The sequence below is a fragment of the Roseburia sp. MSJ-14 genome (assembly GCF_018918225.1).
Taxonomy (GTDB): domain Bacteria; phylum Bacillota; class Clostridia; order Lachnospirales; family Lachnospiraceae; genus Petralouisia.
In genome coordinates this window covers 1-115,343 of sequence record NZ_JAHLQD010000016.1, presented here as the reverse complement: position 1 = coordinate 115,343, position 115,343 = coordinate 1, and the positions used below count along the sequence as shown (strand labels likewise).

The following is a 115,343-nucleotide window of genomic DNA, read 5'->3' as shown; positions in this document are numbered from 1 at the left end:
AAAGAAAATGAAATCTTTACATGGTTTAACAAGAACTTTAATTCACAACATGGTTGTTGGTGTAACTGATGGTTATACCAAAGAGCTTGAAGTAAACGGTGTTGGTTACAGAGCTTCTAAGTCTGGAAAAGTTTTAACATTAAACCTTGGATATTCTCATCCAGTAGAGATGGAAGATCCAGAAGGATTAGAGTCTAAAGTTGACGGTAACAAAATTATTGTTTCCGGTATTGATAAAGAAAAAGTTGGCCAGTACGCAGCTGAAATCAGAGATAAGAGAAGACCTGAACCTTACAAAGGAAAAGGTATCAAGTATGCTGATGAAGTTATTAGACGTAAAGTTGGTAAGACTGGTAAGAAATAATATAGGAGGAACAAAAAATGGTTAGTAAAAAATCAAGAGCAGAAGTTCGTATTAAAAAACATAGCAGAATGCGTAATCGTTTCTCCGGTACAGCCGAAAGACCACGTTTAGCTGTGTTTAGAAGCAATAATCATATGTATGCACAGATTATTGACGATACAGTAGGAAATACATTGGTTTCCGCGTCTACACTTCAGAAAGATGTAAAGGCAGAATTAGAAAAGACAAATAATGTTGACGCAGCAGCACATCTTGGAACTGTAATTGCAAAGAAAGCATTAGAAAAAGGTATTACCACTGTTGTCTTCGATAGAGGCGGCTTCATATATCAGGGAAAAATCAAAGCGTTAGCTGATGCAGCAAGAGAAGCTGGATTAGACTTTTAATAGGAGGAGACAATTACATGAAACGTACAATTATTGATGCTAGTCAATTAGAATTAACAGAAAAAGTGGTATCAATTAAGCGTGTAACAAAGGTTGTTAAAGGTGGACGTAACTTCCGTTTTACAGCTTTGGTTGTTGTTGGTGACGGCAACGGTCATGTAGGTGCAGGCTTAGGAAAAGCAGCTGAAATTCCAGAAGCAATTCGCAAAGGAAAAGAAGATGCTATGAAGAAACTGATTTCTGTAAAATTAGATGATAACAACAGTATTACTCATGATATTACCGGAAAACATACCGGTGCATCTGTATTACTGAAAAGAGCTCCTGAAGGTACCGGTGTTATCGCAGGTGGTCCTGCGCGTAATGTATGTGAATTAGCAGGAATTAAGAACATCCGTACAAAATCTTTAGGTTCCAACAATAAGCAGAACGTAGTTCTTGCTACTATTGATGCTTTAAGTCAGTTGAAATCTCCAGAAGAAGTAGCTAAGCTTCGCGGTAAATCTGTTGAAGAGATACTTGGTTAAGGAGGGAATTGAAGATGGCAGAAAAATTAAAAATTACACTTGTAAAGTCTACAATTGGCGCTGTTCCAAAGAATAAGAAAACAATCGAGGCTTTAGGTTTAAGAAAAGTAAATCATACTGTAGAAATGCCGGATAACGCAGCAGTCAGAGGTATGATTCAGAGAGTAAGACATTTAGTAAAAGTAGAAGAAATCTAAGATTAAAGTAAGGAGGTGTCAGAATGGACTTATCAAATTTACAGCCAGCAGAAGGTTCAAAACACAGTGATAATTTCAGAAGAGGACGTGGACACGGTTCAGGAAATGGTAAGACCGCAGGTAAAGGACACAAGGGACAGAAAGCTCGTTCCGGAGCACCAAGACCTGGTTTCGAAGGTGGTCAGATGCCATTATACAGAAGATTACCTAAGAGAGGATTTAAGAACAGAAATTCTAAGACAATCGTTGGAATTAATGTATCCGCTTTAGAAGTATTCGATAACGATGCAGTTGTAACAGTAGAAACATTACTGGAGCAAGGAATCGTTAAAAATCCAAGAGATGGCGTTAAGATTCTTGGAAACGGTGAACTTACAAAGAAACTCACTGTACAGGTAAATGCCTTCAGCGCAGGCGCTAAAGAAAAGATTGAGGCTCTGGGCGGAAAAGCAGAGGTGATCTAATGCTGGAGACATTCCGTAACGCATTTAAAATAAAGGACATTAGGAATCGTATTTTTTATACATTAGCAATGTTAGTTGTCATCAGACTGGGGTCTCAGTTACCCCTGCCTGGTGTCAACAGTGAAGTAATTGCTAACTGGTTTGCAAACCAGGGAGTAGATGCACTGAACTTTTTTGATGCTATTACAGGTGGTTCATTTGAGCAGATGTCAGTATTTGCACTGAACATTACACCGTACATTACATCTTCCATTATTATTCAGCTTCTTACCATTGCTATTCCAAAGTTGGAAGAAATGCAAAGGGATGGCGAAGATGGAAGAAAGAAAATGACCAAGATTACACGTTATGTAACGGTTGCACTTGCGGTAATCCAGTCAGTAGCTATGGCAATTGGATTTGGTCGTAGCGGATATCTGGAAAAGTTTGATGCATTAAATGTAATTATGATGGTTACTTCCTTAACAGCTGGTTCCGCAGCGCTTATGTGGATTGGCGAAAGAATTACGGAAAAAGGTGTTGGAAACGGTATTTCTATTGTATTGACAATTAACATTTTATCCCGTATGCCAGACGATTTGATGACTTTGTATACAAAGTTCATTGCAAATGCAGCAAATGTTGGTAATGCAATTATTGCAACGGTTGTTATTATTGCAGTTATTTTAGTAACAGTTGTTTTCGTTGTATTTCTTCAGGATGGACAACGAAAGATACCGGTTCAGTATAGTAAGAAAATTCAGGGAAGAAAACAGGTTGGTGGTCAGACCAGCTACATTCCTTTGAAAGTAAATACAGCTGGTGTTATTCCAATTATTTTTGCACAGTCCATTATGCAGATGCCAGTATTGATTGCTACCATTTTGGGTAAAGGTCAGGGAACAGGAGTCGGAAGCAAGATTCTTCATGGATTATCTCAGTCTTACTGGTGTAATCCAAAACAACCAGTTTATAGCTGGGGATTACTGTTGTATATTGTATTAGTAATTGCATTCGCATATTTCTATACATCAATTACCTTTAATCCACTTGAAATTGCAAACAATATGAAACGCCAGGGAGGATTTATTCCGGGTATCAGACCAGGAAAGCCAACCAGCGATTATTTAACAAAGATATTGAATTATATCATTTTTGTAGGAGCAGTCGGACTTATGATTGTAGCAATTATTCCAATTTTCTTTAATGGAGTATTTGATGCAAGCGTATCGTTCGGTGGAACATCTATTATCATTATTGTTGGTGTTATTATTGAAACATTAAAACAAATTGAGTCACAGATGTTAGTTCGCTATTACAAAGGATTTTTGAATGACTAGTATGTGTACCAGGGAGGTGCTAAGTGCATCTCCCACGGTGCACTAAAGTTGTTTTTAAGAGAATTATGGAGGAATCGTTATGAAAGTTATTATGTTGGGAGCACCGGGAGCAGGAAAAGGAACTCAGGCAAAACAAATTGCAGATAAGTATAGCATCCCACATATTTCCACAGGAGATATTTTTAGAGCAAATATTAAAAATGGAACTGAATTGGGAAAGAAAGCAAAGACATTTATGGATCAGGGCTTGTTAGTTCCAGATGAGTTAGTAGTTGAATTGGTAGCAGACAGAATACAACAGGATGACTGTAAAAACGGTTTTGTACTGGATGGTTTCCCAAGAACTATTCCACAGGCAGAAGCTTTGGATGCAGCACTTGAGAAAATAAATGAAAAAATGGATTATGCCATTGATGTAGATGTACCAGACGAAAACATTATTACAAGAATGTCTGGAAGACGTGCCTGCTTAAATTGCGGAGCTACTTATCACATTGTTTCTATTCCAACAAAAGTAGAAGGAATTTGTGATCGTTGTGGAAGCCCAGTAGTATTAAGAGACGATGATAAGCCGGAAACAGTAAAGAAACGTTTGGAAGTATATCATGAGCAGACACAGCCGTTGATTGATTATTATAAGAAGAAAGATATCTTGAAAACTGTAAATGGTGTTCAACCGATGGAAGATGTATTCAAAGCCATCGTGGAAATTTTAGGAGCGTAAAACATGTCAGTATCAATAAAATCTGCCAGAGAAATTGAATTAATGCGTGCCGCAGGAAAAATTCTGGCAAAGGTTCACGAAAATCTTGGGAAAGAATTGAAACCGGGAATGTCTACCTGGGAAATCGATAAGCTGGGAGAGGAAATGATTCGCAGTTTTGGATGTATTCCTTCCTTTAAAAACTATAATGGATATCCAGCAGCAATATGTGTATCTGTAAACAACGAAGTGGTACATGGAATTCCGACCAAAAAGCATTTGATTCACGAAGGTGATATTGTAAGCTTAGATGCCGGTGTTATTTATAAAGGTTACCATTCTGATGCAGCAAGAACCCACGGTGTAGGAGAGATTTCGAAGGAAGCAGCACTATTAATAGAAAGAACACGGCAGAGTTTTTTTGAAGGCATTAAATACGCAAAAGATGGAAATCATTTGCACGAGATTTCAAATGCAATTGGCGCCTATGCAGAAAGTTTTGGCTATGGAGTAGTTCGAGAATTAGTAGGACATGGAATCGGAACTCATCTTCACGAAGATCCGCAGATACCAAACTTTGCTCAAAAGAGTAGAGGAGTACGTCTGAAATCGGGGATGACCCTTGCAGTTGAACCAATGATAAATGCAGGACGTCCAGATGTGGAATGGTTAAGTGATGATTGGACAGTTGTAACAGAGGATGGTTCCTTATCAGCGCATTATGAAAATACAATTTTAATCACTGATGGAGAACCGGAGATTTTAACTCTTACAGAGACCGAAAGCAACTTAGGGATTGGTGAGCCGAAAGGCGAAGACAGAGCTTAGTGCGAGGCCGTTCTTTACGCTTAGAGAAAGCAAGCCTGAAAGGCGTAGCTTGAGCTCATGATAATTGAACTACTAATGTTCAATTATATAGCAAAAAGAACTTTCATATAAAGAGGAAGGAACGTAGATGAATATCAATCTAGCAATATCAAAATCCGGTCACGATAAGGACAACATTTATGTAATTATAAAAGAAGAAGCCGATATGTATTATCTGGCAGACGGGAAGTACAAACTTCTGGAAAAGCCAAAGAAAAAGAACAAAAAGCATATTCAGATTATAAAAAAGCTTCCGAAAGAAGTTACAGAGGTGTTTACTGGAAAAGATAATTTTCGGAACGAAGAAATAAAAAGAGCCATTAAGCTTTATTGCAAATTAGGAGGAAGATAAGAATGTCAAAAGCAGATGTAATCGAAGTAGAAGGAACAGTTGTAGAAAAATTACCAAATGCAATGTTCCAGGTAGAACTTGAAAATGGTCATCAGATTCTTGCACATATTAGTGGAAAATTAAGAATGAATTTTATTCGTATATTGCCTGGTGACAAAGTAACCATTGAGATGTCCCCATATGATTTGACAAAAGGAAGAATCATTTGGCGTGATAAATAAAAAGTTGAAAAAAGCCCCAAAATTGCTTGCTTTTTCAAGTGTCCGATGATATAATGTTATTCGGACACTTTTGGAGTAGACCCTTGAAAATGCGGAAAACCCGTAAAACAGGGGCTTTTACAATTGGGAAAGGAGGAATTGCTGTGAAGGTAAGATCATCAGTAAAGCCTATTTGCGAAAAATGCAAAGTCATCAAAAGAAAGGGAAGCATCAGAATTATCTGTGAAAACCCAAAACACAAACAGAGACAGGGTTAGGTCGGAAACACTTAATGAACGCAAGCTTATGAGCGAAGCGTGAATTTAGTGTGAGACCGTTCTGTGAGATTAGCGAAAGCAAGACCGTTTATAGGGCGTAGCTTGAGGTTAGCGAACAGAACTTCCTTGTGAAAAAGTTCTTATCTAACGAAAGTTAGTAAATAGAACTTCCCTATTTGTTTGAATTATTTATGTGCGGCTGTAGTGAAACACCCGGAAGGGTTGCTCACTATTCATAATAACCGGTATATGCCACCGGGTTCCCCTTTTTTGATACCGAGGAAAGCGGAATACAAGGTATAAACAGAATATTTTGACACAAGGCAAAGATATACACACATTTCAGGACGAGCAACCGTAGCTGTATATGTTTGTTTTTCGTGTATTAGGCGGATTATGTTGCAGATTTGCCACAATGCTACCGGTATGCAGTGCATACCAAATAACATTTTTAGAAATTAATGGAGGTGTACAACACACATGGCTCGTATCGCAGGTGTAGATTTACCAAGAGAAAAACGTGTTGAGATTGGATTAACTTATATTTACGGTATTGGTAGAGTTAGTGCTACCCGTATCTTAGAAGCAGCAAACGTTAATCCTGATACTCGTGTTAGAGATTTAACTGATGAAGAAGTAAAGAGAATCAGTGCAGTAATCGATGAATCCCAGACAGTAGAAGGTGATTTAAGAAGAGAAATCGCTATGAACATCAAGAGATTACAGGAAATCGGATGTTATCGTGGAATTCGTCATAGAAAAGGACTTCCAGTTCGTGGTCAGAAGACAAAGACTAATGCAAGAACCAGAAAAGGTCCAAAGAGAACAGTAGCAAACAAGAAAAAATAGGCATTGAACACTTAATGAGGGCAGGCTGACAGTCGTAGCCCGAGGATAGTGGGAAAGCCGTTCTGTGAGATTAGCGAGAGCAAGCCCCTTTTTAAGGTGTAGCTTGAGGTTAGCGAACAGAACTTCCTTAAATGGTAACAAGTAAATTATAGAAAAGAATGAGAAAGTAGGTTAGTTTAGATATGGCTAAAAACACTGCAAAAAAAGTGACAAAACGTCGTGTGAAGAAAAACGTTGAACGCGGACAGGCGCACATTCAGTCATCTTTTAACAATACAATTGTAACTATTACAGATGCTGAAGGAAATGCTTTATCATGGGCAAGTGCAGGCGGTCTTGGTTTTAGAGGTTCAAAGAAATCTACTCCATATGCTGCACAGATGGCAGCAGAAACTGCTACAAAGGCAGCTCTTATACATGGTTTAAAAACAGTAGACGTAATGGTAAAAGGACCTGGTTCAGGAAGAGAAGCAGCAATTCGTGCACTTCAGGCATGCGGTCTTGAAGTAACAAGTATTAAAGATGTTACTCCAGTACCTCATAACGGATGTCGTCCACCAAAACGTAGAAGAGTCTAATTAGGAGGTATAGGTTAAGATGGCAGTAAATAGAGTTCCAGTTCTTAAGAGATGTAGATCTCTTGGTTTAGATCCAATTTATTTAGGAATAGATAAAAAGTCCAACAGACAGTTAAAGAGAGCAAATAAGAAAGTATCTGAGTATGGACTTCAGTTAAGAGAAAAACAGAAAGCAAAATTCATTTATGGTGTATTGGAAAAACCTTTCCATAACTATTATTTGAAAGCAGACAGAATGAAAGGTATGACTGGTGAAAACCTCATGATCATTCTGGAAAGCAGATTAGATAATGTAATCTTCAGATTAGGTTTCGCAAGAACTAGAAAAGAAGCTAGACAGATTGTTGACCATAAGCATGTTTTAGTAAACGGAAAACAGGTAAACATTCCTTCTTACTTAGTAAAAGCTGGAGATACAATTGAAATCAAAGAAAAATGCAAAGGATCTCAGAGATATAAAGATATCTTAGAGGTAACTGCTGGAAGATTAGTTCCGGATTGGTTAGACGTTGATCAGGAAAACTTGAAAGGCGCTGTAAAAGAATTACCAAGCAGAGAAGTTATTGACGTTCCAGTAGACGAAATGCTTATCGTCGAGTTGTATTCTAAATAATAATTAATGAGCAACGATACCCGAAAAGGAGGGACTTTGTAGTGTTCGATTTTGAAAAACCAAAAATTGAAATTGCTGAGATTTCAGAAGACAAAAAGTACGGCCGATTTGTTGTGGAACCGTTAGAGAGAGGTTATGGTACTACCCTTGGTAATTCTTTAAGAAGAATTATGCTTTCTTCTTTGCCGGGAGCAGCAGTCAGCCAGGTAAAAATCGATGGTGTATTGCATGAATTCAGTTCAATTCCAGGTGTTAAGGAAGATGTAACGGAAATTATCATGAACATCAAGAATCTGGCATTAAAAAACACCAGCTCAACAAACGAGTCTAAAGTTGCTTACATCGAATTTGAAGGCGAAGGCGTAGTAACAGCAGCGGATATTCAGGTTGATCCGGATATCCAGGTATTGAATCCAGACTTGGTAATTGCTCACTTAAACGGTGGTGCTGATTCCAGATTATATATGGAATTAACCATTACCAAGGGAAGAGGATACGTTAGCGCTGACAAGAATAAGAGTGAAGATGTACCTATCGGAGTAATTGCAGTTGATTCTATTTACACTCCAGTAGAGCGTGTAAACCTGTCAATTGAAAACACTCGTGTAGGTCAGATTACAGACTATGATAAACTTACTTTAGATGTTTATACAAATGGTACTTTAGAGCCTGATGAAGCAGTAAGTTTAGCAGCAAAAGTTTTAAGTGAGCATTTGAATCTGTTCATTGATTTATCCGAGAATGCAAGAACAGCAGAAGTCATGATTGAAAAAGAAGACAATGCAAAAGAAAAAGTTCTTGAGATGAATATTGATGAACTTGAGTTATCCGTTCGTTCTTACAACTGCTTGAAGAGAGCAGGTATCAACACTGTTGAAGAATTGACAAATAGAACACCGGAAGACATGATGAAGGTTCGTAACCTTGGACGTAAGTCTTTAGAAGAAGTATTAGCAAAATTAAAAGAATTAGGACTTCAGCTAAACCCAGGTGAAGAATAAAAGTAGATTTGTAGAATCTATAACAGTGATGGAATGAATAGAGTTCCATCACGTTCCTGGTTCGTACTCATATACAGCGAGGTTTGTAAGACCAAAAGGCGAAGCCACGTTAGATTCATGAGTGGCACACAAACAAGTATATAATATTTGGTGAGTAAGACCAAAAGGCATCGTCAGATATTCCACAAATGGAGGATTATTAAAATGGCAAAGTATAGAAAATTAGGTAGAACTTCTGATCAGAGAAAAGCTTTAATCAGAAACCAGGTAACAGCATTATTAAATAATGGAAGAATTGTTACAACAGAAGCAAAAGCAAAAGAAATCCGTAAAGTAGCAGAAGGATTAATCGCTTTAGCTGTAAAAGAAAAAGATAACTTTGAAGAGGTTACTGTAACTGCTAAAGTTGCCCGCAAGGACAAAGATGGCAAGAGAGTAAAAGAAGTTGTAGATGGTAAGAAAGTTACTGTTTACGATGAAGTAGAGAAGAAAGTCAAAAAAGACCTTCCTTCCCGTTTACATGCTAGACGTCAGATGAATAAAGTGCTTTACACTGTAAAATCTGTACCAACTGAAAACGCTGGAAAGAAAAAGAACACCAAGACAGTAGACGTTGCAACCAAGTTATTTGACGAAATTGCTCCAAAATATGCAGATCGTAACGGTGGATACACCAGAATCGTTAAAATTGGTCAGCGTAAAGGTGACGGTGCTTTAGAAGTTCTTCTTGAGTTAGTATAAGAGAATCGGAAAAAGTAAAAATATAAGAGCCACTGCAAAAGGTATTTGAAATGTATCTTTTGTGGTGGCTCTTTTTTCTATGATTGTGGACGTTGATATTCGATAATATCAGACACGGTACAATCTAGAATAAAGCATAAGGTATCAAGTGTTTTCGTAGTAATAGCTTCTCCCTTTTTCATGCGGTAAAGCGTATTTGCGGAAAGTCCATGTTTAAATATTAGTTCGTATTCTGTCATATTCTTTTTGAAAAGAGTATCATAAAAGGGTTTATATGAAATCAAAATAGGCACCTCGCTTTTGTTTCTAATAAAAAGATAACATACTTAATTTGTTGACTATACTTAAAATATTGAGTATAATAAAGGAAAGTATACAAGAAATATACATTCAATAAGGAATAAGAAAAAAATTTATAAAATTTAAAAAAATATAAAACTTTTTTGAAATTGCTCTTGTCTTAGTAGTGAAAGCAAAAAAATAAAAACAAAAGAAAAGAGGTAAAATGTTATGTATTGTAAACAATGTGGAAAAGAAGTTATGGAGAACAGTGTGATTTGCCCTAATTGTGGAGCAAGGGTACAGGGAAAGAAAGCAGAAAGCAAAGGAATGAATTGGTTGATTTTAGTTGGTGCAGTACTTTCAGTAATTGGAACATTTATGCCAGCGATAACTTTCATGGGAGAATCTCTTGCTTTTATGAGTGAAACTACTCAAACAGAAGGTTTGGGAATACTGGTCTTGGCAATTATTGCAGGAGTACTTGGAGTTTTACCAAGAGCAAGAAAATTTAGCTTTATTCCGGCAGTAATAATGATAGGAGTTGTATGTGCTGATCTTTCACCGGCATTTGATTATGGTGCGCAGATAGGGATTGGAGCAATGTTGATTATATTAGGTGGTATTTTGGCTATTATTGGTTCAATCGTAGAGTTTACAAAGAAAAAGAAAAGTCCGTTAGCATAAAAAGAAAAAGGTACATATAACGGAGGACCGTTAATGGTAAAAACAGTGATAGTAAATGATAGTGGTAAGCTGGCAGAGGTAGTACAATTTGAAGTTCCAACAGAAAATTTTGATTTGAAACAGGCAATTTATGAGGCATGTTTGGAGTATTGCAAAACAGAAGAGGGATGGGAGAAATATTCAGCAGCAAAAATATTTGATGTAAATTCCTTTTTAAGATATGTACCCAATGCTATTTGTGAAAAATATCGGTTTTATCAGATTCAGAAGCCAGAGGTTTGCATGGTAATAGAAAAGAGTCATCCAATATTGACCAAGCATGATATGGAAGAATCACAATGTTTTCAAATTGAAAATGTGAAAGAGTATGAAGTTTGTCAGCTTACAGCGTGGTTTGCTCGAATGTGGGGAGTAATGGAGACGTTAGGAGACTTACCTCAGCAGGATTTTGAAAATATGATAAACAGCTTGATTTCCTGGGCGGAGGAGTTCCTCAAAAAGGGGGAACAAGATCCCATATTATTTTTTCAACAAAAAATAAAAGTGAGTGAAAACGAAAGCTAATTGTGATGTGACCGGGGATATTCCGAAATGGAATACACCCGGTTTTATAATGAAGAAGATTTTCTAAGAGATATTGTAATAATGTAATAATATAAGAAATGATTGACTGCATAGAAAGTAAAAAATATAATAAAATTAGTATTAAAATAAAACTTTTTACCGGTTCCGTTTGTCTTAGTAGTAGGATGGAGGCGGTAAGATGCGAAATATTGGTTGGATACAGTGGATTATCCGAGTAATAAAAAGAGATATGGAACAATATGAAGAAGACGTAGGAGTCAAACAAGAAGTATACAGAACAGTAAAACGTAAGAGTAAGTACAATAAAAGGAAGAAAGGGAAAGAGCTATGAATTATACGGAAGCAGTAAGGTTAGTGAAGCAAGGGGATGAAAACGGATTTAATTTTTTGTATGAAGAGACTTACAAAAGTAAATATTATCTTGCCTTGAAGTATATGCAAAATGAGGAAGCGGCAAAGGATGTGTTACAGGATGCATATATTCAGGCATTTCGTAAGTTAGATACATTGGAAAATCCGGAAAAGTTTGCGTCATGGTTAGGAATCATTGTTGCGAATATGGCAAAGAATGCGTTGCAGAAGAAAAATCCAATGCTTTTTTCTGAAATCGTAGGAGAGCAGGAAGAGGAAGAATTTGAATATCAGATAGAAGATGAGAGTATAGAAAATCAGCCGGAAATTGCATATTCACAGCGTGAGACACAGGAGCTTGTGCATGAGCTGATTGATTCACTGTCAGAAGAACAAAGAATGTGTATTTTAATGTTTCATATAGAAGGACAGAGTATCAGTGAAATAGCGGAAAGTTTGGGATGTTCTGAAAATACAGTAAAATCAAGATTAAATTATGGAAGAAAGAACATTAAGGGAAAAGCAGAAGAACTGCAAAAGAAAGGATACAAGCTTTATGGCATGGCACCGGTACCATTCTTGTTATATCTGCTTAAATCAGAGGAACATGCATTGGCAGCACAGGGCGTGTTGGAAACAGCAGGAAAGGCTATGGCAAGTAATATTGCAGACAAAGTGGCAGCATCTGGAGCTCAATCAACAGGGGCAAATGCCGGAACAGCAAGTGCAGGAACAGCAGGTGCGGGAACTAATGCGGGAGGCAATGTAGGAACAAAAATGGCTGCGGAAGCAGTAAAGAAAGGATTTATACATACCCTTGCAGGAAAACTTACAGTGGCAGGTGTTGTTTGTCTGGTAGCTGCCGGAACAACAGCAGTGGTGATGAATAGTCAAAAGAGTGATAAGGGTTCAGAACAAAATGCAGTAGTAGAGGAAAAGTCTCATACAAAAGAAAAAGATAATAAAGAAGTTTCGCCAGAAGAAACAAAAACGGAAGAAATAGAAACAGAAAAAGCAGTTACAGATGATCAATATCCGCAACTTTTAGAAGGGGAACTTACAAAAGAACAGTTCCAATTTGCATTAGCTTATGGTCCGGACAGTATGAAAAATGGAAACATATCAAAGAAGGCGATAAGTGATTTGGTATTTCGTATAGCTACAGATGGGGAACGGAATCAGATTGGAATTGCGAAAACCGGAACAAATGGAAGGGGAAGTGATTTGTATAATCTGTCAGAGGTAAATAATTTTATATCTGTGTTCACAGCTCATCCATTTGAAGAGAAGGACAACGACAGTATGCAACGACAAAAAGTAGTGGGAGACCAGTTAGAAATTGTGATAGCAGAACCAGCTGATAGTCAATATGCAGAAATTTTAAATGCAACACTTAAAGGAGACAAGCTGACGGTTAATTATCAGGTTGAAAATGTAAGAATTGATGAGGAAACAGGGGAAGATGTAAGTACGGTAGCGAATAGAGTCGCAGTATTGCAAAAGACGGAAACCGGAAAATACAGGGTAATGGATGTTATTAATGAGGCAAAAGATGCAGCCAGAAAAGAAGCCTACAAAGCTGCATTGGAAAATATTTATGTAAACCATGTATTCCCGAATGGAACAACATGTAATTATCGTGATGCGCAAGATTTAGCGGAAAGTCAATTTACCATATTGGATATTGACGGCGATGGAGAAGAGGAACTGATTATCCGATATGTTTCAGGTCCAATGGCAGGCATGAGAGAAGTGATATATAGTTTTTCCGGTGGAGATGTTTTAATGGAAGAATTTTCGGAATTCCCACCACTGGTATATTATGATAACGGATTTATAAGAGCAGACGCTTCTCATAATCAGGGGGATGATACAGATGGATGGCCATATGTAATGTATCAGTATATGGGAGAAAGTGATTCCTATAAAGAAGTAGGTAGTGGCGTATCTGGCGATGGAAGCATAGAATCCTATGTTGGAACAGGAAAAGAAATGGATGTTCCATTCTTAAACTTAACAGAAGAGAACATTCAGAGTATTCAGTAGGATAAAGGTTGAAACCCATGGAAATGAATCCATGGGTTTTACCAACAGAAAAAATGGTGTTGATTCAAAAAAATTTTTCCGAAGATAACTGACTTATAATTTCCTGCATTTCTTCTTTGGATTTAGCATCTCTTGCACGATTTAAAATTTCTTCTTTTTCTGATTCGGTCATATTAGAAAAATGATTCATTGCATTTACATTCATTGCAAGTCCCATTGTAAAGCCGATAGGGAGTCCTCCGGTATTATAGATGTCCATAAGTTCAACCTCTTTTCTTTTTTATTTAGTATTTCAGGAGAAAAAGAAAAAATACATATAATTTGTGGGAATATAGTACTGTTAATATTTTTCCGAAAAACTCCGATGAATATATTGTATAGTATAATTTGAATAAGGATGCATGGAAGCATCTGAAATGGGAGTTTCAAGGAGGAATTATAGTTATGAGAGTATCCACATATACGGCAAGTGGATTGGTAACGGGAAATTTGCCATCCATGTCGGTGTCGACAAATAGTTTAAGTAGTACCAGCAAAATAACACGGAGGACAACAGGGAGCAATAAAAACCAGAAAAAGCAGTTGAATTATAATCCGAAGGAAATGTCAGCAGCAATTTTACGGGCGAAAAAATCACAAAGTGCCGGAAGAGTACTAACCCAGGCAAAAAGCAAACTTAGTAATCTGATGAAATGTAAGGCAAGCGGGCAGTACAATGATGCGGAAGTCAATGTTGCAATTGCACATGCAAAAAAAATGGTTCAGTGTGCCCAAATGAAAACGCAAAACCTGCGTCAGGAGGAACGGGCAAAAAAGAAGTTTGAGAATGAGGCAAAGGCGGATTTGCGTCAGGAGAAGAATGAAGAAAAGGCGCGGGCAGCCAGAAAAGAGCGGGCGCAGGAGCAGAAAAGCGGACTGGCACGCATGCAGCGGATTCAAAAGCAAAAGAGCCAAAAAAGAGAATTAGTAAGAAAAAAGAAATTTCATCGTAGCGAGGAACAAAGTAAGGTAAATGAAGCAGACTTTAATTATTTGAAGCAACAGCTACGAAATTTACGAAATCCATATAGCTCCAGCGGGGGAGCTTCCACAGGAGTAACCTTAGATTTAAGTGCAGAAGCAGCACAGTTGACGGATGCTCAGATTGAACAACAGGCACAGCAGATTGCAAATGAAATGAATGCAGATACAACAGCTGAGGGTGGTTCGATTTCTCAAGAGGCAGCGGTAGCAACAGGAGGAATAAATATTGTAGTGTAGTTTGTAGGATAAGTAGTGTGTATCTTCTTGCAAGCACAGCATTTTCAACGCTACTCGCGTAGACTATAAAAAGAACGGATAGAGGTATAACTCTATTCGTTCTTTTCTTCTGCAAGAGGAAGCGTGAAGATAAACTCGGTACCAACACCTTCCGTACTGATTACGTTAATATTTTCATTGTGTGCGGAAATAATTTCTTTTACAATGGCAAGACCAAGACCGGTTCCCTTTTTATCTTTTCCACGGGAAAGATCGGTTTTGTAAAAGCGTTCCCAAATCTTTTTGATACTGTCTTTTGGAATACCAATTCCGGTATCTTTTACAGAGACAAAGACTTTTTCGTTTTTCTCTGTTGTTTCAATGGTGATAGAAGAATCAGCATGACTAAACTTGATAGCATTGTCAATTAAGTTGTAAAGCACCTGTTGAATCTTACTCATATCGGCAGAAACAAACAGTGTTTGACCGGTTAGAATGAGTTCAAAAGAAATTTTCTTTTGCGTACAAGTACCTTCAAAGGACTGTACTACCATTTTAATGGTATTGTTGATATCGAATCGGGAAATGTCTAACATGGTTCCCTTTTTTCCGTATTTATTTAATTCCAGCATACCCTGCGTCAATTTGTTGAGTCGCTCGGTTTCAAAAAGAATGATGTTTAAGTATTTATCCTGCATCTCATAAGGAATTGTACCGTCCATAATGGCTTCGATATATCCTTTAATAGAAGTCAAAGGAGAGCGAAAATCATGAGATACATTGGCGATAAACTTACGCTGGTCTTCTTCTAAGGTGGAAAGCTCCGTTGCCATAAAGTTTAGAGAAGCGGCAAGATAGCCGATTTCATCATTCTTGTGAATATTAATCTGTTTTGAAAAATCACCGGTAGCATATTCTTTTGCTGCTTCTGTAATTTTTCGAATGGGGATGTATACCGTATAGGTAAACAATCCAAGAACCACAAAGGCGCATAGGAAGATAATGGCAAGTGTCATATAAGAAATATTTAATATGCCATTATTAAACGAGGTAAGTTGTGCAACAGGCTGATGAATCAAAACGTATCCTTGGACTTTGTAGTTGATGGTAATAGGGGAAAACACCGTTAATACATCTTCCGAATATAGATTATAAAAATCGCCTACCAAGTAGTATTTGGTACCAAAGGAAGTAATGTCAAAGTCCTTAATTGGAGTATCGGAAGGTGTAGTAGATGCGGAATCAATTAAAATTTTCCCTTTCGTATCTACTACCCATACGTCTGCATTGAGATAAGTGGCAATGGCAGATATCTGAGACTGTACATCTTCAAGGGTTTTTGTCTGTCGATAATAGCTGGTTGCATAATTAGAAGCAATCAGGTTAGATTCCCGGTATAAGTTTTCCGCAGCTTTTGTTTCTATGTAATTCATACTGTGATGGGAAGTAAATGTGGCTATGGTAATGAATCCCAAAATACCAAAAGCCACATAACCCAGTAAAAGTTTTAAATATAATGTACGTTTCAACTATTTCACCTCAAACTTGTAACCAATGCCCCAAACGGTAGCCAAACTCCAGGATTTGTGGTCTTTGATTTTTTCACGAAGACGCTTTACATGCACGTCTACGGTACGGGTATCACCAATGTATTCGTAGCCCCAGATGTGATCTAAAAGCTGTTCACGGGTAAATACCTGATTTGGAGAAGAAGCCAGAAAATATAATAATTCCAGTTCTTTCGGTGGCATATCCACAGGTTTTCCATAGTAAAGGACAGAATAGTTGGTCTGGTTGATAATAAGGTCGGGATATTCCACACACTTAATATCAGAGGCGGGTGCTTCAGGCTTGGATGGCTGATAACGGCGTAATACCGCTTTTACACGAGCAACTAATTCTTTGGAATCAAAAGGCTTCATAATATAATCATCAGCACCTAATTCCAATCCTAAGACTTTATCAAAGATTTCTCCCTTTGCGGAAAGCATGATAATCGGAACGTTGGACTTGGTACGGATTTCACGACATACCTGATAACCGTCAATACCCGGAAGCATCAAATCCAGTAGAATGAGGTTGGGTTGATATTGTTCGTATACAGCAAGTGCTTCCTCTCCGTCATTGACCATACGAGTGTCATAACACTCCTTGGTCAGATAGAGAGAAATCAGTTCTGCAATATTTACATCATCGTCTACGATAAGAATTTTCTGTTTTGCTACCATAGTGGTCACTCCTTATTTGAACTCGGCAATGGTTACGCCGGCATCTCCTTCACCAAATTCACCAAGACGGTAGGATTTGATGTATTTTAAACGTTTTAAATGATTGTGTACGGCGTTTCGAAGTGCACCGGTACCTTTTCCGTGTACAATGCGTACGGAAGGCATATGGGCAATGTAGGCGTCGTCTAAGTATTTATCTAAAAGTGCAATGGCTTCATCCGTAGTTTTACCAATCAGATTGATTTCGGTAGAAACAGAAGCGGATTTTGCCATTTTGATTTTTCCGGCACCGGTGGATTTTTTCTTGTTTCCAAGTACCGGAGTTTCTTCTACTAATATCAAATCTTTGATATTTACCAAAGACCGTAAAATACCCATCTGGACATATAAGTCGCCTTTTTCATTCGGCAGAGTGTGGACAGTTCCGGTGAGATTCATACTCAAAACTTTTACTGTGTCACCAATGCGCAGTTTCTTAGGAACCTTGTGATTGGTCTGGGCATTTTTCTGCTTAAGGGACATATCCTTTTCTAAGCTATTCATTTTATCACGAAGTTTAGAACGCTCCTGTTCCATATCTTTCATGGAAGGAGTGGCTTTTCCGTACTTGTGGAAGTTTTTGATAGTCTGGTCGGCAACTTCTTTTGCTTCTCGTAAAATAGCATGAGCTTCTTCGTTTGCCTGACGGATGATTTTTTCCTTCTGACTGTCGATACGCTCTTGTTTTTGCTCTAATTTTTTCTTCAAAGAGGCAATTTCCTGCTTATACTGCTCTACCTCTAAACGTTCTTTTTCAATGGTAACACGGCTGGATTCTAAGTCGGAAATCAGGTCTTCAAAACTTTCGTCCTGCTCCGTCAGGTGTTTTTTCGCTTCTGTAATAATATCTTCACTTAAGCCTAATTTCCCGGAAATCGCAAAGGCATTACTTTTTCCCGGAATACCGATTAAAAGACGGTAAGTAGGACTTAAAGTTTCTACGGAAAATTCACAGCAGGCATTTTCCACACCCGGAGTAGAAAGGGCGAAAACTTTAAGTTCGCTGTAATGAGTGGTTGCCATGGTACGAATACCGTAGTTGTGAAGTCTGGTTAAAATAGAGATGGCAAGTGCAGCACCTTCTGTTGGGTCAGTTCCTGCACATAACTCGTCAAAAAGCACTAGTGAGTCTTCGTCTACCCGGTCTAAAATAGAAATAATGTTGGTCATATGAGAAGAGAAGGTACTAAGACTTTGCTCAATACTTTGCTCATCTCCGATGTCTGCAAATACTTCATGGAAAATAGACAGTTCGGAGCGGTCATTTGCAGGGATATGAAGACCTGCCTGCCCCATCAGGGTAAAAAGTCCTACAGTTTTAATGGAAACGGTTTTACCACCGGTATTTGGACCGGTTACAATTAACAAATCAAAGTCATCCCCTAAGTGAATATCAATGGGAACTACTTTGTGAGAATCTAACAGTGGATGTCTTCCCTTTCGAATACGAATACGGTGCTCAGTATTGAAAAGAGGAGCAGTACCGTTGTAGCTTTTTGCAAGAGAACCCTTGGCAAAAATAAAATCCAGTTCAGTCAATACCTGATAATCGTCTTGTAAAAAAGAAATGTATTCAGCTACCTGAGCACTCAGGTTTGCCAAAATGACTTCGATTTCTTCCTGTTCTTTTAAAAACAGTTCTTTTAAGTCATTGTTTAACTTCACTACAGCCATAGGCTCGATAAAAATGGTAGAACCGGTGGAAGACTGGTCGTGAATCATACCGGGCACCTGCCCCTTGGCTTCTGCCTTTACCGGCAGGCAATATCTGCCATTTCGCATGGTAACCACAGCATCCTGTAACAGATTTCGAGTGTCTGTGTTATTTAACATAGTATTCATCTGACTACGGATTTTGTCATTGATGTTTTTCATGGAACGACGGATATTTTTCAAGGTAGAAGAAGCATCGTCTGCAATTTCATCTTCCGAAATGATACATCTGCGAATTTCATCTAATAGAGGAGTCAAAGGCTCGACTTTGTCAAAAAGTTCGTCAAGAGAGTCTGCTTTGGTATCTTCCCGGTCGCTGCGAGAGTAAGCCTTGGCACGTTTGGCAACCTCAAGGAGTGAGGCAATGCGTAAAAGTTCTTCAATTCCAAGGGTACCGCCGATTTCCAAACGCTTCAGAGATGCTCCGATATTGTGAAGTCCGGAGAAGGAAAGACTGCCCTTTTTAAAAATACGAGAAAGAGCGTCACGGGTCTTTGCCTGTGCATCCTCAATAGCCTCTAAATCCGTCATGGGTTTTAACTTTCGGCAAAGTTCCCTTCCGGATTCCGAAGTAGCATACTCCGTCAGCAGATCAATAATTTTATTATATTCTAATGTTTTTAATACTTTTTCATTCATAATTTTAAGTCCTTATATTAAAAAGTTGTAAGATTACTGGTAAATAAGCAGAGAATCCGCCTATTTAATACATTTTACCGTAAAAATAAAAATCTTGCAACAATGGAAAGAAGAACGTATAATGTAATATATCCAAGCCACAAAGTGGCTGGCAGTTTTGGCATAGCCAAAACTGCGGTGCTCCGAAGGAGTGGATATATTAACGAAAAAATGCGAAGCATTTTTGAGTCTAAGAAACTGTAAGCTCCGAAGGAGTGGATATGTTAACGAAAAAATGCGAAGCATTTTTGAGTCTAAAATGGTTAAGTTTAAAGTGGTTTTACTAGAGGAGAACTCGTTATGAAACAGGATGATGAGGAATTTTCTTTTATTAAGGAAAAAATAAAAGATAAACCAATTAACAAGAAGCGTATGCTGATCCATCTGGCATACGATATTTTGTGCGCCATTGTATTTGGTGCGGTGGCATGTCTTGCTTTTGTATGCTTAAAACCGCATATTGAGGAATGGACACAGCCGAAAAAGGATCAGACCATTACAATCCCAAAGGATGAAGAACCAAAGGATGAGGAGCAAACATCACAGGGACAGAATGAAGAAGAAACGCAAGAGCCCGTATATGTGCAGGAAGAACTGGGAGTAGATGGATATCAAAATCTGCAAAAGGAGCTTTATGCCATCGGAAAACAGGCAGATAAGTCTGTAGTTATGGTAACAGGAGTTACCAGTGGAACTGATTGGTTCAATACTCCGTATGAAAGTCAAAATCAGGCATCCGGTATTATTATTGGAAATAATGGACAGGAGTTATTGATTTTAACAGAAAGAAAAGTAATTGCAGATGCCCAGTCCATATCTATTACATTTTGTGATAAGGTAACGGTTCCTGCAACTTTGAAAAAATATGATGGAAACACAGGAGTTGCAGTAATTAGTGTGGCATTGGCAGATATTTCCGAAGATACGATGAGTCGGATTGCAGTGGCAACACTTGGAAATTCCCTGGTAATGTCTCAGGGAACCGTGGTAATTGCCATTGGAAATCCATTGGGCTCAAGTGATTCTATTATGTGCGGAACCATTACCTCCACTCAGAATAAGGTAACAACCATTGATAATAATTATACGATTTTTACCACGGATATGGTAGGAAGTGAAAATGGTGGTGGTGTGCTATTGAATCTGTCCGGTGAGATTGTGGGACTGGTACTTAAAGATTATAGTAATCAGGGAGACCGTAATACCATTACAGCAATCTCTATTTCCGAGTTGAAACAGGTGATTGAAGACCTTTCCAATAACAAGGATATTCCGTATCTGGGACTTCGTATCAGTACCGTAACAGATGATATTTCTGAGACTTATAGTATACCAAAGGGCGTATATGTGAAAGGTGTTGAACTGGATTCCCCTGCTATGGCAGCCGGATTACAGGAAGCAGATGTTATTGTAAAAATGAATGGTGAGGAAATCACCTCGGTAGAGCAGTACAATCAGTTGTTGCTGGGATTGAATCCGGGGGATGCAGTGAAAATTACGCTGAAACGCCAAAATGCAGAGGAATATGTAGAACTTGAGTGTAATGCAGGAGTTGGAGTTTTGCAGTAGGATTGTTTTGAAATTAGAAAAAGAGATAAAAAAGAGATAAAAGTAGAAGGAAAGAATAGAAGGAGCAAATTATGAAATATATTGAAACCCTGCGAGAGGGCGAACGTGTTGGAGAGATTTACTTGTGCAAGGCGAAACAGACTGCACTAACCAAAGCAGGGAAGGCATATGAATCCTTGATTTTGCAGGATAAAACAGGAACATTAGATGCAAAAATATGGGACCCAAATTCACAGGGAATTGATGAATTTGAAGCATTAGATTATATCGATGTGGTAGGAGATGTAACAAGCTTTCAGGGAGCGTTACAGTTAAACGTAAAGCGTGTGCGCAAGGTACAGGAAGGGGAATATGAGCCAAAGGATTATCTTCCTGTTAGTGATAAAAATATCGATGAAATGTATACAGAGCTGGTGGGATTTATACAGGGAATGAAGAATCCTTACTTGAAACAATTACTGTCCAGCTTTTTTATAGAAGATAAAGACTTTGAAAAGCGATTTAAGTTTCATAGTGCAGCCAAAAGCGTACATCATGGATTTGTAGGCGGCTTGTTAGAGCATACTTTGGGTGTTACAAAACTATGTAATTATTATACGCAGAATTATCCAATACTGAATAAAGACTTGTTGCTTGCAGCAGCTATTTTCCATGATATTGGAAAATTAGAGGAGCTTTCTGTATTTCCGGCAAATGATTATACCGATGAAGGTCAGTTACTAGGTCACATTATGATTGGTGCAGAAATGGTAGGAGAGCGTATTCGTACGATTCCCGGATTTCCACCACGATTGGCAAATGAACTGAAACACTGTATTTTGGCACATCATGGAGAATTGGAGTATGGTTCTCCGAAAAAACCGGCACTTGCAGAGGCGGTAGCGTTGAGTTTTGCAGATAATACAGATGCAAAAATGGAAACAATAAAAGAAATATTTGCAGCAGTCCCAGAAGGAAATACAGACTGGGTGGGCTACAATCGTATGTTTGAGTCTAATTTGCGAAGAACCAGTGATTAGGAAGCGCGTATGTCAGGAAAAAATAAGAGTGAAAATATATTAAAAAAAGATATGGAACTGGAACTTACCATTGAAGATATGGGAGTGGATGGAGAAGGCATTGGAAAGGCAGAAGGAGTGACTCTTTTTGTAAAAGATGCTGTGCTAGGTGACCGTGTTCGTGTAAAAATCATGAAAATGAAGAAACATTACGGTTATGCCAGAATGATGGAAATACTGACTCCATCCCCTTACCGTGTAGAGCCGAAATGTGAATATCATCGCCAGTGCGGAGGTTGTCAGATTCAGGCAGTAGCGTACCAGAAACAGCTAGAATTTAAAGAAAATAAAGTACGCAATAATCTGAAAAGAATCGGTGGTTTTGCGGTAAAAGAAGCAGATGGCAGCGGCGATGGTCTTACGGTAAATCCGGTGATTGGCATGGAAGAGCCATATTTTTATCGGAATAAGGCACAGTTTCCTATCGGAACAGATAAAAATGGAAAAATTATAACGGGCTTTTATGCCAGCCGCAGTCACAATATTATACCGAATCGTAAGTGTTATCTTGGTGTAGAGATTAATGAGAAGATTCTGGATATTGTGATTTCTTTTATGGAAAAATATCATATTTCAGCCTATGATGAAACTACCGGAAAAGGTCTGGTGCGCCATGTGCTGATACGTTTTGGTTTTACCACCAAGGAGATTATGGTCTGTCTTGTGGTAAATGGAAAGAAACTGCCGCATGCAGAGCAGTTGGTAGAGCAGTTGACTGCAATTCAGGGGATGACCAGCATTACCTTGAATGTAAATGAGAAAAACACCAATGTCATTTTGGGAGAACAAATCATATCCCTTTGGGGACAGGATTATATCACAGATTATATTGGTGACATTCAATATCAGATATCGCCACTTTCTTTTTATCAGGTCAATCCGATACAGACAGAAAAACTCTACGGTACAGCATTAGAGTACGCAGGACTTACCGGAAAAGAAACCGTTTGGGATTTGTATTGCGGAATTGGAACAATTTCTTTGTTTTTGGCGCAAAAGGCAAAGCAGGTATATGGTGTGGAAATTGTACCGGCAGCTATTGCAGATGCCAAGAATAATGCCAAAATAAACGGTATGGAGAATGTAACATTTTTCGTAGGAAAGGTAGAGGAAGTGCTGCCGGATTTCTATGAGAAGGGAATGGCAAAAGGCAAGCTGGAGGCAGAGCAAGCAGATAATAAAGAAAACGCAAAGGAAAGTAAGGAGTATCTGGAGGAAGGAAAGCCGGAGGATATGCTGCATCCGGATGTAATCGTAGTAGACCCACCACGCAAGGGCTGTGATGAAAAATGTTTGGAAACTATCCTGAAAATGAAGCCGGAACGTGTGGTATATGTAAGCTGTGATTCTGCTACACTGGCACGAGATTTGAAGTATCTGTGTGAACAGGGATATGAGGTGAAGAAGGTGCAGCCGGTGGATATGTTCCCACAAGGAGGGCATGTGGAGACGGTTGTACTGCTTTCCCACAAAAAACCTGACAGCGTAATCAATGTAAAAGTCGAGTTTGGCGAGGGTGAGGGCACAGTACCGCTTGATAATATTGCTAAAAGAGCAGAAGCGTATAAGCCAAAAGAGAGAGTTACCTACAAAATGATAAAGGAGTACATAGAAGCGAAATATGGCTTCAAGGTACATGTTGCATATATTGCGGAGGTAAAAAGGGATTTAGGCTTGCCGATGTATGATGCCCCTAATGCGGTAGAAGAATTGAAACAGCCGAGAAAGCATCCTACACCAGAAAAGGTAGAAGCAATCAAAGATGCTTTGAAACATTTTGAAATAATTTAACTAATATAGTCGTCTGATGTTGCGCAGGCGACTTTTCTAGTTTAGGAAGTATGGAATTTGTTATATTTTATGTCCCAAATTAGTATTATTTTGTCCCGATATGTGATATAATACAAAAAAGGTAATTGGAGGTGCGCTATTGTGAAAAAACAAAATGTATTAAATTTGATAAAATATCATGTTGAAAAAAATGAGAATGCATTTAGAAATGAGGCAGTAAGCATAGCGAAATATTTTGATGCTATTGGTGATTATCAGCTGGCTGAGTATATAATGAGTTTAATAGCAGAATCCAACTTGTATGTTCCACAGGCGAGTGATTTTGAAAGTGAATTTTTAAAACAGATAGATATTAGAGAAATGCAGCCATTGAATTTGCCAGTAGTAATATCTAATGATATAAAAGGTATTATTAATGCAGTTAATCATAATATTGGGATAAATAAGTTTTTACTTGAAGGACTGCCAGGTAGTGGAAAAACGGAAGCTGCAAAACACATAGCAAGGCTGCTTGGCAGAACCTTATATTGTGTTGATTTTGAACATTTGATTGATAGTAAACTAGGTCAAACTAATAAAAATATTGCCAGTGTTTTTGCTGAGATAAATATGATTCCATATTCAAATAAAGTTGTTATTTTATTTGATGAAATAGATGTGATTGCCTTGGATAGGGTTAATAGGAATGATGTGCGAGAAATGGGACGGGTTACTTCAACTATATTGAGAGAGCTTGATAGATTAACTGATTTAAACAAGGAAATAGTAATTATTGCGACAACAAATTTGTATTCCAATTTTGACAAAGCTCTAATTAGACGTTTTGATGCAGTGATTAATTTTAATAGATATAGTAAAGAAGATTTATTGGAAGTTGCAGAGTACTATTTTGTATCTTTTATTAAAAATTTTAAAGGCATTCCTAAAGATACCAGATTGTTTAAGAAAATATTGAAGGTATCGTCTGATTTGCCTTATCCAGGGGAATTGAAGAATATTATAAAAACCTCTTTGGCATTCAGTGATGCAAATATAGAATATGATTATTTGAGAAGGCTTTATAATTATTTGATAGGTAACTTAGAAGAAACAGATATAGAAGAACTTCATGCACAAGGATTTACGGTCAGAGAAATAGAAAAGCTCAAAGGAGAATCTAAAAGTACCGTATCCAGAAAATTAAGCAAGGGGGAAGAAATAAATGAATAATGTACTGGAATTAAAGGGAAAGCGATTTATTCAAGCCTCAAAAACTGGCAGCGGTGGCGGAGCATCCATGAACAGCAAAAAAATAGTAACAAGAGAGCAGTTACTTAGATTGATAGAAAGAATAAGTCAAATTAAAGAATTTTGGAAACAAGAAAAAAGACCTTTTGAGGGGATATTGATTAGTGTTCATTATAATAAAATAGTTGCAAAGAGTAATCGAATTGCAGGATTGTTTAAAGGAAAAGATTCTAATTATGCTATTGTGGGCGCTAAATTTAACAAAGAAAAAACGAAACATATTATTACGTACTTTCTTGATATGGAAGATTTGGATAAAAGTATAGAGTTGCTTTTAAAAACAAGTGATATAATTAAGGTAAAGTTTCAAAATGGAATAGATAAAGTTACTTTTGATGATAGAAAAAAAATAGATAAAATACCATTCTCTAAATTTTCAATAACAAAATCTACGTTTAAACAGGTAATCGCAGATGTTTCATATATTGAAGATTTTGAGGTGGAAATGGCAACACGCCAATTAAAACAAAGTATCATTACATTGTATAATACGCATACAGATACAAAAATGTTATTTGAAAATATTGGAATTGATATTTTAAAAAGTAGAATATTGGATAATCAGACGGTGTTTTTAGATGAAAACCAATTACAGATTTTATTTGAGAAAGCACCGTATCTTGTTTCTATGGCAACAGAGGATTTATCAGAATTATCTCCAGAAGACTTCATTCAGGAATATCAGCAAGGGACTCTGTATATGCCTTCTCCAACTATTGAGCCAACTGTTGGAGTAATTGATACGCTATTTGATAAACGTGTCTATTTTGGCGAATGGGTAGAATATCATGATATGGTTGATGATAATCTTCCTAAAAATCCAGATGATTATCGTCATGGTACAGCGGTGGATTCTATTATTGTAGATGGTGCAAGATTAAATCCTTGGCTTGATGACGGATGTGGCAGATTTAGGGTACGCCATTTTGGTGTCGCAATAGGTTCAAAATTTTCTTCTTTTACTATTACAAAACAGATAAAAGAGATTATTGCAAACAATAAAGATATAAAGGTTTGGAATATTTCGCTCGGAAGTAATCAAGAAGTTAATGACAATTTTATTTCTGCAGAGGGGGCTATATTGGATAAAATCCAATATGAAAATGATGTTATTTTTGTTGTTGCAGGGACGAATAAGCCTAGCGCTGATATTGAGAAAATAGGCTCGCCTGCTGATTCAATAAATAGTATGGTAGTTAATGCAGTAACTCAAAATGGTTTGTCAACTAAATATGCAAGAAGAGGATTGGCGTTATCCTTTTTTGCAAAACCAGATGTTAGTTATTATGGTGGGAGTGAAGAAAAATATATTAAGGTTTGTGAACCATTAGGGGAAGCAAATGTTGCGGGTACTTCATTTGCAGCTCCTTGGATTGCCCGAAAGTTGTCTTACTTGATGGATATTTTAGGATTGAATAGAGAAGTTGCAAAAGCGATGATTATTGATGCTGCAAGAGATTGGAATGAAAAGCCGACACCAGAAGAGGTTGCCTTATATGGACATGGTATAGTACCTATTAAGATAGATGATATTGTTCATACAAAAGAAGATGAAATTAAATTTCTGGTATATGATGTGAGTGAAAAATGGAATACATATAATTATTATTTTCCAGTTCCAATTAAAGATGACAAATACCCTTATATTGCAAGGGCAACAATGTGTTATTTTCCTATGTGTGATAGAACTCAAGGTGTTGATTATACAAATACAGAACTTAATTTACATTTTGGTAGAATTAATAATAAAGGGAAGATAGAGGATATTAAGGGCGATAAACAGAATCAGGATGTAATATTAGATAACGAAAAATATTTCCTTTTGGAGGGTGAAGCAAGAGAAAGATTTAGAAAATGGGATAATGTAAAATATATTGCAGAAAGACCAAAAAACAAAATGATGCCGAAGAAATCTTATGACAATAAAAATTGGGGAATGGAGATAAAAACAAATAACCGCTTAGACCCTAAAGATGGAATAGGGATTCGCTTTGGCGTTGTAGTTACATTAAAAGAAATCAATGGTGTCAATAGAATAGATGAATTTATTAAGAATTGTACTCTGAATGGTTGGCTGGTTAATAAAATTGATGTTCAGACAAGAGTTGATATTAATAAAAAAGTCAATGAGGACATTGAATTCGAGTAAATATAGTTGATATTTTTTGACAGAAAAATTTTGCTATAGAAAGCGTAAATTGAAGGACATTTTGTGGGAAAAGGGATGCACGAGCAGTATTAGTACTGTATAAATATTAGATATATTTCTGTGATTTTGTGGGGATATGTTTTGATTTGATACTCATGTTGAGACGGTGACAATGCTCCAAAGGAAAAATACCTAAAACTCCTTGAATTTAGGCACTTTGAGCGACATATCCTGTTTTCTCAAAGTGAACGAAAAGACAAGAAAAAGGCAATTTCCAGTGGTGTAAACGTACAAGTGGTTGTGAGGGTGTAGTTCGAAAACACAAAAATCTGTCGTTCATATTTCATCAAAAATAACTAACAATTCAATAAAGTAACAAAGTGGTCTGAGCCGCTTATTTTCAAGTGATTTTGGAAATAAGCGGCTCTTTTTGCGCGTAGTAACGAGGAAAATGCGAGAAAAGCACATTTCTTGCTTGCAAGGAAATGTGTCTTTGCGAAGCATTTGAGGAGCACCGCGACAGCGACAGAACTTGTTCTGGAGCTTTCGTTACGGAGTTTAATCGGAGGTAATTGATTTTATGAAGAAACAAGAAGAATTGTATTCTTTTCCACAACAAAACGATGGTGCTGTGGTGGAAACCGATATCAGAATGATTCCCTTATCGGAATTGCATGATTTTAAAGGGCATCCATTTAAGGTAGAAAATGATATGGCGCTTTTTGAATTAATGCAGAGCATTGAGAAAGAAGGTGTGATTGTCCCGGCACTTGCTAGACCGAGAGAGGATGGTGGTTATGAACTGATTGCAGGGCATAGAAGAAAAGCTGCATGTAAATGGGCGGGACTTAATTGTATGCCTGTGGTAGTTCGAGATTTGGATGATAATCAAGCGGTGATTGCCATGGTTGATAGCAATTTACAGCGTGAGCATCTGAAGCCAAGTGAGAAAGCGTTTGCTTATAAGATGAAGCTGGAGGCAATGAAGAGGCAGGGAGCAAGAACGGATTTAACTTTTTGCCAAGTTGGCGAAAAGATAACTTCTTCCCAAGTTGGGAAAAAGTTATCTTCGTCACAAATTGTGACGGGAACCTCGGACCAAGATGGAACGGAGTTGGAGAATCCCACCTTGCAAACGCATTCATTGACCAGTGGACATGATGCTGATGGAAAATGGGTGTTGTTACAAGATAAAAGTGTTGGGGATGCAATTATTAGAAGCAATCAGGCACTGGCAATGCAGACGGGGGAAAGTCAAAGGCAGATATCGCGTTATATCCGACTTACCAATCTGATACCCAAAGTGCTTGATATGGTAGATGATGGAAAGATTGCTTTTACCATAGCTGTAGAGCTTTCCTATCTGACGGAGGAACAGCAGTATGAGCTTTATGAGGTAATGGAGGTGGAGCAATGCACACCTTCCCTGTCACAGGCGAACCGTATGAAGCGTATGAGCCAGTCGGGTAACCTTGATATGGATGCGATGTTTTCCATACTTGAGCAGGAAAAACCAAACCAGAGAGAGCAGATTAAGCTTCGGGCAGATTCTGTAGCAAAGTATTTTCCGGAAGATTATACACCAAAGCAAAAGACGGATTTAATCGAGCAGCTTTTGAAGGAATGGTATGAGAAGCACGAGCATGAGAAAAAGCATAGTTCTGACGGTAGCCGGGGCAGAACAAGATAACAGAATGGAGGTAGGACAATGAGCAGAGAATTATCTTTATATGAAGCAATGGGTGGTACTTATACCGAGATTGATGGTGTTTTTTATCCTGATATTAGTATTGAAGAGAGTAAGCCGGATGGAGATTTTGGCATAACAAATGCAGATATCGGAAAGTATGGGCTGTTATGGATTTCTTATATGAAAGAAAACCACCCTGATAGGTATCGCCATCATATAAGAATGGGACAACTTTATGTCAAAGCACAGGAAGTGAATGAGGAGGCGTATGAGATGCTTGATAGGATTATGAATCAGTATCTTGCAAAGCATAAGCCGAAAGACAAGCATTCCACTATGGAAATGTGGAGAATACAGGAGCAGGCAAAGAGACTTGCGGAGGAGGTTATCTATGGAGAGATTGTTTACCAATATCACTAATGCAGGAGCGACTGCAGCACAGAACGAAAATATTATGCACACCGGTTGTTATGCCGGAGAAAGAGAGAATTTTATGAGAGAGAATTTATTTATGACTGAAACAACTATGGCATCTGTTAAGATTGCACTGGATCACGGCTGGAGTTCCATTAAAGGAGAGCATATCTTTATGGAAACTTCAGTTGTTCCGGTGGATTATACACCACTTACCAATCATGGATTGCTGGAGTATAAGGGACAGAAGTATATCGTAGGTCAGGGAAGACTTGGAAAACAGGCAACCAAGACAGAGAATGAGAATTATTTTCTGCTAACTCTTGCGGGAATTGCAAAGGAGCTTCAGTATCAGGGGAAAACACAAACAGAGCATGTGGAATTATATGCAGGAAGTGCCACTTACACTGTTTGGTGCCGAGAGAAAGGAATTTCGTGATTATTTGTGGCATAAGGAAAGAATTTCCTTTACCTTTGAAGGAGTTCAGTATTCAATCTTTATTGATAAGGTAAAGATTTATGCCCAGTGTTATGCAGCGATTGCAAATCGTATGGGAGACCTAGACAGATTAAGATGTATTGACTTAGGTTCATGGACATTGGATGTGTTAAGTGTCCGTGACAGGATTCCAATGGATAAGGATGCTTACACTTATGAGCTGGGACTGATTACAGCCATTGAGAGAATTAAGAAGGATGCGTTACCAAAGCTCAAATGCAAAATTCCGGAGGATGATATTATTGATGTTATCCGTGGGAAGCAGTCTAATGTAAATGCTGAATTTGTCCCTTTTGTTGAAAAGGGATTACAGCAGTATGCAGATGAAGTAGAAGCAAAGCTTCGTGAGATTAAGGTGGATTTATTGCATGAGAATATTGTATATGTGGGCGGCGGAGCATGTGTGATGAAGCGTTTTGGCAGAACACAGGGCAGGAACATACAGTATGTAACGGATGTGAAAGCAAATGCCATCGGGTACCGCTATCTAGCAGAGAATCTCAGATAGGAGGTACTTATGGGAAATGCAATATCATTCCGGTTAAATCCGAAGAATGAAAGTGATAAGAGAATCCTTGACTGGCTGGAAGAAAAGTCCAGCCAGCCGGGATTTTTTAATCTGACTGAAGTAATCAAGAAAGCAATACTCACTGCAATCGAAGACGAGCAAAAAGAGAACCAAGAAAAGTCTATAGAGGACTGGATTAGTGAGGCAATATTACTTTCGAGGGAAGAGTTTACAAAGATTGTAAAGGAATCATCGCAGACTGTGGCTAACAATGTGTTTGCCGGGGTTCTCGGTGCAATGGCACAGCAGGTGAATATGGGAGTTGTTCCGATGTCTCAGATGACAGGAATGGTACCGAATAGTGTGCCTGTTAATGGGAGTATTCATGTAACAGATGCTGAGGCTTTGGATAATGAACTTGCAGCTGATACATCTGCGAAGATGGATAATTCTACAAAAAGCATGCTTGGAAGTCTGTTTGATATGGATGATGATTGAGCTGCAAATTCATATAGATGTATGATGAACTGTCTGACACAATGGTTACTTGTATGAGAAAATAACCTGATATGTAAGATTGTTCTTTTGGTTTGGTAAGATTCATTATACAAAGGTCTTACGAAGTATTGCCAAGGCTTTGGAGCAGAAAACAGTCCGCTTGCGGGCTGTTTTTTGTCTTTCAAAAGCCGGAAGGAGCTGGGGCTTGGGGATGCCAAATCCCCAACAAGTTCTGCCCTGTATATACAGGGCGGAACTTGCTCTACATTACGCGACTTTAACGGAGCATCAGCCGACTTAGGTCGGCTCGCATCAGTGAAAAAAGGATTTCTTATTGAAAATGATGCGATAGCGTTAGCAGAATTTCTTATGGGGAGTGTGATTGTAAGATTTCTGTAAGACAGATGTATGACAGAATTCTATATAACCGGCGAGCATATATAACGAGCCGCCATGCAATTCTATTGGAAATATTCGCGGGTACGCGAGCGTATTGATGAGAGACCATGGGGGAGCGAGGCTATGCACGGGAGGGGAGATGCAGAATCAGCATCGGGGAAAGTATCTGCCGTATCCGGCAGTTTTATTATTCATATTGGAACAGCAATTAATATTATTACAATTTTACAGATATGAAGTGAAAGCAGGTAGAGATACCTGCTTTTTTTTATGTCAGAATGGAGGAATTTATGAGAAGTACAGATAACAAGAAAGATAATAAGGTTCTTATGTCTTTGCGTATATCAGCAGAGGATAAGGAGCAGATAGAGGAAAAAGCAAGGAAAACCGGACTTACAACGTCGGAATATATCAGAAGATGTGCTCTGGGAAGAAAGCTTCCATGCTACGGAGATACAAGTCTGTTGAAGGAGTATTCCATGCAGCTTGGAAAGATTGGTTCCAACCTAAATCAGATAGCGAAACATCTGAATAGTGGCGGTTCCTATTATAGTGTTTACAGCGATGTGAAAGAGGCAGTGAAGGAATTGCTGGACTTAAAGTTTAAGATACTTCCGGCATTGGAGGATGTTGCATGTGGAAGAAAGCACAGACGTAAGATTGAAAAGGATGGTGAAGCATAATGGCGATTATAAAGCATATTTCTGTGAAGAACAGATTTTATTCGGATGCAGTGGAGTATCTGACATGCAAATTTGATGAGTATACGAATAAACCGATTCTGGATGAAAAAGGAAGAATACAGGAGAGAGATTCTTATCTGATAGATGGAGTAAACTGCGATGCAGATACATTTGGTGCAGAATGCATTGAAACAAACCGGCTGTATGGCAAGAATAACGCTGTAAAAGATGTTAAGGCTCATCACTATATTATCAGCTTTGATCCAACAGATGAAATTACCATGGAACAGGCAATGGAGTTTGGAAAGCAGTGGTTATCGGTATTTGCTCCGGGACATCAGGCAGTGCTTGCGGTGCATCCGGATGGCCACAATGGCAGTCAGAATATGCATGTTCATATCGTGATAAATTCCGTCAGAAAGTATGAGGGAAGGAAAGAAAAGTGGCATGACAAGCCCTGTGAATGGAAGCAGGGCTGTAAGCACAAAAGTACCGGAAAGATGATGCACAATGCAAAGAAGTGGGTGATGGAAAGCTGTATCAGACATGGGTTTGAACAGGTGGATCTGCTTACCAAGAAGCACAGGGATAATTACTGGGTGGAAAAGAGGCTTATGAATAAAAATGCCAGCGATGGTGTCGGCATCACATCGAATAGGGAATTGATTCGTAACACTATTGACAAGATGCTGCCCGCTGTAGATTCTTTTGAACAGATGGTAGAATGCCTGAAGGGGATATATGGCTGGAATGTCCGTGTTACGGATAAAACAGTAACCTTTGCCACTTCGGACATGAAAAAGGGAATACGAGGGAATAAGCTTGGTGATGGATATGGCAAAGCGGAGCTTGTGGAACGGATAGCCCAGATTGTAACGGAAAGAGAAGCGGTAAATGAGGCGCGAAGGATTGCAGAGGAGCAAGCAAAAGCGAAGGCAGAAGCTGCTGCAAGAGAGGAAGCAATCCGAAAGAAAAAGCAGATTGAAGAAGAACGAAAGAAGGCAGAAATCCTGTCGAGGAAACGGAAGCTTGCATATGAGCGAAATAATATTCAGCATAAATATTATAGTGCGGAATTGGATCGTCCTGACTGGAACAGGGAGTATGTAGAGTATCTGGAGACACAATTTATCAGAGATGCTGCCTTGTTATCTGAGGAAGAACTTATAGCACCGATTATGACAAGGGAAGAGTTTGAGAAAGAACAGGCGGTTGTTTTGTATCGTGAAAAGGCTAATAAGGCAGGAGAACTTTGGGATAAGGCATTGTCGGAGTTATCTAGTGTAACACATAAGTGGAAATGGGAATATATGGATTATCTTGAAGAAATCCGGTTTAATGATTTGTCTAATGTAACGCTTTATGATGCAAAGGAAGAGATTCTGTCTTATGAGGAATTTGCTGGTATTAAGGAAGAGGGAATGAGAGAAAAAGAGCAGGAGCAGGAAATGGCAGGGTATATTTTGTCGGATGAAGAAGTGGATAATACTGTTACTACTAAAACAGTTGAAGAAACTACTACTAGCCAGAGTGTTGATGCTGCCGTGAAAACTATAGAGGAAGTGATTTCAGAGCCACTTATGGCGGAAACGATAAAGCCGGCGGTCGAAGCAATTCCTATTGATTTTACAAAGCTTACCATTGAAGAACGAGCAACATTTCTTCCAGTGCCTACAGATGATATTAAGACGGAGTATGATGCTTATTGCGACCGAATGGGATATACAACAGAAAAGCTGGCGAGTATTCGATACAAAATGTCTTTGTATGATGAATTTTTGGAGGAATACAATTATCGCAAGAAGCATTTTGGTATAAGCGATGCATCTAGAATGGTAGCTGTTTCTGAAAAGAGTCGATGAATATAGTAACATGGATTTATAGCTAGTTGTCAAAAAGTGGTGATTTGAGATTGATGATGGCTTAATAGACATTCAAAGATAGGTTTTTATAAGTATTTGTAGCAAGGGCGAAGGCTCCTGCTTATTTTTTTGCTTAAGTTTAGAGGATAGATTGAAAACCTATCATATCGTGATGGAAATGAAAATTCGGGAATCTTGCTTACAAACCGGGAATCTCGGTTACAAAACAGGACTTTCATTTACAAATGGAGATTCTTGGGTTACAAATGGGATTCTCGGGTTACTATTTACCGGATAGATTGAAAAAACAAAAGAAAAGGTGTACATTATCATTATGAATTATCTGATTTGTGTTATTGAATAACACTTAGGAGAATGTAAAATGATAAAAAATAATATCGAAGTTGATGTAAAAATTAAATGCATCGAAGCGGGAAAGACACTGGCTTAGTTGGGAGAGAAAATTGGTACTACTGGCCAATATGTCAATAGTATTATTAAAAAGCCCGATGGGGGGTGAATAAGATCTTTATTAGCATGATGGAAGCGCTGCGTTACGACATAGAACTAACATATGTAAAAAGAAAACCTGATTGAGGAGATGATTTTTTATGGGCGAAAAGTTATATAGACCAATTCTGAAAGAGGGGGATCATCTTGTTAGGTCCAAGGATAATGAAGGTAGAGTTCGAGGTGTAAGTCAAGATGAGAACAATAAAACAACTGATATCGTCGAATGGGAGGAAGTTGAGATTGATGAACCTCAATATGAATATCCGATAGAACAATACGAGCAAGAGCGTGTCAAACTAACTCCTGAACAACAGCAACTTGCGCAAGCAGTTGGAGAAGCAATTGTTGCAGCAGCAATATATGGCATGGTTCAATTACATGAACATGTGATTAGTCCTTGGTGGTATTCAAAAGCAAAACCGTGGATTAAAGGTAAGTGGGTAGATGCAAAGAACTTTGTCTCAGGTAAGACAAAAGCACAAGCAATTATCGAGAAAAAAGAAATAAATGAGACTGGAATACAGTTAAGCAGTGATACACAGATAGATGAAATGTTAGACGCTGAATTTGAGAGTTTTCAATTAAATATGACTCCTGATGAAGCAAAGGAACATATGATGAAACTCATCTATCATATGCTAGGAACAGCTTATGAAATAAAGATTCTTAGCAATGCGCGAATAGTTGAGCATATTGAAGATGAGACAACTCAGATAGAAAAGAAGAAAGAAGCAGAAAAATTATTGGCAGAAAAGGTGTCTAATAACATCAACAAATTACTATCTGATGAAACGTTGATGTTAGACGTTAATACTTCTAAACAACTATTTGGTCTACTTGGTGGTGGTATTCGAATTAGTGGAGAATATGTGCCGGTAGAACTTGAAAAAGTGAATGCTGCTATTGAATCGATGAAGAATGGTATTGGATAGACAAATTCGGATTTTATGTAGAATTAAAAGTATTAAGAGGTGATTAATAGTGGCAGATGATTTGCTTAGAAAAGATTTAATTGCGCATAAGATATATTCCGCGTGGCAATTTATTGAATACACTGAAAAAAATATATTTACAGTACAGTATTGTGCAGATACATTGAATAATATAATTGGTAAAATGACAATGAAGACCGTACGTTGGCAGCAGGATATTGCAGCCGACTTCGTAGACTGCGTGACGGAAGATGGTAAGAATGTAAAAAAATTAGCTATAACAACTGAGAATTCTCCCGCTTATGAGTTACGAGTTGCCGGTGAAAAAGTAGATCCATGGTTCTTATTTGATAAGTTACTTAGGGATTTTTTTCAGTACACAATGAATGCGCTGGATTCTATGAGCCAGATAATAAATGCTGGTTTGTTAGCAAATAAGGAAAAAGCTGTAGATTCAGTGGATATCCAGATAATGACTAGAATATTTAATCAACAGATATATAGTGCTGCTTTTCCAAAGATGCAGACGTGGCTCAATAATATATCTAAATCTGATGAGTTTAAATATATTGAGGCAATAAACAATCGAACTAAGCACACTGCGGATATTGCCAATAAGCTTTCAATGGGTATTTTAGGAAGTTCAAATAAAACAGAAATAGGACCATTTTTCCGTAAAGATGTACAACATGAAAAGATGGAATTATCAGATCAACTTCAAGCAACATTGGATTTTTTGAATAAAACATGGAGTGATTTTTTAGTTTTATTTAAAGAAGAGTATGTCAGAGATGTATATATAGAAAATCGTAGACATAGTATATCTGGTGTTCGTCAACAGAAATTAAAAGAAGAGCCAGATCAAGATTTGTCTTATGCGTATATATCGACTGAAAAGGATTTTGATTCCATGCCAGATGAAATCTATATCCTATTAGTTAGCGATCAAGAAGAGAGTGTATACGCTCATGAATGCCCATTTGATACAATTCTTATCACTGGTGAAGATAATATTAATGTGTTAGGAAGATATTGTGCAGATCAAATTATTGGTGACGATTGTCTGTTGCATTATCGCAAATATGTTAAAGACAAGACAGTAGTTGGAAGGGTGTGTATGGCATATCTTAGTCAAGAAAAGAATAAGGTATTCTATCACAGTAACCCTTACTTCGATGTGGAGTCTGTTTCTAACGATGAAGAATTCTTGAAAATAACAATGCTACCATTTTAATTCGTAAAGTGGGTTCACAATTTAACGTTAATAACGTTAAATTGTATGTAGATATGTTTCCGCAAACGACCAGTTTGATATGACATTCATGCAGTCGTGCCTAGCCATATAGAGACAATAGTGGCACTACATCGGACAGATTTGTAAGAATCCTTGATTTGCGCGAAAGAAATTTCTGATGGAGTAAACGTTTCTGTGGTATTGGAATGCGGCTTCGGAAACATATCAAAGGAAAAGTGATTTTTTTATCATTCAACAGAATAAAAGAAACATGAAAGACCGTTTATTTTCAAGAAAAATTGAAAGTGAGTGGTCTTTTTTATACATCTAAAACGGATTTTTATTAAGACGTTTTGAAGGGATGATTCGATGTGTCGAAAAAGAAACAATGGAATGGGTTTGCTTATATTCGAGATTAATAAAAAATATTCAATAATAAAAAGATGATGAGGTATGGTTTTTGTGAGTGCTTGAGAAACTCAAATACTGAACATTGAAAATATCAACCTTTTGGTTTATAATATGTCTAACATTACTAGGTTCTTAGAGTATAAGTTTCAATAGATAAGGTGGAATTAATGAGCACATCAAATTTAATTAAAAACTTATGTAAAGAAAAAGGCATTAGTGTTGCAGAATTGGCTCGTAGAATTGGTCAGACACCGCAGAACTTCAACAAAAAATTAAAGCGAGAAACTGTGAGTACAGAAGAACTTATGGAAATAGCTGAAGTACTGGGAGTTGTATTTGAGCAGTCTTATATTCTTGAAAACGGAGAAAAACTAACTATTACAAGTGAGTCCTAATAAATGGACATATGGTTTTGTATTATAAGCATAGATTGCAGAAGCTTTCTGCAATTATAGACACCAGATGAAAGGAGAGCTGTGGTAGTTTTTGAAACAGATATCACACAAGCTGATTATGCGTAACATAAATGAGTTAATAGGAATAATAAACGGCATTAGCTACGATGGTATTATCAACAAACTTGAGGTAGCAAGATTATCTTCATGGGTAAAAAAGAACAGAAACTTATCTTACGAACATAAGCAAGCTCACTTAATTTCGCTGGTAGAACAAGTTCTTGAAGATGGAATAATCACAGACGAAGAACGAAAAATGCTTTTAGAAAATAGTAGTCAGTATACAGCTTTTGAAACTGATTCCATCGCTAAGGTTTATGAGCTTAATGGAATCATTGAAGGTATTATTTGTGACAATGAAATTAACGAAAAAGAAGTATGTCGCTTGCAGGATTGGATGAGAACAAATGAATCTTTTATTCGTTATCATAAACCATCTAAAACTATCTGTGAAAAAATCGATCAGATACTTGAAGATGGTATTGTTACTCAGGAGGAACAAAAATCACTTCTAGAAATGCTGAAAAAGAGATTAAACGATGCTCAGATAGAAACAAAAATAGGATACTTAAAAAACTGTGTCAAAGAAAGGAAAAATCTCGGCATTGATTTGATTGATTTATTGGATAATGCTGATGCAATAGATATTATTCATAGTCGTGCAGAGAGTCAACTGGGAAGTACGTTAAATTCGTATTCAGGTACTTATGTCCGCGATCCGGAAATTGTATTCGTATCTCTTGTTTTGATTGGTATGCTTTATTATGATGGGGCTTTTTATGAATCGGTAAGAAAAACTTACAAGAGTTTGTATCAGCGTTATTCGGAGCAAAAGGTAGAAGGTCTTATTCGAACATTATTAAATAATTACAGAACAAAGGATGATGCAACAGGCACAAAGACTCGTATTATCAATGTGGTATTAGCGGGATCTATTGTACCAAGCTATTATCTGGGATCATTCTTTGAATTTATCTATGACATATATAAGTTGAATTTTGATAGTAACTTACCTGATGATTTATATGGCGAGTTTCAGTTTGTTTATGACGGATTGCAGAATGTGATGCGTTCTGAAAGTGACGAAGTTCAAGTTAATGTAACTAAGAAAACATATAAATTGATTAAATCAACAAAGCAGCTGATTACTAATCCTATATATAACGATGCTGTTATTAAGCTTAGTATCATTGTTGTTAGGCTTATTGATAAATATATTTGGGGCAAGGATAATGTCATTTACAATCCATATTTAAAAAGAGGATATCAAGAATGGCTTTCAACAATCAATAGAGAGAAAGAGTATGGAAATCGCAGTAAAGTCGAACAATTGAGATCACGCTGGGAACCAGAATTTGTTTTGACTCGAAACACAATTTGTTTAGTTCCACCGACTCATCGTGTGAAAGCTACATATGATTATCGAGCTATCCGAATCATTGTTAAGAAAGAGGAAAAGGTTATTTATGATGATTATGTAGAAGATATTCGTGAGATTATTGGTGGATATCAGATAAAGAATCATGCAATTGAACTCCCTAATCCTCTTGGAAGAATTAATTATCAGCTGGTTGCAGGAAATGAAATAATTTATGATAGCAAAACCAGACTGCACCGTAACTTTATTGTGTTTGATGAGAGAGGACAAGAACTGGCAAATAATAAAGATTATTCTGGAACAGCTGTTTTTTGTACAAAGAGTAAGGTTGATAAGTTGCATTTATATTTTTCGGGAGAGGCATATTGTCTATCCTCATATATTGCACACTTGGGAGATGCTATCCTTATAGAAGATAAAGTGTTCAATTTTTCAGAGATGATCCGTCCTGGTGTGTTTGGCGAAAAGCATGAGGGATATTTCGTTGCACAGGATGATTGTAAATTTGAAGTATTTAAAGATGAGGTAATCCTTGTATTTGAAAGTGAGTTTACGGACAGTGGTTTTGAAATACAAATAAATCAGCGTTCATATAAGATTGATGCTTTTGAATATTCTACAGTTGAAAGAAAAGGTGTTAATAAGTATTCTCTAAAACTTGGATGTTTAGGCTCTGGAATTTATCAGCTAAGAGTGAATGCGTTACATTCGGGAAAAAGAATTAGTGTGCTGCGCACTCAATTTGCCATAGATAAAAAACTATATGTTGAGCAGGTTGAAAACAATAATGATTCGTATATTGTTTCTGTAGATTCTGATTTGATGCCAGAACCAATTTTTGATGAGATAAGTGTTCAGGATTTTAGAGAAGATTGGATTAAGTTTAATTGGAATAATCAGGAGTATATTTATTATGTTCCTTTCCGATTCCCGTTATACAGGATTGATAATGGTGCCTGGAAGCCATTCTCACAAGAAATTTGGATCGGTGATATTACTCAGGAAAGTTCAATTGATTTGTATGGATGCAAATATGACAAAATATGCTTGCTAACCAGTACCGGTCAAATTATTGAAGAAGCACCTGGACTTAAGACGGAAGGAGTATTTAGCAGGTTTTCTGCAGGATTTTTACTGTCATATAAGTCGCATTATGATTATGTAGGGATTTCTTTACTTGCAGAAGATCGTTACCAGGATGGAATTTTGTGTTATAACAAATGCATTCTTGACGAGGCTAAAACAACGGTTATTTATAGTCATGAAGATAAGGCGATAGTTGTTACACCATACTTTTATGGGCAAGGGAATATTAGATTCAAAGTAATCGATGATGTGAATAATGTCATATACACAAGTTTTGCTTTGGACAAGGACGTTCCAGAATATGTATATGATTTATCGTCTTTTATAAATTATAAAGTGATTTTCTTTGAGAAAGAGAGAGGACTATCACTCAAAAAAGAACGTATTTTAAAGGAATTTCCAATCGTCTTTTATGCGAGAGAAGATTTCATAGGAAAATCCTTCAAAATCAAGGAGGTTTACTTTGATCAGTTTGTCAGAGGAGAGTTCCTAAGAAAGAAACATTACTTTAATACAACGTATGTTTATTTTAAAGAAATGATAAGTGGAAATGAATATATAGGTGAAGTATATGTAAGAACATATCATGGTGCTTTTATGTTGGATAATATAAATCCCGTTGATATTGAAATATGTAGCGATGTTATAGACGGGATGATAGAATTGTCCATTACTAAGGATGGCGACGGGCTGTTACTTGATTTCGAACATCATGGAATTATGAATTCAATGGATGACGACAAAGCTGTTGATATCTTTTCTTACAATATCGATATGAAGGGAGTTGAATCAGTGTGAGCAAGAGAAATCCTATTGAACGATCTCAATATATAAATAATCAGTATAAAGAATATCTCAGGTCTTCCTTTGAATTTAAAACTCCAAAGTTGCAAAAATTGTTTGAGCAACAATTGGAAGTTGAAGATTTATTTAAGGGACCCTATGTCGATTTAAATTTGCCATTTCAAAGAGGAATGTCCTTGGATGAAATGATTGCAGATGGTGCGGTATGTAAATCATTTCATAGATTGGGAGATATGAATTTCGAGAGACCTTTATATTCTCATCAGGAAGAGAGTATTAGGCATATTTGCTCTGGTCGAAGCGCAATTATTACAACGGGTACAGGATCAGGAAAGACAGAGAGTTTCTTATATCCAATCTTAAATGAATTGATGTCAGATGTAGAAAATGGTAATAGGGAAGTTGGTGTTAGGGCAATATTTTTATATCCAATGAACGCTCTAGTAAACGATCAGATTGATCGTGTAAGAAAGATACTTACACAATGTCCTGAAATTACATATGGATTCTTTACAGGCGAAACGAAAGAAAGCATTCCGAAGGACTATCGTGAGAAATATGGCGCAGAGAACGATACCTTTATCCCTGAGAATGAATTGGTTTCGAGGGAAGAGATCAGAAAGAACCCGCCACATTTGTTGTTCACTAATTATTCCATGTTGGAATATTTACTGATCAGACCAAATGATTATTCGATCTTTGCACCGGAGAGGCTAAACAATTGGAAGTTTGTTGTTCTTGATGAGGCACATTCATATTATGGTTCATTGGGAATCGAATTATCTTTGTTAATGCGTAGATTGACTGGATTAGCACCAAAGAAACCGCGCTTCATTCTAACCAGTGCTACGTTGGGAGAACAAGGTAAATCCGAAAGTGAAATTGTAAATTTTGCAAGAAGCCTTACTTCTGCAAGTTTTGATATTCAAGACATAATTTTTTCTAAAAGAATTACACTTTCTAATTCTAAGCTAAGTTATACGATTGCTGGAGAAGATTATTCTGAGATAAAGAAAGCGAAGCATGATATACAGACGGTTAGAACCATTGGAAATAAATACAAAAACATAGATTCAATGGAATTGAAGAGTTACCTATATGAATTGTTTGTAGGCGACAGAAACGTGTTTCATCTATATGAAGTATTAAAAGATGGTAGTAAGAGTTTCAAAAGTATTCTTGCTAACTTTAATAATCAAATAATGTCTGAACAGTTGATAGATTTGATTGATCTCATCAATATGGCAGAAAAGGACGGGATAGGTATTTTCGATTTGAAATACCATTCTTTCGTGCGCCCATTAGCTGGTGCATATGTCACTCTTGGAGATGATCCACAATTAAGTCTTACTAAAACTAATATGATTGGGGAGTTAAAGGCTTTCGAAGCTGGTAACTGTAGATATTGTAATTCACCATACATAATCGGAAAGATTCAGCGTAATGAAGCCGATGGGCTTGAATATCTGTATCAGAACAAGGAAGTTGATATTTACGAAAATTATGGAAATAACGAATTTGTAAGCATCGACTATTTCTTAATGAGCAATGAATTTAATGAAGAGGAAGTTGACCATGATATACTTGAAGAATATAAGGTTTGTGCAAAGTGTGGTGCGATTTATGCCGCAGGAAATTTAAATGCACGCAGATGTAATTGTGGAGACAGCTTTCAACATTCGATATTTAAAGTCCTTCAATCAAAGAAGGATGGAGAAGAAACGGCGTTCAATAATATAAATCAGTGTCCTTGCTGCGGTCACAAAGCAAGAGCCGGTGTTGTTAAGAGTTTGAATGTAGGTAAGGATGAGGGAACAGCATTACTTGCTCAGATTTTATATGAAGCAATTGATGATGGCACAGAGACTAAGAAGAAAATTAGTAAAATTTCCTTAAAGAGAAAAGAAAACATTCAATCAGAAATAGAGACATCAAATGTAAAACAATTTTTAGCATTTTCCGATAGTCGTCAACAAGCAAGCTTTTCAGCGGCTTTCTTGGATTCTAACCAAGTTAGAATGTTGCAGAAAAGACTGATTTGGAAGGTAATAGAAGATAATCAATATAGAAATATTTCTGTAGATCAGCTTGCTGCAACTCTTTCGGGAATGATTAAAGAGGGTAATTTATTTCAAAATGATTTAAGTGCTCATAAAAATGCTTGGATTACAATACTTGTCGATTTGCTAAAGGTTGATGGTTCGAACGACGGTGAAGGTTTGGGGTTATATTTCTTTGATGTAGATATAACTGACATAATGTCTCAAATTGACGAAGAGGACGTTGAAGCTGAATTTGGAGAATATAACATTACTAAGAAGGATCTGGAAACAATTATGCAGGTTGTATTTGGTGTGTTCAAAGTTACACCTGCTATAAATTCGATCAAATCAACATTAACTCCAGATGAAAAGATGGAAGCTTTGGAATATAGAAGATTTGATAACTATGTAATGTTTAATTGCCCTAAGACAATAAATGGTGTTAGAAGTTTTTTACCTGTAAAAGGAAAGGATAATATGGTTGTTCGTTATGTTCAGAAGGTTTGTGAATGCGACGAAGAATCAGCAAAAGCATTATTGGAGGTTGTTTTTAATAACTTGGCGGTTGCGGGTGAATTGTTTAAGAAGCATGAAACGAAGGAATGCTATCAAATTGAGGCGAGTAAGTATGTAGTCAAGAATTATAAAACCTCAAAATATTATATTTGCTCTAAATGCGGTCGCTTGACTCCATATAATGTCCACAACAAATGTGTTCAGGATAAATGCGACGGTATCTTGAGCGAAGTAGATCCGGATAAGGCACTTGCATCAAATTATTATAGAAGACAATATAAAACAAAGAAAATCGAGAGTATCGTTGTAAAGGAACATACTGCTCAGCTTGATCGCAAGAAGGCAAAACAATATCAGCAAGATTTCAAAAATAAAAAAATCAACATCTTAAGCTGTTCAACAACTTTTGAGATGGGGATTGATATTGGTGATCTTGAAACAGTATTTATGCGTAATGTGCCGCCTTCACCTGCAAATTATGTTCAGCGTGCAGGACGTGCAGGTCGTAGAAAAGATAGTGCGGCATATATTTTGACTTATTGTGGAACGGGCTCTCACGATTATACATACTTTTGCAGTCCAGAAAAGATGATTTCAGGCGTTATAAAGCCACCTTATTTTAATGTAGTAAATCACAAGATAATCGTTCGTCATCTGATGGCTACGTGTTTAGGTTTCTTTTTTAGACAGCATCCAGATTATTTCACCAGCATTGATGAATTAGTCTTTGGGAATGCGTTAGAGGAGTTTAAAAACTATATTTCGAGTCATCCGAGTGATTTGAATATCTACGTCAACGAGAAAATACTGCCTGGTGATACATATCGAGCTTATCATAACTTTAAGTGGTTTGATGAAATTGAAGGAAATGATGAAAAGATGGAGCATTTTGTTTCAACGATTAAATCTATTGCAGAAGAATACGAAAAAGCAAAGAAAGAAGCGATAACAGAAGAAAATTATAAAGAAGCGGATTATTACCAGAGACAGATTGAGAATTTACATAAGGAAAAGGTAATTGATTCACTTTCAAAGTACTGCGTCATTCCTAAATATGGGTTCCCGGTGGATGTTGTTGAATTACAAATATATAAAGAAGGCATTATGGATAACAGCTATGATTTGAGTCGCGATTTAAAAATAGCGATCTCAGAATATGCACCGGACTCAGAAATCATTGTTGATGGTAAGAAGTATACTTCTAAGTATATATCTCTACCTAAAACAGGAGAGTATCCACGTAACTATTTCTGCACTTGTCCTAACTGTAAAAAGATAAATGTATCTGTAAGTACAAGAACAGGAAATGAGTGTAAGTATTGTGGTGAGCCTCTTGGTGCAGTTGTACAAGAATTTTATATTGAACCGATAAATGGATTTAAAACTGGTATTACGAAAGAAAGTACTCGTGCTAAGCCAAAGAGATCTTATGCCGGCGAAGTATCATATCTTGGTGGTGGTATAAAGGATGAGAATATTGTTTCTTTATCAAATGCTATTACCATTGAGACAAGCATCAATGATGAGCTTCTTGTAATGAATAAATCGTCATTCAATATGTGCCCGATATGTGGATACAGTGACATTGTTAAAGGAAAAGTGATAACACCTACTTCTTTAAAGAAGCATAAGAATTACAGACAGTTTGACTGTTCATGTGAAGAGCTTACTCAAGTTAGGCTTGGGCATAGATTCCAAACAGATGTAGCACGATTTATAATTCCTATGTTAGGTTCCTTTACAAAGGAAGATTATGCGATTGCGTTGTCATTTATGTATGCATTTCTTGAAGGAATAAGTATTGGTCTTGGTATTGAAAGAAATGATATAGATGGTGTTCTTGAACTGAATCTTGAACAGCATAGCTACGATATTTTGATCTACGACAATGTCCCAGGCGGAGCAGGTCATGTTAAGCGATTAGTTGAAAAGAATGCTGTAATTACATCGTTAAACGCAGCGTATGTTAAAGTGTCCCAGCAGTGTTGTGATGAAAACACTTCTTGTTATAACTGTCTTAGAAACTATTACAATCAGACAAATCACAGCAAGCTGAAACGTAAATATGCTCGTGATTTCATTGAAAGTTTATTGAGACAAATAGGTGTTAGGCCTTAAAAAATAGTTTTATAAGAATAGGGATATGTGTTTTGGAACAGGAGATAAGAACTATCATTGATAGATAAGTACAATGTGAAGAAATGAATGGCTTGTCAAAGAAAAATTATCAGAACTCATTAATATTTAACGATAACTTTTCAATCGTTAAAAATGTAGTAGAAAGGGTGAGAAATTATGTGGTGGTGTCCAGATTGCGACAAGGTATATTATGAATCTCGTCCATGCCATGAATGTGGTGGCTACTTACAGTGGGCTGGCGAAGTTTGGAAATGTTCTAATTGTGACTATTCAGAAGAAGGCTAAAACAGAAAAGCTCTCCATCACCGGATTTGTTCCAGTGGTGAAGAGGCTTTTTTTGATGAAAAAATGCTACTTTTTTGAGCTGTCTGTAATTTGTTCTAACATACCGATACTTTCAATAAAATCCTTTTCGACTGGAGAGAGTGTATCATCCAGTCGATTCTTATATTTATCATATTCCGCATGAGCTTTTTCGATAGCCTGTTTATGGCTGATGCGACCGCTGCTGGTAAGAATATCACGTCGTGTCATTTTCAGATAATCGTCAATGGTTTCCAGCCAGTCTTTCATATACATTGGTTCTTTGTTAAGGGCGTGTACCTCAGCAATATCAAGGTAGGCGGTGACAATCTTATTGAGAGCATCAAGCTCCTGTTCAGTAAGATAGTTCTTTGCTACTTCTACATCAGAACGACGGATTTCGTTATGTTCCCACGAGGTAAGCCCCATATTTTCTTTTTCTGCATCGGCACGCTCATAGATTACTTCTGCAGCGGTATGCTTGTGGGCAGCCCAGTGCATTTTATTTTGAACCTGTTTGAAGAACAGGACAGAGTTTTCAGTATGTGGATCATAATCAATACTGGTTGCATAGATTTCCAGAACTTTTCTCCAAAATACTTTTTCTGATGAGCGGATGTCTCTGATACGGGCAAGCAATTCATCAAAGTAATTGCCACCGCCAAGTCTTTTCAGTCGGTCATCATCTAAGGCAAATCCTTTTTTCATATATTCCTTTAATATTTCCATAGCCCAGATACGGAACTGTGTACCACGACGGGATTTCACTCGGTAACCGACAGAGATAATGACGTCAAGGTTATAGTAATCTACCTGATATGTTTTTCCGTCAGAGGCAGTTGTTGCAAATTTTGCAACAACTGAATTTCGTTGTAATTCACCTTCTTCAAATATGTTTTTGATATGCCTTGAGATAGTAGATTTATCTCTTTGAAAAAGCTCTGCCATTTGGTCTAGTGACAGCCATACAGTATCTTCATCAAAGGTAGTTTCTATCTTGGTTAAGCCATCTTCAGTTGTGTACATAATTATGCTTGAATTTCTCATACAATCAGTCCTCCGGTGCTGGTGTATTATTTTTCTTCGCCCTGCTCTTATATACATTGTACTGATTCTTGCATTGTGGAGAGCAGAATTCCATGTTTGATCTTGTGGCAGCAAATGCCTTGCCGCAGTGTTTACATACCTTCAGGCTGGAATCGTCATCAGTCAGCATAAAGGAAAACATCATCTGTATGCATAACAATAAGGAGTTGAAATCCCAAACTAAGGTAGGGCGTTCACGCAGTTCAATGTGATAGGTGGGAGCTACACCACCAAATGCAGCCATTCCTTGCCGATAGAGGCTTCGTTCGTTTTCATCCAGCTTGTCATAGTCTTGATAATACAAAAAGCTTGAGAAAAAGGTAAATGCCCAGTCACGGAATACTTCAATCAGCCAGTCATAGGATTCGGCATATTCTCTTTGGAAGCTCATCATCACTGCCTGTGGCTTGTTTTTCATTGTCATAATAAGTGCCATCATTTCCGGGTTGTCTGTATTCCAACAGGATTCGCTGCCTTTTTTACGGAAATCAATCTTATCGAAAGGGAAGAAGCAGGACAGATATCTTTCCGTCGAAATATTTTCTTCTTTGATGAAATGATTTTTCGGCAGATAGACTGCTTCATATGTAATAAAGTCCGGTGTGGTGGGAAGTGCTGTCATAAGTCCCAGCATACCGGACTCGGACACAAAGCCCATAATGGCTTCTTTTAATTCTGATTCGCTTGCCTTGTTCATGGCGGTAGTACCGATATTGATTGCGGTCAGCACCAGCTTTTCATAATCCTTGATAGGATTGTAGATGGATGGCTTGGCATCGGCTGCAGGGGTAATATAACATTTCCCATCTGCAGAGGTTCGCCATTCATATTTATTATATCGTACCCAGTTTGAACTGGAGTTCTGAAAGAGATCCTTCATTGTAATTCCTTTCTCTGTAAAAACTATTACTATAATAACATGTTTGAATGCATTTTCAAACAGCTTTTTCATCATTTGCATTATTTTTATTGTTGTTCTTCTTGATGATTTTTTCTTGTTCTGGTTCCAGCTTTGCCTGTTCCCTTGCAATCTTTCTCGCCATAACCCCAATCTTTTTTAGGAGTGCAAGTTTTTCTTTGTCGAGTTTTTCAAGGGCTGCCGGTAAATCTTTTGCATGTCTGGACAGAAAATCCCGTTCTTCACCAGTAAAAGGAAAATCCTGTCCCTGCCTGTCAGCCAGTACAAGAAGTACTTTCTTTTCAATCTGTCCAAGGACAGTGGAGCGGACACCACGGATATTTCTGTCACTCTGATTACGCAGGGCAGCCAGATGATTAGCTGTAAAATCCCTAAGATATAGGAAGTATATCAGCTCCTTGTGGTCGTCCTTTAAGTCGTAAATAATCTTGGAATAGTCCTCATCGGAAAGAGAATTGTGCATTTCATAAGGGCAGTTAGAAATGATGTCTATAAAGTCTCCCTTCATAAGCTGTCGCCAGTAAGCATGATTGATAGGAGCCGGGACAATAATGGCAAGAGGTGCCACATCCTTCTTGCTGTCTATGTTTTCCCTGCCTATTTCGTGGTAGCGTTCTTTTCGTTCCCGGTTGTCATCCAGATGATCCCATTCCTTTATCACTTCCTCAAAATCTGAAACAGTACGGGCACTGTCCTCTAGTCGCTTTAAAGCAATGGCACGAAGCTCCCTTTTTAACATGGTTTTATTTGAGTGCTCGTCTTCCGGCTGAAAGTCATCATCCTTTATGGGATGCAGTTCCTGATCCAAATCCATTTCATTAAAATGCTCTAATTCAATTTGTAATTCTTGCCGGGATGCTTCATAGGAAATATACTCCTCTATTGAGGTTGCACCATCTTCGTTATCGAAGCCATGCTCGTACTCCCAGAAGTCTAGTAATTCCTGATGTTTTGTAGGGGTCATTTATCTGTAATACCTGCCTTATTCAAAATAATTAAAGTTCATTATTCACAAAATAGCTTCTGCAAAGTTTTCTTTTTCAAGAAATCTGTTTTTTCAAAAACACTTCCGCAAAACCACTTCTAAATCTCCTATAAGTGAGAGAGTAATCTTTTTAAATATAAAAATATTACTTCAAACATTAAAAGTGAAATGATTCATACAATCAGTATAGCACAAAACAAACGTATGTTCTACAATTATTTAATAAAAATCGAATATTTGTTTGCTGATGCTGGCGGAGTAGCTGTGAATAGCAATTGCTAGTGTATGTAAGATTGGTTGTTTGTAATTCGAGAAAAACAGTATTTTGAGAGGAGGTTTTGCTATGGAGTGGTATCAGATGGATGCTGGAAAGTGTCTGGAATTCAGCAAGAAAATGGCGGTGCTTAGAAAACTGGTTCGCCTTGGGATGATTTCGGAAAATGAATATATTCGGGCAAAGAATAGGATTATGAGTTCATATCACATTCTGGAGTTGGAATATTTCAAGACCGGTACAGGAAAAAGGGTTGCTTAGACAATCGCTTGTATACGTTCGTTCATATTTTCATTTTTAAGTAAGCTTGGTGCTAAGAGGAACACGAAGCAAAGATTTCAATTTAAGGAGGATTTTATTATGGCAGAAGTAGAAGTAATTAAGGCAGTGGATGGGCCAATTCTTCGTAAGAGGGATTATGAGGGCAATCCGGTTGTTATCACAAGACAGAGAGTTGTAATGCCATCATAGTTCTTAACAAACAACACCTCTGATTTCGTCTAAGGTTTCAATGTTGTTTTTTCTCATATATTTCGTTAAATCTGCTATGATTTCTGGCATTACAAATGGATTATTAAAGTTTGCGGTTCCTATTGCAACACCAGTAGCTCCAGCCATGATAAATTCCAAAACATCGTTTATGGTAGAAATACCTCCCATACCGATTACGGGGATTTTTACTGTATGACAAACTTGATAAACCATTCTTAATGCAATTGGTTTTATTGCCGGACCGGATAATCCCCCTGTTTTATTAGCGACACAAAATTTTCTCTTTTGCACATCTATTCTCATACCGGTAATAGTGTTGATTAAGGAGATAGAATCTGCGCCACCTGTTTCAGCCGCTTTTGCTATTTCTGTTATGTCAGTAACATTTGGAGTCAATTTCATAGAAATAGGCTTTTTCGTAATTTTTTTTATTTCGCCGGTAATATATTCCACCATCTTTGGTTCTTGTCCGAATGCAATTCCACCATGTTCCACATTTGGACATGAAATATTAATTTCAAGCATATCAACAACTGTTTCAGATAATCGTTCTACAACTTTTAAATAATCAGATACCGAATTGCCACACACATTAACAATTATCTTTGTATCAAATTTTTGAAGAAATGGTATGTCACGTTTTATAAATACGTCAATTCCGGGATTTTGTAATCCGACAGCGTTTATCATTCCACTGCTTGTTTCCATGATTCTGGGGGCTGGATTTCCTTCCCACGGAGATAGTGAAATTCCTTTTGTTACTACTGCGCCTAGTTGGTTCAAATCTACAAATTCACTATACTCTTGTCCTGAGCCAAATGTTCCAGATGCAGGCATTATCGGATTTTTAAATGTAATTCCCGCAATGTTGATGGATGTGTTAATTGTTGTCACCGCCTTTCTTGTTTCAAATTATAGCAAGCATATCAAAATTGAAAAGTACTGTCTTTTTTTGTTTATAGTACGAAAAATAATACTAAGTACAAAAAAGAGTAGTACATTGAAAAAATAATAAAAAGATAATATAATGCCGTTAAAGGAGGAATTTTATGAGTAATATGAAATCACCACTTCCTCAATGTGCGTCAATGGTTCGGGTTCAAAATATTTTAAGCGGAAAGTGGAAAATAACAATTTTATGGTATATTGCAGAATATGAGATACAAAGATTCGGGGAACTTCGACGAAGATTAGGCGATATTACACAATCCACACTAACGAAACAACTTCGAGAGTTAGAGCAAGATGGATTTATTTCACGATATGTTTATCAGGAAGTTCCGCCTAAGGTAGAATATTCTTTAACCGATTTAGGAAAAAGTTTTGTACCAATTCTTAAAGATATGAAAAAATGGAGTGATTTACACTTAATGTAAAGATGTTTCAATTATTAACAGTATATAAATTGGTTTTATTTTTTTATTTAGGTTTTGGAATCATAAGTTTGATTTAATGACGATATTGCAAAAAAACATGACACACAGTTGGCGTGTTTGCAATGTTATAATAAGGCAGGAAGTGAAAAATAGTATGAAGCTAGATAGGCTTATAGGAATCGGATTATTTAAGGAGGATGAATTATGCCAAGACCTAAAAATAAGGAGGAATTAATAACAGCAGCAAATACAAATTATGCCAAGTTACTTGAAATGATTGAAAATAGAACGGATGCAGAAAAAGAGAGAGCGTATGATTTTAGCTCTGATAATAAGAGAAAAGAGGCACACTGGAAGCGTGACAAGAATCTTCGTGATGTTCTGATGCACTTGAATGAATGGCATTTGTTGTTGCTGGAATGGATTAAGAATCGGGAGAATGGAAGCAATAAACCGTTTTTGATGGAAGGTTATAACTGGAAAACTTATGGTGCTATGAATATTGTTTTCTATAATCGCTGCCAGAATATTTCAGAAGAAGAGGCGCTTAAAAGATTTAAGGATTCCCACAGAAGGGTAATGGAAGCATTAAATACTTTTTCACAGGAAGAATTATTCACCAATACCTACTATCCATGGATAGGTGGAAGTTGTATTGGGAGTTATTTTATCAGCAACACAAGCAGTCATTATGACTGGGCTATCAAGAAAATGAAGTTGCACAAGAAAAACTGTATGAAAGAGTGAGGAAGGATAAAAAATGGTATAAGACTTATTATAACAAAACAATATTTGAATCATAAAAAATGCTTATCTTATTGTATGTACAATTGTATGTACAAAGATAAGCATTTTTAATGTAATAGGAAATTGCGTTCTATTACATTAAAAACTTTCCGCTAAGGAAGCGCACATCGCAGAGATGAAATTAGTCATAAATGACACCGCTCGGGCGAGAAAGAGTCCGAGGAGCGGACTCTTTGTGCTTTAAATAATGAAAGTGCACTTATTTTCGACCAAAGTGGATAGAATTCAATTTAATGAATGTTATAATTCGTTAGGTAAGCCTAACTGGATTTTAGGTTCAAAATAAAATATTTCAATAAGGGATTATAAGGAGGAAGTTGTGAAGAAATTAGATGAAAAAACATCAAAGAAGAGTACCATCTCCTGGTTAATTGAATTTGCAGGAGAAAAAAAGCTTCATTACATCTTATCAGTAATATTTGCTGTATTGGGTGTGCTGGCAAGCTTGATTCCCTATATAATTATGGGAACAATGATTTCACAATTAATGAAAGGGAATACAGAATGGAGTTATTACCTCAATTTAATGGTGGTAATTATAATCGCATGGGTATGCCGTGTGCTTCTTCATGCAGTATCTACGACATTTTCACATGTAGCAACATTTCAGGTCTTAGGCTCTATGCGAAAGAGAGTATGTGAAAAGTTAGTTCGCATGCCGTTAGGGGCAATCAAAGATATGCAGTCAGGATCACTTAAAAATATTTTGGTAGAAAGAATTGACAGTATAGAAACAATTCTTGCCCATATCGTGCCTGAGTTTACAGCAAATCTTATGGCACCAATTTGTTTATTCATATATATGCTTAGGATTGATTGGAGAATGGCATTGCTTTCATTAGTTACGATACCGCTTGGAATGATAGCATTTATGGGAATGATGTCAGGCAATGAAGAAAATCAGAAAAATGCTATAACCAAAACAAAAATTTTAAATGATACTGCGGTTGAATATATAAATGGTATAGAAGTAATTAAAGCCTTCGGAAAATCCAAAAGCTCATATGAGAAGTTTGTAATTGCTGCTAAGGAAGGTGCGGCATGCTACATAAACTGGATGAAAAGATGCAATATTTATATGAGTCTTTCTATGGCTATTTTGCCATCAACGTTAGTAACAGTTTTGCCATTTGGTGCAATGTTTGTAAAAAATGGAAGTTTAATGGCAAGTGATTTTATTATGTTGATTCTTCTTTCTATGGGGTTGATTACACCATTAATTACAATAAGTACATATATGGATGACCTTAATAAAATGAATCTTATAGTAAGTGAAGTGACAAATATTCTTGAAGCAAAAGAGTTAGATAGACCGGAGAAGACCGTAAAACGTCCGGAAAGCTTTGATATAACGCTTCAAGATGTTCGATTTGCTTATAAGGAAAAGGAAGTGCTTCATGGTATTAATATGGAGATTCCGGAAGCAAAGGTAACTGCTTTTGTTGGACCAAGTGGAAGCGGTAAATCTACAGTAGCAAAGCTGATTGCTAGTCTTTGGGATATTGCGGAAGGTCAGATTAAAATTGGCGGAGTTGACATTAAGAATATTGCAACTGAAGATTATAACAGAATGATTGCATATGTATCACAGGATAATTATTTGTTTAATGAAACCGTTATGGATAATATTAGAATGGGTAACCTTAATGCAACAGATGAACAGGTGATTGAAGTTGCAAAGGCAAGTGGTTGTCATGAATTTATAGAAGGTTTGGAAAATGGCTATCATACAATAGTGGGCGATGGTGGAGGACATTTGTCTGGTGGAGAACGTCAGCGTATTTCCATTGCACGAGCAATGTTAAAGAATGCACCAATTATTATTCTTGATGAAGCAACGGCTTATACTGATCCGGAAAATGAAGCAATTATTCAGGATTCTGTTGCGAAACTTGTTCAAGGTAAAACGTTGATAGTGATTGCACATCGTCTTTCTACAATTATGGATTCTGATAAAATTTATGTTATTAAAAATGGAAAAGTGGATTCTATGGGAACGCATGAACAGTTGCTTGCTCAGAATGGACTTTATGCGTCTATGTGGAATGCACATATAGCGGTAAAGGATGAAAAAGAGGAAGGAGGCAGTGAAAATGTTTAGAGCATTAAAGAAGTTTTTTGAGTTTTCGGGACCTGTAAATAAGAAAAAATTTTATGGTGCAATTATTTTGGGTGTAATAAAAACAATGGTTGAAGTAACCAAAGTGGCTGCTATTGGAATTTTGCTTCACCAGATGCTGAATGATGGAATAACAACAGCAGGAATTTGGGCAAGTTTTCTCATAATAGTAGTAGGTATTATTTTACAGACACTAATCAGTAATAAAACAACAATGCTTCAAACAGAAGGTGGATACGAGACTTGCGCAAATAAACGTATCGAAATAGCAGAACATATGAGATATCTGCCGATGGGATATTTTAATGCCAACAATTTAGGAAACATTACATCAGTTGCCACCAATACAATGGAGGGATTGGCAGATATAGCAACAAGAGTTGTTATGATGTGTACCCAGGGAATGATAACCACAGGTGTTATTACAGCATTTATAATTGTATATGATTACAGAGTAGGGTTAGCTACAGTGATTGGAGTAATCCTGTTTTATATCGTCAATATGATGCTTCAAAAGAGTTCAAAGAGTATTGCAGCAGAGAAAAATGAAGTGGATACAAATTTGGTTGGGCAGGTTATTGAGTATGTTCAAAACATTACAGAAGTTAAGAATTATAATCTTACGGGTATTCGGGCAAAGAAACTTAATACAGCCATTGAAAAAAGCGCAAAAACAAATATAAAGTCGGAATTGTCATTTTTGCCTTTTATAACACTTCAAAATGCTATCAGTAAACTTACAGGTGTTGCAATATGTATGCTTTCAGTATGGTTTTATATTAACGGTACAATGCACATTGAAAAAACAATGTTACTTATGCTGTGTTCCTTTATGATTTATTCTGGACTGGAAGTTGCCGGAGTTTACTCAAGCTTACTTCGTACTGTGTCTATGGGAGTAGATAAAGCCAATGCCATATTAGAAACACCGACCATGAATATTGAAGGCGAAGACATTACACCTGCTAATCATGATATTGATCTTAAGAATGTTGTTTTCTCATATGACCAAAAAAGGGTAATTGATGGAATAAGTATTCATATTCCGGATAAGTCCACAACTGCAATTGTAGGACCAAGTGGTGGAGGAAAGACGACACTTTGTCATTTGATTTCCAGATTTTGGGATGTAGAAAGCGGTCAGGTATTGCTTGGCGGAGTGGATGTCAAGAAATATAGTATGGATAGCCTTATGAAAAATTTTAGTTTTGTATTTCAGAATGTATATTTGTTCAATGATACAATTGCGAACAATATCAGGTTTGGTGCACCGGATACACCGATGGATAAGGTGATTGAAGCAGCTAAAAAGGCATGCTGCCATGATTTTATTATGCAATTACCGGATGGATATGAAACAATAATCGGTGAAGGCGGAGCATCATTGTCAGGAGGAGAAAAGCAAAGAATTTCAATTGCCAGAGCTATTTTAAAAGATGCGCCAATTATCATACTTGATGAGGCAACTGCTAATGTGGATCCGGAAAATGAAAAGGATCTTGTATCTGCCATTGATGAGTTGACAAAAGAAAAGACAATAATTATGATAGCTCACAGACTAAAAACGGTTAGAAATGCAGATAATATTTTGGTAATAGAAAAAGGAAAAATTGTTCAGCAAGGAAATCATAATGAACTTATGAAGCAAGAAGGTATCTATAAGAGATTTATAGATATGCGTGAGCGAGCTGTAAGCTGGAAATTAGCCAGATAAGAAGAATTATTCAGACCTGTTAGAAACACGGTATTCAGAAGGGTAGCTTCCTGTATCTTCCATGAAGATATGGGAAAAACGCCCAGGATTGTTGTATCCTACCATGGATGCAACTTCAATGATTGGAATACTGGTGTTTTTGAGCAGGTCTTTTGCTTTATTTACGCGTACTTCGCGTATGTATTCGGTAACGGTACAATGAAAATATTGCTTGAAAAGAACTTTAAATTTTGTTCTTCCCATATATGTAATTCGGCATAAAGAATCGATGCTAATATTTTCACTGTAATAGTCCTGGATATAATTGGTGGCTCTTTCAAGAGATGCCTTATCAAGTACATAAAGGCTTTTATGCAAGCTTTTTTCATTTAAGTAAGTATCATTCGGGTTTGACATATCATAATTACTCCTTTTGTAAAGAAAGTTAATCATTAGGACAATTTGGTCGAATTCCAATGTGTTTCGTTGATTTTAATATATGCATGGGATATAATTTAAAATAGGGTTAGTTAACACTAACTAAAATAGCATAGATAAGTTATAAAGTCAAATATGGTGATACAATTACAAGCTATTTGAAAACAAAAATTTAATAGAGGCTAGGTTAATAGGAAGGATGGAAGTTATGAAAAAAGTCAGTGCGTTGGTAGTGATATTGGTTTTAATGGTTTCATCATGTATAGGTTGCGGAAAAACAAAGTCTAAAGAAGATTACACAATAAAAATAGGTGTGCTTAGTACAGCAGATAGCATACCTTTATATGTTGCAAGCCAGGAAAAAACTTTTGAAGGAAATGGATGTAAAGTAGAACTTGTAGAATTCGGTAGTGCATCAGATCAGTCAAAAGCGATGGAGGCAGGCGAACTTGACGGCATGATGACCGATATGGTTGTGCAATGCCTTGTGAAAAAAGGAGGTGTTGATCTTAAGACAGTTGCAATTGCACTTGGTGCGGAAGTTACAGAAGGAAAATTTTGCATTGTAGCTTCTCCAAACAGTAAGGTAGATTCTATAGATAATCTTGCCGGAAGTAAAGTTGCAATTTCGGAAGGGACGATGATGGAATTTTTAGTAGATTCCTATTGTGATGAACTTGGAATTGATATTGACAGTATCGAGAAAGTTAGTATACCGAGTCTATCATTACGATATGAAACACTTATGGAAGGGAATGATGTGGATTGTGCAATTTTGCCGGAACCATTAAATGATTATGCTTTGCAAAATGGTGCAAAACTAATTATTGATGATACCACTCTTCAGAATAACTATTCTAATAGTGTGATAGTTTTGCGGGATTCATTTATAAAGGAACAAAATGAATTAGCGCAGGCATTTGTGAAAGGGTATAACGAAGCGATTGATAACATTGAAAATAATCCAGACAAGTACAAAGAGTTAGCACTTGAGGTTGCAAGAGTTCCGGAAGATATGAAAGATATATATGTTCTTCCACACTATACCAAAGGAGCAGTACCAACAGAGGAAACGGTTGATAGAATTGTAGACTGGATGGTGAAAAAAGGATTGCTGACAGAGGGATATTCATACAAAGAGCTTGTTACAGATGAGTTGCAGAACAAGACAAATTGATATTCTGCATTTAAAGGAGAAAATAATAATGCTTGAATTACATGGGATAGAAAAAGAATATGCTCAGGGGAATAATGCATTTACTGCACTTCACAATATTAATTTAGCAGTGCCAACAGGAGAATGTCTTGCAGTAGTGGGAAAAAGTGGGTGTGGAAAGACTACATTATTAAATATTATTGCAGGATTAACAAAGCCCAGCAGAGGGACTGTAATGTATAACAAAAAAAAGATAAGTCAACCTAACCGGGATATAGCGGTTGTGTTTCAACATTATGGACTTTTTCCATGGAAAACGGTAAGGGAAAACTTGAAGCTGCCTCTACAACTTAAACATGAAAAAGAACGATATGGAGAGGTTGAGAATATGCTGGAAAAATTAGAACTTACAGAGCATGCGGATAAGTATGTATGCCAGTTATCTGGTGGACAGAGGCAAAGAGTTGCGATAGGAAGAGCCTTACTTTGCAGAAAAAAAGTTCTTCTTATGGATGAACCGTTTTCTGCATTGGATCCTATCAGTCGGGAAAGGTTACAAAACAATATGCGAAAAATTTTTTCACAGAATAACATTACAGCGGTTGTTGTTACGCACAATATAAGTGAAGCAGTGTATCTTGGAGATAAGATTGCGGTTTTTTCTCGGGAAGGAAAAGAAATTAGAAGAGTATTAGAAAACCCGGTATCAGGTATTGCGGAAAGACAGTCTGAAAAATATCTTTCTGTAAAGTATCAGGTGGAAAAAATAATGGCAGGAGAGAATGATGTTACATAGAAGAAAAGAAATAGTAGCAACGGTATCTATTCTGATGTTATGGGAGATGTGCAGTCATCTTATGAAAAGAGAGTTTCTGCCATGTGCAGTTGCTTCTGTAAGAGAACTATTTAAGCTGATTGCAGATGGAACCCTGATTCAGCATTTTTTGACAAGCTTTTATAGAATTGGTATAGGTACAGTAGCTGGAATGCTTATAGCGGTGCCGGTAGGACTGATTATTGGTCAGAGTCAAAGACTTAATAACTATTTTGGAACCATTCTTAACATATTATATCCGGTACCTAAAGTGGTATTTTTACCAATAATTGTAGTTGCAATGGGAATCGGTGATTTGCCTAAAATTTTTCTTATAGCAGTTGTATTGTTTTTCCAAGTCACCGTAATTGTAAGAGATGCATCGGTCAATATTCCGGCAGAGCTATCAAGATCAATGCATGCGTTAGGTGCAAATAATATGCAATATATGTATCATTTAGTGTTTTTGGGGTGCCTTCCGGATATTATGACTGCATTAAAAGGAACAATAGGTGTCTCAATGGCGATGTTATTTATAACAGAGAATTTTGCATCCACAAGCGGACTTGGATATTATGTTTCGCGATGTATGGATAGCAGAGATTATGAAAAAATGTACGCAGGTATATTGCTTATGATAGCACTTGGCCTGTTCTTATATGGTCTTGTTGAAATGACTGAAAAAAAGGTGTGTAAATGGAAAATACTTGAAAATACTACAAAAACCCAGGAGGAAATGTGATGAAAAGAATACAAACGATATTAGACGCAATTGCAAGAGGAGAAGAATTTTGCATTTATGAGTGCCCGGGAGGGTATCAGTATCTTTTGGAGGTTATAGAAAAGTGTACAGAGTACAATCAGTTAAACCTGCTTACGCAAGGAGAAGAACAGATTAAACTTTTAAAAGGACTTTTTAAGAAAACAGGAGATTTTCTTATGGTTACGCCACCATTTCATTGTACTGTTGGAGGAACGATTGAAGTAGGGGAGAATTTTGAATGCAGTTACAATGTTACCATGCAGGATTTGGGAGGAATAAAAATAGGAGACAATGTTATGATTGGTCCGGATGTGTCTATTAATACATCTGGTCATGCGCTTGAATGGGAAAGAAGAATAGAGGGATGGTCATATGCTAATCCAATTACAATAGGAGACAATGTGTTTATTGGGGCTGGTTCGGTATTATGTGCCGGGGTAAAGAAAGGTTTACATATAGGAAATAATGTAACAATTGGAGCAGGAAGCGTTGTGACAAAAGATATACCGGATAATGTGTTAGCTGCCGGAAATCCATGCAGAGTGATTAGAAAGCTTGGTGGAGAGTAGAAAAAATGAAAATAGTTGCATTTGTGGTTGGCTCGGATGGCGATGTATTCCCCTTTATTGCGCTGGGAAAGGAAATGCAAAAACGAGGCCATATTTTTCAAATTGTTGCGTTTGAATGTTATAGGGAACGAATCGAGAAGCAGGGAATAGTTTATGGAAAATTGCATGGAAACCCGGAAGAAATGATGCAGAAAATGTTATCAGACCAAGAGAAAGGACCGGGAGTTTTGAATGCGATCAAAGAATTGCTTGGAAAATATCCGGAACTATATGAGGATTTTAAAGAACCGTGTCAGTGGGCAGATGTAATCATGTATATGCAGTTCGGTGGATTGGCTTATCATTTTGCAGAAAAACTAAATAAGCCGTGTGTAAGAACATTTGCTCTGCCGTATGATCCTACCAAGTTATATTCGCCACTATTTCCGTTTATAAAACGCAATTCCATCAGATGTAAATACAGTTATGTAATGAGTGATGTCATGATGAATTGGGCATCACTTGCTCTGGTAAATAACTGGAGAAAGAGAATGAAATTAAGAAAATGGCATCTGTTTAGATTTTATAAAAAGATGAATGGAAAACCTATATTAACGTTATATCAATATAGTAATGCTTTGTTTCCGAGAGATAAAACCTGGAAGAAACATATATATGTTACGGGTGAATGGAATATGGAGCAAGAAGATGAGAAAGAGGAACAAATCGATAATAAATTAAAAGAATTTATTATGAGTGGGGAACCACCGTTGTATATCGGATTTGGAAGCATGATTTCTGAACGGGTTCATGAACTTCAGAATAAATTTTTAGAGGCACTTGAAATAACAGGGCAAAGAGCTGTATTTGTATCAGCCTGGACGAAGTTTGATAGAAAAAAGTCCCTGCCTAATGTTTTTTATACAGAGTTTGTGCCGTTTACATGGTTGTTTCATCATGTAAGTGCAGTAATTCATCATGGTGGGGCAGGAACTTTAAGCCTTGCTGTCAGAGCTGGAAAACCTAATCTTATACTAGCCTTTGGAGGAGATCAGTATTTTAGAGGAATGCAGGCGTACGAGGCTGGAGTGGCACCCAAACCAATATACCTTCCAGAAGAAGAAATCACGGTAGATGACTTAGTAAGACAGCTGAGGGAAATAGAGAAAGAAAAGTATAAGGTTGCAGCAGTAAAAGTAGCGGAACAGATGGAAAATGAGCATGGTTGCAGTAGAGCATGCGATATTATTGAAGAATATTTTGGAGCGAAATAATATAATGGAAAATATAGATTATAAAAAAATTATCAGACGTTTTTCTGATGCAGGAATCAGATTATGGGTTGATGGAGAAAAATTAAAATTTTCAGCATCTAAAACAGAAAATGGCACAGGTGGAATGGATGAGGAAAAATTAGCTTTTTTGAAGGCACATAAAAATGAAATAATAGTGGAATTGAAAAAAGATGAGAATCGTTTTCTTTTGACAGATATTCAGTCAGCATACCTTTTGGGGAGAATGGATACTTTTGATTATGGTGGAGTATCCTGTAAAATTTATCTTGAAATAGATTATGAGGAACTGGATAAGGAACGTTGTCAATGGGCTTGGAATAAACTGGTGGAAAGACATGAAATGCTTAGAGCAATCATCTGCGATGACGGTTATCAGGTGATTCCAACAGATACTTCGGAGATAGAAGTTAAATATTATGATTTTACATCAGATATAGAGGGGCTTGCAAAGCTGAGAGAAGAAATGGGTGATAAGGTGTTTCCGATAGGTGGTTGGCCTTATTTTGAAATAGCGTTGTCCAAGCAGAAAGAAAAAACTGTTATGCATATATCCTTTGATTTTCTTATTGCGGATTGGAATAGTATATGGATTCTGATACGCGAATTTGAAGAGTTCTATTTTAATGGTGAAACAAAAAAGAAAGTACCATTAAGTTTTCAGGATTATCTAAGTCTGGAAAATGAGATGATTTCTAAGCCGGAAGGTCTTAGAGATAAGGAATATTGGAAAAAGAGGATAGAAAATCTTCCGCCTAGACCAATGTTACCGGTAAAAGATAAAAGTTGTATTGAAAGTGGATTTGACAGACTTATTTTTGAGTTGCCAAAGAATAAATGGGATAAATTTTGCGAATATGTAAATGCAACTGGTTGCACACCAACAGCAGCAGTTATGACCTGCTATGCATTGTGTCTTGGAAATTGGAGCCAGATAAAGGAGTTTTGTATAAATCTTACCTTGCTTAATAGATTACCTTTAAGTCCGGATGTGTATAGCATAGTGGGTGATTTTACATCGGTTAGTTTACTTGAAGTGAATTTACAAGAAAAAGAAAGCTTTGCAAAATTAACAAAAAGAATCCAATCTCAGATGATGATGGATTTAGACCACAGATTGTTTTCGGGTGTAAAAACAATGCGTGAATACAGTATTGTTCACGGAAAAGACGCATCACTGTTCCCGTATGTGTTTACAGGTTCTATCGGTTTAGTTAATACTGGAAATTTCAAGGGAAAGATATCTGGGTACGGGAAAAGCTCAACTCCACAAGTGTTTATTGATTGCCAGGCAATGGATGGACCGGACGGACTAAGAATTAATTGGGATGTCAGAAGGGGAGTGTTTGATTCCCAATTGCTGGAGTCTATGTTTGAATGTTTCAAAAATCTCCTTGAAAAATTAGCTGATGATAGCCGGATGTGGGAAAAAGAAGAACTTATTCTTGTGCCGTCCAGCCAGCTTGAAGTAAGAAATAAGGTAAATGCAACAGAAAAAATTTTTAATAAGAAAACGTTGTTTGAAATGGTATGGGATGCTATGAATCGAGAGGGCACAAAAGTTGCCGTAATAGATCAAAATGAGAGTATTACATATGGAGAGCTTAAAAACAGAGTGTGTAAGATAGCAGGAAATCTAAAAAGCATGGGCATCAAAAACCAAGATACCGTAGGGGTGTTGGTAGATAAGCAGGTAAATCAGATTTCAGCGGTATTGGCAGTTTTGGCATTAGGGGGAATCTATGTGCCAATTGACAGAGAGCAGCCATATCAGAGAATAAAGGGAATTGTTGATAAAGCAGAGATTAAAGTGTGTATATGCAATGAAAATAAGATTATGGATATGGGAGAGGGGTGTAAGTGTATCCCGGTTTCAGAACTGCTTGAAAGCGGAGAAAATAATTGGGATATTCAAGCATATCAAGGAAAAGGACAAGACATTGCATATATAATTTTTACATCTGGTTCCACTGGAATTCCCAAAGGTGTTCAAATAAGTAATCATGCAGCAGCAAATACAATTTTGGATGTAAATGATAGGTTCAATGTAGGAAAAACAGATAAGGTGCTTGCGCTGTCGAAATTGAATTTTGATTTATCGGTATATGATATATTTGGAATTTTATCTGTTGGTGGTACACTTGTGTTTCCTGATGAAGAACAGTATCTGGTTCCTTCGCATTGGCAAAAACTAATTTTGAAGCATGGAATTACCGTGTGGAATACAGTTCCGGCATTTATGTCAATGCTTATGGAGTATTGTGAAAGTACGGAAGAGGTGCTGCCTATAAAACTTGTACTGATGAGCGGCGATTGGATTCCGGTAACACTTCCGCAGCAGATTAGAAATCATACACAAAATCCATTGATAGTATCACTTGGAGGAGCTACAGAGGCATCCATATGGTCCAATTATTATATTTGTAAACCGGAGGAAAACTTTGAAGTAAGTATTCCATATGGCTATCCATTATCAAATCAGGGATTCTATATAGCAGATAAGTGGCTTAAACCCGTACCGGATTATGTGCCAGGTGAGTTGTGCATATATGGCGCAGGTTTAGCCGAAGGATATTTAAAAGATGATGAACAGAATGAAAGTCATTTTGTTTATAGTGAATATTTAGGAAGGAATATATATAGAACCGGAGATTATGGGTATTACAGAAAAGATGGTGTAATGATTTTTCTTGGAAGACGTGATGCACAGGTAAAAATACGAGGACATAGAATCGAACTTGGCGAAATAGAAAAGGCCTTGATGAAAGCAGATGCGGTCGAGGAGGCGTGTGCTGTTGTAGTGGAACGAGCAGGAAACAGCAAGGAAATCTTGGCGATTGTAACTTCTAAGACATTAAAAATAAAAGATAAGAGTTATCGGTTAATAGAGGATGCCATTACAAAACAAGTGGTGCAATATGATGACAATACAAATCACAACTGGACTATATGCAGGGATAGAGCAGCACTTGCGGCTATGTTTATGGCGTTAAAAGAAGTTGGAATACTCGGAGAGGGAAAAAAGATAAACATTGCAGAAGCATGCAATGTTTTGCAGGTAAAAGAACAGTATAGATGGCTGTTAAAATATTGGATTATGGCACTTTACAAAGCAAAAATACTGGATAAAGAAGGGGATTTATACAGTATTAGTGTAGGTGGGGAGAATTTAGATTTAGGAAAACTGTTAGAAGAATTGAAAATTTCAGGAAAGCAGTCAGAAAGTGCATTTGGTCAGTATATTGTGACTGCATTTGAAAATGCCGGGGCAGTGCTTAAGGGAACGGTTAATCCTGTTGAACTTTTATATCCACAGGGAAGCACGAAGGTTCTTGAAAGTTTGTATGTGCAGAATAATACAGCAAAAATATTTAATGAGATGGTTGCAACAGCATGTATAACTCTTGCAAAGAATAAAAAGAAGACTTTTAGAATATTGGAAATCGGTGGTGGTAGTGCAGCTACCAGCAGATGTGTGCTGAGTGCGTTAAAGAAAAATGACATAGCATATGAATATTATTTTAGTGATGTAGCGGAAAGTTTTATGGCTGAGGCGAAAGGACATCTTAAGGATTACCCAAATGTGCATTTTCAGTGTTTTGATATGGATAGGGATTATAGAGAACAGGGGATAAAACCGTCTTATTTTGATGTTGTAATTGCAACAGGAGTTATAGAAAATGCAAAAGATATAAAATATACGCTTAATCTCATTAAGGAAGTATTAGTTTCAGGAGGATATTTACTTGCAACAGAGCCGGTGAAAGAAGAAAATTGGATTCTTGCAGCACAGGCATTTATGATGACGAAACCATGCGACGAACTTAGAAAAGATATGCTTTACCTTGATGAAGATGCCTGGAGAGAGTTGCTTACAAATGAAATGTCTGGAGATTTGGCAGAATATCCGCCGCGGGGAGAAACATGTGGAAATTTGAAACTATGGATAAAACAAATGTCTTCAGAATTTGAATATGTTGATGAGGAAGAACTGATGAGAATTACAGAAACATATCTTCCTGAATATATGATTCCGGGGCAGATTCAGGTTGTTTCACATTTTCCATTAACAGGGAACGGAAAGATTGACAGAAAAACCATGAAAAACTGGTATGTAGAAAGAACTGATGAGGAGCAGCGTGATGATATAGAGGAGAGTGATTTGGATGAATTTGAAAATCAAGTTGCATCCATTATTGCTGGTGCCTTAGGAATCGAACATATTCAAGTAGATAGAGATTTATATGAATATGGGATAGATTCACTTGTACAGGCACAGGTAGCGGGTAAACTTAAAACATATGCAGATGAAAGATTTAAAACAGATGCAGTGACCTTTGACAGGATTTTGAGGATTATGCTTAACGGCACCAGTACGCGAGAGTTAGCCACATTTATAAAAGAAAGTTGTGCCATTGCTGAGTCTGTAAGTTCAAATGAAAAGGAAGAAAGTATTGGTGAAACAAGTAGGGAATCAGAACTTGGAGAATTTACCATGTTACAAGAAGGCGATGGAACATTGCTTGTGCTATTACCACCGGCGCTTGGAACACTAAGCGGTATATCAGAACTCATAGAGGCAATTAAGGGAAAAGCGGATCAACCAGTTGCGGCTTTGACCATAAAAAATGCAGATTGTTACACAAATATACAATCAGATGATGTTATTGGAAAGGTGGCAGATTGTTACACAGAGCTGCTTAAACAGACAGGAAGGCAGGAATTTAGATTAATTGGCTACTGTATGGGTGGATTTCTGGCACTGGAAATTGCAAGAAGACTACAGGAAGAAGATATTGCGGTAGAAAAACTTATTATGATTGACAGTACCCCGATTCTTGAAGAAATAGAGGACGATGTGTTGATAGAATTCTTATTTTTAAATGGATTTTATATGGCACCGGGAAAAATATTTAATGAAGTATCAGATGAGGAAATCGTTTCTGCAATTGAGTACATATTCAAGGCTAATAACAGAGTTGTATCTCAAGATAGCTACCGATTACTTGAAGGAAAGAAGGAGTATGAACGAGTATTTAAACTCTGGAAAAAACTTAAAACAATGAAGCAGGAAGAAAGATTTGAAATATATACAAGAGCCATAGCTGGAGATACAAAGGAAAAAGCAACGTTGGAGATGATAACGGAACAGTATGAAGTATACGCTCAGAGTTTTAAAGCGTCAAAACTGGAAACAGAAAATTATTTTGGCGATATGCTTTTCCTGAAGGCAACAGAAGAACAGCCATATGTATTTCTTGATAGAGAGGCAGCGGTAAGCTTTTGGAAAGAGGTTTGTATCGGCGATGTAGAAGTTGAGTGTATTCCGGGAAATCATGATTCATGTATAGAAGGTAAAAATGCAGAAAGTATTGCAAAAATTTTATTACAACAATGATATTTGGGAAAGGATATTTTATGAAAATTGGAGTTTTGGGTGCAACAGGACACGTTGGAAAAGGTGCCCTTCGGGTATTAGATAAAACAGATCATAAGATTAGTGCATATTATCATTCTCCGCAAAAGGCAGAAGTAATGAAAGCTGAATTCTCCGATAAAGTGATATTTAAACACATTGATATATATGATGAAGAATTGCTTAACGCAGCATGCGGTGAATGTGACATGATTATAAATTGTACTGGACCATCAGGAAAAATTATGAATCGAATAGCTGTTTTGTGTATGAAAGAAAATAAGATTTATATTGATGTTTCAGGAGGAAAAAAGCTGAAACAGATGATGGAAACAGAGTTTAGTTTCGGAAAAAATGGGACATGTGTACTTGGTGCTGGAATATATCCTGGGTTAACAGAAATTTTGGCAGGATATATTGTGCAAAAAAATCCCCAATTGCAGGAACTGAAATTATATTTTTATGGAAATAGTCCTTTATCTGAAATTGCGGCATATGACATTGTAGCCGGAATGGAAGAATCTAATGGAGGAATGAGTTATGTACGAAATGGAAAAATTACAAAATTGGCAGGCGGTGGAACAAATGAAGGAAATAAAATAGCACCATTTGACAAGCTTATTACAATGCCGGTTTTGAGTGATGAATTTTATTCATTGGTGTGCAAAAAGAAAATACCGAAGGCTTATTTTTATCATAGTTTTCAGAATGATAAAGCACTTATGGATTTTATTATGATTAAGGCGATGGAACAATATAAAACAGAAGAGCAAAAAAAGGCATCAGCAACTAAGATACAACAGTTATTTTTTTGTAAGGATAGACCCAAGGAAGTATGCATAATTGTTGAATATAAAATAGATGATTCCATTCATTATTTTAAATTAGAAAGTGAAGAGGACTGGAGCCTGATAACGGGCTATGTGGCTGGATTGACGGCTGTATTTTTGGCAGGAGCTGAAAATATTCATAACGGGGTTAATTATGTAGCAGAGGTTGTAGAACCGGAAGAAATAATAAAGAGCATTAATAAAATATGTCAGACAAATATGGATGAATGGTAAGGGATGATGAGAATATGAAGGAAACGATTAGGAAAGATGTTGAGAATTATATTGAAAAAGGATTTTTGTTAAACCAGACATTTGGAGATGCTTTGTATGAGATTTGTCGAAAAAAAGGAACGGATATTGCGCTCATAGATGAAAAAAAGAGAATGAGCTATATGGAACTTCTCAGAGAAAGCAACAGGATAGCGGCTTTGATGTATGAGCAAGGGTTGAGAAAAGGAGATAATGTATTGTTGCATATGCCTAATAGTGTGGAATATGTAACAGTACTTTTTGCGCTGCTTACATTGGGAGCGCGCCCGGCATTGATGCTACCAGACCATAGTGAGACAGAACTACTTGCAATTGGAAGAGTTTTAGAACCTAAGGCGATTATTACGGTCAAAGAAGAAATGGGAGTTGAATATGGACAGCAAGCAAAAAGAGTAACAGAAGAGCTCAAAAGTGTAGAGAAGATATTCCTGGATAAAGAGGTGGATTATGCGGTATCGATTTATCAAAAAAGTACACTTGCGATGTTACCTTTTTCAGCAGAAAAGCCACAGCCTTATGATATAGCGCTTTTCCTTCTGTCAGGCGGTACGACAGGAATCCCAAAGATTATTCCAAGACTTCATGCCGCATATATTACAAATGCGGTATTAAGCGCAAAACGTTGTTGTGTTACAGAAGAAAGTATTTATCTTGCTGTATTATCAACTTCTCATGACTATCCACTTTGTGCACCGGGAATATTTGGAACATTATTTGCAGGTGGAAAATGTATTCTTGCTAAAACAGCAAGTCCAGAGGAAGCATTTGAATGGATAAGAAAAGAGAAAGCTACATTTACGCAGATAGTACCGGTAATCGCCGGACTTTGGGTAGAAGCAGCAACACAAGAGAAAGATACATCAAGTCTTAAACTTAAGCATATAGAAGTTGGAGCTGCAAAACTGGAGTGGGAGATAGCAGAAAAATTGGAAAATACATTTTCATGCAAAATTTTTCAAGGATATGGTTTGGGCGAAGGTATTACATGTTTTACAGCAATTGATGATTCAGATGAAATTACAAGAAGAACGCAGGGAAAACCAATTTCACAGGCAGATAGAATACGAATAGTGGATGCTAATGGCAATGATGTTAAGCAGGGAGAAGCAGGTGAACTTTGGGAGACGGGACCATATACTTTTTATGGTTATTACAAATCCCCGGAAAGAAATGAAGGTTTGTTTAGTGAAGATGGATACTTAAAAACCGGTGACAAGGCAATGCTTACACCAGAAGGAAATATAGTGATTTTAGGTCGTGTAAGAGAGCAGATTAATCGGGCAGGGGAAAATATTATTCCGGAAGAAATCGAAAGTTTCATTAGACAATGGGAGTATGTTAAGGAGGTTGCCGTCATTGGTATTCCGGATGAACAACTGGGAGAAGCGGTATGTGCGGTAGTAATTGGCGAAGGTGAAGAGAAGAAACTGGAAAATCTTTGCGAATTTCTTGCAACATTAAAGATAGCACGTTATAAATATCCGGACCGTCTGATATATGTGGATAAAATACCATATGTAAATGTTGGAAAGGTAGATAAAAAGAAACTGAAGAAAATGATACTTGGAGAAGAAAAATAGCTATGGAAAAGATAAATAATCAAGAGATAGAAGTTTGTATAAAATCGGTATTGAATTTCGACGGAAATATTGAAAAAAATAAAAATTTACTTGAACTTGGGCTTTCTTCCATTCAGATTATGAATTTGACAAGCCAGTTTAGAAAAAAAGGATATGGGTGTACTTTTGCAAAACTTATATCGCATCCCACGATTGAACAGTGGGAAAAAATACTTTCAGAGAAATCGGATGTACAAAAGAATAATATAACGGTAGATTCTAATGAAGAAGATATGTATAAGCCATTTCCACTTACAGAGGTTCAGTATGCGTACTGGATTGGAAGAAAGGAAGGACAGACTATAGGGCGTGTAGGGTGTCATGGATATCTTGAAATTGATGGGGAAAATGTTGACCCAAGAAGACTTGAATACGCATGGGATATGCTTCAGGTGCATCATCCGATGTTAAGAGTGGCTTATACAAAAGATGGATTTCAAAAAATTTTAAAAAAACCATATAAAAATGGAATTACAGTATATGATTATCGAGAAAAAGATGCAACCGAACATCTTAAAAATATGAGGGAGAAACTTTCCCATAGGCTCATGGATATAGATCATGGACAAGTGGCAGAGTTACAGATTACATTGCTTCCGGATGGAAAAACCAAAATTCATTTTGATATTGATTTACTTATATGTGATGTGAAGAGTTTTCAGATAATTTTAAGAGATTTGGGGCATACCTATGTAACTGGTGAGCTTCCGCCAGCACCGGCAGAATGGAATTTTGCAGAATATATTTATAGAGATGAGCAAAGAAAGCTTATAAATAGCAGTGAGGCTGAAAAATATTGGAAAAAAAGACTTGAAACGCTACCGGGGAATCCGGAAATTCCAATGAGGCAGGCATCTAATAATGTAAAACCCCTATTTCATAGGCGTAAAGCAGTTCTTAGTATAGAAAAGTGGAAGAGATTTAAGAAGATAGCAACAAGTCATGGAATTACACCGGCTATGGCACTTCTTACGCTGTATGGAAGTGTGATTGCAAGATGGAGTCAGAATCAGGATTTCCTTATGAATATCCCGTTATTTAACAGAAATGAAGAAGAAGAGGGTATAGAAAATGTTGTAGCGGACTTTACAACACTTCTTTTATTAGAGATGAATTTGGCTGAGAAGAGAAGTTTTATAAAAAGTGCAAAGAAGGTTCAAAACCAGTTTCATCAGGACATGGAATATATAGATTATTCGGGAATTAAGTTAGAAAGGGATTATAAAAAACTTCATCCGGAAACGGAAATGGTTGCGCCTATTGTTTTTTCCTGTAACCTGGGGATTCCCCTGTTTAATCATGAATTCGAAGAATATCTTGGACATATGTCATATATGATATCACAAACACCACAAGTATGGTTGGATTTTCAGCTATTTGATGTAAATGAAGGCATGATGATGATTTGGGATAGTGTGGATGAGGTGTTCCCGGAGCATTTACTGGATGATATGTTTGAGGCATATACAGATAGTCTTGAAAAACTTGCAACAAATGAAGAATTATGGGAAATGGAGAATGTTATTTCCATTGATAGACAAATTCAAATAAGAAAAAGCTTTGAAGTCACAAGAAATGATATTCCGGATGGACCGATATACGGTAAATTTTTTGATATTGCAAAAAGTGACGGACAAAGAATTGCTGTTGTAGATGAAAAGCTGGGAAACATTACCTATGAAAAACTTGCTTATATGGCGAAGAGTGTTGTTGCATATCTTAGAACGCAATCAGTAAAAAAGGGTGATAGTGTAGGAATCGCGTGTTGCAGAGGTGTCGGTCAGATCGCGGCAATGTTAGGTGTGCTGGCAAGTGGTGGAAAATATGTAATAGTTGGAAATACACAGCCACTGAATAGAAAAAAAGTAATCTGTGATAAAGCATCAATTCAATTGGTCATTACGGATGAGGAAAATAAATGGGAAGAGATACCGCAAGTTACAGTTGCTCAGATGCAGGAAATCGTTGATATAGACCCGGTTGCAAAGGTAGAGCTCATTGAGGGACATGAATCTGCATATGTTATTTTTACATCAGGAACAACAGGTGAGCCGAAAGGGGTTGAAATCACACATCATGCGGCTGTGAATACCATATATAGCTTGAATCAGATGTATTCAATAGGGGAAAATGACAGTGTTTTGGCAGTATCAAATACGGATTTTGACTTATCGGTGTATGATGTATTTGGCATGCTGTCTGTAGGTGGAAAGATTGTTTTGTTGACAGACAATGACAGGAAAAATGCATTAAGGTGGTGTGAACTTGTAAAAGAGCAAGGGGTTACAGTGTGGAACTCAGTTCCTGTACTTTTAGATATGCTTACCTTGGAAGCAAAGGCAAATGGATATACATTTGAAAGCCTCAGATATGCTATGCAAAGCGGTGACTGGATTGGAATGGATCTTCCGAAAAGACTCAACGAGGTTGCACCCAATGCAAGATTTATTGCCATGGGAGGAGCTACAGAAGCAGCTATCTGGTCAAATTATCAAGAGGTATTACTTCCAATTGAAAAAAGTTGGAAAACGATTCCGTATGGGCATCCATTACCAAATCAGAAATATCGAGTTGTAAATGCAATGATGTATGATTGTCCTGATCTTGTAGCAGGTGAATTATGGATTGGTGGAGAAGGAGTGGCAGTTGGCTATATCAGTGAACCGGATCTTACAGATCAAAAATTCACAATTCAAAATGGAGAGAGATGGTATAAGACAGGAGATTACGGTAGATTTTGGAAGGATGGAACAATAGAATTTCTTGGGCGAAGAGATTATCAGGTTAAAATTCGTGGACACAGAATTGAACTTGAAGAGATAGAAAATAATATAAAAAATCATAATTGTGTGGAACAGGCAATAGTTATGCCAATTGAAAATGAGCAGGGGCATAAGTATTTGTCTGGTTTTGTTGTACCAAAATCTATCAATAATGAAAGCGTGGACGAAGTAATCAATGAAAAAGCAGAACAATTAAAAAGTGTTATGGATTCCATGAAAGAGGAACTTGCACCGGTTTCAAATGCAGATGAAATTAAAGAAAACCTAGATGATTGTGCAATACAAATGATGGCATATTTATGCGAAGAAATAAGAAAATCAGGTAAACCGGTAGTAGAAGAATATAAAAATCTTTATGAAATCTGGCTAGACAAAACAGCATCTATAAAAACAAATAATAATAGTGAGGTTACGTCTGAAATAGCGAAGGAGCTAAGGCTATTTGAAGATAATGCAATACCGATGCTTACAGGGAAAATTGAACCATATGAGTTTATGGAATCAAATAATTTTTACAGTATGGATGAGTTTGCAGATAAAACATCTGGTGCCGCTGAAAAAAATACCCTTCTTTATAGATTGGCTTCCATATTAGCAAGAGGGAAAAAAGAAATTCGTATCTGGGAAATAGGAGCTGGTAAGGCAGAATACACAAAAGAATTGTTGGATAGTCTTAAAGGAATTAAGACAGAGTACATTATATCTGATAGTGCAGAGTCTCATCTTAGTAGAGCAAGAGAGGTACTGTTAAGTTATGATGTTAATTTTGCGGTTATGAATTTATCAGAGAGTGAATATGTGATTAAATCTCAAGCAGAGAAATTTGATGTAATAATAGCAGGTGATTCACTACATCGAGAAAAGAATATATCAATGGCATTACGAAGAATAAGAGAATCTCTGAAAGATACAGGAGTACTTCTGGTTGGTGAAAAAACGCAAAAGGAAAATATAGCATATGTTACAGCCGGACTTTTGGCAAAGAAGGATGGAGGAAATATAACACTTTACAGTAATAGTGAATGGGAAAAATTATTTGAACAGGAAAAATTTGCGTGTATAGTTGCAGATTGCGATATACACACAAAACTGGGACAATTTAACCAAAATGTATTTATAGGGATAACGAAGGAAAAAAGAGCAATTATTGACAAGGAGGAACTGACAGAATATCTCGAAACAGTGGTTCCTGAATATATGGTACCTTCTATTATGTTATTCCTTGAGGAGATACCTATTACAGGAAATGGAAAAATAGACAGGCGAACACTTCAGGGGCTGTTGGCTAATGAAAAGATTGAAAGTAAGAAAACAAAACCGGAAGGAGAACTCGCTCTTCAGGTGGCAGAAATTTGGAAGAGGATACTTCATACAGATGAAATTTATCTGGAGGATGACTTTTATCTTTTGGGAGGAGATTCACTTCTTGCAACTCAGATGACAATTGGAATTAAAAAAGAATTGCATATGGAATTAGCACTTGAGGATATTTTCCAAAATCCGGTATTTGATGATTTTCTTAATTTAATTTTGGAAAAAAGAGAAGATATTGTAGATGTGGAAACGGATGAATTACCTGCCATAGTGTTTGAGCCGGAAAACATATATAAGCCGTTCCCTATGACAGATATACAGCAATCCTATTGGATAGGGCGAAGTGGAGCTTATGAACTGGGGGATGTGGGTGTACACTGCTATTTTGAGATGGACTGTGAACACCTTGATGTTGAGGAGTTAGAAAAAGCATGGAATAAGCTCATAGTGCGACATGATATGATGCGGGCTGTTATGCAAACCGATGGAAAGAATCAGATTATTTTGGAAAAGGTTCCATATTATCATATTGATGAGGAAACATTTGGCAAAGAGGAATCAGATAAACTTATAGGGGTAAGAAAGAAAATGGCAAATCATGTATTTCAGGTGACAGAATGGCCAATGTTTGAAGTAAGAGCTTCCCATATAGGTAATCAGAAGACAAGATTGCACCTGAGTTTTGATAATATTGTATTTGATGGATTCAGTATTTTTAGATTATTTAATGAGTGGAAAGTCATATATAACCAAGAAGAATATTTACTTCCAGAGATAAGGGGAAGTTTTAGAGATTATTGTATGGCACAGGAAAAACTGAAAGATACACAGTTGTATGAAAAACAATTGAATTATTGGAAAGAAAGAGTTGAAACCATGCCACCGGCACCACAACTTCCACTTGTAGATGCAGATGAAGTAGAGAATCAGCAATTTACAAGATTTGAATGGCATCTTTCACGCGAGGAAAGAGAGAAAATAAAAAAAATCACAGAGAAGTATCATCTGACAAGTACAATAGTATTCCTTACCGCATATGCACAGGTATTAGGCCGTTACAGTAAGAGTCAGCATTTTACATTGAATCTTACAAGATTTCAAAAGTTAGCGTTGTATGAAGGAGTAGAAGAGTTAATAGGAGATTTTACAACGCTTACCCTTCTGGAAATTGATTTAAGACAGGGAGTAAATTTTCTAGAGAGATGTAGAAATGTGCAAAAACAGCTTTTAGAAGATATGAAGAATACACTTGTGAGTGGAGTTGTAGTTGAAAGAGAGTGGCAGAAGGCTCAGAGTAACCAGGGAGTATCCATGCCAGTAGTATTTACAAGTGGATTTGGTGTTAATTCAAAGGGTAACGCGGCAAATGAAGCGTTAGGAGATATTGTATATGGAGAATCCCAGACATCACAGGTATGGATTGATCATCAGATATCTGAACAGAATGGACAGTTATTTTTGTCATGGGATGCGGTTTGCGGATTGTTCCCAGACCACTTTGTTGAAAAGATGTTTCATAGCTACCAGGAACTTATCAGAGCACTTATGCTTCAGGAAAACTGGGAAAGCACAAAGAGTTTAATAAACTTAAAAGATGTAGAAAAAATACAGAAAAACACATGGGAATATGCACAAGTATCAGGTGAAACGTTAGTATCATTATATGAAAAAAGCGTAAACAGATATGGAGACAGAATAGCGATTGAAAGTGCACATGAAAAGGTAACATATTCACAATTGGATCACAGGGTAAACTTAGTGGCAGCTAGTCTTATTAATGAAGGGATAAAACCGGGGGATGTTGTTGGAATTCTTTTGGAAAAAGGAATTAATCAGGTGTATGCAGCAATGGCAATACTTAAAGCGGGCGCAGTATATCTGCCGATTGATATTCATAATCCACGGAATCGAATTGAGAGCATATTGCGCCAGTCACAGGCAAAACTAATGATAACGGAAAGTAATTGTAGTGAAGAATTAAAAGAAAGTTTTGCAGATTGGAATCCGTGTTGTATGGATGATTTGCTTCCAAGAAGAAAAGGTGATATTTACAATTATCCGATGGTAATAGATAGTGACATAGCATATATTATTTTTACATCAGGATCTACGGGAGCACCCAAAGGAGTAGTAATTAATCATAGGGGAGCAGTAAATACGATTCTTGATGTAAATAAACGTTTTAACGTAACAAAGGAAGACGGAACAATATTTATTTCTAATCTGAATTTTGATTTGTCAGTATATGACATATTTGGAATGTTATGTGTAGGTGGAAAGATTGTTGTTCCGGATGCAGATAAAGTAAAAGAACCAGCACATTGGATAGAGTTGCTTATAGAACATGGAGTCACTGTGTGGAATTCGGTTCCGGCATTTTTAACAATGTTGACTGATTATCAGGATGATAGAAAAGAACAGTTAGAAAATAGCCTTCGTCTTATTATGATGAGCGGGGACTGGATTCCGGTATCCCTGCCGGATAGGCTAAAAAATATATTTCATAATGTAAAGGTTGTATCACTTGGTGGAGCAACAGAGTGCTCTATTTGGTCTAATTATTATGTAGTTGAAGGTGAAGTACCACAAAACTGGAAATCAATTCCATATGGAAAACCTCTTACAAATCAAAGATTCTTTATATTAAATGAAATGGGCGAGGATTGCCCGATATGGGTTCCGGGAGAATTATATATTGCAGGTGAAGGTGTCGCAAAAGGTTACTGTCGAGATGAGGAAAAAACGAAAGCTGCATTTATTTCTATAGAGGGTGATGTAAATAGCAGGATGTATAGAACCGGTGATTTAGGAAGGTTTATGGCGGATGGAAATATTGAATTTCTTGGACGTGAGGATAACCAGATTAAGAAGAATGGTCATAGAATCGAGTGTGGTGAAATAGAAAGTCAGATTCGTGGAATTAATGGTGTGGAGAATGCCGTGGTAACAGCAACCAGGGAACAGCAGGTAATGATTACCGCACATCTTACATTGACAGATGATAGTGAGTTTTATAGATATGAGGAAGAAACAGATATATATGAAACAGAGACGTTTTTTGAAAAATGTGAGGGATTACAGAGGTATTTATCAGATGAAAAGTTACTCCAGTTTATGAATGCAGTTAATTTAGTTGCATTGGAATCTATGCTAAAGGATTTGATTACGCTCAATGGAAAAATTATGACTGAAAATCTCATAAATGAAATAGGTACAGAACGATATGGAGAAATAGGAAAGGCTGTTTTAAGTTTATATGTAGATATGCTTCAGGAGTCAGAAATATGGGCAGATGGAGAAAAATTAGATGAGGCTTTGATAGAAGTTGATAAACAATGGAGAAGTAACCCGAAAGTTGATGTTTTAATAGAGCTCTGGGAAAAGTTAGAGCAGAGTAGATCCCTGAGACTTATGATGCTTGAAGGAAAGAAGAGTGCAAAGGAAGTTATGGTAGAGGATACAGATATATTTCCTATGCCTGCCATTTTAGCAAAATATGATTTGGCAAAAGAAAAGTCCGATGACAGTTTAAGATGTTTGCTTGAAACATATGGCATTGCTTATGGTTCTAAAAAGGTAGAGGTTTTGGAAGTTGGATCAAGAGCAGCGGATGATACGAAAATACTAATCGATATTTGGGGGGATAGAGGCGCAGTAACATATGGTGATGAATCTTCGTACTACATAGATATTAAAAAGGAACAGTTTTACGATCAGATTGAATATATGCAAATGAATCTTGAGGACGAACCGTCGTTTATAAAAGAACACAGGAAGTTTGATTTGATTGTAGCAGATAATACGCTACATAGAATGAAAGATTTGAACAGAGCAGTTAAAAATCTGAAAGATAGACTTAAGGCGGGTGGTACGTTAATTTTGATAGAAAATTTACAGAATGTACCTTTAATGATGCTTACAACTGCGTATCTGGAAGAGGGATATCAATATTTAGAGGATGAACGCAGAGAAAGACATTTGCCAATGCTAGATAGAAATCAATGGATTAAAATCATGAAGGCGCAGCAGCTTGAACCTAGATTGGAAAATGTAATTGCAACAGAAAATCCGTGCAGTGGAAAACAGATAATGGTATTCCAAAAGGATGTTGTTGATGAGAAGGTACAGTATGAGTTACTTAGGGAGCAAATAAAGGAAAAGGTAGCAGAATATATGATGCCGGATAATATTTTAGTATATGAAAGATTTCCTTTATCAGCCAATGGAAAAGTGGATAGAAAGGTTTTGGTTAAGGTATCAGAGGATTTAGGTGAAGTTATTAAAAAGCAGGTAAAAGCAGCATCCACAGAACTTGAAAAACGACTGCTCGATGTGTGGACAAAAACAATGCATACAAAGGAGGCAAGCGTAGATGACAACTTCTTTACCAGTGGAGGGGATTCGCTTAAGGCAATTATATTTATTAATGCATTAAAAGAGCAGGAACAGTTGGAAGTATCATTACAAGAACTTTTTGAAAATCCGTCAGTTGAGCAGTTAGCCCAACTTATAGAAAACAGGGTGCAGACAGAAATAGTTGTAGATACAGAAGAAGGAGAACTGTAGAAATGGCAGAAAAAGTGAAAATATTAGTTTGTGGTGCCAGGTTTGGGCAGTTTTATATGGAAACAATCAAGAAAAATGAAAAGTATGAGCTTGCAGGAATATTAGCCAGGGGGAGTGACCTGGCTAAAGCCTGTGCAAGACGTTATGAAACAGAACTATATACGGACTTCGAGGAAGCTTCAAAAAATATAGATGTTGTATGTATTGCGGTAAAAACGGGAGTCCTTGGTGGAAATGGGACGGAATTAGCAATTCGTTTTCTTGAAAAAGGAATTGCAGTTATTTTGGAGCAGCCGGTTCATTATCAGGATTTGACAAAGTGCTATCGAATAGCAAGAAAATATAAAACGGCATTTCATGTGGGAAATTTGTACTTGAATCTTCCGCAGGTAAAAAGATTTTTGTCGCTTTCGGATAAACTTATGAGGAGACAGCAATTAGCGTATATAAATGTTGATATGGCTACGCAGGTTTCTTATCCGTTTATTCGTATTATGACAGAACTCTTAGGTAAGACAAATCAATTGACAACAGCAGTTTTAGAACAGGGAAATGGTATTTTTCAAACCATGAGATTAACCTGGAATGGAGTAGAAATTCAGGTAAGAGCACAGAATCAGGAGGGAAATTCAGTTTCGGATAACTGTATGCATGTGTTGTTTCAGATAACTTTGGGAACGCAAACAGGAAATTTATTGTTGACAGATGCATGTGGAACTCTTATGTGGAAAAATAGAATGGAAATCCCCTCAATTTCTTTTGTGCCAGGGGATTTAGAGAATTGTGGAACTGAAGCAATGAGAAATGAACCAGTAAAAGTAATTAGCAAAGATAAGGGCAGTTATGGTGAAATTCTTGAAAATGTATGGACAAAGGCAGTAGATGCGGATATTGAAAAATTGCTTGAGATGAAAAAAGAAAGTAAGCTGATGGCAAAAGAAGGGGCATTAGAATTGTCGGCTTCTCAGAACTGGACAGTATTTACACAGGCACTTGGTTATCCGGTAAAAATAGAGGAAACAGTTGTGCCGGAAAGTAGTTTTGAAGACATATTATCAGAATATCGCACAAATGCGAGTATGATGGAAAGGTATGAGCTTCTTACAATAGAGGAAACAAAAGAGGCTGTGACTGAACTGAATAAGGCATCATTGTGGTCTATTGTAAATTATTTTCAGGAAGAGGGGATTTTTCTTGAAGATGATAAAAAGGTCACAGAACAGGAAATTATTAACAGAATAGAGATAGACCATAAATTTGATTTTGTTATAGACAGATGGCTCCAAATTTTGGAAAAAAATCATTTAATTAGCAGAAAGGACTTATATTATAATGCAATTAGTGGTATAATACCAAAGTTAGAAATAGCTAACCAGTGGGAAAAGGCTTTGAGGCTTTGGAAAGAACGTTTGGGGACCCAAGCTGTTGGAGAATATTTTTACTCAAGTGCCATGGCTCTTAAAGAACAACTGCAAGGAAAGGTAAAAGCGAATTATCTATTATATCCACAGGGAGATAGAAAAATTGCAGATGATTTATACCGTAATACTATGATTGCGTGGTATATGAATAGAAAAATTGCCAGTGAAGTAGCAAAGCAATTTAAAATAGCGGGTAAGCTAAAAATTTTAGAAGTGGGTGCCGGTACAGGTGCAACTTCTGATGTAGTTATAGAAGAAATAAAAGCAAGGGGATTGGAAGAAGGATTAGAGGAGTATTGTTATACCGATTTATCACCGTATTTTCTTGTTCAGGCCTCAGATAGGTACAATCAGGCAAAATGGTTAGTTACCAGAGAATTAGATATTAATAAGGCGCTTGACGAACAGGGAATAGCGGAACAGTCTTATGACATAATTATTGCAGCAGGAGTAATAAATAATGTGGATGACACCGTATTTACATTAATGAATTTGGCAAAATGTCTGAAGCAAGGTGGAAAGATATATGTGTCAGAGGCTATTGGGGAATCTATACAAATGCTTATTTCACAAGTTTTCATGATGCAGAAGGCAACAGATGAAAGAGGAGGAGTAAATCAGACATTTATGTCAAGAGAAATGTGGGAAAAAGCATTTGCAGGTGCTAACTTGAAGTTGGAAAAGATGATGCCGGATGAGGGTCATAAATTGCAGGCTTTAGAACAGAGTGTATTTGTTCTTAGAAGGGATGGCGTATAGAATGAGTGAATGGTTTCCGTTTCAGGATAATATGGGAAAAAAGCGTAAATTGTTGTATTGTTTTCATCATGCAGGTGGTACAGCATCAGTGTATCGAAGTTACATAGGAGCATCGAACGATTTCACAGTACTTCCGGTAGAGTTGCCGGGAAAGGCAGTAAGAATAAAAGAAGATTTTATTGATGATATGAACGAACTGACGAATCAGATTGCCAATGCAATCTCATCTCATAGTGGAAATAGAGAGATATATCTTTTCGGACATAGTATGGGAGCAATTATTGCCTTTTTAGTTGCAACAAAGTTAGAAAAAAAGTACCACAGAATACCAGAGGCATTGATTGTGGCAGGCAGACAACCACCTCATTTTCCCAATGTAGATAGGTATCATTCTGATATGGGAACAGAGGAACTTTTAACGGAAATGATTCGGATAGACGGAGCACCCGAATATTTGCTTGAAAGCAAAGAATTACAGAATTTTGTTCTGCCAATGATAAGAAGGGATTACAAGCTAAATGAATCTTTTCAGTATAATAATGAGCATGTATCCTGCCCGATATTTGCGTATGCGGGCAGTGATGATGCAGATGCTTCAAAAGATGTAATGCAGTATTGGGCGGATGTAACGTCAGGAGAATTTTATCTGGATGAGATATCGGGAAATCATTTTTTTGTGACAAGTGAAGAAAGTCATTTCTTTGAAAAAATGGAAAACGATTTATGCAGGATAGAATTTATGGAGCGTAAGTCTGCCGGTTAAAATTGTAAACAGGGCATGGAAAGGGGAAGGAGAAAGATGGCTTGAATGTGCATATAAAATATGCTTGCATTATAGGATGTATTGCAATCGGTCTTTTAATATATTTTAGAGCTTTAGGATATATAATTATGTACATGAATTTTCAAAGGAAAATAAAAATGAAATCATATCATAAGGATTATCATTTTGTGGAAGAAAATCATATGCAGCTCTTAAATGGAAGCTTTTTATCTAATGGAAACAGGTTGAAAAGTTATTTCATTACAAAGAATACTGGAAATAGTAAGCAAGTGGTTGTTTTGTCAAAAGGACATGGATGTTTTATTACAGATTATAAAGAGATAATTACGGAACTTGTTGGGGATGGCTATGATGTGTTTTCCTTTGATATTACAGGAAGTGGAGAGAGTGAAGGTGCATATCCGGGTGGTTATCAACAGTGGGTGATAGATTTGCAGGCTGCACTTAAGGTGGTTAAGAAGCAATATGATGATATATATATTTTGGGACACAGTATAGGAGGGTATGCAGCAGCAGCAGTGCTTAAGGATTGTGATGTGCCAATAAAGGCAGTGGTAGCTGTTGCCCCTATAAATTCAGGAACAGAGTATGCAACTTATATGCATAAGTGCATTCCCTGTATTTTTACAAAACAAGTTTGGATTGCGATGCATAAATATGAATTGAAACATTACAAAGAATATGTGGATTATACAGGGGTAGCCGGAGTAAATGCTACGGACATTCCGATACTTATTGTACAAGGGAAAAAAGATAGGTGGGTACCTGTAAAATGTAGTATTGCAGGATATAGCAAACAAATTATAAATTCTAATGCAAACATTCTGTTTATTGAGAAGGGTAAGCATTATTTACTAAATGATGAGAATGTTAGAAGTAACATAAGAAAATATATAAAAAATATATAAAAGGAGAGAAAACGATGAAACAGGAAATGAAACTTACAGGAAAGGATTTAATTAACATAGGTATTTATACAGCAATATTATTTGTCTTAAATTTTGTGGCAATGTTTGCGGGAATTGTACCATTTTTATGGACGATTTTGCCTGGGACAGCAGCGTTGCTTACAGCGATTCCATTTGCAATGATGAATCTTAAAGTAAAAAAACCGGGAGCGATTCTTATTATGGGAGCAATTGTCGCATTGATATATTTTGTGACAGGTCAGTTTACAGTTCTTTTATTAATTACATTTGTTGTAGCTTGTATTGCATCAGAAGCAATTCGATTTGCCTTTCACTATAAGGATACTTTTGTAACAATGACAGTATCGTTTATTGCATTTAGTTTTGGAATGATTGGTTCACCACTTCCAATTTGGTGTTATGGTGAATCCTTTTTTACACAGATTGCGGAAAATGGTATGACAAAGGAATATATTGACACACTTAGAGGTTTTGCAACAACTGAAAATTTAATTCTCATGCTGATTTCTCCTATCATTGGCGGTATATTAGGGATGCTTATTGCAAAAGTTTTGTTTAAGAAACATTTTAAAAATGCTGGAGTAGTTTAAAGTGGAAAAAATTATGGACAGAGAGTTACAGAGTTTGAAAAAGGAAAATAAATATAAAAAATCTCTTGATCCGCGTGCAGGTATTATTATTTTATTAATATCCAATGTAGTGGTATTTATGCAGAAGGCAGCTATGGTAGGTACAATTTATGTGATTTTTATGGGAATCTTATTGTTGGTATATGGATATCCGAAAAGTTGTATTAAATTTTACATAGTGCTACTGGGGATGATAGCAGTTCAAAGATATATCTTTCCGTGTGCCCCGTCTTGGATTGTAATTTTGTTTGGAATATTTACGAATTATGGAAGAAGAATGCTTCCGTGTCTGATGGCGGGAATTATGTTGATAAAGACAAATACGATGCACAGATTTATTCTTGCAATGAGAAAAATGAGGTGGACAGAAAGTTTGGTTATTCCCGTTGCGGTGGCAATTAGATATTTTCCGGCGATAAGAGAAGAGTGGCAGCATGTGCATGAAGCAATGAAACTTAGAAAATTATCTGTAGCAGAAAAACTGGAGGGTTGTTTGGTTCCTATGATGCTTTCAGCAACGACCACTGCGGAAGAACTTGCACAGGCAGCAGTAACGCGCGGAATTGAAAATCCGGTCAGAAAAACAAGTTATGAAGAAATTAAGATTGAATGGATGGATATTGTTTCGGTTGGATTAAGCCTAATGGTAGCTATAATAGTTTTAGTAATTGATAATAGAGGTTTATTGTAGATGGAAAATAGTAAATGCATAGAAATTAAGGATGTATCCTTTTCTTATCTTGACAGACAAATACTGCATAATATTTCCTTAGAGGTGAGAAAAGGAGAATGTATACTTCTCTGTGGAAAAAGTGGCTGTGGAAAGACTAGTATTACCAAGCTGATTAATGGACTTATTCCTCATTTTATAGAAGGAAGTCATATAGAAGGACAAGTATTTGTAGAAGGTGACTTGATTGCCCAAAAAAAGATGTATATGATTGCGGAAAAAATCGGATCGGTATTCCAAAATCCAAAGAGCCAGTTCTTTTATCTTGATTCTGATAGTGAACTTGCATTTGCGTTGGAAAATAGAGGCATTGATTCCGATAGTATGAAAAAAAAGATTGATGAGACAATTAAAAGCCTTCATATAGAGGATTTGATTCATAGAAATGTATTTTCTATGTCTGGTGGAGAAAAACAGCTTTTGGCATTTGCATCTGTTTATGCGGGAAATCCTGATATATATGTTTTGGATGAACCATCGGCAAATCTAGACAGCAATGCAATGGAAAGACTAAAAGAACAAATCAGACTAATTTGTGCGCAAGGAAAAACTGTAATTATAGCAGAACATAGGTTGGCATATCTTTCCGAGCTACTAGACCGGGCAGTATATATAGAAGAGGGTAGAATTAAAAGAGTATACAGTAGGGAACAGTTTATGAGTTTGTCAGAAAAAGAACTTGCTTTCATGGGGCTTCGGACTACCAAAAAAGTCGTGTCTACAATAAAGCAAGAGCGGACAGACAAGAAGCAGGATGATTGTGATTTATTAGTTGATAATCTTGCTGTAGATAGAGGTGGAAAGCGGATTATTTCAAATATAAGTTTTGGAGTAAAAGCAGGAGAAATAGTGGGGATTACGGGCAAAAATGGTGTTGGAAAATCTACACTTTTACGATGCTTATGTGGACTTGAAAGTGAAGCAGAGGGTCAGATTTTCTTAAACGGAAAAAGAATAAAGAAGAAAGCAAGACAAAAGCAAATCTATATGGTTATGCAGGATGTTAATCATCAACTTTTTGGAGAAACTGTTTTAGATGAATGTGAAATGTTGTCAGATGGTGAGAATGCAGAGGAAATAATCAAAGTATTGAAACAGTTTGATTTACTTGATATGAAAAACAGACATCCATTATCTTTGTCAGGGGGGCAAAAACAGCGACTGGTTTTAGCAGGGGCTATTCTCGGTAAAAGTAAAGTATTAGTTTTAGATGAGCCGACGAGTGGACTTGATTATGGACATATGAAAGAAGTCAGTGAACTTCTTCGAGAACTTGCAACCAGGGGATATATGATTTTAATTGTTACACATGATACGGAATTCCTCAATGCTACTTGTGATAGAAATATAGTAATCGGTCAATAAAAAGACTATTGCTGAAATCGGGGAAAATAATATAAAATATATTATTATGAGTAAACATTCCAATCTTGTAGAAAGGAAGCTATTACAAAAGAGAAGGAGGAAATTTAAGATGTATCTTATTATGGAAGTATTGATGATTATTTCAGTGGGAGGCTTGATTGGCGTAATGCAGGCAGGACTTACAGAATGGGAAATTGTATTGAAGTCCGCAGCCAGTCTTTTCTTTGTGCTGGAAGGATTTTTGGGGTATCGAAAAGCCAAGGGAAACAGAAAAGTTTCTTTCTATATTTTGTTTGCATTGATTGCTTCCCTGGGAGGGGACGTTTTTCTGGCATTAGATACCAATAAGGGAATCTTGTTTATTTTAGGAGTAGTAAGTTTTGCAGCAGCTCATGTAATGTTTTCCATTGCTTTTTCTAAAATGTCTAAGATTCGGAAAAGTGATTTTGTCGTTGCAGGAGTCATATTAGGAGTACTGCTTGTTATTATGAGTATAGGAACATTTGATTTTCAGGGACTATTTCCGGTGGTAGTGGCTTATGCGGCAATTATTTCCTTTATGGTGGCAAAGGCGTTGTCCCTTTGGAAATGCAGAAAGGGGAAGGAACGTGTAGTAGGACTCATGATAGCAGGAGGAGTTTTCTTCCTTATTTCAGATGGAATATTACTGTTCTGGATGTTTGGAATCGGAGTGCCAAGGATAGCCCAATATGCAAACTGGATTATGTATTATTTAGGACAACTGTTTCAGGCACGGGCATTAAACCAGAACTGGGAGGAAACGTAATGGAATAGGGACATTACGTTTCAGTTGAATTGAAAAAAGAGATATTTATCTCATTATATGAAACATATGTCAACTGCACAAACGTAGCCATTTTCAATATAGTTATCTTATCAAAAAAGAAAGGAGAACTATAGAAAATGAAAAAGTATTTGAAACAAGTTTTTTCATTGCTTCTTGCACTGATTGTAACGATTCCTCTGATGTCAGTGCCGGTAAGAGCAGAAAATGGTCCATGCTTAGAAGAAGATTATCCATTTGCCTTTATTACATTGGGTGATACCGTTGTATTTTCTGCAACAGAAGCAAACGATGTAGCAGGTGTTGCATACGATAAGGGAAGCAACACTTTGACATTAACAAATTATAATCAGCCAGGTACTGTGTTAAGTACCAATATGATGGGGGATGATTTTAAGCTAAACCTAGTGGGAGATAATCATCTGGCTGCCATAGCGGTTTGGGGAGATGGATGGGGCGGTTCCCTAAACATTTGTGGAAATGGAAACCTTACAGTCAATGAAACAAAAAGTCAGCAGTATGGTGTGAATTTGGTGGCAGAACACACTAGTTCCGTATTAAAAGTAGAGTCTTCCTGTAATGTTGTAATTTATGGTGGAAATGGCGGTTCCCCATTTAGCAGTTCCTATAATCTTACAGCTAAGCCAATTGTGGCAAAAGGAAATGTAACGGACTTAGCGTTAGAGACAAGTCACCCATTTCAACCAACAGAGGTATATGGAGGCTATTTTGATCCTAGTATTGCACCAGACACAAGTAGCATTTATACCAAAGCTGGTGATGATGGATTGTATATAATTACAACTATTACAGATATGGCTGGTAATACCAGTTATCGGATAGCAAAGTTACAAAATTGTGAAGGTCTTGGTGCTGATTTAGCAGTTACAGTTGCAGATAACGCAACAGATGTTTCTGAGTATACAATGACAACACAGAATGCAACATATTATCCTACCAGTTCTATAAGTGGTGGTCCGTACTATTTAGTAAAGAAAACAGCTACAGGGGAAGCATACATTTATGATGGAAGTTATTATGAAAATGGAGCATCCTATACTGCGCTTTTCCCGGTTTTAACGTCTTTTATGGATGTGGAAATGCAGCAGACACGTTATCTTATGGATATTAACCATCCGGTGTCTAAGACAGAGAAATCTCTTTCTGCCACAATTGATGAGGCACTTCCAGATGGATATGAACTTCAAGGAACAAATGTTGAAGGTGTATATAATTTTGTTTCGTCAGCATCATCACTTACATTCACAGCAGCTGCCAGTCCGGTAGAGATAAAAGACGGTGTTGTAGATGTGTCAGGGGGAAATACTACAATTTCAGCAGAAAGTTTCCAACAGATTCTTGAAGCAAACAAAAACAGTGACATTACAATTAAGTCTAATAATGGTATTACCTTTACTTTTGGAAAGGGTACCATGTCAGCAGTTGCCAATGTTACAAACTATGATTTTTCTGTAGTACTTACACAAAAATACGGAGAACTTGGAGCACTTCCAAGTGCGGTATCTCAAAATATTTTTGTTGGAGAGATTAGATACAACTATTCCGGTCAACTTCCTGCCGAAGCACAGATTCGTATTCCGGTAGGGGTAGCGTATGCAGGGCAGACTTTATATTATAGTCAGTTATTAGATGATGGAACTATCCGAAATATTATGTCAGCCGTTGTAGATGCAGAAGGATATCTTACCATTAAGCAGAATCATTGCTCAACATACTTGATCACGAAGGAAAAACTTCCGGAAACGGCAGGAAAGGATGCAGCGACTGGTACGAATCAGGCAGCTGCAAAAGCTCCAAAGACCGGAGATTCTTCCATGATTCTTTTCTTCACAATACTTCTTATCGGAAGTATGGGAGCTGGAATTATTAGCATAAAAAAGAAAAATAGTTATAGATAATAAGAGGTGCCCTGTTTGAATAGAAAGAATTGCTATTCAAACAGGGTATTGTTCTCTTTTTTTACAATACGAATAAACTCTTCCACATCCTGCGAAGGGTTTAAGGCATACAAAAGTCCGTATGGAATGGGAAAATCCCAGTCCATGGGGATAGTAACCAAGGCAGGATGAACATCTTTCCAACAGTCCAGAGTAATCATAATATTTTGTGTCTGTTCACAACGATTAAAGACATTAATGTCATAAAACTGAGGTGTGTCTTCAATGGTGATTTGTGGGTGCTTGCGAATTTCCCCGCGAATACTATCTACCACAGCGGAATCTCCCTCTTTTACCATCATTAACGTTTCTCCGTAAAGGTCTTCTATGGAGAGGCGTTTTTTATTTGCAAGTGGGTGTTCTCGTGACATGGCTACACAGTGCTGATAAGTGCCCAGCTTAAAAAAGTTACACAGATTCAACCAGAGAGCAGAGTCGCAAACCCCAACCAGAAAGTCAAATTTATCTCCCAAAGAAGAAATTTCAGATAAGATGCCTTCGTGATTATCTTCAAAAGGAACAATGTGCAGTTTATAGCCCGGAAACTTTTGATTTACCTGATACCACAAATCCATAAAAGGTTTACAAGGGTTTAAGATAGAACTTCCGATACAGAAGGTGGTTTTGGAGGATTTTGCAGCCTTTTGCGCTTCCTCAATGGCTTTTGCAGAATAGTCAAACATAAATTTGGCATGACGATAAATCACCTGTCCGGCAGGTGTCAGGCGGATACCCTGATTGGTTCGTTCAAAAAGTGTTACATTCAGATGTTTTTCCAGCGCATTGATTTGTTTCATTACAGAGGGTGGCGAGAGAAAGAGTTTTTCTGCCGCTTTATTAAAGCTACCACAGTCTGCAACGCAGGTAAATGTAGTTAATTGACTGTTAAACATAAGAAAATACCTCCCTAACGTATTGCATATTAGTTAATACGATGTTACAACATCTGTTCTTCCACGTCAAGAGAAAAGGACGTACAATAAGGACAAGAATAAAATAGAAATAGAAATGAAAGTAAAAGGAGGAAAACAGATGGCACAGTTAATAGCTTATTTTTCCAGAGCGGATGAAAATTATTTTAGTGGTGCATTGCGTGTAATTCCGGTTGGAAATACAGAGGTTGCAGCGCAAATGATTCAGGAAATGACAGGCGCAGACCTATTTAAAATAGAGCCAATACAACCTTATTCCAAGGACTATAACGAATGTATCGCTCAGGCACAGGATGATCAAAAAAGAGATGCAAGACCGGAATTAAAATCTTACCCGGACAGTTTAGACGAATACGATACAATTTATTTGGGCTATCCGAATTATTGGGGAACCATGCCAATGCCGGTATTTACATTTTTGGAGCATTTTGATTTGAAAGGAAAAACAATTTATCCATTTTGTACCCATGAAGGAAGTGGCATGGGACGAAGTGAACAGGATATCCGAAAACTATGCCCGGATGCAACTGTGAAAAAGGGAATTGCAATTCATGGAACGAATGTAAAACAATCCCAAGATGTTTTAAAGAAATGGCTAAAAAAGTAATAAATATAGAAAAGAGAGAAAAAGCGTAGGAGGAAGAAAAATGGTAAAACAGACAGCAGGCAGAGATGCGTTAAACGATTTTGCACCAAAATTTGCAGAGTTAAATGATGATGTATTATTTGGAGAAGTGTGGTCAAGAGAGGATAAATTATCTCTTAAAATGCGTTCTATCGTGACACTTACAGCACTAATCAGCAAAGGAATCGTAGATAGTTCCCTGACCTATCATCTTACAACAGCCAAAAAGAACGGGGTAACACGCACCGAGATGGCAGAAATATTAACACATCTTGCTTTTTATGCAGGATGGCCAAATGCATGGGCAGCATTTCGCATGGCAAAGGAAGTATATGCAGAGGAATGCAGTACAGAAGAACATGGCGGATTCTTTGGAATAGGAGAGCCAAATGTAAACTTTGCACAGTATTTTATCGGAAACAGCTATTTAAATCCATTGACAGACCCAAAAGAAACCGTATTTATTGCAAATGTAACCTTTGAGCCGGGATGCCGCAATAATTGGCACATTCATCATGCAGATAAAGGTGGCGGACAATTACTTATCTGTGTAGATGGCGAAGGCTGGTATCAGGAAGAAGGCAAGCCGGCACAGAGCTTGAAACCGGGAGATGTTGTAACTATTCCGGCAGAAGTAAAACATTGGCATGGTGCGAAAAAGGACGGATGGTTCAGTCATCTTGCCGTAGAAGTTCCGGGAGAAAATACCAGCAACGAGTGGTGTGAACCGGTGACAGAGGAAGAATATAACAAACTGTAAGGAGAAAAAGGCATGAAAAAAGCATTAGTATTATACTATTCCTGGTCTTGTGGAAATACAGAGCGGATTGCAAAAATGTTGCAAGAAGCAACCGGAGCAGATATTCAAAAAATAGAGACAAGTTAGAAAATACAACGTTATGTATTGTAATATCTAAAACCTCACTCCACCAACAAAGCCACCTGTGTAATAAACCTAATCGGATCTGTATGTGCCGGGGGACCTTCGAGATAAATATGTCGACAGGTTCCCTTTAAAGAAAATCCGTGTTCCTTCGCATATGCGATCAGTCTGTTGCGTATGTCAGGGATAGATTCATAGCTGCTGTGGTAAAAAATGCAGAGCGCTTTTTCTTCCGGCAGTCTTTGGATGTATTCGCCCTCACTCTGTGGCGGAACAGCGAGACAATAGGAAATCAGGTTCGGATCATCTAACGGATATTCGATAAAATACATGCGTTTGCTGGTGTCTGAGCCATATTTTCGCATAGCAGAAGGGATAATATCCCGTAAATGCTCTTTTCTTTGATCTACGGTGTCAGCGTGCATCGTGCGACGGTAAATGGTCTGTTCCGGGATCATGACCGTATGGAGTTCAAAGTCATTGTCACTTTTTACACGCTGTTTCAGTTTTTCAATATTGAGATTTAATTCATCACGAAGCTTTTCTAAACGCTCGATCATAGGTTGCATATCGGTAGTTCCGTCGTAATATGCCTGGATATCGTCTAAAGACAGACCAAGGTTTTGCAGTACGCGGATTGTCCGTATTTTGGTCAGGGAATCTGCCATGTAGTAACGGTTGCCGGTAGCGCCGTCTTTCACATCAGCTTGTAACAGATTTTTTTCTTCATAATTCAATATAATTCTTCGAGTGATGCCAAGAGATTTTGCAATTTCTCCGATAGACATCAGTCGTTCGTCTTTTTGATTCATAAAACCTCCATAAAGGCTGTAAAATTTAGAAAAAACACTTGCATCGTACACTAATGTACGGTGTAGTGTGATTATATAAAAAATGTAAAACTGTGTCAATTTTGAAGTGTGGATTCAAGGAGGTAAAATATGAAACAGACAAATAAGATAAGAAAGGGAATTGCCTGGCTGCTTTGCACAGTGCTGGTACTTGGAATATTACCGATGTTGCCACAAATGTCAATGCAGACATCTGCAGCAGAGAGTGCAGACAGCGTATTTATAGATGGTGTGGAATTGCATGCGGGCAGTCAGGAGTATTTTAAAAATGGTGATACTGCTGATAGCGGTGCAACAGGTACTTATGAGGACCATAGTGCATACTATGATACGGCGGGTGAGCTTTGGCTGAATAATTTAGAGGCACATACGATCAAAGCGGATGGAAATCTTATCATATATGTATGCAACAATCAGGCAACAAATACGAATACGGTGACTGCTGCACAGAATGAAACAGCAATAGAGGTAACCGGCTATTTGACAATCCGCTATGGTGGATATGGTGGCGGAACGGGCAGCCTGACAGTGGAAAGCGACGGAAAAGAGGCAATACAGGCAGGATTAGGCATGACTGTCTCAGATGGCGTGGAGGTGAAAGTCCAGGCGAAAAGTGGTGCTACAGCCGTATCATCGGGAGGAGTGCTGAAAATCGATGGGATCAGGACGAAGTTTGAAGCAGCGAGCGATGGCAGTACGGGAAAAGGTATTGTTGCACAAAAGGGTATTTATGTGAAAAACTCTGCCACCCTGACAGCTTTTGGAGGTGCTGCTGCTTATGAGTCTCCTTCCGGTATAGATAAGAGTGGGTATGGTTATGAAGACTATAATGTATTTACCGGCGATGCTGCACCGGGAACACAGGCAGCGAAGGATACGGTATTAGATGGTTATAAATACATACGGATTGAACCGACAGGTGTTGCAAATGTTACGACATTGACTGAGCTGCAGGCGGCAGCCCAAAATCAATATATTAGTCTTATCAATGTCATGAATGACATAACGATCACAGATACGGTATATGTCAGAAGAGCAGTGACGATCCAGAGTCCGGATGCATCCAATGTATCAAAGTTGATCAGGGGTAAGAGTCATACAGATGTAATACTGGATTTTGATGGCGCCAATGGTCATAAGTCAGATGTCGTTACATTGAAGAATATCATCGTGGATGGAAATAAGGACGGAAATACACAGACTGCATCACCTGCACTTAAATCTAAGAGTATTAACGTAAATTTAGAAAGTGGCACCGTGATTGAGAATAACCATGCAAAGGAAGGCGTAGCCATATATGTAAATCATTATAGTACGGTGACTATGCAAGAAGGCAGTGAAATCCGAAACAATGTATCTGAGAGTAACGGAACGGTTTATGTAATTGGCAATGGTGGAAATTTTGAAATGACTGGTGGAACCATCAGTGGAAACACAGTTGCCGGCAATGGAGGCGGAATCTATGAATACGGAGGTGGTTCCGCCCGCATGACCGGTGGAACCATCAGTGGAAATACTGCTAAAGGAAATGGCGGCGGTGTATATAATGTGGAGAAACTGTATGGAGGTACGATCACTGGCAACAGTACAAGTGGAAACGGAGGCGGCGTTTTCGTTCCTGTAAGTGGAGCATGTCTTTTAAACAATGATATCAATATCAGTGGCAATTATAAGGACGGTATCTGGAGTACAACAGAGCAACGCTATACCGGAGGAACAGTAAATAATCTTTATTTGTCAGATTTCGGGTCCAATGTATATGTGGAAGGTTCCTTAGTGGGAAATGCTAAGATCGGTATCACCAGTGCTCTCAAAAGTTATCCTGTTTCCATAGGTGGAGGAGATGCTAGATATATCTATGGGAAAGGTTATGTGTTGAAAGAGTCTGATGTATCTAAGTTTGTCAGTGATCAGGATGGTTTCGTAATAAAAGAAGATAATAATGAGCTTTTTTTGAAAAAAGAAGCTGCTACATTAAAAGCATCCGATTTTCAGTTTGAAGCACCACAGAGTCTGATCTACGACGGAAAAGCCAAGGAAGCAGAAATATCGAAAAAAGATGGCACTTCCTGTGGAGATATCACAGTAGAATATTATCAGGACGGAAAGAAAGTTACACCGGTCAATGCCGGAACATATACTGTAAAGATCAATGTGGCAGAAAATGATAATTATCTTGCAGCCTCCAGTCTGACAGACAGTAGCTGGACATTTACCATTGAGCCGAGAAAACTGTTAGTATTCGTTGTGGATGTTGTAATTGACAAAGGTGATGCAATGCCGGCACTTAACGTCAGAATAGATGGATTTGTAGATGGCGAGGATGAGAACAGCATTGCAGGCTTCAAGAAACCGATAGCAAAAGTAAAAGGAGCAGTTAATACAAACGATACAAATGTTAAGAATTTTGAAGTAACTTACAGTGGTGGAAATGCAACTGCAAACTATCAGTTCGTAGAAAATACAGTTGCAAAGATTATGATTAATGGTTCAGATACAACACCAAAAGAATATAAAGTCATCGAAGGAGCAGGCGGTGTATACACCTTAAATAAAGATAGCAGTTTTACTGTCCGTGTCGACGGAGAATATAAGAAGTTTGTAGATGTTGAGATTGACGGAAAGGTAGTAGACAGCAAGTATTACACAGCATGGAGCGGTTCTACTTATGTAAAATTCAAAAAAGAATTTATGAACACCTTAGCAGTTGGCGACCATGCAGTCAGATTTATTTTTGAAGACGGATATGCGACAGCAGTATTGACCGTGGTACAAAAGGATGATGCAAAGACGGAAACAGCACTGTCTGCCGATACCAATACTAATACCAATACGGAAACAGCACTGTCTGCCGATACCAATACGGCAAAAGATCAGACTGCTAATGCAACGGTAACTGCACCGAAGACCGGTGATACTTTCCAACCGATACTTTGGGCAGGAATACTGTGTGTTTCCGTAGCAGGAATGGTTGGAATCATAGCAGTCCATAAAAAGAGAAAGAAATGTCAGTAGGAAGTAAAGAATACGAAGTAACAATAAAAAGTGTGAATATGAAGCATGATCTGAGCCCCATCCACAGGAAGAAGTGGATGGGACTCAGAGTTTTTTGAGGTAATCACAGGGGGATGGGAAGGTGATAGGCAATGAAGATTTGATTAGAAAGCTTAGAGTAGGGGAAAGGGGCAACCTTTGCAAATGAAATGGAGATACAGTTTGACTCAACAGGAGGAGACAAGTTAGAAACCTCCGAAAAGCAGTTGAAGTCCTAGGTTGACAGTGTACAACAGTTACTCCGTTAAAACAGAGACAAATTGACATCTTTTATCTAACCAATTCCCGATAAGTCCTACGGCTTTTCCCATAGTGAAGGCAGCAAGAATGGTTCCGATACCCAGACCATCCAGGTGTCCTAAGAAGAAAACAGTCAGACCTGCGGTAACAGCAAGGCAGATGACATCAAAGGATATTTTGATTTTCGGATAGGCAATACCACTGATTTGCGCAAGTTCCCGTGGAAAAAGATCCGTAGGGATGATAGGGAGTCCGCAACGGTTGGAAAGTGCGATTCCCAAGCTAATCAGAAAATAGCTCATTATAAAGTAAAAAATACGCCATGGAAGATCATGTGGCAATGCTTGAATCCAAAGCTCATGAACATCTAAAAGTTTTCCAAATGCAAAACCAACAACAAAACTAAATAGATACTGTGGAATAAATTTTTTCCTTAATATCATTAAGCTCAGCACTAATAATCCCTGAAACAAATAAGTCCATGTACCAAGAGAAATATTGGAAAACACCTCAGAAAAAGCAAAAGGAACACTGGAAATGGCAGAAATTCCTGCGCTGGAATAGAGCATCAGTACAACACCAAAGCTATTAATGGTAACTGCAATGGCAAGTGCCAATTCTCCGCGAAAAGTATGAATCATGTTTTTCTTTAATGTATCATCCATGTTAATTCCTCCTACATTACTTACATTTTTAAATCTACTTTAGTATAGTGAGAGTTGAAATGAATAACAAATTGATAATTTTCATGGAATTATAGATTGTATCTATAATTAGGTGTATACTGATGATTAGAGATAGAAGGGAGGCAATCTGGTGAATCTGTTTTATTTACGCTATTTTGTGACATTGGCACATGTGCAACACTATACCAAGGCGGCAGAGCAGTTATGTATCACGCAGCCAAGTCTTAGCCATGCCATTTCGCAGATGGAAAAAGAACTGGGAGTGCCATTGTTTGAAAAAGTAGGAAGAAATACCACGTTGACACGATTTGGAGAGGAGTTTTTAAGTTGTGCGGAGCATACCCTTTCCACACTGGATGAGGGAGTTGCTTCTTTAAAACGTAGCGCACGAGGGGAAGGATTGATTCGGCTGGGATTGTTGCGCCCGCTGGGAGTGGAGTTTGTTCCACGTCTGGCAGCGCGCTTCTTAGAAGAACATCCGGATAAAGAGATTCAATTCACTTTTCATACAGATGTAACGCAGCATTTGCTGGAAGGGTTGGCAGCACGAAAGTTTGACTTATTGTTTTGCTCTAAACCACAAGAAGAGTTGGGACTGACAGCAGTTCCCATTAGAAGACAGGAATTGGTTTTGATTACCCCGAAGAATCATCCTCTGGCAGAAGAAAAATCCATAGACCTTGCCAAGACAGAACCGTATCCTTATGTTTATTTTGCAAAAAGTTCGGGAATTCGCGATGTAATTGATGAAATGTTTATAAACAGTAAAATAGTGCCGAAGATTGCCTACGAAACCGAGGAAGACCAGGTGGTTGCCGGATTGGTTTCCCAGGGATTGGGAATTGCGGTGGTTCCGTATATGGACTTATTATTGAAACTAAATCTTAATATTTTAAAAATCAATACACCTGCCTATGAGCGAAATTTTTATCTGGTAAACGATGACAGTGTATACATGTCACCGGCAGTAAAAGCATTTCAAAAATATGTATTGGCAGGTGACACATTTTCCATTTAAGCATATGTTATAGAAACAGCGAAGATGGAGAAATATATGAATTGTGCAAACAATAGAAGTCGTATAGATTTTGGATCCAATCCGTATATATTGAATGTGCCCCAAAGTACCATGGAAAATGAAAATTTTCGTACCACTGTTTGGACCGGATGTCATTTGCAAATGACATTGATGTGCATTCCGGTACGAGGAGATATTGGATTGGAGATACATGAAGATACCGATCAGGTCATTCGAGTAGAACAGGGAAGAGCCGTAGTGAAAATGGGAACCTGTAGAAGACAATTAGAGTATCAAAGAGAGGTTCGGGAGGGTGATACCGTGTTTGTTCCCGCGGGGACCTGGCATAATGTTATTAACGTAGGAAGATGTCCGCTAAAAGTATCTTCCACCTATGCTCCGCCAAATCACCCGCGGGGAACGATACACAGAACAAAGCAGGATGCCCAAAGAGAAGAGTGTTAGAAAAGTATCATAAAAGCATAAAATTACGACTCTGAAAGTTCTGAAATGAAATGCCTTAGTATAGCGCGCACGTTTTCTTTTTGGGTGTAATAAGAGCCTAATTGTTCCACAAATTGGTGCAGGTGTTCCTGATATGCGTTCATAATTTCCCCATTGTGGATTTCTAATATTAATTCGGGTACCGAAGTGCCGGTTAAAAGTGCAAGACCGAATTCATTTACAATCAGATGGTAATCAGATGAAAACTTATTAGGAAAAGGGAAAAAGCGGTAGTTTTCATATTGTTCCATCAAACGCAGAATATTTTTAAGGTGCAAAATATAAGTTTCCGGTGTATAGCAAAAGTGCAAGACCGAATTCATTTACAATCAGATGGTAATCAGATGAAAACTTATTAGGAAAAGGGAAAAAGCGGTAGTTTTCATATTGTTCCATCAAACGCAGAATATTTTTAAGGTGCAAAATATAAGTTTCCGGTGTATAGCAGGGGCGAGAATCACAGGTACCAAAAGGAATGGGAACAGGGATTTTCCCGGTGCGTATTTCGGCAGCAGTGGCTAAGGGTGCGATATCCACATAAGATTCGCAACTTAGCCGTTTTTCAAATTCAGGAATTTCATTTAAGTACAATTCGTACGCTTTTTTACCATCTTTATCATTGGTTTGCTGTATACATAAGTGCAGGAGTTCACGAGGCAACGTGCAAACAGACAGGGAGGCAGATTTTTCAAATATAGTGCCTTTCATATGGCGTATATTAGAAAAATAGGAGCTAAAATTCCCAGAGTCAGTATGAGAAACAAATACCGGAGAACAAAGGGATAAATGTTCCTGATATTGTTCGGTATATGCTTTTACCAGTGCAGGGTCGGTGGACATCAGGGTAATATAATTTTCCATTGCGCAACAGACTGATAAGAGAACGGTCAAGTGTCATCAAAAATGACATATAAACAAAAGTGACAAATACGGCGATTGTATTGAGTAAAAAGGGTTGAAATTGATAAGATAGATATAACAACCAAAATGACAGTTATCAAAGAAAATATGGGGATTCGCGATAAAATAAATTATCAGAAAAAAAAATAAAAGGGTCAGAAAACACAGACAAGCATGCGAGGAGAAAGGTTATGGTAGGAAAACTTGAAATTAATATCAAGAAAAATGCAATGGCGGTTATGGTGAGTGTAATACCAAATGGGGATACAAACATTACAGAGGAACTATTGAGTGAGGAATTACAGAATCGTGGAATTGTGTCGGGAGTTGACCGGGAATTATTTAATGAGATTGCAGAACATGGCATATACAAAAAAGTATATATTGTTGCGCAGGGGGAATATGCAACACCGGGAAAAGCAGGGTACTATGAGTTCCTGTTTGATAAAAACGTACAGCAAAATATACCCAGGATAAACGAGGATGGAAGTGTTGATTATTCTCCGGTTATTCAAATGGTAGAAGAGGGACAACTTTTGTGGAAATGAATGTAGAAGGAAGCTTAGAGGTAGATGGCGTTATCGAAGGAGCAATCGTAAATGCAGGAAAGGATATTGTTGTCCATCAGGGAATTCACGGAATGGATAAAGCGGTCATCAAGGCAGGGGGCTCTCTTACCACCAACTTTATCGAAGAAGCAGAAGTAACGGTAGGATTAAACCAGATGATTTTAAGAAGCTCCGATGATAAAAGAATTTTAGAATATGCTTCTGATATTAATTCTTCCGGAGAAAACCTAAAGGAAATTATCAATAAAATATTAGATTTGTCCAAGATAGAGTCTGGAAAAATGGAAATCATCAATGTTTCCTACAGCACGGTGCAATTAATAGATAATGTTACAAGTATGATTGCCACATTGGCAGAGGAAAAAGCCCTGGAGTTAAAGTTTGAAATCGACCCGGAGCTTCCGGAACAGTTGATTGGTGACGAAACCCATATTCGACAGGTATTGGTAAACCTTATGACTAATGCGGTAAAATACACAAAAGAAGGAAGCGTTACATTTAAAGTCCAAGTCAAGGAGATGGATAAAAAGAAGGAAAACTGTAAAGTACTTTTTGCCGTAAAAGATACCGGAATAGGAATCCGAGAAGAAGATAATAAGCGTCTGTTTATGAAGTTCGAGCGTCTTGACTACAATAAAAATAAAAATGTAGAGGGAACCGGGCTTGGAATGACTATTGTAGCAGAGCTTTTAGAAGCCATGGCAAGTAAAATAGAAATAGAAAGTGTTTATGGAGAAGGTTCGGAGTTTTCTTTTATTTTACAACAGAGAATCTCGGTATTAGACGGTGTGGGAGATTATGAATCAGGAAGAAAGAGCAGAAGTATTGAAAAAAAACAGTATATAAGTTATACTGCACCGGAGGCACGAATTCTTATTGTGGATGATGTACAGGTAAATCTAAAGGTGGCATGTGGACTGCTAAAACCATTAAAAATGCAGGTAGATACAGCAGAATCCGGTTTTGAAGCAGTGGATAAGGTAGAAAAACAGCGGTATGACCTTGTTTTGATGGATCACATGATGCCGGAAATGAACGGTATTGAGGCAACAAAACGAATCCGAGAGTTGTGTGATAAAACAGGAGACACTTATTATTGTAAATTACCGATTTTGGCACTTACGGCAAATGTAATGTCCAGTATGTACGAAAGATATATAGAAGAAGGGATGCAGGACTTTATAAGTAAGCCTATCAATGGAAAAGAATTGGAAGAGATTTTGCTCAAATGGTTGCCGAGAAACAAGATTATTTTCGGAGACAGGGACGGAGAAAAGGAAGAAGAGCAAGAAAAGGAGGAGACAGAAGAGAATAAAGAAACTGCCAAAGGATGGGGTATTACCATTGCGGGAATAGATACGGAAGAAGCACGACAATACTATTCGGATGAGGACATGTATCAGGAGTGCTTAAAAGACTACTTGAATTCCATTTCCAGGACAGCAGAAAAAATAGAAAAGTTTCGACAGGAAGAGGATATCGAGAATTATACAATTACCGTACATGGATTAAAAAGCGCTTCTAAGATGGTAGGCGCAATGGAAATTTCAGAAAAAGCCAAGATATTGGAAGAATATGGACATGAGGAAAAGTGCGAAGAAGCATGGAAGCACACCGGTGAATTGTTAGAGATGTTAAAAGAATGTGAAAGCAACCTGAAGAACTATTTTGGAATCAGTGCGGAGGAGTCAAAAGAGGACTCCAAAGCAGTTTTAGAAAAGAATGAAATGTTGGAGAAATTAGCAATCCTAAAAGAGGTAGCGGAAAATTTTGATATGCAAGGCTTGATGGAATGGGAAGAAACCTATGGAACGGCAAAAGTATCAGACGAATATGAGAAAACATGGAAGGAAATCATGGATGCAGTAGAGCGTGTTGCATTTATGGATATCGTAGAGCAAATTTCCAAACTGCAAGAGACATAAAGTGAAAGTTTGAGTGTAATGAAAGACGAGGAAGTAATTATGTTAAAAGAATTAAAGGAAAATAAGATAATATTTTGGAGTTTATCAGTAATTCTACCAATTTTTTATGTGACTATTTTAAATGGTGGAATTGGCGGCGCAGTATACATAGGCAATCTGTTGGGTGCATATTTAATGGAATGTGTTTTCTATTTTATTACTAATTGGATATATGGAAGAATATCTAAAGAAGTGACAAAGAATAATTCTATTTCTCTTATGATAGGCTTTGTAATTTATGTTCTAATTATGGTAATTCAGTTTAGGGCAATTTAATTATGAAATAGTGTTAAACTGAAAGTTTGAAGTAGATACAACTATTGATTTAGTATTTTAGAAGACATAGTATCAGGGTTCTCATAGTTGACAATAGATTGGAAATAATTGTATAATATTTTTCAGTGAGTGTTGTTATAATTATAGTAAGTTTGTAAAATGGAGGAATCAATAATGGCATTTTTAGATGATTTTGGAAAAAAGATATCACAGGCAAGCCAGTCTACTTTGCAGAAGACAAGAGAAATGGCGGATGTAGCAAAATTAAATATGCAGATTACCGACGAAGAAAAGAGAATTAATGATACATATCTTGAAATTGGAAAGAAATATGTAGAATTACATGCAGCGGATAGTGAAGAAGCAATGTCCGGTATGGTACAGGCAATTGCAGATAGCAATAAGAAAATTCAGGATTTAAAGGCACAGATACAGATAATCAAAGGTGTAGTACGTTGTGAGAATTGTGGCGCAGAAGTAGCAAAAGAATCTGCTTTCTGTCCATCTTGCGGAAATAAGATGCCGGAAATCGTACAGCCAGTAGTAGAGCAGCCGGTAGCAGAAGCTAAGAAATGTGCAAATTGCGGAGCAACATTAGATAATGGTGCGCTGTTTTGTTCTGAGTGTGGAACAAAGGTAGAGTAGTTTACAGTATATGTAAAAATATTTTTTAATAAACGAGGAGGATGGTTATGCAAAAGACCAAATTAGGAGTTTCAGTAGGATTATTAGGAGCAGCGGCATATTTCAGCGCAGCATTCGGAGGATATGTAGCAATGTTTATCGTTGCCGGATATATCTTATTATTTGAGGAAAATGAATGGCTTAAGAAAGTAGCTGTAAAAGCAGTTGCATTAATGATTACAGTAGGTGTGATTATTACTACAATCGGATTAATTCCGGACGTACTTAGCTGGTTAACTAATTTCTTAGCTGTATTTAATGTATATTTTTCAACAGGAACGATTGGTTCATTTTTCAATTCTATTACCAATGCAATTGATATTATTAGAACCGTGTTCTTCTTAATCTTAGGTGTTAAGGCATTAAATCAGGGAACAGTAACAGTTCCGGTTGTTGATAACTTAATCAACAAATATATGGCATAATTGGTGTTTTCAAACCACAGATAATAACGAAAAGAAGTTGTTGAGATAGTCTCAATGGCTTCTTTTTTTTATGCAATAGGAAATTAAGAAAAAATGGACAAAACAGTGGAAATTTTTTTAAGAAAATCCAATTAGTGGAAAAAGTAAAAGGAACTGTTGAGAGAGATTCTCAATAGCTCCTTTTTGCTTGCAGGCATATGGGGATTCGTGTATTCTCTATTTTGAGTTAGCAATTTCTAACTCATAAAGAGAAAAGCGAGGTACAATATGAAAAAAATAATAAGTGGAGTTTGTGTGGCGTTGGGGTTCATTTCCCTTGGACTTGGAATACTTGGAGTTATTCTTCCGATTTTGCCAACGACCCCATTTCTTTTACTTGCAGCAGCACTTTTCGCCAGAGGGTCTGTGCGGTTTCATCAGTGGTTTACAGGAACAAAGCTGTATAAAAAATACATAGAAAATACCGTGAAGAAGAAGGAAATGACCGTAAAAGCGAAAGTATCTGTATTAACCCCCATTTCGTTATTGTTATTGATAGGATTTATTATGTCTCCGGTTTGGTATGCGAAAGCAATTATTGCAGTGGTGGCAGTATTTCATTATTATTACTTTTTGTTCCGTATCAAAACAGTGGAAGAACCAGACTTCCCAGAGGGCTGTGAGGATTAGGTGATATGGATATCAAGGAAAAACGAGAGAAAGAAAAAGAAATGTTAGGGCTGATGGTGCAGGTCTATTGTAGGGGAAAGCATAAGCAGAAAAAGGGATTATGTCCACAATGTGAGGAGTTACGGGATTACGCCTGGGTGCGTACCGACAAATGTCCGTTTATGGAGACAAAAACCTTTTGCAGTGCCTGTAAGGTGCACTGTTATGCACCTAAAATGCAGGAGAAGGTAAGAGAAGTTATGCACTATGCCGGTCCTAGAATGTTATGGTATCATCCCTGGGCTGCCATAAAACATATAAAAGTTACCATACAGAATAAAAGGAAAGAAAAGAGGAACGGTCATGTTTCATAAGAGGTTATTACAGGAATTTCGAGACAACAACAAGTATGTAGTGGGGATGGTTATAACGCAATGGGTGATGCTGTTGGCAAATGTTTGTTTGATGTTTGAAACAGCAAAATTTGTTTCTGCCATGGTGGGCGGAGAACCTTTGCAAAACCATGGAATTACGTTACTGGCAGTGCTTGGAGTGGTAGTTTTGGTAAGAGGAGGAATGTCTTATCTTAATAGTCGTTATTCCTTTCAGGCATCTAAAGTGGTAAAAGAACGACTTCGTACCTTGGTGTATGAAAAGTTAATGCGTTTAGGCAGCAGTTATCGAAAAGAATTTCAGACCTCCGAGGTAGTACAGATTAGCACTGAAGGGGTAGAGCAGTTAGAGATATATTTTGGAAAATATGTGCCCCAGTTTTTTTATAGTATGTTGGCACCGATTACCCTATTTATAATCGTGGGCACCATGAATCTAAAGGTTGCCGTAGTGCTTTTGGTGTGTGTACCTTTGATTCCGGTTTCCATTGTGGCAGTACAGAAATTTGCCAAGAAAATGCTGACAAAGTATTGGGGAACTTACACAGAGTTAGGGGATTCCTTCTTGGAATGTTTGCAGGGGCTTACTACGTTAAAAATTTATCAGGCAGATGAGCGTTATGCCAAAAAGATGGATGAAGAATCCGAGAAGTTTCGAAAAGTTACCATGCGTGTGTTAATTATGCAGCTAAATTCTATCAGCATCATGGACTTGGTAGCCTATGGCGGAGCAGCGGCAGGAATTATCTTAAGCATTTTAGAATATAAAAGCCATGGAATTGATTTGGCACAGTGCTTTTTCATTATTATGATTTCGGCAGAATTTTTCCTTCCCCTTCGATTATTGGGCTCCTTTTTTCATATTGCCATGAATGGAAATGCAGCAGCAGATAAAATATTTCGGTTAATTGATTTAGAGGAAGAACCGGTAAAAGAAGCAGTAAATGTTATAAGCGAGGAAAAAGGTATTTCCCTGGAAAAAGTCGTTTTTTCCTATGAACCGGGGGAAACAATTTTACAAGATATTACCGTAGAGGCAAAGCGGGGATTGACCGCGTTGGTAGGAGAATCCGGATGTGGGAAGAGTACCATTACAGCCTTAATTATGGGAGAACAAAAGCCACAGCAGGGAAGGATTCAAATCGGTGGAGTGGAGCAATCACAGATTTCCTCAGAAAATTTACGAAAAAGAATCACCAGAATCCGTCATGACAGTTATTTGTTTGCGGGAACTATTCGGGAGAATCTGAAAATGGGAAAAGAAGATGCTACGGAAGAAGAGATGTGTGTAGCGCTAAAACAAGTAAATCTACTGGAATTTGTAACAGAAAACGGTGGGCTGGACTATGTACTCTTGGAAAAGGCATCGAACCTCTCCGGAGGGCAGAAGCAACGTCTTGCATTAGCAAGGGCATTGCTGCATAATAGCGAGATTTATATTTTCGATGAAGCAACCTCCAATGTGGATGTGGAAAGTGAAAATGACATTATGGAAGTGGTAAAAGAGCTGGCAAAGACAAAAACAGTGCTCTTGATTTCCCATCGACTTGCTAATGTGGTAGCGGCAGACCGAATCTATGTGTTAAAAGAGGGAAAAGTCATAGAACAGGGACAGCATGAGGAGCTTTACCGACAGCAGGGGTATTATCAAAAGCTGTTTCAACAGCAAAGTGACTTGGAGCAGTTCGGAAAGGAGGCGGCAGTTCGTGGATAAGAAAATGGTAAATATAGAGAAACAGCGAAGTGCAATAGGTGTCATGTTAGGACTGATTGGTATGATAAAGCCTTTGCTTGGAATTATGTTTATAGCAATTCTTATGGGATGTATCGGGAATCTTATGGCAACGTTTATTACGGTGTTAGGTGGCGTTGGAGTCAGCAGTCTGCTGGGATATTTTCCAAATATATCATTAAAGGTGGTTTTTGGTATTATCATTGTGTGTGCGGTACTGCGTGGTATTTTGCGTTATACCGAACAGGCAAGCAACCACTATATTGCATTTAAATTGTTAGCACGAATTCGTCATCAGGTGTTTGCTTCTTTGCGCAATCTGGCTCCGGCAAAATTAGACGGAAGAGAAAAGGGAAACCTTATTTCCATTATTACCAGTGATATTGAGCTTTTGGAAGTGTTTTATGCTCACACAATTTCTCCAATTGCCATTGCAGTTATTACATCCCTTGTAATGAGTTTTTTTATCGGTCATTATCAGGCTGGATTGGGAATTTTGGCAGCGGTATGTTATGTCATTGTAGGAGCGGTGATTCCTATTATAAACGGAAGAGCCGGACAAGCCTACGGACAGGAGTATCGTAGTATTTATGGAAAACTGAATACCCCGGTATTAGATAATCTGTATGGTTTAGACGAGATTTTGCAGTACCAAAAACAGCAGGAACGTGAAAAGAAAATGGAAGGGTTTACCCGGCAGTTAGAGCAGGTAAATCATACGTTAAAAAAGAAGGAGTCCATACAGCGTATCAGTACCGATACGGTTATACTGCTGGCAGGAATTTTGATGATGGTATGTAGCGGGGCAATGGCAGAACGAGGCAGCATTACACTGGGAGAAGCCATTGTGTGTACCATTGCCATGATGAGTTCTTTCGGACCTGTGGCAGCCTTATCCACCTTATCCAATAACCTGAATCAGACCCTGGCAAGTGGAAATCGTGTATTGAATCTTTTAGAAGAAGAACCAATGGTAGAGGATGTCCACAGTCAAGTGGAATTGCCAACAGGGGATATGTGTACGCAACAGGTTTCTTTTGCGTATCATGTGGAAAACCATCCTTCCGAAAAGGCGCAGATTTTAAAAGATTTTTCCATTCATATAAAAAGAGGAACCATTCACGGAATCTTAGGAAAAAGCGGTTGTGGAAAGTCTACATTGTTAAAATTATTTATGCGATTCTATGAAACAGACAGCGGTAAGGTGCTGTATGGGAAGGAAAATGTGAATGATATAGATACCAAAAGGCTAAGAGAGGGGATTTCTTATGTGACGCAGGAGACATTTTTGTTTGAAGATACCATTGAGAATAATATCAAAGTGGCAAAGGCAGATGCCACTAGAGAAGAAGTGGTGGAGGCAGCAAAAAAAGCATCTATTCACGAATTTATTTCTTCCTTGCCACAGGGGTATGATACGAAATTGCGTGAACCGGGAAATTCTGTTTCCGGTGGAGAACGCCAGAGAATTGGGATTGCCCGTGCATTTTTACATGATGCGGATATCATATTGTTAGACGAGCCAACCAGCAATATTGACAGTTTGAATGAGGGAATCATTTTAAAGAGCCTGTTAGAAGAAAAGAAAGATAAGACCATTGTACTGGTGTCCCATCGCAAATCTACTATGGGAATTGCAGACGAAATGACACAAATGTAGTGGAAAAATTATCCAAAACACTCTTGACATATTGCATTTCCAGTGATACATTTATATTAAGTTAAACGGTTAAGCAAACGTGCAAATTGTGCAGTTTGCTTAAAATTTACCGTCATGCTTAAACGATTAACCAGTCAAAATAAAAGGAAAGGCAGAGGAGAAGGATGAAGAGAAAAAGTTTAATGATTGTGTTGGCAGCAACCTTAGCGCTGTCCATGGGGGCAATGGGATGTGGAAACAAGGACACAGGAAGCAATGGAACCAAACAGGAGGAGTCAAAAGAGGATACCTTTACAGTGACCTTTTATGATTCAGACGGCAAGACAGAGTTAAAGACAGAAAAAGTAAAGAACGGAGAGTGCGTAACAGAATATGAACCGGAAAAAGACGGAGAGATTTTTGTGGGATGGTTTGCAACACCGCAGATGACACATCGATTTGATTTTTCCACTCCGGTTACCAGTGATATGAATATTTTCGGAGGATTTGTAACCTATCAGGAAGATACCAGAGGATTTGCAATTTTAGGAAGTGGAAAGAGCCGGGTATTAATGGAATCTAACTGGGGAAATATCATTGGAGATGCCCAGAAAATGACAAAGGAAGACGAGAGTGATGCCAACTGCTACACCATTACCGTAGACCTGGCAGAAGGAGATGAGTTCCAGTTTGCAGTAGATACTTCTACCGGTTCTTCTTGGAAAAACCAGCGTGGATATGGATATTTGGATACCATTTCAAAGGATGGAAAAGACTATTTTGCCAACTCCGGCGGATTGGGAGACACCAGTACAAAGCGTTCTAACATCAAGTGTGCTATCGCAGGAAATTATACGTTTACCTTGACTACCTATCCGGGAGAGGATACTTACGAAACAGATAATTCCAATTATACAGAGGATAACAAAGAAGCATTTAACATCAATCCATATGATGTAATTACATGGACTTATAACGGGGAAAGCACCGCAGACAATGGAGCAACCCAGACAGATTATTACATTAAGGGAGCAAAAATTACCGGATGGGAAGATGTATATTCCGATGAAACAAAGTTCAAAGAAGAAAATGGAATTTATACATTGACGGTAGACTTAGAAGAGGGAGACGAGTTTATGTTTACCTCTCTGGTAACAGTAGGGGATACCAGTGGTGTAGGAACAGAATATATTCGTTACACCAATATTCCGGTAGAGGATATGGAAAGCCAGTCTTTTGTAACAGGTACCGATAGTGCCAACTTAGTAGCAAGTCAGACAGGAACTTATACCTTTACCTATGATCCAGCTACAAAAATCTTAACCGTAAGCTGTCAGTAGTGTAAGAAATATTACACGGTAGGTCTTATGCAAACAAATCGTGTTTCTCAATAGGAATACGCTTGATGGCGTTTTCCATACAGGATAGCAGAACTTCTGCTTTTTCTGTGGTAAGAGTTGGCAGGTAGTAGACAGTTGGGTGGTTCTTGAGACAATCATACAAAGTCTGTTCTATCACCAGAATATTACGATCAGAAAGAGCAGAAAGATCTGCAAAATCCTTAACATAGACAATATGTTCAAAAAGTGGCTGTAAGTATTCCTTCCGTTCCTGATTAGGAGTATCTAACAGACAAAGCGTGTAAGGATTGTCATGAAAATGTTTTTTTGCCTGTTGTGCAATTTTTTCATAATCAGAATTGATTTGGAAAAACAGCGGGTCATTAATCATACAGTCCAAAGCAATCAACGGAGCAAAGTTATTGTCACCGATTTGTCTGAAATATTCGGAAGAAATATCGTAACACAAAATAGCATCTGCATGGTCAAATTTGTCCTTGTAGGTGTCACTTAAATAAATCAAATCATAGTTCTTTTCGTGGAGAAAAGAAGCTAGAAAATTAATAAAATGCAGTTGTTCTGCGTTTTTCAAAGTAGAAAAATCAGGAGATACATAAAGAGCAGCCATACCGCTTCTGTTCGTGGCAAGAGCCTTGGCAGATTGGTTGGGGGTGTAGCCTAACAGGTTGATTACCTGCAATACTTTTTTGCGGGTTTTGTCGCTGATACGTTTGTCACTTCTTTCGTTGATGACGTAGGAAACAGTGGCAACAGAAACTCCCGCTTCTCTGGCTACGTCTTTGATGGTAATGTTGTTTTTCATAATCAATTTGCTCCTTTTACTCCTGAGTTGTAATTTTGTTATATAGAATTTTGGAAAATTTGTCAACTAAAAAGTACAGGAAAGGAAAAAAGACATGAACGAATATGCAATGTTGCATATCCCAGATTCCCGTTACTGCTTTGCAACCGGAGAAAAGGAGCTGGTGCTTCGACTTCGGATGTCAAAAGAGGACGAAAAAGCAAAGGTTTTTCTGATTTATGCACAGAAGTATGATTTTACTTTTTGTCGGAAAAAACAACCGATGGAAATAAAATACAGCGATAAACTTTATAATTACTATGAAATCAAAATGCAGCTTACCGATGTGAGGTTTGCTTATATTTTTCAGATAGAAGAGGGAGGAGATACCTGGTATTTCAGTGAAGACGGTGTAACAAAAGAATATCGTTTTGAAGAAGGGTTTTACAATTTCTTCCAAATGCCCTATATTAATAAAAACGATGTAATGCATACCGTAGACTGGATGCGGAGTGCAGTATTCTATCAGATATTTGTAGAACGTTTTTATAAGGGGAATGAAAAAAAGGATACCAATTACATCAACATGAAGTGGGATGAGTTACCGACACCCAAAAGTTTTGCCGGGGGAGATTTGGCAGGCATCATGAAAAAAATGGACTATCTAAAAGAACTTGGTATTAATGCCTTGTATCTTACACCGGTATTTCGTTCCATTTCCAATCACAAGTATGACACCATTGATTACTTTACGGTTGATCCACAGTTTGGAACAAAGGAAGAGTTAAGACAGTTGGTAAAGTTGGCACACGACAACGGCATTCGTGTAGTACTGGATGCGGTATTTAATCATTGCAGTATGTATATGCAGCAATTTCAGGATGTGATGGAGAAGGGAAAAAATTCCCGGTATTATGATTGGTTTTTGATAGAAGGGGATGTGCCGGATCCGGAAAAAATGAATTACGAATGTTTTGCAGCATGTAATTATATGCCAAAACTCAATACATCCAACGAAGAGGTACAGGAATTTTTGTTAGGGGTTGCAGTGTACTGGATTCGGGAAGTGGATATTGACGGATGGCGCTTGGATGTGTCGGATGAGGTATCCCATGATTTTTGGCGAAGATTCCGTAAGGCAGTGAAAAAACAGAAACCGGATAGTGTTATCATTGGAGAAAACTGGCACGATGCTTATGCTTATCTTATGGGAGATCAATACGACAGCATTATGAATTATGCATTTACCAAGGCATGTCTGGATTATTTTGCCAAAGGTGTTTTTTCTGCAAAAGAAATGGCAGAGAAATTAAATGCAAATCTGATGCGAAATATGGAACAGGTAAATCGTATGATGTTAAATTTATTGGATTCTCACGATACGCATCGATTTTTCAGTGAGGTGAATAAGGATAAGGACAAGATGCTTGCAGCGATTGCACTGGAAATGGTATTTGAGGGAGCTCCGTGTCTTTACTACGGGACAGAGCTTTGCATGGAAGGGGGATATGATCCGGATTCACGAAGAGGATTTCCATGGAATCAAGAGTCTTGGGATATGGACTTCTTAGAAACCGTAAAAGAGTTGATTCATATTCGTAAGCAACCGGTAGTTCAGTATGGGGAGATTCAGATTACCGAGGAGAAGGAAATGCTTCGGGTAGAACGAAATGGTGAACAAAATAGGATTATACTTCGAATCAATATGACAGAAAAAAAGGACATTCCAAAGCAGGCAGAAGAAGTGGTGCTTTGTGAAGGAAATAGATTTTTAATTACTTTAATGGAGAATTAAAGGGGAAAGGATTGAGGCAAAGATGAAAAGAAAAAGTGCATTGTTTTTAGCAGTAGTAATGGGAATTTCCCTGTTGACAGGTTGTGGAGGAACATCTGAAAGTAAGACAGATGCCAAGTCCGGACAAGGAACAAATGGTGTGTTTACCGGAGAATTAGAGAAGAATGTAACAATTCGGGTACTGGAAAATGATACGGCAATTTCTAAGGGATATTTTGATGAGCTGATAAATGCCTTTAACGAGGAATATAAGGATAAAGGAATTACAGCTGTAGATGCAAATATGGATCAGTATTTAGATCTTGCTAATGATGGACCTTATGGTTACGGACCGGACGTATTGTATCAGGCAAATGATGTGATTATGCAGTACGCAGAAGGAAAACATATTTATCCGCTTCCGGTGGAATCCATGGAGTGCTATAAAGAGATTCCGAAGACTGCATGGGATGCCTATAAGACAGAAGTAGATGGCAATACTTATTACTGCGGTGTTCCAATCAATGTGCAGACAGCAATGCTTTATTATCGTACCGACTTGTTACCGGAAGACTGGCAGACCACATGGGATAAAGATGGCAATCAGGTGCCGGATATGGTAGAAAACTGGAACGATATGTATGCCTATTCGTTACAAAGACATCAGGAAGATGCGTCCAAATACGGATATATGAAAGCCATCTATGATGTATATTTTTCCAGTGGATTTCTGTTTTCTTATGGAGGATATGTATTCGGAGATAACAATACCAATCCGGAAGATATTGGATTTTCCAAGGGAGAAGCAGAGAAGGGAGCATGGGTGCTGTCTCAGCTAGCTTCTGCCATGAACGAAGAATGTATTGATGATACTATTAATACCAATGCATATGGTAAGTTAGCAGACGGAACATATTTTGCAACAATTTCTACCCCGGATGTGTATTCTACCTTTTTAGATGAATTGGTAATGGAGTATGAAAAAGAGGGATTGTCCACGGAAGAAGCAAACACAAAGGCACAAGAAAATCTGGTAATGACTACGGTGCCAAAATTACCGAAAAGTGGAGATTTGTCAGAAGAAAATCCAGAATTAATAGATGCAAAGACGATGGGGGGTGTAAATGGATATGCAGTGAGTGCTTATACCAAGGCACCAAATGCCAGCCTTGCTTTTGTGGAATTTGCGGCAAGTTACGACATGCAGGTAAAACGAAGTGAAATGTTGGGAGTGGCACCGGCAAGAGAAGATGCTGCTGAGCAGGTTGGAGGAGTATCCCAGTTATTGTATCAGAACTTGGAAAAAGGAACCATCGTTCTTATGCCATCCATTCAGGAAGTAGCGCAGATATGGACTCCGGCACAGACGTTTTTCACGGATATTGCCAAAGATGCATTTCGTAGTGAAAGTGAGAAAAAATATCCGGATATAACCTCTATGAAAGCCGGATTAGAGTCAGTAGATAAGCAGATTCACGATGCAATCTTTACGTTGAAGTAAGGAGAGAGGAAGAAATGAAAGAACGAATAAAAAACAGTAGTGGGAAAACAAGACTCTCCATGCTAGTGATGGGGGCAGGACAGCTTGCCTATGGTAGAATCGGAAAGGGATTGTTATTCCTGCTGGCAGAGATTAGTATTTTATATTATTTTATCAGCCGTGGTTTCGGAGACATAAAGGGATTTTTTACTCTGGGAGAGCAAAAAGGCGATGCCTGGCTTGGAATTCAGGGGGATAACTCCGTTGTAATGCTTTTGATGGGAATTTTTGCATGGATTGTATTGGCGGCACTGATATGTCTATACCGTTGGAATGTAAAAGATGCCTGCCATATGCAGGAACTTCAACAGCAGGGCAAGCCACTGCCTACGTTTCGGCAGGAACTTTCCAATCTGGTAGATAAAAAATTTTATGTAACGGTGTTAGTACTTCCTGTAATCGGAGTATGTGTGTTTAATATTCTTCCCATTATCTTTATGATTTTGATTGCATTTACCAACTATGGTGGAAATATTGTACCGCCGGAATTGGTAGACTGGGTAGGATTACAAAACTTTTCCAAATTATTGACGTTGTCACAGTTTGCCCCTACGTTTTTCAAGATTTTGGGTTGGAACCTTTTGTGGGCAGTGTTGTCCACTGCGTTAAATTATTTTGCAGGTCTTGGGCTTGCATTGTTATTGGAAAAAGAGTGCGTAAAAGGAAAGGCATTCTGGAGAGCATTTCCGGTACTTGCGTATGCCATTCCGGGATTTATTACATTGTTAGCTTTTAAGTTTATGTTTTCTTATGGAGGTCCTATTAATCAGTTAATTACCGCAAGTGGCGGAACTGCCATTGGTTTCTTGGATTTGGATGCAAAATGGACTGCGAGAATCATAGGACTTTTGGTAAATTGCTGGATTAGTGTTCCATCTATTATGCTTCTTGCAACGGGGATTTTATCTAATCGAGATACTTCTTTGTATGAAGCAGCAAAAATTGATGGAGCAGGACGTTGGAAGCAATTCCAGAAGCTGACACTTCCCTTTGTATTGTTTTCCACTATGCCGGTGCTAATCAGTCAGTTTATTGGAAACTTTAATAACTTTGGAATTTTCTATTTCTTACGAGGTGGACTGTATCTGGACGGATATTTCCTTGCCAGCGATACAGACCTGTTAATTAACTGGCTGTATAATTTGTCCATCGATAATAACTATTACTGCATCGGTGCAGCGATTAGTTTGGTGATTTTTATTATTACCTCTGTGATTTCACTGATTGTATATGTGAAGTCACCATCTTATCGAGAGGAGGACACCTTCCAATGAGAAAAAAATGGAAAACTGGAAGAGTGGTGGATACCACAGTTACTTACATATTGCTGATAATAGTGGCATTTATTTTCTTTTTCCCATGCCTGTGGCTGATATTGGCATCTTTTTCAAAGTCGGGAACCATTTATTCCTTTGACGGATTTTTCCCAAAGGAGTACAGTTTTGCAAGTTTTGAAAAATTATTTACAGATACTTCCTTATATAACTACCCGCAATGGTTTTTTAATACATTATTTGTAGCGGCAGGAAGTTGTGTACTGGGTACATTTCTAACTATACTGACAGCATATACCATGTCCAGATTTGAATTTAAGGCAAGAAAGCCTATTATGAAAACAACGATGGTACTTGGAATGTTTCCGTCTTTTATGGGAATGATTGCAGTCTATTTGTTAATGACACAGTTTAATCTTATCAATCACTTATGGGGACTGATTTTGATTTACAGTGCAGGAGCACCTATGGGGTATCTCACCCAGAAGGGATTTTTTGATACCATTCCAAAGGCAATTGACGAGGCGGCAAGAATTGATGGGGCTACCAATTTGCAGGTATTTACCAAGATTAATCTGCCACTTTCCAAACCTATGATAGTCTATACGGCATTGACTTCATTTACCTGGCCGTGGAGTGACTTTATTTTGCCAAAACTGTTATTAAAAGAAAAGAATCTTTACACAGTGGCAGTAGGGTTAATGAGTCTTGACGAGACAGAGTTTGCAAGGTTTGCGGCAGGAAGTGTATTTATTGCGGTGCCGATTGTAATTTTGTATTTTTGTCTGGTAAAAAATATGGTAAATGGAATGGCTGCCGGAGCGGTAAAAGGATAAAAATATTATACATAATTTAGCAAATATTATATATTGACGTGTATATAGCCAGATGCTATCATTTTTAGTACTAAAGTACGATAAATGGAAATGGTGAATGCAGGGAGGCAGAACACGGATGAGTAAATTAAAAGCAAAGTTGCAAAAGATGAAGCTGGGAAAAAAGATTGGCTATGGGTATACCATTGTAATCAGATTAATGGTTATGTCTGGAATACTTAGTATTATTGGATTAACAACATTAGCAATAAAGTTTAATGGATATGTAACAGGAGCCCAGCAGGCTGATTTAGCGGTAAAAGAAAGTATTATAGATATTACTACTGCAGCACGAAGTATTCGAGAGATGGCATTAAATGATGATAAAAGCCAGTATGATACTTATAAGAAAAATGTAGAAGAAGAGCTTTCTGATGCAGGAGTACAGCTAAAAAGTTTAAAAAAGACAAAGATGATAGACGATGGTTTGTATAATAAATATGTAAAGGCATTAAATGATTGGGGTACCGTTGGTTATGGCATTATTGAGCAAATAGAAAATGGTGATGTTGATGGAGCAACAGAACAGATTCTGACTGTGTGTACGCCGGCATTAAATGATTTGATGGCTTTAGCAGATCAAATGGATGATATTACGGATAAGGAAACAACAAATGCTGTTGTGACAAGTAGAGTAATTGCCATTGTTGATGTAATTATAGTTATTGGATTTATCATTTTTGCAAGTATCGTAGCCAAGAATGTAGGTGGACTTATTACTTCTTTAATTATTGAACCACTTCATGATATTGAGGATGTGGCGGCAGAACTTGCAAAGGGCAATCTGCAGAGTGAGCTAAAGTATCATTCGGATGATGAGATTGGAAATCTAGCCCATAGCTTGCGCAAATCTACGACAATATTATCTTCTTATGTAGGAGATATTTCAAGAGCAATGAAGGAGTTTTCTAATGGCAATTTTGATATACAGCCGGAGGTAGAATGGAAGGGAGATTTTGAAGAGATTTTAGCATCTTTTATGAGCTTCGAAAAGAGTATGTCAGAATTGGTAAAAGGGCTGCAAGGAGTGGCGAATGAAGTGTCAGATGGTTCAGGTCAGGTAGCAGCAAGCTCGAATGATCTTGCGCAAGGAGCAACAGATCAGGCGGCAGCAACGGAGGAGCTTACAGCATCCTTAGCAAGTGTTTCCGAACGAGTAGCCCAGAACGCAGAAAATGCCAAGGAAATTAGTAAAAAGGTTGAAACGCTTGGGGAAGAAATTGTAAATAGTAATGGTAAGATGGCAGAGATGGTTTCTTCCATGGGAGAAATCAGTAATTCTTCACAAGAAATCAGCAAAATTATTGCAACCATCAATGAAATAGCATCACAGACGAATTTACTAGCACTAAATGCATCCATTGAAGCAGCCAGAGCCGGAGAAGCAGGAAAAGGATTTGCAGTTGTTGCAGATCAGGTGTCATTGTTAGCGGCACAAAGTTCGGAGGCAGCAAAAGAATCATCAGCACTAATTGAATCCTCTGTGAAGGCAGTTGAAAAAGGAATGGTTATTGCAGATGAAACTGCAAAGCAGTTAGGTGATGTAGTTGAAAATTCTAAAAATATTGTGCAGAATGTAAATGAAATTGCAGAAGTCTTAGATTCACAGGCTGTAGCAATTGAACAGGTAGATCAGGGTGTAGAACAGATTAACGATGTAGTACAAACTAATTCAGCATCTTCGCAACAGTGTGCAGCCGCTAGCCAGGAAATGAGTAGTCAGGCAGAAAATTTGAAAGAGTTAATTTCAAAGATAACTGTAGTTTAGAAAATGTAAGGAGCTTCTATTGGAAAAACGTAGAAGCTCTTTACATTTTCTTTTTTTTGACTTAAAATAGTTAGGAACCGAAGCGATAAAAGGAGAAATGAAAATGGAAACAGGAAAAATGATTAATCGAATTTCCAATCGTCTGCGCAGACGTTCCAGAGAGGTACAGGAGTCTATTGGAATTAGTGGAGCACAGGGAAATATTTTGAATTATATTTTAGTAGAGTCTGTAAATCACTCTGTTTATCAAAAGGAAATAGAAGCAGAGTTTGGGTTACGCCCCTCTACGGCAACAGAAGCACTGAAAGCTCTTGAAGGACAAGGGTTAATTTGTCGAGAGGCAGAGCCTCATGATGCACGTTATAAAAAAATTGTATTTACGTCTAAGGCACAAGATATTAAAACCGTTTTGCGAAAGGAAATTGAAGAATCTGAGAATTTGTTGCTGAAGGGGATAACAGAAGAGGAAAAAGGAGAGTTTCTGCGCATTGCGGAAAAAATGCTTGAAAACTTAGATACGATGCAAAAGAAGTAAAGTAAATAGGTAATTGCGAAACAAGTTTGCAATCTTGATTGAAAACAAAGTATAGTTGAAATGAGTCTTTGCGCGCCAAAGCCCAGAGAGAGCTGCCAATACCACCTTCAGAAACGAGACAGTGAATATGTGGATTCCATTTCAAGTCACGACCGAAAGTATGAAGGACGAGGATGAATCCGGGAGTGAAATTTTCGGATTTATTGTCTTTAAAGAACAAGCGAAAAATAACACTTTGAACAGCTTTGAAGAGAAGAGAAAGAAGATTTCTATCTTCGAGAAAGAAATGTCTGAGTTGGGATATAATTACGGTTCCGGCAATCAGGAGCGATTTATTGCGATAGAACGATTCACTAAGAAATGTTGCCTGATTGTGGGAATTCTTGCAGCTGCGTTATTTTTTGTATTGAGAGAACCGATTATCCAGATGTTTATTAATGACAAGGATGGAAGAACAGGATATACATATTGTAAAGCGTGTTCAGGAGCTGGCAGAAAAACATCAGTGTAAAATGTCTCAGATTGCCATAGCATGGCAATGGGCAAAGGGCGTAGCCGCACCCATTATCGGAGCAACTAAGGCGCAATACTTAGATGATGCAGCAGGGGCTTTGCGGGTACAGCTTACACCGGGAGAAGTTGCATACTTGGAAGAAATGTATGTGCCACATCCCATTGTAGGCGCAATTGATAAGAATCCGGAGCAGGGAGTTGTGCTGTTGGATGAGAAAAAGTAGGGATTAAATTAAATATTTTAGTCTTCAAAATTGTTCATATGAAAAGGGGATATCGCTATACGAAAATTTATTCGTATAAGCGACAGCCTGAGGCTTGACAATAAAAGAGTAAATATTTACAATAAAAAGAATTTGAGGGAAGAATTAGATAGGGAAAAGTAAGGGAACATCCGGTTCTGCAATTCAGCAGACTGCTAATTCGGTAATTAATTCCAGAAAACATAAAAAT

General features: G+C 37.5%; 98 protein-coding genes and 1 pseudogene (1 of these 99 running past the window's edge). 83 read left to right on the top strand and 16 right to left on the bottom strand.

Going from position 1 to position 115,343, the window contains the following annotated elements; translation table 11 throughout:
• The 16 genes from rplF to KQI83_RS07115 all read left to right on the top strand — a co-directional run.
• A protein-coding gene (gene rplF / locus KQI83_RS07190) for a 50S ribosomal protein L6 (protein ID WP_216556061.1) crosses the window boundary here: on the top strand, positions 1-364 show its 3' portion. Its footprint begins 176 nt before the window's first position; 364 of the gene's 540 nt are visible here — the last part of the coding sequence; its start codon lies beyond the left edge, outside the window; the stop codon is at positions 362-364.
• A gap of 17 nt (positions 365-381) precedes the next feature.
• On the top strand, positions 382-750 hold the full coding sequence (gene rplR, locus KQI83_RS07185; RefSeq protein WP_075721577.1) for a 50S ribosomal protein L18: 369 nt from the start codon (positions 382-384) through the stop codon (positions 748-750).
• A gap of 17 nt (positions 751-767) precedes the next feature.
• Positions 768-1,277 (top strand): 30S ribosomal protein S5, encoded by a 510-nt coding sequence (gene rpsE, locus KQI83_RS07180; protein ID WP_216556058.1) that lies wholly within the window; start codon positions 768-770, stop codon positions 1,275-1,277.
• A gap of 14 nt (positions 1,278-1,291) precedes the next feature.
• Positions 1,292-1,474 (top strand): 50S ribosomal protein L30, encoded by a 183-nt coding sequence (rpmD, locus tag KQI83_RS07175; protein WP_216556055.1) that lies wholly within the window; start codon positions 1,292-1,294, stop codon positions 1,472-1,474.
• Positions 1,475-1,497: 23 nt separating this feature from the next.
• Positions 1,498-1,938 (top strand): 50S ribosomal protein L15, encoded by a 441-nt coding sequence (gene rplO / locus KQI83_RS07170; RefSeq protein WP_075721574.1) that lies wholly within the window; start codon positions 1,498-1,500, stop codon positions 1,936-1,938.
• Positions 1,938-3,257 carry a preprotein translocase subunit SecY gene (gene secY, locus KQI83_RS07165; RefSeq protein ID WP_216556052.1) on the top strand — a complete coding sequence of 440 codons (1,320 nt, stop codon included), beginning with the start codon at positions 1,938-1,940 and terminating at the stop codon, positions 3,255-3,257. Before rplO ends, secY begins: the two co-directional genes overlap by 1 nt.
• Before the next feature lie 79 nt (positions 3,258-3,336).
• Positions 3,337-3,981, top strand: coding sequence for an adenylate kinase (locus KQI83_RS07160; protein WP_216556050.1), 645 nt, complete (start codon positions 3,337-3,339; stop codon positions 3,979-3,981).
• Between the two features lie 3 nt (positions 3,982-3,984).
• Complete coding sequence (gene map, locus KQI83_RS07155) at positions 3,985-4,788, top strand: type I methionyl aminopeptidase (protein ID WP_216556047.1); 804 nt, start codon at positions 3,985-3,987, stop codon at positions 4,786-4,788.
• A 127-nt stretch (positions 4,789-4,915) separates the two neighbouring features.
• The gene (locus tag KQI83_RS07150; protein ID WP_216556044.1) at positions 4,916-5,179 is read left to right on the top strand and encodes a hypothetical protein; all 264 of its coding nucleotides are present in this window, start codon (positions 4,916-4,918) and stop codon (positions 5,177-5,179) included.
• Between the two features lie 2 nt (positions 5,180-5,181).
• Positions 5,182-5,400 carry a translation initiation factor IF-1 gene (infA, locus tag KQI83_RS07145; RefSeq protein WP_016213352.1) on the top strand — a complete coding sequence of 73 codons (219 nt, stop codon included), beginning with the start codon at positions 5,182-5,184 and terminating at the stop codon, positions 5,398-5,400.
• 143 nt (positions 5,401-5,543) lie between these two features.
• The gene (rpmJ, locus tag KQI83_RS07140) at positions 5,544-5,657 is read left to right on the top strand and encodes a 50S ribosomal protein L36 (protein WP_003022746.1); all 114 of its coding nucleotides are present in this window, start codon (positions 5,544-5,546) and stop codon (positions 5,655-5,657) included.
• Positions 5,658-6,137: 480 nt separating this feature from the next.
• Positions 6,138-6,506 carry a 30S ribosomal protein S13 gene (rpsM, locus tag KQI83_RS07135; protein ID WP_216556041.1) on the top strand — a complete coding sequence of 123 codons (369 nt, stop codon included), beginning with the start codon at positions 6,138-6,140 and terminating at the stop codon, positions 6,504-6,506.
• Positions 6,507-6,688: 182 nt separating this feature from the next.
• Positions 6,689-7,084 carry a 30S ribosomal protein S11 gene (gene rpsK / locus KQI83_RS07130; RefSeq protein ID WP_216556038.1) on the top strand — a complete coding sequence of 132 codons (396 nt, stop codon included), beginning with the start codon at positions 6,689-6,691 and terminating at the stop codon, positions 7,082-7,084.
• A 19-nt stretch (positions 7,085-7,103) separates the two neighbouring features.
• Complete coding sequence (gene rpsD, locus KQI83_RS07125; protein ID WP_216556035.1) at positions 7,104-7,697, top strand: 30S ribosomal protein S4; 594 nt, start codon at positions 7,104-7,106, stop codon at positions 7,695-7,697.
• 41 nt (positions 7,698-7,738) lie between these two features.
• Complete coding sequence (locus KQI83_RS07120) at positions 7,739-8,698, top strand: DNA-directed RNA polymerase subunit alpha (RefSeq protein WP_216556031.1); 960 nt, start codon at positions 7,739-7,741, stop codon at positions 8,696-8,698.
• 204 nt (positions 8,699-8,902) lie between these two features.
• Entirely contained in the window at positions 8,903-9,439 is a 537-nt protein-coding gene (locus KQI83_RS07115; RefSeq protein WP_216556028.1) for a bL17 family ribosomal protein, read from the top strand.
• Between the two features lie 77 nt (positions 9,440-9,516).
• On the opposite strand, the gene KQI83_RS17195 is transcribed toward KQI83_RS07115, so the two are convergent.
• Positions 9,517-9,678, bottom strand: a complete 162-nt coding sequence (locus tag KQI83_RS17195; RefSeq protein ID WP_253295542.1) for a helix-turn-helix domain-containing protein — start codon at positions 9,676-9,678, stop codon at positions 9,517-9,519.
• 271 nt (positions 9,679-9,949) lie between these two features.
• On the opposite strand from KQI83_RS17195, the gene KQI83_RS07105 reads away from it, so the two are divergent.
• The 4 genes from KQI83_RS07105 to KQI83_RS07090 all read left to right on the top strand — a co-directional run bounded on the left by KQI83_RS07105 (position 9,950) and on the right by KQI83_RS07090 (position 13,387).
• Positions 9,950-10,405 carry a zinc-ribbon domain-containing protein gene (locus KQI83_RS07105; protein ID WP_216556023.1) on the top strand — a complete coding sequence of 152 codons (456 nt, stop codon included), beginning with the start codon at positions 9,950-9,952 and terminating at the stop codon, positions 10,403-10,405.
• A 33-nt stretch (positions 10,406-10,438) separates the two neighbouring features.
• Positions 10,439-10,969 carry a hypothetical protein gene (locus KQI83_RS07100; protein ID WP_216556020.1) on the top strand — a complete coding sequence of 177 codons (531 nt, stop codon included), beginning with the start codon at positions 10,439-10,441 and terminating at the stop codon, positions 10,967-10,969.
• A gap of 199 nt (positions 10,970-11,168) precedes the next feature.
• Positions 11,169-11,321, top strand: a complete 153-nt coding sequence (locus KQI83_RS07095; protein ID WP_216556017.1) for a hypothetical protein — start codon at positions 11,169-11,171, stop codon at positions 11,319-11,321.
• The gene (locus KQI83_RS07090) at positions 11,318-13,387 is read left to right on the top strand and encodes an RNA polymerase sigma factor (RefSeq protein ID WP_216556014.1); all 2,070 of its coding nucleotides are present in this window, start codon (positions 11,318-11,320) and stop codon (positions 13,385-13,387) included. Before KQI83_RS07095 ends, KQI83_RS07090 begins: the two co-directional genes overlap by 4 nt.
• A 64-nt stretch (positions 13,388-13,451) precedes the next feature.
• Here the strand turns inward: KQI83_RS07090 and KQI83_RS07085 are convergent, their stop codons facing one another.
• A complete protein-coding gene (locus KQI83_RS07085; RefSeq protein ID WP_216556011.1) occupies positions 13,452-13,646 on the bottom strand; it encodes a hypothetical protein in 195 nt (64 codons plus the stop codon).
• Between the two features lie 185 nt (positions 13,647-13,831).
• Between KQI83_RS07085 and KQI83_RS07080 the strand changes: the two genes are divergently transcribed.
• Entirely contained in the window at positions 13,832-14,647 is an 816-nt protein-coding gene (locus tag KQI83_RS07080; protein WP_216556009.1) for a hypothetical protein, read from the top strand.
• Positions 14,648-14,739: 92 nt separating this feature from the next.
• Here the strand turns inward: KQI83_RS07080 and KQI83_RS07075 are convergent, their stop codons facing one another.
• From KQI83_RS07075 to KQI83_RS07065, 3 genes are read right to left on the bottom strand one after another with little or no spacing between them, the layout of a single operon-like run.
• Positions 14,740-16,155, bottom strand: a complete 1,416-nt coding sequence (locus tag KQI83_RS07075) for a sensor histidine kinase (protein ID WP_216556006.1) — start codon at positions 16,153-16,155, stop codon at positions 14,740-14,742.
• On the bottom strand, positions 16,156-16,854 hold the full coding sequence (locus tag KQI83_RS07070) for a response regulator transcription factor (RefSeq protein ID WP_216556004.1): 699 nt from the start codon (positions 16,852-16,854) through the stop codon (positions 16,156-16,158).
• A 12-nt stretch (positions 16,855-16,866) separates the two neighbouring features.
• Positions 16,867-19,245, bottom strand: a complete 2,379-nt coding sequence (locus tag KQI83_RS07065; protein ID WP_216556001.1) for an endonuclease MutS2 — start codon at positions 19,243-19,245, stop codon at positions 16,867-16,869.
• 339 nt (positions 19,246-19,584) lie between these two features.
• Between KQI83_RS07065 and KQI83_RS07060 the strand changes: the two genes are divergently transcribed.
• The 18 genes from KQI83_RS07060 to KQI83_RS16955 all read left to right on the top strand — a co-directional run bounded on the left by KQI83_RS07060 (position 19,585) and on the right by KQI83_RS16955 (position 45,486).
• Complete coding sequence (locus tag KQI83_RS07060; RefSeq protein ID WP_216555998.1) at positions 19,585-20,853, top strand: S1C family serine protease; 1,269 nt, start codon at positions 19,585-19,587, stop codon at positions 20,851-20,853.
• Positions 20,854-20,924: 71 nt separating this feature from the next.
• Positions 20,925-21,872, top strand: a complete 948-nt coding sequence (locus tag KQI83_RS07055) for a 3'-5' exoribonuclease YhaM family protein (RefSeq protein WP_216555995.1) — start codon at positions 20,925-20,927, stop codon at positions 21,870-21,872.
• A gap of 9 nt (positions 21,873-21,881) precedes the next feature.
• Positions 21,882-23,702 carry a 23S rRNA (uracil(1939)-C(5))-methyltransferase RlmD gene (gene rlmD, locus KQI83_RS07050; RefSeq protein WP_216555992.1) on the top strand — a complete coding sequence of 607 codons (1,821 nt, stop codon included), beginning with the start codon at positions 21,882-21,884 and terminating at the stop codon, positions 23,700-23,702.
• 141 nt (positions 23,703-23,843) lie between these two features.
• On the top strand, positions 23,844-24,911 hold the full coding sequence (locus KQI83_RS07045) for an AAA family ATPase (protein ID WP_144100044.1): 1,068 nt from the start codon (positions 23,844-23,846) through the stop codon (positions 24,909-24,911).
• Positions 24,904-27,138 carry a S8 family peptidase gene (locus KQI83_RS07040; RefSeq protein WP_118445533.1) on the top strand — a complete coding sequence of 745 codons (2,235 nt, stop codon included), beginning with the start codon at positions 24,904-24,906 and terminating at the stop codon, positions 27,136-27,138. Before KQI83_RS07045 ends, KQI83_RS07040 begins: the two co-directional genes overlap by 8 nt.
• Positions 27,139-27,790: 652 nt before the next feature.
• Positions 27,791-28,828: a ParB/RepB/Spo0J family partition protein gene (locus tag KQI83_RS07035; protein ID WP_442969780.1), complete on the top strand. Its 1,038-nt coding sequence runs from the start codon at positions 27,791-27,793 to the stop codon at positions 28,826-28,828.
• A gap of 18 nt (positions 28,829-28,846) precedes the next feature.
• Positions 28,847-29,248, top strand: a complete 402-nt coding sequence (locus tag KQI83_RS07030) for a TnpV protein (protein WP_216555986.1) — start codon at positions 28,847-28,849, stop codon at positions 29,246-29,248.
• Positions 29,220-29,681, top strand: coding sequence for a hypothetical protein (locus KQI83_RS07025; protein WP_216555983.1), 462 nt, complete (start codon positions 29,220-29,222; stop codon positions 29,679-29,681). Before KQI83_RS07030 ends, KQI83_RS07025 begins: the two co-directional genes overlap by 29 nt.
• Positions 29,629-30,249, top strand: coding sequence for a ParM/StbA family protein (locus KQI83_RS07020; protein WP_216555980.1), 621 nt, complete (start codon positions 29,629-29,631; stop codon positions 30,247-30,249). Before KQI83_RS07025 ends, KQI83_RS07020 begins: the two co-directional genes overlap by 53 nt.
• Positions 30,250-30,258: 9 nt before the next feature.
• On the top strand, positions 30,259-30,747 hold the full coding sequence (locus KQI83_RS07015) for a hypothetical protein (RefSeq protein ID WP_216555977.1): 489 nt from the start codon (positions 30,259-30,261) through the stop codon (positions 30,745-30,747).
• A gap of 689 nt (positions 30,748-31,436) precedes the next feature.
• Positions 31,437-31,829, top strand: coding sequence for a plasmid mobilization protein (locus KQI83_RS07010; RefSeq protein WP_216555974.1), 393 nt, complete (start codon positions 31,437-31,439; stop codon positions 31,827-31,829).
• Complete coding sequence (locus KQI83_RS07005; RefSeq protein ID WP_216555971.1) at positions 31,829-33,691, top strand: relaxase/mobilization nuclease domain-containing protein; 1,863 nt, start codon at positions 31,829-31,831, stop codon at positions 33,689-33,691. The genes KQI83_RS07010 and KQI83_RS07005 overlap by 1 nt, the downstream gene beginning before the upstream one ends.
• 611 nt (positions 33,692-34,302) lie before the next feature.
• Positions 34,303-35,136 carry a hypothetical protein gene (locus KQI83_RS07000; protein WP_216555968.1) on the top strand — a complete coding sequence of 278 codons (834 nt, stop codon included), beginning with the start codon at positions 34,303-34,305 and terminating at the stop codon, positions 35,134-35,136.
• A gap of 49 nt (positions 35,137-35,185) precedes the next feature.
• Positions 35,186-36,370: a hypothetical protein gene (locus tag KQI83_RS06995; RefSeq protein ID WP_216555965.1), complete on the top strand. Its 1,185-nt coding sequence runs from the start codon at positions 35,186-35,188 to the stop codon at positions 36,368-36,370.
• 578 nt (positions 36,371-36,948) lie between these two features.
• Entirely contained in the window at positions 36,949-37,176 is a 228-nt protein-coding gene (locus tag KQI83_RS06990) for a helix-turn-helix domain-containing protein (protein WP_118639489.1), read from the top strand.
• 91 nt (positions 37,177-37,267) lie between these two features.
• Positions 37,268-40,498 (top strand): hypothetical protein, encoded by a 3,231-nt coding sequence (locus KQI83_RS06985; RefSeq protein ID WP_216555963.1) that lies wholly within the window; start codon positions 37,268-37,270, stop codon positions 40,496-40,498.
• A complete protein-coding gene (locus KQI83_RS06980; RefSeq protein WP_216555962.1) occupies positions 40,495-45,180 on the top strand; it encodes a DEAD/DEAH box helicase in 4,686 nt (1,561 codons plus the stop codon). The genes KQI83_RS06985 and KQI83_RS06980 overlap by 4 nt, the downstream gene beginning before the upstream one ends.
• A gap of 177 nt (positions 45,181-45,357) precedes the next feature.
• Positions 45,358-45,486: a hypothetical protein gene (locus KQI83_RS16955; protein WP_256447807.1), complete on the top strand. Its 129-nt coding sequence runs from the start codon at positions 45,358-45,360 to the stop codon at positions 45,484-45,486.
• A gap of 66 nt (positions 45,487-45,552) precedes the next feature.
• Here the strand turns inward: KQI83_RS16955 and KQI83_RS06975 are convergent, their stop codons facing one another.
• Genes KQI83_RS06975 through KQI83_RS06965 form a run of 3 tightly spaced genes read right to left on the bottom strand, consistent with a single transcriptional unit; the run spans position 45,553 to position 48,473 of the window.
• A complete protein-coding gene (locus KQI83_RS06975; protein WP_216555961.1) occupies positions 45,553-46,551 on the bottom strand; it encodes a virulence RhuM family protein in 999 nt (332 codons plus the stop codon).
• Positions 46,552-46,555: 4 nt separating this feature from the next.
• Entirely contained in the window at positions 46,556-47,470 is a 915-nt protein-coding gene (locus KQI83_RS06970; protein WP_216555958.1) for a hypothetical protein, read from the bottom strand.
• Between the two features lie 55 nt (positions 47,471-47,525).
• On the bottom strand, positions 47,526-48,473 hold the full coding sequence (locus tag KQI83_RS06965; protein ID WP_216555955.1) for a hypothetical protein: 948 nt from the start codon (positions 48,471-48,473) through the stop codon (positions 47,526-47,528).
• 364 nt (positions 48,474-48,837) lie between these two features.
• On the opposite strand from KQI83_RS06965, the gene KQI83_RS06960 reads away from it, so the two are divergent.
• Complete coding sequence (locus KQI83_RS06960; protein WP_216555952.1) at positions 48,838-49,029, top strand: hypothetical protein; 192 nt, start codon at positions 48,838-48,840, stop codon at positions 49,027-49,029.
• 213 nt (positions 49,030-49,242) lie between these two features.
• On the opposite strand, the gene KQI83_RS06955 is transcribed toward KQI83_RS06960, so the two are convergent.
• Positions 49,243-50,145, bottom strand: a complete 903-nt coding sequence (locus KQI83_RS06955) for a dihydroorotate dehydrogenase (RefSeq protein ID WP_216556146.1) — start codon at positions 50,143-50,145, stop codon at positions 49,243-49,245.
• A gap of 164 nt (positions 50,146-50,309) precedes the next feature.
• Between KQI83_RS06955 and KQI83_RS06950 the strand changes: the two genes are divergently transcribed.
• The 4 genes from KQI83_RS06950 (at position 50,310) to KQI83_RS06935 (ending at position 55,276) form a co-directional block, all read left to right on the top strand.
• Positions 50,310-50,636, top strand: coding sequence for a winged helix-turn-helix transcriptional regulator (locus KQI83_RS06950; RefSeq protein ID WP_216555950.1), 327 nt, complete (start codon positions 50,310-50,312; stop codon positions 50,634-50,636).
• A 204-nt stretch (positions 50,637-50,840) separates the two neighbouring features.
• On the top strand, positions 50,841-51,383 hold the full coding sequence (locus KQI83_RS06945) for a ClbS/DfsB family four-helix bundle protein (protein ID WP_216555948.1): 543 nt from the start codon (positions 50,841-50,843) through the stop codon (positions 51,381-51,383).
• A 379-nt stretch (positions 51,384-51,762) separates the two neighbouring features.
• The gene (locus tag KQI83_RS06940) at positions 51,763-53,544 is read left to right on the top strand and encodes an ABC transporter ATP-binding protein (RefSeq protein WP_216555945.1); all 1,782 of its coding nucleotides are present in this window, start codon (positions 51,763-51,765) and stop codon (positions 53,542-53,544) included.
• Positions 53,537-55,276 (top strand): ABC transporter ATP-binding protein, encoded by a 1,740-nt coding sequence (locus KQI83_RS06935; RefSeq protein WP_216555942.1) that lies wholly within the window; start codon positions 53,537-53,539, stop codon positions 55,274-55,276. The genes KQI83_RS06940 and KQI83_RS06935 overlap by 8 nt, the downstream gene beginning before the upstream one ends.
• Positions 55,277-55,282: 6 nt before the next feature.
• Here KQI83_RS06935 and KQI83_RS06930 read toward each other — a convergent pair whose 3' ends face one another.
• A complete protein-coding gene (locus tag KQI83_RS06930) occupies positions 55,283-55,672 on the bottom strand; it encodes a helix-turn-helix domain-containing protein (RefSeq protein WP_216555939.1) in 390 nt (129 codons plus the stop codon).
• 229 nt (positions 55,673-55,901) lie between these two features.
• On the opposite strand from KQI83_RS06930, the gene KQI83_RS06925 reads away from it, so the two are divergent.
• The 17 genes from KQI83_RS06925 (at position 55,902) to KQI83_RS06845 (ending at position 86,408) form a co-directional block, all read left to right on the top strand.
• Positions 55,902-56,870, top strand: a complete 969-nt coding sequence (locus tag KQI83_RS06925) for an ABC transporter substrate-binding protein (RefSeq protein ID WP_216555936.1) — start codon at positions 55,902-55,904, stop codon at positions 56,868-56,870.
• 28 nt (positions 56,871-56,898) lie between these two features.
• Positions 56,899-57,645, top strand: coding sequence for an ABC transporter ATP-binding protein (locus tag KQI83_RS06920; protein ID WP_216555931.1), 747 nt, complete (start codon positions 56,899-56,901; stop codon positions 57,643-57,645).
• A complete protein-coding gene (locus KQI83_RS06915; protein WP_216555928.1) occupies positions 57,635-58,405 on the top strand; it encodes an ABC transporter permease in 771 nt (256 codons plus the stop codon). The genes KQI83_RS06920 and KQI83_RS06915 overlap by 11 nt, the downstream gene beginning before the upstream one ends.
• The gene (locus KQI83_RS06910; RefSeq protein ID WP_216555926.1) at positions 58,405-58,995 is read left to right on the top strand and encodes a sugar O-acetyltransferase; all 591 of its coding nucleotides are present in this window, start codon (positions 58,405-58,407) and stop codon (positions 58,993-58,995) included. Before KQI83_RS06915 ends, KQI83_RS06910 begins: the two co-directional genes overlap by 1 nt.
• Positions 58,996-59,000: 5 nt before the next feature.
• The gene (locus KQI83_RS06905) at positions 59,001-60,248 is read left to right on the top strand and encodes a glycosyltransferase (protein ID WP_216555923.1); all 1,248 of its coding nucleotides are present in this window, start codon (positions 59,001-59,003) and stop codon (positions 60,246-60,248) included.
• Complete coding sequence (locus KQI83_RS06900) at positions 60,190-65,664, top strand: non-ribosomal peptide synthetase (RefSeq protein ID WP_216555920.1); 5,475 nt, start codon at positions 60,190-60,192, stop codon at positions 65,662-65,664. The genes KQI83_RS06905 and KQI83_RS06900 overlap by 59 nt, the downstream gene beginning before the upstream one ends.
• 20 nt (positions 65,665-65,684) lie before the next feature.
• Complete coding sequence (locus tag KQI83_RS06895) at positions 65,685-66,746, top strand: saccharopine dehydrogenase NADP-binding domain-containing protein (protein ID WP_216555917.1); 1,062 nt, start codon at positions 65,685-65,687, stop codon at positions 66,744-66,746.
• Positions 66,747-66,760: 14 nt separating this feature from the next.
• On the top strand, positions 66,761-68,365 hold the full coding sequence (locus KQI83_RS06890) for an AMP-binding protein (RefSeq protein ID WP_216555914.1): 1,605 nt from the start codon (positions 66,761-66,763) through the stop codon (positions 68,363-68,365).
• 2 nt (positions 68,366-68,367) lie between these two features.
• Positions 68,368-77,067: a non-ribosomal peptide synthetase gene (locus tag KQI83_RS06885; protein WP_216555911.1), complete on the top strand. Its 8,700-nt coding sequence runs from the start codon at positions 68,368-68,370 to the stop codon at positions 77,065-77,067.
• A gap of 2 nt (positions 77,068-77,069) precedes the next feature.
• A complete protein-coding gene (locus KQI83_RS06880; protein ID WP_216555907.1) occupies positions 77,070-79,247 on the top strand; it encodes a bifunctional Gfo/Idh/MocA family oxidoreductase/class I SAM-dependent methyltransferase in 2,178 nt (725 codons plus the stop codon).
• A 1-nt stretch (position 79,248) separates the two neighbouring features.
• The gene (locus KQI83_RS06875; RefSeq protein ID WP_216555902.1) at positions 79,249-80,010 is read left to right on the top strand and encodes a thioesterase II family protein; all 762 of its coding nucleotides are present in this window, start codon (positions 79,249-79,251) and stop codon (positions 80,008-80,010) included.
• A gap of 158 nt (positions 80,011-80,168) precedes the next feature.
• Positions 80,169-80,939, top strand: coding sequence for an alpha/beta hydrolase (locus KQI83_RS06870; RefSeq protein WP_216555899.1), 771 nt, complete (start codon positions 80,169-80,171; stop codon positions 80,937-80,939).
• 14 nt (positions 80,940-80,953) lie between these two features.
• Positions 80,954-81,550 carry an MptD family putative ECF transporter S component gene (locus tag KQI83_RS06865; protein WP_216555896.1) on the top strand — a complete coding sequence of 199 codons (597 nt, stop codon included), beginning with the start codon at positions 80,954-80,956 and terminating at the stop codon, positions 81,548-81,550.
• A gap of 1 nt (position 81,551) precedes the next feature.
• Positions 81,552-82,280, top strand: a complete 729-nt coding sequence (locus tag KQI83_RS06860; RefSeq protein ID WP_216555894.1) for an energy-coupling factor transporter transmembrane component T — start codon at positions 81,552-81,554, stop codon at positions 82,278-82,280.
• A complete protein-coding gene (locus KQI83_RS06855; RefSeq protein WP_216555891.1) occupies positions 82,281-83,684 on the top strand; it encodes an ABC transporter ATP-binding protein in 1,404 nt (467 codons plus the stop codon).
• Between the two features lie 109 nt (positions 83,685-83,793).
• The gene (locus tag KQI83_RS06850) at positions 83,794-84,471 is read left to right on the top strand and encodes a lysoplasmalogenase (RefSeq protein WP_216555888.1); all 678 of its coding nucleotides are present in this window, start codon (positions 83,794-83,796) and stop codon (positions 84,469-84,471) included.
• A gap of 137 nt (positions 84,472-84,608) precedes the next feature.
• A complete protein-coding gene (locus KQI83_RS06845) occupies positions 84,609-86,408 on the top strand; it encodes an LPXTG cell wall anchor domain-containing protein (RefSeq protein ID WP_216555885.1) in 1,800 nt (599 codons plus the stop codon).
• A 32-nt stretch (positions 86,409-86,440) separates the two neighbouring features.
• Here KQI83_RS06845 and KQI83_RS06840 read toward each other — a convergent pair whose 3' ends face one another.
• Positions 86,441-87,340: a LysR family transcriptional regulator gene (locus KQI83_RS06840; protein WP_216555883.1), complete on the bottom strand. Its 900-nt coding sequence runs from the start codon at positions 87,338-87,340 to the stop codon at positions 86,441-86,443.
• Between the two features lie 139 nt (positions 87,341-87,479).
• Here KQI83_RS06840 and KQI83_RS06835 point away from each other — a divergent pair, with 139 nt between their 5' ends.
• A complete protein-coding gene (locus tag KQI83_RS06835; RefSeq protein WP_216555880.1) occupies positions 87,480-87,986 on the top strand; it encodes a flavodoxin in 507 nt (168 codons plus the stop codon).
• Positions 87,987-88,026: 40 nt separating this feature from the next.
• Positions 88,027-88,764 (top strand): carboxymuconolactone decarboxylase family protein, encoded by a 738-nt coding sequence (locus KQI83_RS06830; RefSeq protein WP_216555877.1) that lies wholly within the window; start codon positions 88,027-88,029, stop codon positions 88,762-88,764.
• Positions 88,765-88,925: 161 nt separating this feature from the next.
• Here the strand turns inward: KQI83_RS06830 and KQI83_RS06820 are convergent, their stop codons facing one another.
• Positions 88,926-89,699 carry a MerR family transcriptional regulator gene (locus KQI83_RS06820; protein WP_216555874.1) on the bottom strand — a complete coding sequence of 258 codons (774 nt, stop codon included), beginning with the start codon at positions 89,697-89,699 and terminating at the stop codon, positions 88,926-88,928.
• A 129-nt stretch (positions 89,700-89,828) separates the two neighbouring features.
• Here KQI83_RS06820 and KQI83_RS06815 point away from each other — a divergent pair, with 129 nt between their 5' ends.
• Positions 89,829-92,753, top strand: a complete 2,925-nt coding sequence (locus tag KQI83_RS06815; protein WP_216555871.1) for a pectate lyase-like adhesive domain-containing protein — start codon at positions 89,829-89,831, stop codon at positions 92,751-92,753.
• Positions 92,754-93,028: 275 nt separating this feature from the next.
• Here KQI83_RS06815 and KQI83_RS06810 read toward each other — a convergent pair whose 3' ends face one another.
• On the bottom strand, positions 93,029-93,697 hold the full coding sequence (locus KQI83_RS06810) for a DUF6198 family protein (RefSeq protein ID WP_216555868.1): 669 nt from the start codon (positions 93,695-93,697) through the stop codon (positions 93,029-93,031).
• A 151-nt stretch (positions 93,698-93,848) separates the two neighbouring features.
• Between KQI83_RS06810 and KQI83_RS06805 the strand changes: the two genes are divergently transcribed.
• On the top strand, positions 93,849-94,736 hold the full coding sequence (locus KQI83_RS06805) for a LysR family transcriptional regulator (RefSeq protein WP_216555865.1): 888 nt from the start codon (positions 93,849-93,851) through the stop codon (positions 94,734-94,736).
• A 36-nt stretch (positions 94,737-94,772) separates the two neighbouring features.
• The gene (locus KQI83_RS06800) at positions 94,773-95,201 is read left to right on the top strand and encodes a cupin domain-containing protein (RefSeq protein WP_216555862.1); all 429 of its coding nucleotides are present in this window, start codon (positions 94,773-94,775) and stop codon (positions 95,199-95,201) included.
• Positions 95,202-95,507: 306 nt separating this feature from the next.
• On the opposite strand, the gene KQI83_RS06795 is transcribed toward KQI83_RS06800, so the two are convergent.
• Positions 95,508-96,101: a hypothetical protein gene (locus KQI83_RS06795; protein ID WP_216555859.1), complete on the bottom strand. Its 594-nt coding sequence runs from the start codon at positions 96,099-96,101 to the stop codon at positions 95,508-95,510.
• Positions 96,102-96,331: 230 nt separating this feature from the next.
• Here KQI83_RS06795 and KQI83_RS06790 point away from each other — a divergent pair, with 230 nt between their 5' ends.
• From KQI83_RS06790 to KQI83_RS06745, 10 genes are all read left to right on the top strand, one after another.
• The gene (locus KQI83_RS06790) at positions 96,332-96,688 is read left to right on the top strand and encodes a flagellar assembly protein A (RefSeq protein ID WP_216555854.1); all 357 of its coding nucleotides are present in this window, start codon (positions 96,332-96,334) and stop codon (positions 96,686-96,688) included.
• Positions 96,685-98,634 carry a response regulator gene (locus KQI83_RS06785; protein WP_253295536.1) on the top strand — a complete coding sequence of 650 codons (1,950 nt, stop codon included), beginning with the start codon at positions 96,685-96,687 and terminating at the stop codon, positions 98,632-98,634. Before KQI83_RS06790 ends, KQI83_RS06785 begins: the two co-directional genes overlap by 4 nt.
• A gap of 39 nt (positions 98,635-98,673) precedes the next feature.
• A complete protein-coding gene (locus KQI83_RS06780; RefSeq protein ID WP_216555844.1) occupies positions 98,674-98,949 on the top strand; it encodes a hypothetical protein in 276 nt (91 codons plus the stop codon).
• Between the two features lie 174 nt (positions 98,950-99,123).
• Positions 99,124-99,594, top strand: coding sequence for a zinc ribbon domain-containing protein (locus KQI83_RS06775; RefSeq protein ID WP_216555841.1), 471 nt, complete (start codon positions 99,124-99,126; stop codon positions 99,592-99,594).
• Positions 99,595-99,641: 47 nt separating this feature from the next.
• On the top strand, positions 99,642-100,058 hold the full coding sequence (locus KQI83_RS06770) for a hypothetical protein (RefSeq protein WP_216555838.1): 417 nt from the start codon (positions 99,642-99,644) through the stop codon (positions 100,056-100,058).
• A gap of 267 nt (positions 100,059-100,325) precedes the next feature.
• Positions 100,326-100,727 carry a YbaN family protein gene (locus KQI83_RS06765; RefSeq protein WP_216555835.1) on the top strand — a complete coding sequence of 134 codons (402 nt, stop codon included), beginning with the start codon at positions 100,326-100,328 and terminating at the stop codon, positions 100,725-100,727.
• A gap of 5 nt (positions 100,728-100,732) precedes the next feature.
• A complete protein-coding gene (locus KQI83_RS06760; RefSeq protein WP_216555832.1) occupies positions 100,733-101,080 on the top strand; it encodes a nitrous oxide-stimulated promoter family protein in 348 nt (115 codons plus the stop codon).
• Positions 101,070-102,812 (top strand): ABC transporter ATP-binding protein/permease, encoded by a 1,743-nt coding sequence (locus KQI83_RS06755; protein WP_216555829.1) that lies wholly within the window; start codon positions 101,070-101,072, stop codon positions 102,810-102,812. The genes KQI83_RS06760 and KQI83_RS06755 overlap by 11 nt, the downstream gene beginning before the upstream one ends.
• Positions 102,813-102,816: 4 nt before the next feature.
• Complete coding sequence (locus KQI83_RS06750; RefSeq protein ID WP_216556143.1) at positions 102,817-104,490, top strand: amino acid ABC transporter ATP-binding/permease protein; 1,674 nt, start codon at positions 102,817-102,819, stop codon at positions 104,488-104,490.
• A gap of 164 nt (positions 104,491-104,654) precedes the next feature.
• Complete coding sequence (locus KQI83_RS06745) at positions 104,655-105,809, top strand: InlB B-repeat-containing protein (RefSeq protein ID WP_216555826.1); 1,155 nt, start codon at positions 104,655-104,657, stop codon at positions 105,807-105,809.
• Between the two features lie 25 nt (positions 105,810-105,834).
• Here KQI83_RS06745 and KQI83_RS06740 read toward each other — a convergent pair whose 3' ends face one another.
• The gene (locus KQI83_RS06740; RefSeq protein WP_216555823.1) at positions 105,835-106,632 is read right to left on the bottom strand and encodes a LacI family DNA-binding transcriptional regulator; all 798 of its coding nucleotides are present in this window, start codon (positions 106,630-106,632) and stop codon (positions 105,835-105,837) included.
• Between the two features lie 94 nt (positions 106,633-106,726).
• Between KQI83_RS06740 and KQI83_RS06735 the strand changes: the two genes are divergently transcribed.
• From KQI83_RS06735 to KQI83_RS06710, 6 genes are all read left to right on the top strand, one after another.
• Entirely contained in the window at positions 106,727-108,406 is a 1,680-nt protein-coding gene (locus tag KQI83_RS06735) for a glycoside hydrolase family 13 protein (protein WP_216555820.1), read from the top strand.
• 22 nt (positions 108,407-108,428) lie between these two features.
• Positions 108,429-109,886, top strand: coding sequence for a sugar ABC transporter substrate-binding protein (locus tag KQI83_RS06730; protein ID WP_216555818.1), 1,458 nt, complete (start codon positions 108,429-108,431; stop codon positions 109,884-109,886).
• A 14-nt stretch (positions 109,887-109,900) separates the two neighbouring features.
• On the top strand, positions 109,901-111,199 hold the full coding sequence (locus KQI83_RS06725) for a carbohydrate ABC transporter permease (protein ID WP_216555815.1): 1,299 nt from the start codon (positions 109,901-109,903) through the stop codon (positions 111,197-111,199).
• Positions 111,196-112,035 carry a sugar ABC transporter permease gene (locus tag KQI83_RS06720; protein ID WP_216555812.1) on the top strand — a complete coding sequence of 280 codons (840 nt, stop codon included), beginning with the start codon at positions 111,196-111,198 and terminating at the stop codon, positions 112,033-112,035. The genes KQI83_RS06725 and KQI83_RS06720 overlap by 4 nt, the downstream gene beginning before the upstream one ends.
• A gap of 118 nt (positions 112,036-112,153) precedes the next feature.
• Positions 112,154-113,842, top strand: a complete 1,689-nt coding sequence (locus KQI83_RS06715) for a methyl-accepting chemotaxis protein (protein WP_253295535.1) — start codon at positions 112,154-112,156, stop codon at positions 113,840-113,842.
• A gap of 103 nt (positions 113,843-113,945) precedes the next feature.
• Positions 113,946-114,377, top strand: a complete 432-nt coding sequence (locus KQI83_RS06710) for a MarR family winged helix-turn-helix transcriptional regulator (protein WP_216555807.1) — start codon at positions 113,946-113,948, stop codon at positions 114,375-114,377.
• On the opposite strand, the pseudogene KQI83_RS17300 reads toward KQI83_RS06710, so the two are convergent.
• A pseudogene (locus tag KQI83_RS17300) lies at positions 114,372-114,684 on the bottom strand (transposase); the annotation flags it as partial. The gene KQI83_RS06710 and the pseudogene KQI83_RS17300 sit on opposite strands and share 6 nt — an antisense overlap.
• Positions 114,685-114,814: 130 nt before the next feature.
• On the opposite strand from KQI83_RS17300, the gene KQI83_RS06695 reads away from it, so the two are divergent.
• Positions 114,815-115,114, top strand: a complete 300-nt coding sequence (locus tag KQI83_RS06695; protein WP_330622322.1) for an aldo/keto reductase — start codon at positions 114,815-114,817, stop codon at positions 115,112-115,114.
• Positions 115,115-115,343: the final 229 nt, after the last annotated feature.

Excerpts from the sequence above, each read along its gene's own strand:
- KQI83_RS06960 (WP_216555952.1), top strand. The coding sequence starts at position 48,838 with ATGGAGTGGTATCAGATGGATGCTGGAAAGTGTCTGGAATTCAGCAAG.
- rpsD (WP_216556035.1), top strand. The coding sequence starts at position 7,104 with ATGGCAGTAAATAGAGTTCCAGTTCTTAAGAGATGTAGATCTCTTGGT.
- KQI83_RS16955 (WP_256447807.1), top strand. The coding sequence starts at position 45,358 with ATGTGGTGGTGTCCAGATTGCGACAAGGTATATTATGAATCTCGTCCA.
- KQI83_RS06820 (WP_216555874.1), bottom strand. The coding sequence starts at position 89,699 with ATGAATCAAAAAGACGAACGACTGATGTCTATCGGAGAAATTGCAAAA.
- KQI83_RS06930 (WP_216555939.1), bottom strand. The coding sequence starts at position 55,672 with ATGTCAAACCCGAATGATACTTACTTAAATGAAAAAAGCTTGCATAAA.
- KQI83_RS06840 (WP_216555883.1), bottom strand. The coding sequence starts at position 87,340 with ATGTTTAACAGTCAATTAACTACATTTACCTGCGTTGCAGACTGTGGT.
- KQI83_RS07010 (WP_216555974.1), top strand. The coding sequence starts at position 31,437 with ATGAGAAGTACAGATAACAAGAAAGATAATAAGGTTCTTATGTCTTTG.
- KQI83_RS06755 (WP_216555829.1), top strand. The coding sequence starts at position 101,070 with ATGTTTCATAAGAGGTTATTACAGGAATTTCGAGACAACAACAAGTAT.
- KQI83_RS06945 (WP_216555948.1), top strand. The coding sequence starts at position 50,841 with ATGCCAAGACCTAAAAATAAGGAGGAATTAATAACAGCAGCAAATACA.
- KQI83_RS06810 (WP_216555868.1), bottom strand. The coding sequence starts at position 93,697 with ATGGATGATACATTAAAGAAAAACATGATTCATACTTTTCGCGGAGAA.
- KQI83_RS06895 (WP_216555917.1), top strand. The coding sequence starts at position 65,685 with ATGAAAATTGGAGTTTTGGGTGCAACAGGACACGTTGGAAAAGGTGCC.
- KQI83_RS06785 (WP_253295536.1), top strand. The coding sequence starts at position 96,685 with ATGAATGTAGAAGGAAGCTTAGAGGTAGATGGCGTTATCGAAGGAGCA.
- infA (WP_016213352.1), top strand. The coding sequence starts at position 5,182 with ATGTCAAAAGCAGATGTAATCGAAGTAGAAGGAACAGTTGTAGAAAAA.
- KQI83_RS07025 (WP_216555983.1), top strand. The coding sequence starts at position 29,220 with ATGGAGAGATTGTTTACCAATATCACTAATGCAGGAGCGACTGCAGCA.
- KQI83_RS06760 (WP_216555832.1), top strand. The coding sequence starts at position 100,733 with ATGGATATCAAGGAAAAACGAGAGAAAGAAAAAGAAATGTTAGGGCTG.
- KQI83_RS06885 (WP_216555911.1), top strand. The coding sequence starts at position 68,368 with ATGGAAAAGATAAATAATCAAGAGATAGAAGTTTGTATAAAATCGGTA.
- KQI83_RS06780 (WP_216555844.1), top strand. The coding sequence starts at position 98,674 with ATGTTAAAAGAATTAAAGGAAAATAAGATAATATTTTGGAGTTTATCA.
- KQI83_RS06935 (WP_216555942.1), top strand. The coding sequence starts at position 53,537 with ATGTTTAGAGCATTAAAGAAGTTTTTTGAGTTTTCGGGACCTGTAAAT.
- KQI83_RS07060 (WP_216555998.1), top strand. The coding sequence starts at position 19,585 with ATGAAACAGGATGATGAGGAATTTTCTTTTATTAAGGAAAAAATAAAA.
- KQI83_RS06925 (WP_216555936.1), top strand. The coding sequence starts at position 55,902 with ATGAAAAAAGTCAGTGCGTTGGTAGTGATATTGGTTTTAATGGTTTCA.
- KQI83_RS07080 (WP_216556009.1), top strand. The coding sequence starts at position 13,832 with ATGAGAGTATCCACATATACGGCAAGTGGATTGGTAACGGGAAATTTG.
- KQI83_RS07040 (WP_118445533.1), top strand. The coding sequence starts at position 24,904 with ATGAATAATGTACTGGAATTAAAGGGAAAGCGATTTATTCAAGCCTCA.
- rpsE (WP_216556058.1), top strand. The coding sequence starts at position 768 with ATGAAACGTACAATTATTGATGCTAGTCAATTAGAATTAACAGAAAAA.
- KQI83_RS06770 (WP_216555838.1), top strand. The coding sequence starts at position 99,642 with ATGCAAAAGACCAAATTAGGAGTTTCAGTAGGATTATTAGGAGCAGCG.
- KQI83_RS06850 (WP_216555888.1), top strand. The coding sequence starts at position 83,794 with ATGTATCTTATTATGGAAGTATTGATGATTATTTCAGTGGGAGGCTTG.
- KQI83_RS07095 (WP_216556017.1), top strand. The coding sequence starts at position 11,169 with ATGCGAAATATTGGTTGGATACAGTGGATTATCCGAGTAATAAAAAGA.
- rplO (WP_075721574.1), top strand. The coding sequence starts at position 1,498 with ATGGACTTATCAAATTTACAGCCAGCAGAAGGTTCAAAACACAGTGAT.
- KQI83_RS06815 (WP_216555871.1), top strand. The coding sequence starts at position 89,829 with ATGAAACAGACAAATAAGATAAGAAAGGGAATTGCCTGGCTGCTTTGC.
- KQI83_RS06795 (WP_216555859.1), bottom strand. The coding sequence starts at position 96,101 with ATGGAAAATTATATTACCCTGATGTCCACCGACCCTGCACTGGTAAAA.
- KQI83_RS06905 (WP_216555923.1), top strand. The coding sequence starts at position 59,001 with ATGAAAATAGTTGCATTTGTGGTTGGCTCGGATGGCGATGTATTCCCC.
- KQI83_RS07055 (WP_216555995.1), top strand. The coding sequence starts at position 20,925 with ATGAAATATATTGAAACCCTGCGAGAGGGCGAACGTGTTGGAGAGATT.
- KQI83_RS07005 (WP_216555971.1), top strand. The coding sequence starts at position 31,829 with ATGGCGATTATAAAGCATATTTCTGTGAAGAACAGATTTTATTCGGAT.
- KQI83_RS07115 (WP_216556028.1), top strand. The coding sequence starts at position 8,903 with ATGGCAAAGTATAGAAAATTAGGTAGAACTTCTGATCAGAGAAAAGCT.
- KQI83_RS06900 (WP_216555920.1), top strand. The coding sequence starts at position 60,190 with ATGAGCATGGTTGCAGTAGAGCATGCGATATTATTGAAGAATATTTTG.
- KQI83_RS06800 (WP_216555862.1), top strand. The coding sequence starts at position 94,773 with ATGAATTGTGCAAACAATAGAAGTCGTATAGATTTTGGATCCAATCCG.
- KQI83_RS06845 (WP_216555885.1), top strand. The coding sequence starts at position 84,609 with ATGAAAAAGTATTTGAAACAAGTTTTTTCATTGCTTCTTGCACTGATT.
- KQI83_RS07090 (WP_216556014.1), top strand. The coding sequence starts at position 11,318 with ATGAATTATACGGAAGCAGTAAGGTTAGTGAAGCAAGGGGATGAAAAC.
- KQI83_RS06975 (WP_216555961.1), bottom strand. The coding sequence starts at position 46,551 with ATGAGAAATTCAAGCATAATTATGTACACAACTGAAGATGGCTTAACC.
- rpsK (WP_216556038.1), top strand. The coding sequence starts at position 6,689 with ATGGCTAAAAACACTGCAAAAAAAGTGACAAAACGTCGTGTGAAGAAA.
- KQI83_RS07150 (WP_216556044.1), top strand. The coding sequence starts at position 4,916 with ATGAATATCAATCTAGCAATATCAAAATCCGGTCACGATAAGGACAAC.
- KQI83_RS06725 (WP_216555815.1), top strand. The coding sequence starts at position 109,901 with ATGAAAGAACGAATAAAAAACAGTAGTGGGAAAACAAGACTCTCCATG.
- KQI83_RS06750 (WP_216556143.1), top strand. The coding sequence starts at position 102,817 with ATGGTAAATATAGAGAAACAGCGAAGTGCAATAGGTGTCATGTTAGGA.
- KQI83_RS07000 (WP_216555968.1), top strand. The coding sequence starts at position 34,303 with ATGGGCGAAAAGTTATATAGACCAATTCTGAAAGAGGGGGATCATCTT.
- KQI83_RS06765 (WP_216555835.1), top strand. The coding sequence starts at position 100,326 with ATGAAAAAAATAATAAGTGGAGTTTGTGTGGCGTTGGGGTTCATTTCC.
- KQI83_RS06735 (WP_216555820.1), top strand. The coding sequence starts at position 106,727 with ATGAACGAATATGCAATGTTGCATATCCCAGATTCCCGTTACTGCTTT.
- rplR (WP_075721577.1), top strand. The coding sequence starts at position 382 with ATGGTTAGTAAAAAATCAAGAGCAGAAGTTCGTATTAAAAAACATAGC.
- map (WP_216556047.1), top strand. The coding sequence starts at position 3,985 with ATGTCAGTATCAATAAAATCTGCCAGAGAAATTGAATTAATGCGTGCC.
- KQI83_RS06745 (WP_216555826.1), top strand. The coding sequence starts at position 104,655 with ATGAAGAGAAAAAGTTTAATGATTGTGTTGGCAGCAACCTTAGCGCTG.
- rpmD (WP_216556055.1), top strand. The coding sequence starts at position 1,292 with ATGGCAGAAAAATTAAAAATTACACTTGTAAAGTCTACAATTGGCGCT.
- KQI83_RS06990 (WP_118639489.1), top strand. The coding sequence starts at position 36,949 with ATGAGCACATCAAATTTAATTAAAAACTTATGTAAAGAAAAAGGCATT.
- KQI83_RS06695 (WP_330622322.1), top strand. The coding sequence starts at position 114,815 with ATGACAAGGATGGAAGAACAGGATATACATATTGTAAAGCGTGTTCAG.
- rlmD (WP_216555992.1), top strand. The coding sequence starts at position 21,882 with ATGTCAGGAAAAAATAAGAGTGAAAATATATTAAAAAAAGATATGGAA.
- KQI83_RS06870 (WP_216555899.1), top strand. The coding sequence starts at position 80,169 with ATGAAATCATATCATAAGGATTATCATTTTGTGGAAGAAAATCATATG.
- KQI83_RS06740 (WP_216555823.1), bottom strand. The coding sequence starts at position 106,632 with ATGAAAAACAACATTACCATCAAAGACGTAGCCAGAGAAGCGGGAGTT.
- KQI83_RS06950 (WP_216555950.1), top strand. The coding sequence starts at position 50,310 with ATGAGTAATATGAAATCACCACTTCCTCAATGTGCGTCAATGGTTCGG.
- KQI83_RS06730 (WP_216555818.1), top strand. The coding sequence starts at position 108,429 with ATGAAAAGAAAAAGTGCATTGTTTTTAGCAGTAGTAATGGGAATTTCC.
- KQI83_RS07035 (WP_442969780.1), top strand. The coding sequence starts at position 27,791 with ATGATTCCCTTATCGGAATTGCATGATTTTAAAGGGCATCCATTTAAG.
- KQI83_RS06830 (WP_216555877.1), top strand. The coding sequence starts at position 88,027 with ATGGTAAAACAGACAGCAGGCAGAGATGCGTTAAACGATTTTGCACCA.
- KQI83_RS06880 (WP_216555907.1), top strand. The coding sequence starts at position 77,070 with ATGGCAGAAAAAGTGAAAATATTAGTTTGTGGTGCCAGGTTTGGGCAG.
- KQI83_RS06965 (WP_216555955.1), bottom strand. The coding sequence starts at position 48,473 with ATGACCCCTACAAAACATCAGGAATTACTAGACTTCTGGGAGTACGAG.
- KQI83_RS06775 (WP_216555841.1), top strand. The coding sequence starts at position 99,124 with ATGGCATTTTTAGATGATTTTGGAAAAAAGATATCACAGGCAAGCCAG.
- KQI83_RS07085 (WP_216556011.1), bottom strand. The coding sequence starts at position 13,646 with ATGGACATCTATAATACCGGAGGACTCCCTATCGGCTTTACAATGGGA.
- KQI83_RS07105 (WP_216556023.1), top strand. The coding sequence starts at position 9,950 with ATGTATTGTAAACAATGTGGAAAAGAAGTTATGGAGAACAGTGTGATT.
- KQI83_RS06920 (WP_216555931.1), top strand. The coding sequence starts at position 56,899 with ATGCTTGAATTACATGGGATAGAAAAAGAATATGCTCAGGGGAATAAT.
- KQI83_RS06855 (WP_216555891.1), top strand. The coding sequence starts at position 82,281 with ATGGAAAATAGTAAATGCATAGAAATTAAGGATGTATCCTTTTCTTAT.
- KQI83_RS06835 (WP_216555880.1), top strand. The coding sequence starts at position 87,480 with ATGGCACAGTTAATAGCTTATTTTTCCAGAGCGGATGAAAATTATTTT.
- KQI83_RS06720 (WP_216555812.1), top strand. The coding sequence starts at position 111,196 with ATGAGAAAAAAATGGAAAACTGGAAGAGTGGTGGATACCACAGTTACT.
- KQI83_RS06865 (WP_216555896.1), top strand. The coding sequence starts at position 80,954 with ATGAAACAGGAAATGAAACTTACAGGAAAGGATTTAATTAACATAGGT.
- KQI83_RS06710 (WP_216555807.1), top strand. The coding sequence starts at position 113,946 with ATGGAAACAGGAAAAATGATTAATCGAATTTCCAATCGTCTGCGCAGA.
- KQI83_RS06790 (WP_216555854.1), top strand. The coding sequence starts at position 96,332 with ATGGTAGGAAAACTTGAAATTAATATCAAGAAAAATGCAATGGCGGTT.
- KQI83_RS17195 (WP_253295542.1), bottom strand. The coding sequence starts at position 9,678 with ATGACAGAATACGAACTAATATTTAAACATGGACTTTCCGCAAATACG.
- secY (WP_216556052.1), top strand. The coding sequence starts at position 1,938 with ATGCTGGAGACATTCCGTAACGCATTTAAAATAAAGGACATTAGGAAT.
- KQI83_RS07065 (WP_216556001.1), bottom strand. The coding sequence starts at position 19,245 with ATGAATGAAAAAGTATTAAAAACATTAGAATATAATAAAATTATTGAT.
- KQI83_RS07020 (WP_216555980.1), top strand. The coding sequence starts at position 29,629 with ATGCAGGAAGTGCCACTTACACTGTTTGGTGCCGAGAGAAAGGAATTT.
- KQI83_RS06890 (WP_216555914.1), top strand. The coding sequence starts at position 66,761 with ATGAAGGAAACGATTAGGAAAGATGTTGAGAATTATATTGAAAAAGGA.
- KQI83_RS06915 (WP_216555928.1), top strand. The coding sequence starts at position 57,635 with ATGTTACATAGAAGAAAAGAAATAGTAGCAACGGTATCTATTCTGATG.
- KQI83_RS06715 (WP_253295535.1), top strand. The coding sequence starts at position 112,154 with ATGAGTAAATTAAAAGCAAAGTTGCAAAAGATGAAGCTGGGAAAAAAG.
- KQI83_RS07030 (WP_216555986.1), top strand. The coding sequence starts at position 28,847 with ATGAGCAGAGAATTATCTTTATATGAAGCAATGGGTGGTACTTATACC.
- KQI83_RS07015 (WP_216555977.1), top strand. The coding sequence starts at position 30,259 with ATGGGAAATGCAATATCATTCCGGTTAAATCCGAAGAATGAAAGTGAT.
- rpsM (WP_216556041.1), top strand. The coding sequence starts at position 6,138 with ATGGCTCGTATCGCAGGTGTAGATTTACCAAGAGAAAAACGTGTTGAG.
- KQI83_RS07160 (WP_216556050.1), top strand. The coding sequence starts at position 3,337 with ATGAAAGTTATTATGTTGGGAGCACCGGGAGCAGGAAAAGGAACTCAG.
- KQI83_RS06875 (WP_216555902.1), top strand. The coding sequence starts at position 79,249 with ATGAGTGAATGGTTTCCGTTTCAGGATAATATGGGAAAAAAGCGTAAA.
- KQI83_RS07070 (WP_216556004.1), bottom strand. The coding sequence starts at position 16,854 with ATGGTAGCAAAACAGAAAATTCTTATCGTAGACGATGATGTAAATATT.
- KQI83_RS06910 (WP_216555926.1), top strand. The coding sequence starts at position 58,405 with ATGAAAAGAATACAAACGATATTAGACGCAATTGCAAGAGGAGAAGAA.
- KQI83_RS07100 (WP_216556020.1), top strand. The coding sequence starts at position 10,439 with ATGGTAAAAACAGTGATAGTAAATGATAGTGGTAAGCTGGCAGAGGTA.
- KQI83_RS06970 (WP_216555958.1), bottom strand. The coding sequence starts at position 47,470 with ATGAAGGATCTCTTTCAGAACTCCAGTTCAAACTGGGTACGATATAAT.